This is a genomic window from Bacillus sp. TL12 (genome assembly GCF_022625245.1).
In the GTDB taxonomy this organism is placed as follows: domain Bacteria; phylum Bacillota; class Bacilli; order Bacillales; family Bacillaceae_G; genus Bacillus_A.
Window position 1 is genome coordinate 1 of sequence record NZ_JAJJBY010000014.1, and the last position, 115,343, is coordinate 115,343.

Sequence of the window (115,343 nt, forward strand, 5' to 3'; positions counted from 1 at the left end):
ATCGGTCTTTTTCTTTTTTATTTATAATTAACCATTATTATTGTATTGTGTAACTCAAAATAGAAAGCCTTATAAAGTTAAGAATACCAAAGGGTTCAGCGATTGGATCAGTTACACAAAATATAAGATATGGGTAAGTGAAGCGACGGCATAAAAAAGAAGCGTAGTTCGTCAAATGGACGTACCGCTCCATTACTACCATCAAGTTAAGAAATTTATTGTTTCCGATTAAGGGTATCCGTTTTTATGTAATTATTATAGATTTGGAAAAAATAAAAAATCGCCTTATAAAAGGCGATTCATAGTTTATTCATTTTGCATTCTTTTGATAAATAAGTATCTTTTAAAGTTAAATGCGATGTTCTACATTAACGTCTTTCAGGTTCTTTTTCTTTTCTTCTAAGACCGAATAAACCTACTAGTCCTAATAAACCAAGCCACGCCCAATTATTATTATTATCACGATCATTATTTAAATCATTTGTTGTATTCACATTTCGAGTTCTAGTATCATAATTAACTCTATTCATGTTATTGTCATTAACTCGAGTTGTAATATCATTATTGTTAACTCTATTCATATTATTTCCATCGTATTCAGCATGGACACTTGTACCAAAAAACATAATAGTTAGTAATAGGGCACTTAAAATAGATGACAATTTTTTCTTCATAGTTTTCCCTCCTTTCGTGTTTAGTAATATCTCCAGTTCCTTTAGGTAATATTCGTTTAAGAATATATAAGTCCATTTGAATTGAAATTATGATGATCATCTTTAATTTCTATTATTAAAAGTACTGATAATAATGGATTATGTTAATAAAAATATATGTACTATTTATCAGAATAAATTTTTTGAAACAGTACATTCTATAGGGTGTAATTACTATATTTGGGTAAGGTGTTCCTTATGAGTTATAAGAACTTATTTTCTTTAATCTGGAACATGGTTGGGAAAATTTTTTCTATAGTAAGCATTGTTGTTAAAAGATTAATTTCTTTAAGGAGGAATATTTTAATGGGTGTTTTAAGTGGAAATCCACAAAATGAACCAATGCACTACGGAGAAGTCTTTGGAATTTGGAGTTATCTTTCAGCGGCACAGGGCGCAATTGCTGGATATCAAGTTCTTATTAACCACACAGGAGACGAGGATTTAAAGAAATTTTTAGAAAACCTTGTAGAGAATGATATCCAGTCAGAAGTTGAAGAATTAAAAAACTTATTAAAATTAAATGGAGTTGCATTACCACCAGCACCTCCAGAAAGACCGGTTGCATCTATTGAAACGATTCCTCCAGGTGCTCGTATTAATGATGCGGAAATTGCAACTAAAGTTTCTATGGATCTTGCTGCTGGGTTAGTAGCATGTAGCCAAGCTATGGGACAATCACTCCGAGAAGATGTAGGAATGATGTTTGGTCAATTCCATATGAAAAAAGCACAAGCTGGAGCTATATTACTTCGCTTGAATAAGAAAAAAGGTTGGATTATTCCGCCACCATTACATGTTCAACAATCAGAACAAGCATAATACCTTAATCGAAATCCAATTTATTCTTTATGGTTGTTACAATGAGCTTGTCTAGGGAAATAAGGATTATTGGAAAATTAAAATAAGTGGCAGAGTCGTGACCGCTTTTTGGCAGGAAATGTGCCGGTTGTTTTGGATTCAACGTGATATATTGGTATTGTGAGAGTGGCGGAAAACACGACTCACGCCTACCTTTATAATTGATCGTCATGACAAATAGTAATGGTTGTGGATTGAATGGATTGCCGGGTCATGTTTTCAGCAACAGCAGTTTACATGCCAATGCTTTGGAAATGAAGGAGAGCTTTTGCTCTTCTTTCAGTCGCTAACATCGAGACACAAGTAACAGGGAAAGAAATACATTGTTTAGCGATTGAAAGAGGCGTGAAAACACCTTAACCAAACTAAATGAAATATGCGATACACAAACACGACTTGTCTATTTTAGAAAGCTGTTATTCTAGTGAATAGCAGCTTTTTATTTATTAAAGTTAAAACTTCATTTACCGTATTTATAGCAGGAGCAGCAGAAGTATGGTTGCTCCTTTTTATTATGTAAAAAAGGATGGTTATAAATTTGTTGAATCAAGTTCTTAATATGGATTGTTTAGAAGGAATGAAAATGATCGAGGATAAATCAATCGATATGATATTATGTGATTTACCTTATGGGACTACATCATGTAAATGGGACAGCATCATTCCTTTTGATTTGTTATGGGAACAATATGAGCGAATTATAAAGGACAATGGAGCAATCCTTTTAACGGCAAGTCAGCCATTTACAACGAAATTAATTGCTTCTAACATGAAGTTATTTCGTTATGAGTGGATTTGGAAGAAGGGAAATCATACAACCGGATTCCCAAATGCAAATAGAATGCCATTGAAGAATCATGAAAATGTATTAGTATTTTATAAAAAATTACCGAAATATTATCCTCAAGACTTAATCCTTTTGGATAAACCAATTTATAAAAAGAGTACAGGAAAGAAATTAAAAATCTTTGGCAAAAGAAACAACGAATCGTTAAGTAAGATGCATGTAACCAAGTATACAAATTACCCTAAATCAGTATTAGATTTCCCAAGAGATAGTAAAACATTTCATCCAACGCAAAAGCCAGTTTCTCTTTTTGAATATCTAATTAAGACATATACAAAAGAAGGAGAAACGGTATTAGATAATTGCATGGGGTCATTTACTACTGCTATCGCATGTATCAATACAAACCGTAATTACATTGGATTTGAAATGGATGAAGAGTATTGGAAGTTTGGTAATGAACGAGTAGCAAAACATTTACAAACAATTAAGCATCCTTAATGGGGTGCTTTTGTTTTGTGGAAGGAGTGATTAGATGAGTTGGCTTAGTTACTTTTTTGGATGTGGAACAGGATTGATAGTTGGTTTGCTAATCATGATTCAATACCTCAAAGCAAAGGAAGTAAAAGAACTAGATTATAATATTGATGAGTCAGTGAAAAAAGAAATGGAGCAACTGAAAGCAATGAAAGAAAGTAAAGAGCGTTAAAGTTTAGTTGCTAATTACATAAACAATAAACATCTATAATTAATTTATTGTGTATATAAATATAGGTTGTTATGTAAGAAGATTCTATTCTTCTCTATTTACCTATACTTACATTATTACTAATTTATTATGATATCGATGTTGATTTAAAGTATGTTAGTTAAATTAGTGAATCCGCTGCCTTTTTATTTTATAAAGAAGAAAACTTAATGATAATTCTTTTATGGTAAAATAGAGGAAAAAAGTTGGTGGATGAATGTTATTAGGAGCCGGTTTGATTATATTAGGAGTTTTGATTGCCGGTATTACAACATACTATGAAATAAAGAAAGCTGGAGGTATAAGTTGGTTAGCAGTTCTAGTATTCCCTGTGGGCTTAATTATAGCTATGATATTCAATCACTTTGATTTACCAGAGTTTTTAATATTGTTAGGATTAGTATGTATTGTATTAGGTAGCGTTATGGTAATGGATATCAGTATTATATAGAAAAATCTAAACGCAGAGAGCATCTAAAAAGGATGCTTTTTTATTTTATAAAGTAAAAGGAACCAATACAGGCTCCTTAGTTTGATTCTGAAGTTTTGTAATTTTTCTTGATGATATCCTTTATGTCAATGGTAAAAGATATAAGGAATATCACAACCAGAACAACATTTACCCAGTAATATGTATTTCCTGCTGTGAATTTATTATAAAAGGATTGAACATTATACAATATCAGCATTACTGAAAAGAAAGCGGAGCATGCTAACGTACCAAAACTTTTCATAGTGGTCACCTCAATTCTAAAAATTATGGGTTTTATATAATTATACATTAAAATAAATAGATTTAAAATGAATTAATAGGGGTGAATGAGATGAGATTATTTAAACGTAAGCAATCAAAAATAAATAAAAGAAAGTCATCAAGTATTAGCACTACAAGTAGATATAGCAGAAGTTCTAGTTCAAGTGATGACATGTTACTACATACAGGCACTATTAGTTCAAGCTATGGATCAGATTGTAGTAATTACAGTAGTAATGATTCCTCTTCATGCTCTTCACATTCTTCTTATGATTCAAGTAGTTCTTCTGATTGTTGATAATGTAATTGAATGTATTCTTTGAAAATGTAATAGGAATACATGAAGCTGCTCGTATTCTTGGTATTACATCTGGTCATGTAAAGAACTTATGTGCAGATGGGAAGATAGTAGCAAAGAAGATTGGTAGGACATGGGTCATTGATAGGTCAAGATTAAGAGGAGTGAGATGAATGTGTGACCATAAGTATCAAGTGTTAGATAGTGAGACTACTTCTTTTTATTCTAATGCTAAACATTTTGGTATGGATATATCTGCTACGTTCTATTGCGAGAAGTGTCTTGATATCCAACATCGTGAGAAGAGGATTGATACTGGAGCGATTGAGGTAAAGGTTAGTGAATGAATACAAAACCAAACAACAGAAGCGTAAGTTCTATGACAGTGGAACTTGGAAACAATTACGTGAGCAAGTGAAGAAGCGTGACAATTATGAATGCCAAGAGTGCAAACGTAATGGTCGTGTTCAAACTGATACGAATGAGTACAGTGAGAGTGCCAAGCGTAAGAAGATACAATTAGTTGTCCATCATATCAAAGAGCTTGAGAATCATCCAGAACTTGCATTAGAAATAGATAATCTTGAAACAGTCTGTGTGAATTGTCATAACAAAGAACACGGAAGAATTTTCAAAAGAAAACCAAATAAATGGGAAGCTGATGAAAAGTGGTAAAAATACCCCATTTTAAATACCCCCCTTAAAAAATTTCAACTTTTTTAAGAAATGGGGCACCGAGGAGGGGGATGCGATTTTCCAAATTTATGAGCGATTTCGCGCGTTATATTAAATAGGGAATAAATGTAAATTAGAAAGGGGGGAATACTATGGCTAAGATCAAACGTGAAACGCTAAGGAAACGGATTGAAAAAGATTTAACCCGGCAATTAAAAGAGAAAAAAATTGTGGGCAATCATTATGAAGATTTGATCCAAGATTATTTATCCTTGTGGGATTTAAAGTGTATTCTTGTTGATGATATTGAAGAAATGGGAATAAAAGTATCTGGTATGCATGGCCTGAAATCCAATCCTTCCATTAATGATTTACATAAAACCAATGATCGAATGATAAAGATTTTAGATGCACTTGGATTAGAAGCATCGGCTGAAGAAAAGAAAGCTCCTTCAAAACCTAAGCGCTCTGTGAAAGACCTGACATGATTTATAATCAATATGTCAGTGAGTATATCGAAATGTATCGGACAGGGAAAATTAAGCTAAATAAAGAGCGCATAATGCTAATGGAGTACCTGGAGAAATACATCTTAACACGTGATGACTTATATTTTCACAATGAAATGCATGAGGATTATATAAAATTCACAGAGAAATTTTATTTCAAATTACAACCGTTTCAAAAATTTGTTACCACATTTGTATTTCTATTTTATAAAGAAGATGATTCGATTTTTTATGAACAATTTCTTTATATGATGTCTCGTGGTGGTGGTAAAAACGGGTTAATTTCATCGTTATGCCATTTCTTTATTAGTCCATTACATGGAATAGATCGATACAATGTTTCGATTGTGGCCAACAATGAAAAGCAAGCAAAAGTATCATTTCGTGAAGTATATGATGCTATTGAGAGTAATGAAATATTAGAAGATATGTTTTATCGAACAAAGGTTGAAATAACAGGTAATGATACAAAAAGTATTATGCAATATCACACATCTAACGCAAGTTCTAAAGATGGTCTTCGTGATGGCTGTGTTATTTATGATGAGATACATCAATATGAAAACTTTGATGTTGTTAACGTATTCTCTAGTGGACTTGGAAAAGTACCAAATGCTAGGGAATTTTTTATTGGAACAGACGGCTTTGTTCGTGATGGATTCTTGGACAAGATGAAAGAACGAGCAATGAACATTCTTAAAGGTGAAGAGTTAGATGATCCTTTGTTTCCTTTCATCTGTAAAATTGATGAACCAGAGGAAATTGATAATCCTGAAATGTGGGAAAAAGCAAATCCAATGTTTAGCGAACCAAGAAGCCCTTACGCAAAAGGATTATTTAAAAAGGTATTAACTCAATATAAACAATTAGCAAACAATCCATCAAATCGTGAAGAATTCATGACAAAACGTATGAATTATCCTGAAACGGATTTAACAAAATCTGTTGCTACTTGGGAAGAGATATGGCGAACCGGCTACGAAGAAGATGGAGAAACTTTGAGAGAAATTCCTAATCTGCAACATAAAATAGCTGTGGGTGGACTCGACTTCGCCAGCATCAAAGACTTCGCATCTGTCGGATTGCTCTTTAAACATAGAGAGGATTACATTTGGAAAACTCATTCATTTGTACGAAAAGGATTCATAGATAAAGTGAAATTAAAAGCGCCAATTAAAGAGTGGGCTGAAAAGGGATTGCTAACAATTGTAGATGAACCAGTTATTAATATTTCTCATATTGTTGATTGGTTTGTAAAAATGCGTGAGATATATGGAGTTAATACAATCGTTGCTGATACTTTCCGGCTTGATCTTGTTAAAACAGCACTTGAAGCGGAAGGTTTTATATTGTTATATATTCGTAATCCGAAAGCCATTCATTCTTTATTGGCCCCACGAGTTGAAACTTTATTTGCAAATGGACAAATTATCTTCGGGGATAATCCGTTGATGCGTTGGTACACTAACAACGTCTATGTCCACATCAAAAAAGATGGAAACAAAGAGTATCTGAAAAAAGATGAATTTAAAAGAAAAACGGATGGATTCCAAGCTTTTATTCATGCTCTTTGGCAAGCGGATAACATCCTGGAGGATGAGTTTGAGTTTATGTTAGATGGTATTAGTTTTTAGTAAAGGGGGTGATGGCAATTGGATGGTTAGACGGAATATTTAAGAAAAATAGTGAACTAGGATTCATGTTTGATGTGGAGATGTTTATTGAAAAAGCTAATAGAGTCCATATGAAACGATTAGCAATTGATACATGTGTATCCTTTTTAGGAAGAACAATTAGTCAATCGGAGTTTAGAGTGAAAAATGGGGATTCTTATGAGAAGAATGAGCTTTATTATCGATTGAATGTTAGACCAAGCAAAAACATGACAGCAAGTACCTTTTGGGAAAAGTTAGTTTACAAGCTTATTTATGATAATGAATGTTTAGTAATTCAGGCTGATGATGGGGATTTACTCATTGCGGATGACTTTCAACACAATGAATACGCTGTGTTTGAAGATATTTTTACGAATGTGACAGTAAAAGATTATCAGTTTAAGAGAAGCTTTAAACAAAATGAAGTCATTCATTTAAAATATCGAAATGATAAGTTATCACCACTTATTGACAGACTTTTTGCTGATTATGGTGATTTATTCGGAAGAATATTAAACTCTCAAAAACGTAAAAATCAAATTCGCGGCACAGTTGATATGGATATGCTTGCTGCAAAGAGTAAGGAACATCAAGCGAAGCTTCAAGAATTTATCGATAACATGTATAAAGCTATTGGTGAGAAGGATGTCGCTATCATTCCACAGCAACCAGGATTTAAATATGCTGAAGCATCAGGTGGGGGAAATTCTGGTCAAAGTGTGGATGAAATAAACAAAGTAACAAATGGCTTCTTAAACCAAGTGGCAATGGCTATAGGTATTCCTACCGCTTTGTTATATGGAGATATGGCTGATGTTGAAAAGCAAACAAAAAATTATATGCTATTTACCGTAAATCCTTTACTAAAAAAACTATCAGACGAAGCAAATGTGAAATTCTTTGAAATGAAAGAATATCTTTCAGGACAAAAAATTGAAATTAAAGCTGTTTCTTATCAGAATATATTCGACCTTGCGACGAGTATTGATAAACTCATTTCTTCTAGTGCTTTCACAGGTAATGAGCTTCGATTGGAAGTAGGATATGATATTTCAAATGATCCGAACTTGGACAAACACTTTATCACGAAAAACTATGCTGAAATGAGTACAGGTGAAGGAGGCGAGAAAGAAAATGACGATGAAAATTGATGTTAAAGGACCAATCATTTCTAGTGATGAAGCTTGGATTTATGAATGGTTTGAAATGGATGCAACAAGCCCAGGAATGGTTGCAAAAGAACTGACTAATGCCAATGGTGAGGATTTAATTGTATCGATTAATAGTCCTGGTGGTTATGTACACGAAGGATCAGAGATTTATACAGCATTAAAGAATTATCCTGGTCATGTGGAAGTGCAAATTGTTGGTTTAGCTGCAAGCGCGGCTTCTGTTATTGCAATGGCTGGTGATAAAGTTCGAATTTCTCCAACAGCACAAATCATGATTCACAATGCTTCTATGTGGAATGGCGGAGATCATCGCGATATGGAGAAAGCTGCTGAGATGTTAAAAACGACAGATCGAGCAATTGTAAACGCCTATGTCATTAAAAGTGGTAAATCTGAAGAGGAACTACTTAATATGATGGCTGAAGAAACATGGATGGGTCCACAACAAGCATTAGAAAATAATTTTGTGGATGAAATCATGTTTATGGAGAATCCGGTTAAAATGACAGCTTCCAGTACCGTTTCTGCTATGATTCCACAGAAAGTAATCGATGGTTTTCGAAACGGAACACTCAATAAAGAGAAAGCTGAAGGAATTACTAGAGAAGATTTAAATGCTGCATTATCTGGATTGAAAACCGAAATTCTGAACGATTTAAAAACTAATACTGAAGTACAACCAAAAGAGCCAAATCCGAAACCTGTTAAGAACAGTGGATTGAAAAGGCTCTTTTTAAATTTATAAAAATTGGAGGAAACACATAATGGTGATTAAATTTAATAAATCTGAAGCGTTTAGTAAGGCGAAAGCAAAATTAACAGATACTTTAACAAATGCTGAAAGCACAGAACAAGAACAAACGGCTGCTTTTGAAAATTTCTTTGATGCAATGCAAACGGATGTAATTAATACAGTTCGTAATCAAGTAAATGATGAAATGTTAGATCGTTCTATTCTTCAACAACGTGGTCAAAATGTGCTAACGGCAGCAGAAACAAAATTCTTTAATGCAGTTGTACAAGAAGGTGGATTTAAAGATGGATCTATCCTTCCAGAAACTACACAAGAGCGTGTATTTGAGGATTTAGTGACTGAACATCCTTTACTTGAAGCTCTTGGACTTCAAGATTTAGGTGCGGTAACTAAGTTTATTTACTCTGATGCAACTAAAGCATATGCATGGGGTGAGTTATTCGGTGAAATTCGAGGACAAGTAAATGCCGCGTTCAGAGAAGAAAAAATTGGGCAACTGAAATTGACTGCATTTGCAGCTATTCCAAACGATATGCTAGAACTTGGTCCAGAGTGGGTTGAACGTTATGTTCGAACTTTATTAGTAGAATCTTATTCTGTTGGTTTAGAGTTTGGGTTTGTAAATGGTGGTGGATCAGTAGCACATCAACCTGTAGGTTTAATGAAAAATGTAAATGCATCTACAGGAGCCGTTACAAATAAAACATCATCCGGTACATTAACATTTGCTCCTTCTGAGCATGGTGAAGTGATTGCTGGTGAACTTTATGAAGTAGTGAAAGCTTTATCTGTTGATGATAAAGGGAAATCTCGTAAAGTATTAAATAAAATTGTGATGGTTGTAAATCCTGTGGATGCAATCGGTGTACAAGCTCGTAATACAATTCAAACAGCAACTGGTCAATGGGTAATGGCATTACCTTATAACATTCAAACTGTAGAATCTGAAGAAGTGCCAGTCGGTAAAGCATTGTTCTTTGTAAAAGGTCAATACCTTGCAGCGATTGCTGGTGGATACAAACTCAAAAAGTTCGATCAAACGTTAGCGATTGAAGATGCTACACTTTACACAATTAAACAGTTTGCTAACGGTAAACCAAAAGATAATAAAGCAGCTCTTGTATATGATTTGAAAATTTCCTTCGTTTCTCAAACTCCACCAACGCAAGGGTGATGTGAATGGATACAGTAATTTCAAATGAAATATTACAGCAATTCAAAGAAAGGATGCGCTTGGGTGATGATGAAGACGATAACCTAAGACGTATCCTTTTTGCATCCAATGAAGATTTAAAAAGAATCTGTGGATCTTATGATTTAAATAAAGACGAGGTGTTCAAAGAGCTAGTCTTTGAGCGCTCTCGTTATGTTTATAACGATGCTCTTGAGTATTTTGACAAGAATTTTTTAAGTCAGATTAATAGTTTGAGCATCGATAAAGCTTTAGAAGAAATTAAGTTGGACGGTGATTAATATGCGTCCTTTCCAGTATAAAAAGCCGTTAAATACAGGTGATTTTAGAAATAGAATCATTATTGAACAACCAATAGCAATAGAAGATGAATTAGGTCAAACGAGTGAAGATGAAATAATTTGGAAAGAGTTAAAAAAAGCGTGGGCTATGATAAAAACGCTAAAGGGTTCTGAATATATTGCAGCTTCAGCTTCACAAGCGACAAAGACATATCGTTTTGTTATCCCTTATACTTCTGGAATTACAGAAGAAATGAGGATTAATTTAAAGGGGCGTATTTTTGACATTATCGAACCGCCAATGAATGATGATGAAATGTATCAAACATTAACCATCATTGCAAAGGAGCGTGTTTAGTATGAATGACTTTGCAAGTGAGATTGCTAGAGAATTACAAAGATATGCAAATGTAATTGAAGAAGGTATTGAAGTGGCGAAAGTAGAGGTTTCGGATAATCTTGTAAGTGAATTAAAACAAAAAAGCCCTAAGTTAACAGGAAGCTATCGTAAAGGGTGGCGGTCCACAAAACAAGGAAATAAGATCATTGTTCATAACGCTACAAGATATCAATTAACTCATTTGTTAGAAAAAGGTCATGCGAAAAAAGGCGGTGGTCGCGTTCCAGCTAAAGTTCATATTGCTCCAGCAGAAGAACACGCGATAAATGATTTCTTAGCACGTGTGGAAGGAGCGATAAGACAATGACATTATCTGAATTAAAGCAGATTCTTGACGCTACAGGTTATCCAGTGGCCTATTCACACTTCGCAGCAACACCTAAAAAACCAGTACCTTCTCCACCTTACATTTGTTACCTTGTGGAAGGTTCGTCTAATATGATTGCTGATAATAAAGTTTATCAAAAAATAAATGATGTAAATATTGAGCTTTATACAACTAAAAAAAATTTGGTCGCAGAAGCCAAATTAGAAAAAGCCTTAGATGATCATGGGATACCTTATGAATCATTTGAGGCTTTTATTGAGTCTGAAAAATTATTTCAAAAAATATATGAAGTGAGGTTGATTTAAATGCCAGAAAACAAAGTATCTTTTGGTTTGAAAAATGTTCGTTATGCAACGTATGAAGTAAAAGATGGTGCGGTAACATTCGGAACACCAATCCAAATGCCAGGTGCGGTAGAACTAACAAACGAGCCACGTGGTGATTTAATAGAGTTTTATGTAGATGATATGCTTTATTACTCAGCAGATAATAACCAAGGTTATGAAGGAACTTTAAATATTGCAGTACTTCCAGAGCAATTTGTTGTAGATGCGTTAGGCGAGCAATTAGATGAAACAGACGGAGTACTAAACGAGTTAGCCGATGCAAAAGGAAAGCCCTTCGCACTATTATTTGAATTCGATGGTGATGTAAAAGCGACTCGACATGTTATGTACAATTGCTCAGCAAGTCGTCCTAACATTTCATCTAAATCAAAAACAAATTCTGCTGAACCTAATACAAATGAGCTAAAATTCGTTGCTAGTCCACTTATTTTGACTCCTGGTGGTAGACCAATGGTTAAAACAAAAACAACATCTAAAACAACACCAGCAATTTATGATAACTGGTACAAAAATGTATACGTAAAATCAACAGCACCACAGGGGGCATAATTAGATGGAAAAAACAATTGTAATAGATGGTAAACAGGTCCGATTAAAAAGTACAGCCGCAACTGTTAAACGTTATAAGGCTCAATTTAGACGTGATTTATTTGCGGATATGATGAAGTTAGGGGTAATTGGAAATATTTCATCTCAAGATGGTACACAAAATCCTGTTGATATCTCTAATTTTGATTTTAGTAAAGTAGATTTTGAAGTTATATATGACTTGGTTTGGTTATACGCTAAAACCGCTAATCCAAGTATTCCTGATCCAATCACATGGCTTGATGGTTTCGATGAATTCCCTATTTATGATATCATGCCAGAAATTGACGACATGATTGAAAGTACAATGGGAGCAAAAAAAAAATAACAGAAAATGATGAAGAGCAAGGAGCTATTGGTGATGAAGAATTAACCACCGATACGTTCCTTGCTCTTTGTTATAAAGCAAAGTTAACACATTGGGATTTGGAAGTCATGACCGTTGGCGATTGCTTTGATTATATTGCTGAATTTGCTGAAATTGAAAATCCGAAGAAAGACAAAGTGAGAAAAGCGACTCAAAAAGACTACGATTCTTTCTAAAGAAGAGAGGTGAGACTATGGCAGGAAGTAGAATAAAGGGTATCACGGTTGAAATTGGTGGCGATACAGTCGGCTTGCAAAATGCCTTAAAAGACGTTAATAAACGTAGCAATGACTTAACTAAAGAATTAAAAGATGTTGAGCGTCTGTTGAAATTTAACCCTGGTAATGTGGAAGCTTTGGCTCAAAAAAAACAACTGTTAACGCAACGCATTGAAGCTACTACTGAGAAATTAGATAAATTGAAAGCAGCCGAGCAACAGGTACAAGCGCAATTTGAACGTGGTGATATTGGTGAGGAACAATATCGAGCGTTTAGACGTGAAATTGAGTATACAGAAGGATCTCTTAAAGGTTTAAAAAACAACCTTTCTAATATGAAAGCCGAGCAAGAAAACGTTGCTAATTCAACTCGACAATTAGAAACCCTTTTTCGAGCGACTGGGACAAATGTAGATCAATTTGCAGAAGCATTAGGCGGACATTTAACAAATGCTATCCGGCAAGGAACAGCCACTTCCAAACAGCTTGAAGAAGCTATTGAACGCATTGGGCGTGAAGCATTAGGTGCAGATGCTGATATTGAGAAATTACAACGTGCTCTTCGTTCTGTGGATGATGGAAACTCTATTGAAAATGTACGTAATGAACTACGAGAGTTATCACAAGAAGCTGAAAGGGCTCAAAAAAGTTTTAAAGAATTAGACATTGGTTTAGAAAATGTCCTTGGTGGATTAGTTGCTGGTGGTGGTATAGCAGGGACTATTGAGCAAGCACTTGATATGTCTAAACTAAAAACGAAAATTGATATAACTTTTGAGGTGCCTGAATCATCCAAAAGATCAGTTGAAGAAGCTGTTAGAGGTATCGAAGCTTATGGCGTTGATGGAGAAGTTGCTCTGGAAGGTGTAAGACGACAATGGGCATTAAATAAGAATGTCAGTGATGAAGCAAATGCAGCAGTTGTCAAGGGCGCAGCAGCTATAGCGACTGCTTATACCGGTATAGATTTTAATGAGTTAATTCAAGAAACACATGAAATTGCTAATGAATTAGGAATAACCGATGACGCTGCATTAGGATTAACGAGCACTCTTTTAAAAGTCGGTTTCCCTCCTGAACAGTTGGACGTAATCGCTGAATACGGTGGGCAGCTAACACGGGCTGGATATCAAGCTGAAGAAGTCCAGGCCATTATGGAAGCTGGGGTTGAAACTGGTACTTGGAATATTGATAATCTCTTAGATGGACTAAAGGAGGGGCGCATCAAAGCCGCTGAATTTGGTCAAGGTGTCGATAAAGCTATGACTGAAGTTCTCCAAGGTACTAATATTTCAGCTGAACAGTTACAAAAATGGGGGCAGTCTGTTGCTAAAGGCGGTAAAGAAGGCTCCACTGCTATGACTGAGATTGCAAAAGCATTAGAAAATGTTGAAGACAAAACAAAACGTAATGAATTAGGTGTAAAACTCTTCGGTAGATGATAAATTGTGCCGAAATAAAATCGCGGGATTAACCAAGAAGGGTGCGATTCCTAACTTGAACCGAAGGCTATACAAAGTATAGTCAGGGGCAGAGCATAGAGGGTGAAAAGATATAATCCCTCCACGAGACCGCGACACTTTATAAGTGAAAACGTATGCCGAACTTGCATTAATATGAAGTGCAAGAAGTAGAGGATAAAAAGCCTTTACGATAACACAATGACAATGTGGGAAGACCAAGGAGATAACATAACATACGCATTACTTGGGGCACAGAGTAAAGTAGTTGATTTCAAAAAGAATCAAAATCAATTGAATGATTCTATTAAGAAGATGGATGCAAACCCAGCTGTTAAAATGCAAAAAGCATTGGGAGATTTAAAGATAGCCCTTGAGCCAGTTTTATCCGTTGTAGCTGATCTTGTAGCTAAATTTGCTGAATGGGTTACTAATAATCCGACATTGGCGGCAACACTAGCAGCAATTGCAACAGCAATAGGAATTATCGCTGGTGCAGCTATGGCATTAGCGCCAATTGTGATTACTATAACCAGCATATCAGCCGCAATGTTAGGGTGGATCTTGGTTATCCCAATTATCATTGCGGCAGTTATAGGATTAGGCGTAGCGATTTATCAAAACTGGGCATCTATTAAAACTTGGACAATAGATACCTATAATTTTATTAAAGAATTTTTAATTGGATTGTGGAGTGGGATTGTCGAAACGGCATCTAGTTGGCTATCAATGCTTGTTGAAACAGTAAGCGGTTGGTGGAAATCTCTTGTGGAGACAACAACAAGTTGGTTATCTTCTTTGGTGGAAACGGCATCTTCTTGGTGGTCTTTTCTTGTTGAAACGACAGTTCAATTTTTCGGTCAACTAAAAACAAAGTGGGAAGAAACTTGGAATGCCATCCTTACATTTTTAGGTCCTATTATTTCGTTAATTTCTACTATTCTACAAGCAGGATGGCTACTTATTACAGCTACTACACAAATTGCCTGGGCTGCAATAAGTAAATACATTATTAATCCAATAACAGATGCATATAACTGGGTGAGTGGAAAAATTGGCGAATTAGTTACCTGGTTAAGTGGAAGATATGAGGAAATAAAATCGGCTACATCTGCAGCTTGGTCATTAGTGAAGCAGTACATTATACAACCTATTCAAGATGCGTATAGCTGGTTAAGTGGAAAACTAAGCGATTTAGCAAATTGGATACTTAGAAACTGGGAATCTATAAAATCAACTACACTATCAGCTTGGAATTCTGTGAAACAACATATTATTGATCCAATTACACAGGCCTATAATAATGTGAAAGAAAAAGTTTCAGAAATGTATAATACAGCAAATGAAAAATTTCAGAGTATTAAAAGCGCAGCTAGTGAAAAATTTAATGAAGCAAAAAATGCTATTGTTAATCCAATAAAAGAAGCTGCAGATACAGTGAAGGGTTGGATTGATAAAATCACTGGATTCTTTAGTAATCTTAAATTGAAAATCCCAACACCAGAAATGCCTAAATTACCTCATTTCAGCTTACAAACTAGCACGAAAAATGTTTTAGGAAAAGACATTACTTATCCATCTGGAATTAATGTGGATTGGTATGCAAAAGGTGGTATCTTCACTAAGCCCACAATTTTCGGTATGAATGGCGGACGTTTTCAAGCTGCTGGAGAAGCGGGACGAGAAGCCGTGCTTCCGCTGAATAAAAAGACACTTGGAGATATTGGTGAAGGAATTGCTGCTACTATGCAACTATCACCACCAAATGAACAGCCATTAATAGGCACAATGAATCAATTAATGAGTGATATGAGCCGTATGGTGGCTAGCTCCATGAATCAATTATCAGGATTAAAAACTGTGATGAGTGGCGTATATGACAGCATGGCAAATAGTAGACAATCAATGGTGAGTAATGTTGCAAATCCAATATTTAATTATTCGCCTGGTCAGTCAATGGCTAATGGCACAATTCCGATGCAGGGTGGCGAGTTTGTAATTGAAGTACCTGTCATTTTAGAAGGTAAAGACGTAGCACGTGGAACTTATCGTTATACAACTGAGTACCAAAGAAGAGAAGAAGAAAGAAACTCAGCCTTTAAGGGTTAGGGTTTCTTTTGTTTTATAAAGAAAAGAGGTGTCAAAATGAGTTCTTTTACATTTGACAATCAACGAAAAAATTTCATTCAAATAGAAAAAGGATGGAAAAGACCAACATGGGCGCCATTAAAGAGAAACTTATTACAAGTTTCTAATTATCCAGGAGCGAGATTATTAAGTACAGAAACCGATATTCGTGTACTTCCTATTCCGGTAGGAATTATCGTTCCAGATGGATCTGATTTAGAAAAATTAAAAGAAGAAATTGCTGGTTGGCTTATCACAGAACAGCCAGTTGAGCTGATTTTTGATGCAGAACCGGACAGAATTTATATGGCTGTTGTGGATGAAAGTTTCGATCCAGAAGAATTTGTCACTCTTGGCAAAGGTGTAATCAAGTTCATTTGTCCGATGCCCTATAAATTATCAAAAGATAAAAAGAAATATAGTCTGGAAAGCAAAACTGGTACAGAATTATCACTTAGTGTAGAAGTCGAAAACAAAGGTACAGTGCAAACAAAGCCTGTCTTTAGTGTTACAGCCGAAAGAGAAAGTACATTCTTCGATATAGATACTAACGATGGACAGTTTTTCCGAATCGGTTATCCAGCAACTGTGGAGGAAAGGCCTTTTATTAAAGAAGAACTAATTGCCGATTTACCTATGAGTCCTATAGGTTGGACAACAGCTAATTATGTAGATAACGGAAAAATCGCTGGTTCGTTTGCGAATTTAGGCGAGGGACCACTTCAGACAGCTGATTATGGTACAGGAACTGGATGGCATGGTCCTGCGCTGAAGCGCTCACTTTCAGTACCTATCCAAAATTTCAAAGTGGAAGTTGACTTGAGTTTTCAAATGACGTCATATGATCTCGGCCGCATGGAAGTCTATTTGCTAGATGAAGCTAGTGAAATCATAGGGAAAATGGCAATTTTCCGTAACCAATTAGGAACATCTTTTACATGGGTAGATATTCATGCAGGAAATAAAGATAACATGGTTCAAATCATTGGCTCTCATGGTACTTATGAAAATACATGGGATCTATTCCCTGGTGTATTACGTATTGTTCGTGTAAACCAACGTTGGGAAGCATATGTTGCACGGATAGATAGTGATGGTAATCATGATTCTGCAATGTTCCGTGTGTTTAACGATATAGAAGATCGATTTAATCAAAGTAAACTCGCTCAAATCGTTGTTCACAGTGCTGTATTTGACGATATCGGAACTAAGCGACAAACTTTCAATCAATTACGCGTATGGCGTTATAACAATCCAGCTGATTTTAATGTACCTTACATTATTACAGCTGGTGACAAAATAGAAATAGATTGTGAGACAAGTGATATTCGAGTAAATGGAGAAAGCCAATTGTTTTTAAAAGACTTTAACAGTGATTTTTTACAATTACAAAAAGGGAAAACGAAGATTTCAGCATATCCTCGTGATATTGGAAAAGTCGATGTGGAATTTAGGGAGCGGTATCGATGAAAAATACACTACACATTCTTGATTTTAAAACAGAAGCAACGGTTGGGATTATTGATGGAGAAGATTATCGAGATGACGCTCGAAAATGGGATTTAGAAAATGCTTTAGATACATTCGAATTTGAGGTAAATGAAGATATACGAGATTCATTCACTTTAATGAGTCGTAATATAATTGCGAAACGTGTACGAGAAGGTGGATATGTTACCTACTTCATTACTGAAATCGACCAGGGATCTGATAAACGTTCGAAAAAAATTGTAGCACTTAGCGAACATGTAAAATTGAAAGGTGCTAAAGTTATCCTTCCACAAAAACTAGAACAATACACAGTTGCTCAATTAATCGATTTCTGTGTGAAAGGAACAAAGTGGAAACGAGGAGTTACAGAGTTTGCTAGTTTTCGAACGATAAATATTGATAAACCAACTAATCCATTGGGTTTATTGCAACGTTTAAAATCTGAATTTGGGATGGAATTACGTTTCCGCACAGTTATTAAAGGCAATCAAATTGTTGCTAGATATGTAGATGCTGTAAAAAGGGTTGGAAGCGATAGCGGTAAAGAAATCACACTAGGTAAAGATTTGATTGGCATTCGTCGAATTGAGAACTCACAAAATATTGTTACCGCACTTGTTCCACTATTGGATAAAGGCGAAGATGGAATTTTAACAATTGAAAATGTAAATGACGGGAAAAACTTCATCTATGATTTTGATGCATTTAAACGTTGGAACCAAGATGGACATCATATTTATGACATATATACACCGCAAACAGAAGACCAAGATATGAAGCCGGAACGTTTGAAACAATTAGGGGAAATGGAATTAAAGAAGCGAATTAATGCTTCGGTAATATATGAAGTTGATGCACAGTCATTAGAAAAGATTTTCGGTCTATCTCATGAAGCAATTAGACGTGGAGATACGATTCGAATTAAAGATACAAAGTTTTCTCCACCATTGTATTTAGAAGCAAGAGCGATTGGTGGGGAAGAGTGTGATACAAATCCATCTCAAGATAAATATTACTTTGGTGATTATCGTGAATTAGAAAACGTTCGTAGTCGTTTAGATAAAATGTATGAACGTATTTTGGCTATGTTTGCCGGGAAAGCATCAAAAGCATTGCTAGATGCGTTAGATAAAGCTGTACAAGAAACTAATGAAACAGTAAAAGTTGTAAAAGAAGAAAGTGCATCTGCAAAAGAAATTGCTGAACAGGTACTAGAAAACCAAGATAAATTCCAAACAGCAATCAGAGATGGAGCTATTCCACCTACTTCTGATTTAATACCTGGTAAAACACTTTGGCGTGATATAAGTAAGAAACCATATATGTTATATCTTTGGAATGGAACGGAGTGGGACAAAATTGGTATAAATGCACCAGAGGAAATTGGAGCAGTTACGACAACTGAATTTGAAGAAACCGCAAATTTCATTACACAAAGTGTTCAAACGGTAGAAAGAAAGCAGACAGAGCAAAGTGAAGCTTTAAGCGAAGCGAAAGGTCAATTAGATGTCCTTTCTGAGCAAGTAAAAGCAAAAGTTTCGATTACTGAGGTAAGTGATTATTTAGATAAAATCGGTACAATTAACGATATTCGCAACAGTGAATGGTTAAAAGATGCAAAATACTGGGTTGTAAATGAAGAAGCGTGGTCATTAGATACCAATAAGAAGTTTGAAAATGCTAATACAATGAGATTTTACGCAGTGGGACAACCACGGAAATATTACTCTATTTATAGTGAGTTTGTAACATGTGCCGCTTCAGAGGAATTTGTAGCTTCTATATACTCATTTGCTAATGATATAACAACAATTAATCACAGGGCAGCATGCGAATATGAGTTTTGGGATGATACGTCTCGATTCCAAAAAGAAGCTTTCGAGATGAAACCAGATAAAAATAACGAATGGCAACGATTTTCTGGGAAGGTAACTATACCGGAAAATTGCAAGAAAATTAGACTTCGTATTTTCGTGTCAGAAAATGGTTTGATGTGGGTTGCTAAACCACAACTACAACGTGGATCCGTAGCGTCGATTCATCTTCCAAATCCTAACGACACAATTAACCGGGATGAACTTATTGATAAAATCGCTGAAAAAGTAGCGTTAGAAGACTACAACAAAAAAACCGAAAGTATTGATCGTGAAATTGAGTTAGCTAAAGAAGGTATCTCACTTTCAGCAAAAAAAGACGAGGTTTATACAAAAAAACAAGCGGATGGTGAGTTCGCCAAGGACGCCTATGTAAAAGAGATGGAAGGTCGTATTGATATCACAGAAGAAAACATTCTTAACACTGTCAAAAAAGGCGGCATCATTTCATCTATAAACCAAACAGCAGAACAAATTACTATCGATGTTAAAAAGTTAAATATCAATGCCGATACAATCGTTACATGGTTAACAGCAAAAGGTATTAATGCAGATATTATTAAAATCAGTGGTAATAAAGTAACAATTGATAAAAATGGAATTACGGCAAAAATGGCTGACTTCTTATTCGAAGATTTAAATGGTCAAAAATTCTCTGTTATTCCAAGGAAAAATCTTATCGTTGACCATTGCTTTGCCCATATTACCAAGGGTCCATTACAAAACCAAATGGCACCGATTGTCTATAGTCCGTTTTGGAGAAAATTCGGTAATCCTTACATTGAAAACTATGCATATGATTTCGGTGTGGAAGGTATGGTTAATGCTATGCGTATTAATGTAGCGGATTGGATTCGTTTTAACTTATTTAATGAAGTGAAACGTGGTAAAAAGTACACATATTCTGCCCATTTCAGATGTGCGATTCTGAATGGACAGAAGGTTACTGCAGCACCAAGCTTACGGGTTATTTTCGGTAAATATAATGGCGATACTCCAGTTGAAGGTATACGAGTGCTAAAACAATATCCGGCACCAAGTACAGACGGGAAAATTGTTCGGTATGCTGTTACATTCACTGTTCCTGATGATTATGACGAAAACAACGGATTCTGTTACTTCGATATATTTGGTGGTGGCGAGCTATCAAAGAATCAATCATGTGTTGTTGGTGGAGTGCAACTTGTGGAAGGTGAAACACCGTGTATGTACAACTGGGATATGTCATATGAGCAAATGGTCAATGGAATCGTACCGTTTTCAGGGTTTGCACTAGGAGATGTCAATAACTCGTATATATACGAGAATGGTCGAAATAAAATATTCAATATTACTTCGCAAGGTGAGGGAGAGTCACTACGGGTATTGGGTAATACACATTCATTTATTTCATGGTGGAATGCTAGTGGGCGTTACGCTTGGATGGGATTAGGGCAATCGGGTGCATCGCGTTTCACAATTAACACAGATAGACCTGTTTCATTTTCGAATCAGGTCGAGATAAATGGGATTAACATTGGTGGTGGTGCATATGGTAGTCCCGGTTCTATGAACTATTATAACGGTGCAAAAGGTTGGGGATTTTATGTCCACGATGGTGCTTGGAGATACTTAAATTACTAGAAAAGGAGACTGGAAGAAATGAATGCATTTAGTTATCCATTACAAGCAGGAGAAGGAAGTCCATTTATGGGAAGAGTAGTAACAATCAAACGAGATGAAAATGGGATATCTATACCGATTCCTTCTGATATGTTAAATGATGCAGGAGTAACAGATGCAGCACAGGTAGAGGTATGGTCCATGTTAGATGGTACGGTTTCATTTCGTATTGCTACCCTTTGCGAGCTATGCGGACGAGGAGCGAAACTGTACGAAATTGAAATGGGGCCAATTAAGAAGAAAATTTGTGCAGAAGATTACCGTAAGTTATTCGGAGTTTACCCACAAGAATAAGAAACAACTTAAAAACCAACGACAACAGAGCAGCAATAGCTGGTCTTTTTTATTTTGCTTAAAAAGGGGTGGTCAAAGTGGAAGGGCTACAAGATGTAAGAAATGATGTACAAGAAATGAAGCAAGAAATCAAAGAAATAAGGTTTGATATTAAAAGTTTAGAAATGCGTACAACGGGTAACGAGAAAGACATTGATAATATCAATAAACAACTAGATAAAATCAGTGCCAATACAACATGGATTTTACGTCTTATTGTTGGTGGGATTATTGGCGCAGCTCTCACCTTCTTCTTGAAGGGAGGTGGTATGTAATGATTGAAATAAGCGTAATGATTGCCATTGTAGTTGGTCTTTCACAAATTGCAAAAACAATTGGATTACAAACAAAATACATTCCGTTATTAAATTTAACGCTTGGCATTATGCTAGGCGTTTTATTTTTGCCACAAGATTTGAAAATGAATGTATTTCAAGGAATCATCATTGGACTGTCAGCAAGTGGATTATTTGACCACACAAAAATTTTTAAAAGGGATGCTGATGTAAAATGAAACAAACGTTAAAAGGTTTTTCTTCTGTTTTATTGGCAATTGTATTAGTATTATCGATTGCAACAAGTGCTTTTGCTGACAGAGTTTTAATTATTCAAGATTTACCAAAACAACCATATCGTTATGGCGTGGGTGCTTATGAAGGCGTTGTTGCTCACAGTACAGCGACTCCAGAAGCTCCAGCTATTAATATTCAAAAATATGAAACTCGTACATGGCGAAATGCTTTTGTTCATTATGCAGTTGATTGGGATGAAGCCATTCAAATTGCTGATACAAAGTATATTGCGTATGGTGCGGGACCAGGTGCAAATAAACGTTTTGTACATGTAGAGCTTTGCGAAACACGAGATTACGAGAAATTTAAACGCAGCTATGATAAATACGTGAAGTTACTCGCTAAAATTCTACGTGATTGAGGTATCAGTGTAGAAAAAGGATTGTGGACGCATAGCGATGTAACGCATCATCTTGGTGGTACAGATCATGAAGACCCTCTTGATTATTTACATAGTCATGGTGTATCAGAAGCTCAATTCCGTGCTGATGTGAAGCGTGCATATAGTAATTCTGATGTTGATGTTTCTGTTCCAGAACAACCATCTAAACCTGAAGAAGTACCAACAGCGGTAATAGATGGAGTGGCATACATTAATGGTTACAACGTTAACTTACGTAAAGGGCCAGATACAAGTTATTCTGTAATTCGTCAACTCAACAAACCAGAATCTTATGTTGTGTGGGCTGAAAAGGATGGATGGCTAAATCTTGGTGGGAATCAATGGATTAAATACAATCCTTCTTATATGAAGTTCGATAAGAAAAGCACAGTGGATTCATCTATTGTAGGCAAACGTGTTGTTTCTAAAGTAGACAACCTACGTTTCTATGAGTCTCCATCTTGGCAGGATAAAGATGTTGCTGGTACTTTAGATTCAGGATTAGGATTTGCAATCGACACTAAGGTTGACGTTAACGGCTCACCGCAATATAAAGTACACAATTCGAAAGGGAATACATACTACATTACGGCTAGTAATACGTATGTGAATGTGAAGTAATATGAACAAAAGACCGCCTATTACGGGCGGTCAATTTTTACTAATTATTTTTTAATGCTTGTTTTACCGTTTTAACTGTTTGTTCAAGCCATTCTAATGGTGTTATTTCTAACCCATCAAAATTATGGTAATCCTATTAAACCTGGGGTTATCCCTTCTACCTTTGCCCATTCAAACGAGCACTCAACTAGCATTTGATTCTTACACTTAATTTTTAATAAACCTTCTTCTTCTATCGTATTTATTTCAAAATAATCAATGATATTTTCTGTCCCTAAATCTTTTATTGTTAAATTATGAATAGTAAAGAAAGATATTTCTACATAAATTACATCCCACTTACTCCATCGTTTTGGCTTGTTTTCAACATTTTCTTTTGTCATCAATTGAATAACTAAAGTAGGACCATCTCTTTTAAGACGCACATCTAATAACTCTGATTCTTCAAATTTTGGTATTTTCCCAAAAATACTAATTAACGCTTGTGGATTTAAAAATTTAAATTGATTAATCATTTTTATACTCCCTATTTTCTATTTCTCTTCTCAAAATAATAATGATCCTCCATCCCATCTACCTGTCCTGTTCGTGTATTGTATTCAGGTCTTACATTATGATGGGGTGGCTGATCTCCAATTCCACCTTCTCCAAACTTATGCCCCTCTGAATGATCCTGAATTATAATTTTTTGACCTTTTACTTCATATGTTAATTCTCGAGTCATAATAGGCTGTTTATTATCATTTAATATCCTTTTACCATTACTATCTGTTAATGGTACCATTTTTTGACTAATCGGGTGTTGAGATCTAGGTATATTTAATTGTCTTTTAATTTCTTTTAAACTAGCCCCTCTAGACTCATGAGAATTTTTCCCCTCAATCTTCTTAACTCCAAAGGTTTGATTTGTATTATCATTTAATCCTTTACTTTTTCCTCCACTTGCATATACAAACAACTCTTCAACTTTAGGCAATTCATTTTTGAATGTACCCATACCTGCAAAAGCAAGGCGATCTCCCGTTTGTAAATTGCCTGTAATATCCGAAATACTCTCTGGAATCGTATCTTTTGCTAGTTTAGTTACTTTACCCAATTTACTTGCTTTACTTAATCCTTTATCACCAATAAGCCCTAATCCAATTTGTGTTAAAGCATAACTTCCCCATTTAGCACGACTTTCAGCATCTCCATTTATTACATCATTAATAAACGAATCTGACAATACATTATACATGGTACTAAGGGTATCAATAGGATGCAACGCAGCATTCCCCATGTTTTCCCACGTTTCCCGTTTACCAAGCGCTTTAAATCCTTCTATGGTGTCTCCAAATGCTTCTCCTGCACCTTCTATAGTTCCATCTACAACTTTTCGGAAAGTAGATTTTTTAGGTAACTTACCACACATTGCCCCTTCTTCAATTGAACTACTCTTTAGATGGCTTTCAGCCTGACGTGCCCTTTCTTCTCCAATCGCTTGAATAGAAGTTGTCCACTCCATATTCAATCCTTGCGTACTAAATGTACCACTTGCAGGACTAAAACCTTTTCCACTTTGGACTTCCGCCAAACCCGTCGCAATGCTAGCAGCTAATTGAATTGCTGTATTATAGTTATTACTAGATGTTTGATTAAACTCATACAGGTGATCTAACTTTTCTTGAAGTTTTTTCCTCATAACAGTGAAAAGATTCGCCATAGCGTCCATACCTGGGATTGGCATGGTTTGAGTGATGGCTTCCATACTTGCTTTCATTCGGTCAATTTCTTTAATTTGTTCTAGTAACTCTTGTTCAATGACATCAGTTGAAGCTACCTTGGATTCAAATTGACTTGGAAAGGCATCATTCTGAAGGATTAATTCTTCACATAAGTAAATGATTCCTTGTGCTAAAGGACGAAAGGTTTGTACAAAAAATGATTTTGCACTACTATATGTTTGTCCTTGTAGAACGGTATCAATTGCAAAAGCGTCAATCGACTGAATGGCTTGTTCCATACCTTGAATGGTAGCGGTACATACAGTATTCATGCTTTGAGTCTGGCTTTGTACTTCTCCCAAATACATATTTAAACTCATGCATTGACCTCCCTTGCCAATTGTTGTTGCTGACAGGAGAGGTCATTTTCTAAATCACTCAGGTCTCGTCTTTCTTTAAGCAACGTTTCTTTTTGGTTTTCCAATTCGAATGTAAGTTTTCGCTCAATGTGCCCTGCTTCTTGACGCATATTCATAAAAAAATGAGATAATTCTTTATCCCCATGCCAAGTTTCTAGAATTCGATTAAACAAACGATTGCTTCGACTTTTCCATTCGTGAAAATCTGCTTCCGCTTGTTCCTGAGTTTGAATCGCAGATTGATTCCGATCCTGTTCTTCAAATACACTTCGTAATTTTTGATTTAATTGATTGATTTGTTTTTCAATATCTTGACTCATCTTTTTCCTCCTACTGTTTTACCTTTATGTAGGTTGTCACATTAGCGAAAAGTGTTGTGAAGTTCGTGATCCATTCTCTCAAACTCTTTGGCTACTGAATGAATCTTATCGACCGCTTGTTGAAAGGCGGCACAAAATTGTTTCGTTAAATCTAAAACTTGTTGGTTCGCTTCTTGTGCTTTGGAATTAACAGATAGCGTAGTACGCGTCGCCTTTTTTATAGAACGATTTGTCGCACTTTGGACTGTATCCGAAGCATTTCTCATCTGTGTAGCGATTTGTTGTGCCGTTTGAAAATTACTTTGAAATTGTCCCATTGCATAAACCCTTTCTATATTTCTATGAACGTATTAAGGAAGAGGAGTGCCTAGTATGAATGTCTATCATCCTAATGTTCTTCATAGGAACCCTCTTGGAAAAATATTGCGGATTTAATTATAACAATAACTGGCTATGTTTTCCTTAAAAAATTCCTTTTTATAACATGTGTGTTTTACAGTCTTCAGTCGGTGGGGGAGAGTTCATAATGAAAGAAAGGGCTTTGCCAGGAATGAAATGATAGATAAAGAGATTAGGTATAGCTTGAATAGTAGAGATGAGTATAGTATTTACAATCGATGCAAAAGTAACTGTAAATGGATCATCACAATACAAAGTACACAATATTAAGGGCAAAACATACTATATTACTGCAAGTCCAACTTACGTAAACGTACGCTAACTTAACAAAAAAGAAACCGGCTCTATAATCGGAGTCGGTTTTATATATGCTGTGTTAAATAGGATTAGGCGGAAGGATAGGACCACCAGGTAGAATAGGATCAGCAGGCAATAGCACACCAGTAAACCCACGATTTCTAACTTGAGCTCTTGTTACATGAAAATAATCGCCTACATTTGCCACAATTCGATAACGTACTGGGTCTACTGGTGCTATTGGATCAGTTATCACATTCAATTCCTCCTATTAAAATTTTAATTGCTCTTTTTTTCGATGGATTACGATAGATATACCCCTTTTTCTCTAAAGCTTTTAAATGAAAATGTACAGAAGCTGTGGATGACATATCCATGGCTTCTCCAATTTCACGTACAGTTGGAGGATATCCGTTTTCTACGACTTTTTCTTGGATGAAAGTTAGAATTTGAGCTTGTCTAGGAGTTAATGGTTTCATTGTGTAATACCCTCTCTTTGTATAGGAAATAATTAACTATATAATACTAAATAAATAGAGCGAAATCAAACGTACGTTCTGTTACAGGCAACAAAAAAATGGGTACATAATGGATGGTTCTTTTTGTTTGCGGCAAACTTATCCTTCAAGGATTTGAAGAATTTTTTTAAAGTCGCCTTTTAAATAAAGTCACAGTGCTTATAAAAAAGACGTGATGTTTTGAATAAAGTCTCGACGTTTTTAAAAAAATTGCGATGTTTTGTCCCTTTGGATCTGTTTATCTAAAGGGAGTTTAGTTGAGTGAGAGGAATAGATAAAAAGATGTCGAATTTATATACTTGTTGAAATTGAGGACTTGGAGGATACATTTTGAAAAAATATGAGTTTAAAAATAACATTCCAACATTGGAAGAATACAAATATTTGTGCGAGTCTGTGGGATGGACTAATTATATGAATTTTGAAGTGGTGGAAACATCCCTGAAGAATTCTATTCACTCCATCACAGTCAATGATAATGAACAAATTGTGGGCATGGGGAGAATTGTTGGTGATGGGGCTATCTATTTCTATATTCAAGATATAGTGGTTCATCCAGATTATCAGAAAAATGGTATTGGGAAAGAAATAATGAATATGTTGGTTGAATACTTAAATCGGAATGCCCCTGATAAGGCGTTTGTCGGTTTGTTTGCATCACAAGGTAAAGAATCGTTCTATGAAAAATATGATTTTAAAGATTACTCACCAAACATGACGGGGATGTTTACTGTAATTTCAAAAAAATAAACATAATAGATTTTTAATTGTAGGAGAAGACATCAATCAATATTAAAGAAATTGTTTTCGCAGTAACCTTTTCATTATTAAGCTAAAGGGATGCTTATCTTCAATAAAATCTTCCACAATCGGGCGCTTTAATGAAAGAAGGATCACAGAAATGATCAGACTTTTTTATAAAAGAATGATTCAATTAAATAAGTTAAGAGCGTGTTTTGATCAATCTTTTTTTAAAACACGCTCTTTCTTTTTGCTCGTTTATCAAGGTTATTAGTATCAATTTGACCAAACATTATTCCAAATTTACATTAATAAAACACACGGCAAGCTTATGATTCCAACTGTGGCAAACTTATGGGTAAAGTGACAGGTTAAACCAGTTTAATTTTTCATCATGTTTATATATAATAGAAGAAATTAAAAAATAAATACCTTTGTCGTCATCATGTTGGTGTAAACCTTATGCGGCTAATGGCGACCAAACACATTTATTTTGTGCCATTTGGGCAAGATGCACCGGAGAAAAAACCAAATTCAATGGTAGCTCGTATGGAGTTGCTTGAAGATACGATAATAGAGGCGTTAGAAGGAAAACAATTGCAACCGGTTGTTGTAGAAAAATTCAGATATATGAATTAAAAAACGAAAAAAAACAGACAATTTTTTATGAAACCATCATTCTTATCGCAGAATATGATAAAATTAACGTTATTAAGATTAGAAGGGGTATTTTATACTCCTTCTCATTCTAAGTATAGAAGGATTGGTATCTAGAAAGGGGCATAGTGATGGAAAAGCAAAAAACTTTTCATGTCGCTGTAGTTGGGGCAACCGGCGCAGTTGGTGAACAAATGTTAAATACTTTAGAGAAACGAGAATTTCCAATTGGGAAGTTAACGTTACTTTCATCTAAACGTTCTGCAGGTAAAAAGCTTGTATTTAAAGGAGAAGAATTTACAGTTCAAGAAGCAACTCCTGAAAGTTTTGAAGGAGTTGATATCGCTCTGTTTAGTGCAGGTGGGTCTGTATCGAAACAATTAGCGCCAGAAGCAGCAAAACGTGGTGCAATTGTTGTTGATAATACAAGTGCATTCCGTATGACAGAAAATGTGCCACTTGTTGTACCTGAAGTAAATGAAAATGATTTAAAAGAACATAACGGTATTATCGCAAATCCGAACTGTTCTACAATTCAAATGGTAGTTGCTCTTGAACCGATTCGTCAGCAGTATGGTTTAAAACGAGTAATCGTTTCCACATATCAAGCTGTGTCAGGTGCAGGTGCTGCTGCAATCGAAGAACTTCATGAACAATCACAGGCGATCTTAAATGGTGAAGACGTAAAAGCGAACGTTTTACCTGTATCAGGTGATAAAAAACATTTCCAAATTGCTTTTAATGCAATCCCGCAAATTGATAAGTTTCAAGATAATGGATTTACATTTGAAGAAATGAAAATGATTAATGAAACGAAAAAAATTATGCATATGCCTGAGTTAGAAGTAGCAGCAACATGTGTACGCCTGCCAGTTGTATCAGGGCATTCTGAGTCAGTTTACATTGAAGTGGAAAAAGAAGGTGTAACTGTAGCAGAACTGAAAAACTTGCTTGCGGATGCGGAAGGAATTGTACTGCAAGATGATCCAGCAGAACAATTATATCCAATGCCATCTACTGCAGTAGGCAAAAACGAAGTGTTCGTTGGACGTATTCGTAAAGATTTAAATAATGAAAAAGGATTCCATCTTTGGGTCGTATCTGATAACTTATTAAAAGGTGCTGCATGGAACTCTGTTCAAATTGCAGAACGATTAGTAAAATTACAATTAGTGTAAACGGCTAAGAGAAGGTGCAAAAAAATGAAAATTATTGTTCAAAAATTTGGTGGTACATCTGTACGTGATGAAAATGGGCGTAAGCATGCACTTCACCATATTAAAAAATCATTAGATGCTGGTTATAAAGTAGTTACAGTTGTATCTGCTATGGGGCGTAAAGGTGAACCATATGCAACGGATACATTATTAAGTCTTGTAAATCAAAAGGAATCTAGTATTTCAAAACGTGAGCAAGATTTATTATTATCATGTGGTGAGTTAATCTCAGCAATCGTCTTCTCAAATATGTTAAATGAAAATGGAGTAAAAGCAGCAGCGTTAAACGGTGCACAAGCTGGTTTTGTAACAAATAATGATTTTACGAACGCAAAGATTGTTGAAATGAATTGCGATCGTATACATGAAGAGTTGCAAAATGTAGATGTTGTTGTTGTTACTGGATTCCAAGGTCAAACGAAAGAAGGCGATACAACAACACTTGGGCGCGGAGGTAGTGATACTTCAGCTTCAGCACTAGGCGTTGCGCTTCATGCTGAATATATCGATATTTTTACCGATGTAGAAGGCGTGATGACTGCTGATCCACGTATCGTAAAGGATGCGCGTCACCTTCAAAATGTAACATATAATGAGATCTGTAACATGGCTTATCAAGGTGCGAAGGTTGTCCATCCGCGTGCAGTTGAAATTGCAATGCATGCAAAAGTACCTCTTCGTGTACGTTCTACGTATTCTGATAGCGAAGGTACGCTTATTGCGGCATATGATGGTGCGACAAAAGGCCGTGATGTAGAGGAACGTCCAGTTACAGGTATTGCTCATGTATCGAACGTGACGCAAATTAAAGTGCTTGCGAAAGACGGATCGTATGATTTACAACAATATGTTTTTAAAGAAATGGCAAATGAAGGAATTAGTGTTGACTTAATTAACATTTCGCCTACAGGTGTGGCTTATACAGTAAGCGATAATGTATCCGGTCGTGCTGTTGAAATACTTCATAAGCTTGGATATAATCCAATTGTGACGGAACATTGTGCGAAAGTATCTATCGTTGGAGCTGGAATGGCAGGTATTCCAGGGGTTACTGCGAAAATTGTCACAGCTTTAGCAGAAAAAGGTGTTCAAATTTTACAATCCGCTGATAGCCATACGACAATTTGGGTACTTGTAAAAGAAGTAGATTTAGTGGAAGCTGTTAATGCATTGCATAGTGCATTTGAACTTTCAAAAGAAAAGCAACTGGAACAATAAGGAGTGAGACCATGGTAGATTTTGGGACAATTGCAACAGCGATGGTAACACCGTTTGATAAAAATGGAAACATCGATTTTGCAAAGACAACTAAGTTGGTAAATTATTTAATTGATAACGGTACAACAGCAATTGTGGTAGGAGGAACAACTGGAGAGTCTCCTACATTGTCATCTGAAGAAAAAGTAGCGTTATATCGCCATGTCGTATCTGTTGTCGATAAAAGGGTGCCCGTAATCGCTGGAACAGGTAGCAATAATACACATGCTTCTATCGAGTTAACGAAAAAAGCAACAGAAGTTGGTGTCGATGCAATTATGTTAGTGGCACCGTATTATAATAAACCAAGTCAAGAAGGAATGTATCAGCATTTTAAAACAATTGCTGAAAGTACAGAACTTCCGGTTATGCTATACAATGTTCCAGGGCGATCTATTGTTCAAATCTCCGTTGATACGGTTGTTCGTTTATCAGAAATACCAAACATTGTTGCAATTAAAGATGCTGGCGGCGATGTATTAACAATGACAGAAATTATTGAAAAAACAGCGGACGACTTTGCTGTATACAGCGGTGATGATGGTTTAACGTTACCAGCTATGGCAGTTGGAGCTAAAGGTATCATTTCTGTTGCCTCTCATGTAATTGGAAATGAAATGCAAGAAATGATTGCGGCATTCCAAGCAGGAGATTTCAAAAAAGCACAGAAATTACATCAATTACTTGTTAAAGTAACGAATGCGTTATTTATGGCACCGAGCCCAACACCAGTGAAAACAGCGTTACAAATGGTTGGATTAGACGTAGGATCTGTGCGTTTACCACTTCTTCCGTTAACAGAAGAAGAGAGATTAACATTGCAGGGTGTAATGCAATCAATCCCTCGTTAATAAAAATGACCTAGTGTAAAAACTAGGTCATTTTTATTTTGAAAGAAACCTTTTTATAGGAAATTCCCCTTGAAATTTATATACTTCGCCCTTCTTTCTAACAAATTAACTTGTGTTCTATTTCTTGTATCAGTTATAATATGGCTAAGTAGCTTAGTACGGGTATGCTTAGCAAAATTGGAAAAAATTATGGTTTAACGGAATTATCATATCATATCGCATAAGATATTTGATTTATATAATGAAAGAGAGGTGAAACCTGGTTTAAAAAACGAACGAGAACATGATATCGCATAACGGTAAGGACATTCGTCTTGGACGGTGAATATATGGTGGTTGTAGAGTTTCCCTGGTGTCTCTACGATTTTAGTGAAATCAGTGTTTGTAAGATTTTTAAACCAGGCAACAACATGAAGAGAAAAGAGATTGATTCAGTAAAAGTATTTGCTCTTGGTGGAGTAGGTGAAATCGGGAAAAACATGTATTGTGTGGAAATTGATTCTGAGATTTTTATTGTGGATGCAGGATTGATGTTCCCAGGAGACGAAATGTTTGGGATTGATATCGTTATCCCTGACATTACATATTTAGTAGAAAATCAAGAGCGAGTAAAAGGTTTATTTATTACACATGGTCATGAAGATCACATTGGGGGAATTGTTTATGTGTTGCGTAAACTTTCAATCCCAGTATATGCAACAAAGTTAACAGTAGGTTTAATACAAGAAAAACTTGGTGAAGCAGGAATGCTTGGTCGTGTAGATTTAAAAACAATTGATTCTAATTCAGAAGTGGAATTTAATACGACAACGGTTTCATTCTTTGGCACAACACATAGTATCCCGGATTCTGTTGGTGTATGTTTCCATACATCAAAAGGTGCTATCGTATATACAGGGGATTTTAAATTCGACCAAACACCAATTGGCAACAGCGGAGCAGATCTTGGAAAGATGGCGCAAATTGGAAATGAAGGCGTGCTTTGTTTGTTATCAGATAGTACAAATGCTGAACGTCCTGGTTACACGGGTTCTGAAAAAGAAGTTGGGATAGAAATTTCAAAAGTATTTTATGGTGCAGAAGGACGTATCATTGTTGCTTCTTTCGCATCTAATGTACATCGTATTCAACAAGTATTTGATGCAGCTGCTGAAACAGGACGCAAAGTGGCTGTTGTAGGTCGTAGTATGGTGAAAGTAGTGGATATCGCAAGACGTCTTGGCTATCTAGACGTTCCAGATGGTATGGTTATTTCATTGCAAGAAGTGGATAACTTCCCAGAGAAGAAGGTAGCGATTCTAACAACTGGCAGCCAAGGAGAACCAATGGCAGCTCTTTCAAGAATGGCGAAGCAAGCGCATAAACAAATCTCGATTCGTAAAGGAGATACAGTCATTATTGCAGCATCTCCAATTCCTGGTAATGAAATATCGGTATCGAAAATCATTGATTTGCTATTTAGAGCTGGTGCAGAAGTTGTTTATTATGGAGAAAGAAAAGTTCACGTTTCTGGTCATGGTAGCCAAGAAGAATTGAAATTGATGCTGAACTTAATGAAACCGAAGTATTTTATACCCGTACATGGTGAATTTCGTATGCAAAAGGCACATGCCTATTTGGCGGAAGATGTTGGTGTCTTGAAAGACAATATTTTTATTGTGGAAAAGGGCGATGTAATTACTTTCGAAGGTGAAGAGGCAAAACCGGCTGGTAAAGTACAAGCTGGAAATGTTCTTATTGATGGATTAGGTGTAGGTGATGTCGGAAATATTGTCTTGCGTGATCGTAAGATGTTATCGCAAGACGGAATTTTAGTCGTTGTCGTAACACTTGGGAAAGATGAGAAGAAAATAATTTCTGGGCCAGAAATTATTTCACGTGGTTTTGTGTATGTTCGTGAATCTGAAGCATTAATTGAAAGATCTACAGAGATTGTCTGTACAATTGTAGAACAATCTATTAAAGAATATTCTATTGAATGGTCTATGTTAAAGCAAAATATTCGTGAATTGTTAGGGCAGTTCCTGTATGAGGAAACGAAGAGAAAACCGATGATTTTACCAATTATCATGGAAGTATAAGAAAACCATCTTTACGGTGGTTTTTTTCTTTTTCATCCCTATCGCATGAAATTTACAACTTAAGAAATAATAGTTGTATAAGAGTGAAAGGGGATGCGACATGACAGAACGTGATGGTTTAACAAATGAGGAAAAAGAAGCCGAACCGAAAGAGGATGTAAAAGAGGCATCAGTAATAGAAAAAATTCAGCAACTTGGTCAAACGAATGTTCCGCAAATGAATGAATCGCGTATTCATTGTTTAACAATTGTTGGACAAGTAGAAGGGCATATGCAACTTCCACCACAAAATAAAACGACGAAATACGAGCATGTGATCCCGCAAATTGTGGCAATTGAGCAGAATCCGAAAATTGAGGGATTGCTTTTATTGCTAAATACTGTGGGTGGTGATGTTGAGGCTGGATTGGCAATCTCCGAAATGGTAGCTTCATTATCGAAACCAACTGTATCTTTGGTTTTAGGTGGAGGGCATTCAATCGGTGTGCCGATTGCTGTATCAACAGATTATTCATTTATTGCTGAAACGGCAACGATGACGATTCATCCAGTTCGTCTGACTGGTCTTGTTATTGGTGTACCGCAAACATTTGAGTATTTGGATAAAATGCAAGAACGTGTGATTCGATTTGTAACAAAACACTCAAAAGTGACAGAAGATCGCTTTAAAGAGCTTATGTTTGCTAAGGGGAATTTAACGCGAGATATTGGAACAAATGTAATCGGAATAGATGCAGTTAAATATGGGCTTATCGATGATGTTGGCGGTATTGGGGATGCAATTCGAAAGTTAAATGAATTAATAGATATGAAAGTAGATGGGGATCAAGACGGGAAGTTGCTGCAATGATTTTATATACGATTATGCCAGAGCAACTTGTTTATCAGACCGACTATTCCCAGTACGAACAACAAAAAATAGTGAATGTAAATGGAGTAGAGATGGTAGTATCTGAAGAGAATAGTCAATATTATTCTATTGTGCGTGTGCTAAGTACGAATCCATCCCACTATTTACAGTATGAGCCAGGACAGAAAATAACCTTTTAGCAAAAAGCAGGATTTTGTTTAGAAGCTATGGTATAATATAAAAAACAAGACGGTTGAGCAGCCATGATTAGGCTGCTTTCTTCTGTTTACGTGACATTTTACACATCTTGTAAAATGTCACGTAAACAGATCTAAAAATATGACGAATGGTATGCAAAAAATGCTTTCGATAAATGAAAGTTTCACTTAATTTTTGGACTTGGGGTGAAGAAATGGTAAAACAAAAGCAAAGAGGGACGAAATCAAAAGCAAGGCGTACGATAAAGCCAACTTTGTATTACGAAATCGTCGGGTTGACTCTTTTTGCACTTTCAATCATTACAATCTTACAGCTAGGTATTGTAGGAAAAGCGTTTGTGTTATTTTTTCGCTTTTTCTTTGGCGAATGGTACATAATTGGTGTATTAGGTGTAATAGCTTTATCTATTGCGTTTGTTATAAGACGAGGTTGGCCAAACCTTTTAAATAAACGATTAATTGGTGTCTATTTAATTGTGTTAGCAATATTGATGTTTAGTCATATTACATTATTTAACCTTCTTACAAAGGACGGGGCGGTAGAAAATACATCTGTAATTGTAAGTACAAAAGATATGTTCTTTCTTGAGATGAAGAAAGGTGCAGAGACGGTTCATTTAGGTGGAGGTATGTTTGGAGCACTTATGTTTGCAACATTTTACTTTTTGTTTGATGAAGTAGGTGCTTATATTATTGGGATTATTCTAGTTATTCTTGGCATACTTTGCATTACAAACAAACATATTGGGGAAGTACTAGCCCCGGTTGGACGAATACTTAGAAGTCAATTTCAAGTGATGCAAGGGGATTATAAGGACTGGAGAGCAAAACGAACTGCTGAACAAACAGAAAAGAAAAAAACGACAAGACGCACGCGTAGTGAACGTCATAATGAACAAGAAGAGAGTGTGGAACCAGTAGAAGAAATAGAAATTGGACCACCAATTATTTCAAATTTCACAGAGAATTACCCAGTAAGTGAAGAAAGAGATAAAAATCGTGAAGATGAAGTTAGTGATGATCTAATTGCATCGCCTGTAATGGAAGATGAGTTGCCATCTGCATTGAAAGAGCAGCCACAAAAGAAACGGGGAGAAAAGATAGTTGAATCTTTAGAAGGAGAAATAAAAGCTCCTCCAATGCAATTTTCAAATGTGGAAAATAAAGATTATAAGCTTCCTGCTATCGATATATTGAAGTTCCCAAAAAATAAACAGGTGACAAACGAAAACGAGAAAATTTATGAAAATGCTCGTAAATTGGAGCGGACGTTCCAAAGTTTTGGTGTGAAAGCAAAAGTAACGAAAGTACATAAGGGGCCTGCGGTTACGAAATATGAAGTGTATCCTGATATGGGAGTGAAAGTAAGTAAAATTGTGAGTTTAAGTGATGATTTAGCACTCGCATTAGCTGCGAAAGATATTCGTATTGAAGCCCCTATTCCCGGGAAATCAGCAGTAGGAATTGAAGTTCCAAATTCAGAGGTTTCGATGGTAACGCTTAGAGAAGTACTTGACTCGAAAGCGAACAATCATCCGGAAGAAAAATTATTGATAGGTCTTGGGCGTGATATTACTGGTGAAGCAGTATTAGCACGTTTAAATAAGATGCCCCATCTATTAGTAGCTGGAGCAACTGGTAGCGGGAAAAGTGTATGTATTAACGGTATTATTGTAAGTATTTTAATGCGTGCTAAGCCGCATGAAGTAAAATTAATGATGATTGATCCGAAAATGGTAGAGTTGAATGTATACAACGGTGTTCCGCACTTATTAACACCTGTTGTAACAGATCCGAAAAAAGCATCGCAAGCTTTGAAAAAAGTTGTGAGTGAGATGGAGCGACGTTATGAATTGTTTGCTCATAGTGGAACGCGTAATATTGAAGGGTATAATGAATACATTAGACATCATAATGATCAATCAGAAGCAAAGCAGCCTGAGCTTCCATATATTGTTGTAATTGTGGACGAGTTGGCTGATTTAATGATGGTTGCCTCTTCAGATGTAGAAGATGCAATTATGCGTTTAGCGCAGATGGCACGTGCTGCTGGTATTCATTTAATTATTGCGACGCAACGTCCATCTGTTGATGTTATTACAGGTGTTATTAAAGCGAATATTCCATCTCGTATTGCCTTTGCAGTGTCTTCACAAACTGATTCACGGACAATTCTTGATAGCGGAGGCGCGGAGAAATTATTAGGACGAGGAGATATGCTATTTATACCAATTGGTGCATCAAAACCAGTTCGTGTACAAGGAGCATTTCTATCAGATGATGAAGTGGAAAGAGTTGTAGAATATGTTATTGGACAACAAAAAGCGCAATATCAAGAAGATATGATACCGCAAGATGTACCGGAAACAAAGCAAGAAGTAGAAGATGAATTATATGATGAAGCGGTTCAGCTCGTTGTAGAAATGAAAACAGCTTCGGTTTCTATGTTGCAACGTAGATTCCGAGTAGGATATACACGTGCAGCGCGTCTTATTGATGCCATGGAAATGAATGGTGTGGTTGGACCTTATGAAGGTAGTAAGCCGAGAGAAGTGTTAATTAAAGATATACAAGAAAAAAGTTCTTAATAAAAAGCCTAATTGTTCACAATTAGGCTTTTTTATATGAGAAATTTGTTATATACTATAGTCATCAAAAAAGAAAGGGCTTTCATTTTTGCTGATTCTTTAGAATACGAATGCTTTTAATGTTATTTTTGAAAAATGTTCGATATTATCTGTAAAAAAGTGTTGAATTATGTTGACACGTATGGGAGCAAGTGTTACGATTACTTCGAAAAGAATCACTGCCTCATATAATCTTGGAGATAAGGTCCATAAGTTTCTACCTGGCAACCATAAATTGCTAGACTATGAGGGGAAAAGTGTGTAACAAAGGATGTAAGGAATCTTTGTATCTAACTTTTTCTCTATATGAGAAATGTTGTGGTGCAAAGTTTTTTTTTGGAATAAAGATAGAAAATTTCATTTTGAAAAATTATTAACATTTATTCGACAAATCTTATTTTATTGTAGCGTTACTATGTTATTGGTTGAAAAAAGAGAACAGAAGTCTTACATCAGAGGTCGAATAATTGGAATGCGGGGGAGTCTTATGTCAGTTAAATCCGATAGTCGACACTTATATTTACGAGTGATCGATCACATTAAAGAAAAAATCAAAAGCGGGGCATATAAAGAAAAACAAAAGTTGCCTTCAGAGTTTGATTTAGCGAAAGAACTTGGTGTAAGTAGAGCGACTTTACGGGAAGCATTGCGTATTTTAGAAGAGGAAAATGTCGTGATTCGCAGACATGGCGTTGGTACTTTTGTGAATGCAAAACCGCTGTTTTCTTCTGGAATTGAACAGCTTTCTAGTATTACAGATATGATTTCTAGTGTGGGGAAAACACCAGGAACAATCTTTTTATCATCATCTACTACGAGTCTAACAGAAGAAGAAAAAGAAAAGTTTAATAGTGATGAAGGCTTTGAGGCCGTAATGATTGAGCGTGTTCGTACAGCAGATGGGGAACCTGTTGTCTATTGCATTGACAAGTTAGCGAAAGAAGTATTGCCAGATTTGTCTGATTATAATGAGGAATCATTGCTTACTGTTATTCATAATAACACGCATAAACGTATTACATATGCGGTTGCTCATATTGAACCAATTGGTTATCATCCGAAAATATCACCAATCCTGCAATGTGAGCCAGAGACGGCGCTACTAATTTTAAAGCAAATGCATTATGATCAAAATGATGAGCCAATTTTATATTCTATTAATTATTTTCGAGCAGACAAATTTAGCTTCCATGTATTACGAAAACGCATGTAATTCGTTCCCTTTTTAGGGAGGTGACAGCAAGAAGAAGGGGACACTAGCATATTAATAGATACATATATCATTTAGGAGGGGTTTCTAGTATGAAGAAAAAAGCAGGTATTTTATTATCATTAACATTAGCAGCGAGTACAGTTTTAGGTGCATGTGGTAATTCGGACAAGGCAAGTAGTGACAAAAAAGGTGATAAAGACTTCAAGGTTGGTATGGTTACAGACGTTGGGGGCGTTGACGATAAATCCTTTAACCAATCTGCTTGGGAAGGTTTAACGAAATTCGGTAAAGATAACAACATGAAAAAAAATGAAGGATACCGTTATATTCAATCAAGTAAGGATGCGGATTACATTCCAAACTTAACAAAATTCGCTAAAAGTAATTATGATGTAGCGTTTGGTATTGGATTCTTAATGCAAGATTCAATTGAAAAGGTAGCGGATCAATATCCAAAACAACAATTTGCAATTGTAGATACTGTTGTGAAAAAGCCAAACGTAACAAGCATTACATTTAAAGATCATGAAGGATCTTTCCTTGTTGGAGCTGTTGCGGCGATGACAACGAAATCAAATAAAGTTGGTTTTATTGGTGGAGTGAAAAGCCCATTAATTGAGAAATTTGAATCAGGATTTAAAGCTGGAGCAAAAGCTGTGAATCCAAATATTGAAATTGTAGCACAATATGCGGATGCGTTTGATAAACCGGAAAAAGGATCTGTATTAGCATCAGCAATGTATGGTCAAGGTATTGATGTAATTTATCACGCTTCAGGTGCAACTGGTAACGGTGTATTTACAGAAGCGAAAAACCGCAAGAAAAAAGGTGAAAATGTTTGGGTAATCGGTGTTGACCGTGATCAAAATCAAGAAGGTATGCCTGAAAATGTAACCTTAACTTCTATGGTAAAACGTGTTGATGTTGCAGTTGCAAAAGTAGCACAAGAAGCAAAAGATGGTAAGTTAAAAGGTGGAAAAATAGAAGAGTTTGGTTTAAAAGATGATGGTGTTGGTATTGCAAAAACAACTGATAACGTGAAGAAAGTAAACCCAGAAATTTTAACAAAAGTAGAAGAGTTTGAAAAGAAAATAACTGATGGTGAAATTAAAGTACCAGCTACTCCAGATGAGTACAAAGCATATGAAGCTTCTCTAAAGAAATAATGATAGAGGAATAGCAAAGGTTAGTTCTTAGAACTAACCTTTGTATATATAAATACTGCTTGAAAGATCGACATAAAACCATTCCTTTTAGGTGGTAGAGAGGATCCGCCGGTGGATAGAAGCGGTCAGTTCCTTTTTTTGCCCCGTGCCATGTGAAAACAGAAAGAGAAAATGAGTGGAGGTCTCTTTTTGCTTTTTATAGCCGCAATTTATATGTTGGAAAATCGAATCAGATTTATATATAAAGCTGTTTTTAATAGAGTGTAATAGGGGAATGTTCCCAGTTAAAAGGAGGAACAATATGGAATACGTAATTGAGATGAATAATATTACAAAGGTATTCCCAGGCATTGTAGCAAATGATGATATTACGCTACAAGTAAAACAGGGAGAAATACATGCTTTACTGGGAGAAAATGGTGCAGGAAAATCGACGTTAATGAACGTGTTATTCGGTTTGTATCAGCCAGAGCAGGGAGAAATTAGAATTAAAGGAAATCCTGTGAAAATTACAAATCCGAACATTGCAAATGACTATGGAATTGGTATGGTTCATCAACATTTTATGCTCGTTCATAATTTTACAGTTACAGAGAATATCATTCTTGGAAATGAACCGAAGAAAAAAGGGAAGATTGCTATTGATGACGCTGCAAAAGAGATTAAACAGTTATCTGAACAATACGGTTTAGCAGTAGATCCATATGCGAAGATTGAGGATATTTCGGTCGGTATGCAGCAGCGTGTTGAGATTTTAAAAACGCTCTATCGAGGGGCGGAAATTTTAATATTTGATGAACCGACGGCAGTGTTAACTCCTCAAGAAATTCATGAGCTCATTCAAATTATGAAAAAGCTTGTAAAAGAAGGTAAATCTATTATTCTTATTACACATAAGTTAAAAGAAATTATGGAAGTTTGTGATCGTTGTACAATCATTCGAAAAGGAAAAGGGATTGGAACTGTTGACGTTGCAAATACAAATGAACATAAACTTGCAGAATTAATGGTCGGACGTCAAGTGAATTTTAAAACAGAGAAATTGGACGCAAAACCTAAGGAAGATGTACTTTCCATTGCAAACCTTGTGGTTTATGATGCACGCCAATTGCCTGCTGTAAAAGGCCTTGACTTAACTGTTCGTGCAGGAGAAATTGTCGGTATTGCAGGGATTGATGGGAATGGACAAAGTGAACTTATAGAAGCGATTACTGGTTTACGAAAAGTTGAGTCAGGTTCTATTGCAATTAAAGGGAAAGAAATAACAAATTGGCCAGTTAGACGCGTTACAGAAGAGGGGATTGGTCACATTCCAGAAGACCGTCATAAGCATGGGCTTGTTCTTGATTTTTCTGTTAGAGATAATATGGTATTGCAAACGTATTATAAAAATCAATTTTCGAAAAAAGGGATTTTGAATTTTACTAAAATTACGGAGAAAGCCAAAGCTTTAATCGAACAGTTTGATGTGCGCACACCTAGTGAACAAACGTTAGCACGTGCTCTATCTGGTGGGAATCAACAAAAGGCAATTATCGCACGGGAAGTAGATCGTGACCCGGATTTATTAATTGCAGCGCAGCCGACCCGTGGTTTAGATGTAGGGGCAATTGAATTTATTCATAAAAAATTAATCGAACAGAGAGATAAAGGAAAAGCAGTGCTTCTTCTATCCTTAGAACTCGATGAGATTTTAAATGTGAGTGACCGTGTTGCGGTTATTTATGAAGGGAAAATTGTTGCAATTGTGAATGCAAAAGAAACGAATGAACAGCAACTAGGTCTGTTAATGGCTGGTGGAACAGGGGAAGAGAAGGTGAATACAAATGGCTAAAAAGTTTTTAACGGAGCGAACAATTAATATTTTAGTACCTGTGTTGTCCGTTATTTTTGGTTTGATTGTTGGAGCCATTGTAATGGTAGTTAGTGGATATGATCCAATTGTTGGCTATGTAGCGTTATGGGAAGGGATGGTTGGAAATCCGCAAGCTATAGGTGAAACGCTTCGGACAATGATTCCACTTGTTTTAGCTGGTTTGTCTGTTGCATTCGCATTTCGTACAGGATTATTTAATATCGGAGTGGAAGGGCAACTATTAGTTGGGTGGCTTGCGGCTGTTTGGTTTGGGTATGCGGTGTCTTTACCAGCATTTTTACATATCCCATTATCTATATTAGTTGCAGCTGTAGTTGGTGGATTATGGGGATTTATTCCAGGGTACTTAAAGGGTAAATTTAAAGTAAATGAAGTTATCGTTACAATTATGATGAACTATATCGCTCTTTATGTTACATATGACTTGATTAAGCGATTTTTACATGAAGCGAATGAGAAGTCATATGATATTCAGGCTAGTGCCTCATTATCATCAGAATGGTTATCTTCTATTACAGATGGATCCCGTCTTCATTGGGGGATTATCGTTGCGATTGTGGTTGCTATTTTGATGTGGTTCTTATTAGACCGAACAACTTTAGGATATGAATTGAAATCAGTTGGATTTAACCAACATGCTTCTCAGTATGCGGGTATGAAAGTGTCTCGAAATGTTGTCTTATCCATGACAATTGCAGGTGCATTTGCTGGAATTGGTGGTGCAATGGAAGGGCTTGGGACATTTCAAAATATGACGGCGATGTCTTCATTTACTGGAATTGGATTTGATGGAATTGCAGTAGCACTTCTGGGTGGAAATAATCCATTTGGTATTTTACTTGCAGCTTTATTATTTGGTGGTTTGAAAAGTGCAGCGCCGCAAATGAACTTTGAAGCTGATGTTCCATCAGAGCTAATTAACGTAATTATTGCATGTATTATCTTCTTTGTTGCATGTAGTTATGTTTTAAGATGGGCACTTACTCGCATGAGCAAGGAGGGGAAATAAATGAGCTTCTTAGATATTTTAGCCATTCTTGTGACAGGTACATTATATACGGCAGCACCTCTTATTTTTACAGCACTAGGTGGAGTGTTTAGTGAACGTTCTGGTGTTGTAAATATTGCATTAGAAGGATTAATGTTATTTGGTGCGTTTATTGGTATAGTAACAACGTTGTTAATGGGAGATACATGGGGAACAATGACTCCATGGATTGCGCTTATTTTTGCAGCGATTGGTGGCGGATTATTTGCACTTCTTCATGCAGTTGCATCGATTACGTTCCGTGCGGATCAAGTTGTTAGTGGTGTTGCCATCAACTTTTTGGCCCTTGGTTTAACAGTGTTTGCGATTAAGAAGATATTTGGCAAAGGGCAAACTGATTTTATTCAATATCGTATTGAAAAAATTGATGTTCCAGGTCTTTCGGATATTCCGGTTATCGGAAAAATCCTTTTCTCAAATGTACCGTTAACATCGTATATCGCCATTATTTTAGCATTTGTCGTTTGGTATATTATTTATAAAACGCCGTTTGGCCTTCGCCTTCGTGCGGTTGGTGAGCATCCGATGGCAGCAGATACAATGGGGATTAATGTATATAAAATGCGTTATCTTGCTGTTTGTATTTCAGGAATGTTCGCGGGAGTTGGTGGGGCAGTTTTTGCAATGTCAATCTCGAATAACTTCTCAGGAGCAACAATTACAGGACAAGGTTTCTTGGCATTAGCAGCTATGATCTTTGGTAAATGGAATCCACTCGGAGCGCTTGGAGCAGCTTTATTCTTTGGATTTGCTCAATCTCTTGGAGTAACTGGTGGGACAATTCCTGTATTAAAAGAAATTCCAAGTGTTTTCTTAACAATATTACCATATGTGTTCACGATTCTAGCGCTTGTTGGTTTTGTTGGACGTTCAGAAGCTCCAAAGGCACTTGGGACACCGTATGAAAAAGGGAAAAGATAAGCGTTTTAAAAGTATGTAAAAAAGCTCGCACATTAGTGCGGGCTTTTTTACATAGAATATGCTTAATACAGAAATTTTCTTTCTCTCTTTAATTGGTAAACTGTTTGAGGAAAAAGTAGATAGGGGAGAAAATTTGATTTTTTGTTTCTAAAAACTGTATATTGAAGAGGAATATTCCTATATACGTAAAGGAGGGCTATTAATGAAACTGATGGAACAGCAAATGCATGAATTAGGTGGTTTGCGTGTACATATCATTCCGACAGATAAATATAAAACAAATACATTTGTATTTCGCTTTAAAGCGCCATTGAATGAAGAAACGGTGACAGAGCGTGCTTTATTACCATATGTATTACAAAGTGCAACAGAAAAATTACCATCCGTAATTCGTCTTCGTCAATATTTAGAGGAATTGTACGGTTCTTCCCTAGCGGTAGATGTAAGTAAAAAAGGGGAAGATCATATCGTCTCTATTTATGTGGATATTGCCAATGAAACATATTTACAGGATGCACCGCCACTCTTTGAAAAGGCACTGTCTATGCTGTCTGATATTGTATTACATCCAGCAACCGAAGGAAACGGCTTTTTACAATCAATTGTAGAAAGTGAAAAAAGAGCGCTCGTACAAAGAATTGAGGCTACATATGATGATAAAATGCGCTACGCAAATGAACGATTAATTGAAGAAATGTGTAAAGTAGAAGCATATCGTTTAAGTGCAAATGGTCAAAAAGAGCGTGTTGCCTCCATTACGAATGAAACTTTATATCGCTATTATCAGAAGGTGTTGGCGGAAGATGAAATGGATCTATATATCATAGGTGACATAGCTGAGGATGCGATTGACCTAGTAGGTAAATACTTTGCAATTGCACCTCGTGCAGCAACAGAGAAAAATGTCATCCTTCATAAGCGCAATAATGTGGAACAAGAAATTGTCGAAAAACAAGAGTTAAAGCAAAGTAAATTAAATATTGGATATCGTACATTTATTACGTATCGTGATGAAGATTATTTTGCATTGCAGCTGTTTAACGGGTTATTTGGCGGATTTTCCCACTCAAAATTATTTGTCAATGTGCGCGAAAAAAATAGTTTAGCGTATTATGCAGCATCGCGTTTCGAAAGCCATAAAGGTCTTCTTTTTGTTATGTCAGGAATTGAGGCGAAAAATTATGAAAAAGCGGTCGAGATTATTAAAGAGCAAATGAAAGCGATGCAAAGCGGTGATTTTTCAGAAGAAGAGATTCACCAAACGAAAAGCGTTATTCAAAACCAAATTTTAGAGGCAATTGATACACCGCGTGGTTTCGTAGAAATGCTTTATCATGGCGTCATTGCAGGGCACACGCGTCCGGTAGAAGAATGGTTAAGTGGGATTGAACGTGTTACGAAAGAGGAGATTGTAAAGGTTTCTAATAACATTGAGTTAGATACGATTTACTTTTTACACGGAACGGAGGGAGAATAGGTGGAGAAAATTTCTTATGAACAATTAAAAGAAACGCTGTATTATGAAAAGCTTCCAAATGGATTAGATGTATATATATTGCCAAAGCAAGGATTTAACAAAACTTTTGCGACATTTACAACAAAATATGGCTCCGTTGATAATACGTTTGTTCCACTTGGAAAAGAGGAAATGGTTCGGGTGCCAGATGGAATTGCTCACTTCCTTGAGCATAAATTGTTTGAAAAGGAAGACCATGATGCATTTCAGTTGTTTAGTAAGCAAGGGGCTTCTGCGAATGCTTTTACGTCATTTACGAGAACAGCGTACTTGTTTTCTTGTACATCAAATGTAGAACAAAATTTAAATACATTATTAAATTTCGTTCAAGAGCCGTATTTTTCCGAAAAAACAGTTGAAAAAGAAAAAGGTATTATCGGCCAAGAAATTCAAATGTATCAAGATAACCCAGATTGGCGTTTGTATTTTGGTTTAATCGATAGTTTATTTGTTAAACATCCAATTAAAATTGATATTGCAGGAACGATTGAATCCATTAGTAAAATTACAAAAGACTTATTGTATGAATGTTATGAAACATTCTATCATCCGAGTAACATGTTGTTATTTGTTGTAGGTGCGATTGATCCAGAAAAAACAATGAATTTGGTACGTGAAAACCAGGCGAAAAAAGATTATAAAAATCAACCAGAAATCGTACGTTCATTTGAAGACGAACCAGAAGCAGTAAATGAAAAGAAAAAAATTATTTCTATGCCTGTTCAGACACCGAAATGTTTAATCGGTATTAAAGCGACTGGGCTTAAAGAAAAAGGGCAAGAACTTTTAAAACAAGAGATTGCGCTTACATTACTTTTGGATTATTTATTTGGGAAGGGATCAGCGCATTATGAGTCATTATATAATGAAGGGCTCATTGATGATTCATTCTCTTATGATTATACAGAAGAAAGTAACTTTGGTTTTGCGATGGTTGGTGGCGACACGAAACAGCCGGATGAGCTAGCCGATCGCTTGAAAGGTATTTTATTGCAGACTGATTATAATGAGTTAGATGAGAAGACGCTAGAGCGTGTAAAGAAAAAGAAAATTGGTGGCTTCTTACGCTCGCTTAACTCACCTGAATACATTGCAAATCAATTCACAAGGTATGCGTTTAATGAATCTAGTTTGTTTGATGCTCTTTCCGTTTTAGAGGGCTTAACTGTTCAAGATTTACAAGAAGCAGCAAAAGTATTTTTATCTGAAGAAAGAATGAGTATTTGTCAAGTCTTGCCGAAGAAATAAAATGAAACATGAATAAGTGAGGCTTTTCAGCCTTACGATTTAAAACTTTATGGACAGTGTATCCCCTCATCTAACCTTTTGGCTATTGCTGAATTGTAAGGTGAGGGGTATTATTTGTTTGTGAATACATGACAAGATTAGTGATTTGAAAGAGTTTTTCTGTAGAGGAAAGATAAGAGAGGGTATATATGAAAAAGTTTGCATTAGTGACTGGAGGAAGCGGAGGAATCGGCTCTGCAATTTCAAAACAATTAGTTGAAGATGGTTATACGGTGTATGTTCATTACAACAAGAGTGTAGAAAAAATAAATGGATTAAAGCATGAGCTAGGTGCCATTATTCCAGTTCGAGCTAATTTGGCTACGCCAGATGGTGTGCAAAAGCTCTGGGCACAAATCCATCATTCTCTTGATGTTATTGTGTATGCAGCTGGAAAAAGTATATTTGGTTTAGTGACAGATGTGGCGAATGAGCAATTGAATGAGATGATGGAATTGCAGGTGAAGAGCGTCTATAATCTTTTTTCATTTGCGCTTCCATCGATGATTCGCCTACGAAGAGGAAATATCGTTGTTATTTCCTCTATATGGGGACAAGTAGGAGCTTCTTGTGAGGTGCTATATTCAATGGTAAAAGGTGCACAAAATTCATATGTAAAAGCACTTGCAAAAGAGGTTGCGCTAAGTGGTATACGTGTAAATGCAGTGGCACCAGGAGCAATAGAGACGGAAATGTTAAGTGTGTTTTCAGAAGAGGACAAGCAAGGAATTGCAGAAGAGATTCCAATTGGAAGGATTGGATTTCCAGAAGAAGTGGCAAAAACTGTTTCATTCCTTGTATCACCAGGGTCTTCGTATATAACAGGACAAATTATTGGAGTGAATGGCGGCTGGCATTGTTAAAGTAAAAAATTGTACATAAAAAATGAGGAATTGCACAAATTAAGCATGATTCGATTACTTAATAGTGAGGTGCTTAATCATGTCAGTACTAGATAATTTTGACCAGTGGAAAAGCTTTTTAGGAGAGCGCTTAGAACAGGCACAAGGAAAAGGACTTGATGGTGGTGCAGTTTCAGATATGGCCTTCCGTGTAGGGGATTATTTGGCAAATGAAGTAGAGGCACGAAATGATCAAGAAAAATTATTGGCGGAGCTTTGGAAAGTCGCTGATGAACAAGAACAACATACAATCGCTAATTTAATGGTAAAGTTTGTACAGCATAAGTAAAAAAAGAGAGGAGAAAATCCTCTCTTTTTTTTAGGTATTGAAAATACCATGCTTCAATTATACATTTATCTTCCCTATTAACGTAAAATCATATAATATAGTACGTAGGTGTAAAGTAAGCAAGGGGAGTGACGTCTGATGATTGAATGGTATTTTGAGTATGAAATACATAAAAACCGACCTGGCTTGCTTGGTGACGTTTCTTCGTTAATCGGTATGCTTGGCATTAATATTGTCACAATTAATGGTGTAGATAATGCTCGGCGTGGATTATTGCTTATGTGTGATAATCAAGAGCAAATCTCTAGACTTGAATCAATTTTGAATACGATGGATAATATAACGGTAACGAAATATCGTCCGCCAAAGCTCAGAGATAGGTTGGCAGTTAGGCACGGTAGGTACATACAGCGAGATGCAGATGATAAGAAAACATTTCGTTTTGTACGTGATGAACTCGGGTTACTCGTTGATTTTATGGCAGAACTTATGAAAAAAGAAGGACATAAACTTATCGGGATAAGAGGAATGCCTCGCGTTGGAAAAACAGAATCTATCGTTGCTGCAAGCGTTTGTGCAAATAAGCGTTGGCTTTTTGTTTCGTCTACTCTTATTAAACAAACTGTACGTAGTCAATTAATTGAAGATGAGTATAGTGACGATAATATTTTTATATTAGATGGCATTGTTTCAACAAAGCGTGCGAATGAAAGGCATTGGCAGCTCGTTCGTGAAATTATGAGATTACCCGCAACTAAAGTTGTCGAACATCCAGATGTATTTGTGAGTCAATCAGAATATACACTTGATGATTTTGATTATATTATTGAATTGCGTAACGATTATGATGAAGAAATTCAATATAATTTAGTAGATGAAATTGAGCAAGGAGCGCAAAATAATTTCTCTATGTTTGACTTTTAAAGAAATATTGAGGTGTTAGTAGTGACGGAATTAGGACAAAAGCTGAAGGAAGCAAGAGAAGCGAATGGCTTGTCTATTGATCAGCTACATGAGGTTACGAAAATTCAAAAACGTTATTTAATAACAATTGAAGAGGGCGATTATAGTATATTGCCTGGTGCATTTTATGCACGTGCATTTATTAAACAATATGCGGACGCGGTTGGTTTGAACGGAGAAGAGTTACTTGTAGAGTATCAAAGTGTAATACCACAATCTGAATCTCGTGATGTACCGCAAGTATCAAAAAGTCAAAAGACGCAAGAAACGATGCAAAAAGCAGCATCGCTTCCAATAGCAGATCATATGCCTAAAATATTAATTGCATTATTGGTAATTGCAGTAGGAGTAGTAGTGTGGTTTGTTTTCCAATGGTTAGCGGGAAAAGATGAAGGACAAGTAAAACAAAGTAAAAGCGAACAAATAGAAGTACAGAAGGCGAAAAATTCTCCGCTTGATGAAAAGAAAGAAGAAGTAAAAGCAGAAGAGCCTAAAAAAGAAGAAACTAAAAAAGAAGAGCCAAAGAAAGAAGAACCACCAGCACAACAACCGCCTGCTGGACAAGAAGAAGTGAAGGTTGTTGGAACAAGTGGAAAGGTATCTACTTTGGAAATTCATAATAATAAAGCGCTGGAGTTAGAAATTACAGCGAAGGGTGCAAGTTATGTAGACATTAAAAATGAAGGTGGAAGTGTCGTTTTTAATGGTACACTTCAAGAAGGTCAAACAGAAAAACATGATTTAACAACAGCAAAAGAAGTACTTCTCAACATTGGAAGTGCACCGAATGTTGAAATTAAACTGAATGGCCAAGTTGTTGCTTTCCCATTAGATCCAGAAAAGGAATATCACCAAAGATTAGTGATTAAAAATCTAGGGATAGGGCAACCTGCACAATAACAGTCATCGCTTCGATGACTTTTTTCCAATGAACAAATGTTTTTGACATGATGGAGGAATAGCTGTGAATTTACCAAATAAAATTACAATATCTCGAATCTGCTTAATTCCAATTTTTTTAGTAATTATGTTAGCTCCTTTTAACTGGGGAACATATACAGTTGGAAATGTAGATTTACCAATTCAGCATTTAGTAGGGGCAATCATTTTTATTGTTGCTTCAGCTACAGATTGGATTGATGGACATTATGCAAGAAAGTATAATCTCGTAACGAATCTAGGTAAGTTTCTTGATCCTTTAGCTGATAAGTTACTTGTTTCAGCAGCGCTTATTACATTAGTAGAAATGCAATATGTTCCATCTTGGATTGTTATTGTAATCATTAGCCGTGAGTTTGCTGTAACAGGATTACGTCTTATATTGGCTGGAACTGGTGAGGTTGTTGCAGCCAATATGCTAGGGAAAATTAAAACATGGACACAAATTATTGCGATCTCAGCATATTTATTGCATGATGTGCCGTTAAATTTAATCCATATTCCGGTTGCGGATATTTTCATATGGATTGCACTTATCTTTACAGTTATTTCTGGCTGGGATTATTTCTGGAAAAATAAAGCTGCTTTTGTAAATTCAAAATAACAGCTTACGGGGGAATCGGAATGAATGCCGAAATTATTGCGGTTGGAACAGAATTGTTACTCGGACAAATTACAAATACAAATGCGAAGTTTTTATCTGAAAAGTTAGCTTCCATCGGAATGAATGTGTATTATCATACTGTTGTGGGTGATAATAATCATCGTTTACAAGAAGCGATTCAAATTGCTGAGAAGCGTGCAGATATTCTCATTTTTACTGGTGGATTAGGACCGACAAAAGATGATTTAACGAAAGAAACCATTGCTTCAACCTTACAAGAAGAACTTGTTTATGATGAAGTGGCATTAACGTCAATTGGCGAGTACTTTAAACGCACAGGACGTGAATTCACAGAAAATAATAAGAAACAAGCACTTGTTTTAAAAGGCTCGACTGTATTTGCAAATGATCATGGTATGGCACCAGGGATGGGCTTAGCTAAGAACGAAAAGGTGTATGTTTTATTACCTGGTCCACCAAAAGAAATGAAACCGATGTATACGAGCTATGTAGAGCCGTTTTTACGTACATTTACAACTGAAGAGCAAATATATTCTCGTGTTCTTCGTTTTTTCGGCATTGGAGAATCCCAACTTGAGGTGAAAGTTCAAGATTTAATAGATAATCAAACAAACCCGACGATTGCACCACTTGCTTCGGATGGAGAAGTAACGCTTCGTTTAACTGCTAAACATCAAGATGTAAAGAAAGCAGAAGCGCTTATACAGCAGACGGAGGATTTGATTTTAGAAAGAGTAGGAGAGTTTTTCTACGGATATAATCAAGATTTTCTTCATAATAAAGCGATTGATTTATTAAAGAAAAAAGGTTTGACTTTAGCTTGTGCAGAAAGTTTAACAGGCGGGCTATTCGGAAATCAAGTAACAGAAAATGCGGGTGTTTCCTCTGTATTTAAAGGTGGAGTCATCTGCTATCATAATGATGTGAAGCAACATATGTTGCAAGTGCCTGTAGAAGTACTGCAAACAGTAGGTGCTGTAAGTGAACAATGTGCTCGTTATCTTGCTGAAAATGTAAAGGCACAATTGAAGGCGGATATTGGAATTAGCTTTACTGGAGTGGCGGGACCAGATGCTTCAGAAAATAAAGAACCGGGGACTGTTTTTGTAGGTCTATCAATCAAGGATGAACCTACGCTTGTATATCCTCTCATATTAAGTGGAAGTCGTCAGCAAATCCGAGAACGCTCTGTAAAATATGGATTTTATCATTTGTATAAAAAGCTAGAAGAGCTTTAACCCTCTTCTAGCTTTTTTGTACTGAAAAATCATACATTCTTCTATAGAAAATAAAAAAAATCGAATAAATGTTCGATTTTTGTTGGCAAATTGATATGAAAATAGGTATAATAAGATTAGCAATTCAGTTAAGGAGGAATTTTGAATGAGTGATCGTCAAGCGGCATTAGATATGGCGTTGAAACAAATAGAGAAGCAATTCGGTAAAGGTTCCATTATGAAATTAGGAGAACAGGCAGAACGTAGAGTTTCTACAGTACCAAGTGGTTCGTTAGCACTTGATGTAGCTTTAGGTGTTGGTGGTTATCCGCGAGGCCGTATTATTGAAATCTACGGACCTGAAAGCTCAGGTAAAACAACGGTTTCCTTACATGCGATTGCAGAAGTGCAACGCCAAGGTGGACAAGCAGCATTTATTGATGCAGAACATGCGATGGATCCAGTATATGCACAAAAGTTAGGTGTTAATATTGATGAGTTATTATTATCACAGCCTGATACAGGAGAACAAGGTTTAGAAATCGCAGAAGCATTAGTACGAAGCGGTGCGATCGATATCATCGTAATTGACTCTGTAGCAGCTCTTGTACCAAAAGCAGAAATCGAAGGGGAAATGGGTGACTCTCACGTCGGTTTACAAGCGCGTTTAATGTCACAAGCACTTCGTAAGCTTTCTGGTGCGATTAACAAATCAAAAACAATTGCAATCTTCATTAACCAAATTCGTGAAAAAGTTGGGGTTATGTTTGGAAATCAACTACAAGTTGCTTAATCAGAGTGTTACGTTTTAATCTTTATTGTCTTCTTCATATAAACCTTAATAAGAAAATTTCTTATGAGGAGAGGTTAAAGTGACAGTGACAGTGGGAAACAGAACTTATCGAAATATAGAGCAATGGCAAGTGGATTTTATTGCGCAACATGCCGATAGAAAATTGAAAGACATTGGCAAAGAAATTAACATAGATGAAAGGCGAGTTGGTGAGATTTTAAAATTACTCGGAATTAAAAGAGTTAGACATAAAAAAATCTACCTGCCTCAAACTATGGAAGTTGAGCGAGAGTTAAAAAATCCATATTTAACACATGTTGAAATTGCAGCTAAGTATGGCGTGACAGATACATGTGTGGCCAAAAGAAGAAAAGAGCTAAATGTAAAGGTTAGGAAGAAAAATTACGATACTTTAATTTAACAGCAAGTTGAACAAATGCTGTTAAACCTTGATTTAGCATTTGTTAAACAAAAAAGAATTGATAAGTGGTCTGTTGATTTCTATTTAGGTAGAAAATATTGTCTAGATGTCCATGGGAAATGGTCACATTCACTAAAAAAAGTCAAAGAGCGGGATAAACGAAAAACTTTATTTATGCAGGAAAATTTTTATAAATATCTCGTTGTATATGAAGAAGAATTAGCGAATAAAGAAAAAGTAATACAAAAGATTAAGGAGTTTACTATGGGTTTCCCTTGCTAGTGATAGCATGTTAAAAAACCTTGTGAACCTTATTGCCTAAGGGTGTAGCTATTTAAATAGCTGCTAACGGTGAAGCCCTCCATAATATCAGGGTAATACCGTGCCAAGCTTCATGTTTATATGAGGAAGGTGTAGAGACTACCGAAAAGGACTTTTTAGTTAACTGAGTAGGGTACGGCAGAAGATAGGCTCCTGCTGGAAGTGCAAGGCTCTCTATGAGGAGATGAAGAGATAGTCCATACTATAGAAATGGAAAATCTATAGATTACGCCAGAAACAACTCCAGGTGGTCGTGCGTTGAAATTCTATTCAACAGTTCGTCTCGAAGTGCGTCGTGCTGAGCAATTAAAGCAAGGTAATGACATTGTGGGTAATAAAACAAAAATAAAAGTGGTAAAAAATAAAGTGGCACCGCCTTTCCGTGTGGCTGAAGTTGATATTATGTACGGAGAAGGGATTTCAAGACAGGGTGAAATTTTAGATATGGCTTCTGAACTGGATATTGTCCAAAAAAGTGGTGCTTGGTATTCTTATAATGAAGAGCGCTTGGGACAAGGACGTGAAAACTCAAAGCAATTCTTAAAAGAAAATCCAGAACTTACGGATGAAATTGCATTCTTCATTCGTGAACATCATGGGATTGGTGAAGATGCTGCAACTGAGAGCACAGAAGAAGGAACTCTTCTTGACTAATAAAAGACACGATTTCGTGTCTTTTATTTTTTATCCTGCAATAATATGTAATGAGTTTTTTTGTTAAGGTACTCTCACATATGCAAATTGATTTGGTAAGGGCTGGCATCATTGGTGAATATAAACTTTCTTCGTTAAAAGAAGATTTTCATGACAAAGGTAAAGAAAGTAAAAGTAGACAACGCTTGACAATGAAAAATGCGATAGATACAATGAGAATGTATATTTTTTCTTATATACGATACACTCTTCTCTAGAAGAGAAGTAACATTCGGAGTAGGTTCTATACCTTTTCGAAATAATAATATGACATTTTAATTGTGAAATGAAGAAAGTCCCTTAAAAAAGCGGGGCGACGGTCTTTGCTGTACGTTGCAAATCAATGTACATGCCGACAGTCTTTTTTCATTCATAGCAAGGGGAGGTGAAATCATGAGTAGTACAGTTTGGGTACTCATCTCCATTTTGCTTGCAACAGTCGGTGCAGTTGTTGGCTTTTTTGTTCGAAAGTCTATTGCAGAAGCGAAGATTAATGGTGCAGCAAACGAAGCGAGACGCATTTTAGAAGATGCAAATCGCGAAGCAGAGGCACTTAAGAAAGAAGCGCTTTTAGAAGCAAAGGATGAAATTCATACACTTCGTACAGAAGCTGAATTAGAAATTCGTGACCGTAGAAGCGAATTACAAAAACAAGAAAATCGTTTAATGCAAAAAGAAGAGAACCTTGATCGTAAAGACGAGACGCTCGATAAACGCGAGCAAATGTTAGAAAAGAAAGAGGAATCTCTTGTAGCGAGACAACAACAGATTGAAGAGTTGGAAAGCAAAGTGGGAGAGTTAGTTCAAAAGCAACAAACGGAATTAGAGCGCATTTCCAATCTGACACGCGAACAAGCGAAAGCAATCATTTTAGGAAAAGTGGAAAGTGAAATTTCTCATGAAATTGCCGTTATGGTAAAAGAAAGTGAAGTTCGTGCGAAAGAAGAGGCGGATAAGAAAGCAAAAGAGATTTTATCTCTTGCAATGCAAAGATGTGCAGCTGATCATGTTGCTGAAACAACCGTTTCGGTTGTAAATCTTCCAAATGACGAAATGAAAGGACGTATCATCGGACGAGAAGGACGTAATATTCGTACGTTAGAAACGTTAACGGGTATTGACCTTATTATTGATGATACGCCAGAAGCGGTAATCCTATCAGGATTTGATCCAATTCGTCGTGAAACAGCTCGTATCGCTCTTGATAAGCTCGTTCAGGATGGACGTATTCACCCAGCGCGTATTGAGGAAATGGTTGAGAAATCAAGACGTGAAGTGGATGAGTATATTCGTGAAGTGGGAGAACAAACGACATTTGAAGTGGGTGTACATGGATTACATCCAGATTTAATCAAGATTTTAGGTCGTTTGAAATTCCGTACAAGTTATGGTCAAAATGTGTTAAAACACTCTATGGAAGTAGCGTATTTAGCAGGACTTATGGCAGCGGAGCTTGGCGAGGACGAAAAGCTAGCGAGACGTGCAGGTCTATTGCATGATATCGGAAAAGCAATTGACCATGAAGTAGAAGGCAGTCACGTTGAAATTGGTGTTGAACTCGCAACGAAATATAAAGAGCATCCAGTTGTTATTAACAGTATCGCATCTCACCATGGTGATACAGAGCCAACTTCCATTATTGCAGTTTTAGTTGCAGCAGCGGATGCGCTATCAGCTGCAAGACCAGGAGCTCGTAGTGAGACATTGGAAAACTATATTCGCCGTCTTGAAAAGTTAGAAGAGATTTCAGAATCCTATGAAGGAGTGGAGAAATCCTTTGCAATTCAAGCAGGACGCGAAGTTCGCATCTTGGTAAAACCAGATACAATCGATGATTTAGAAGCTCATCGTTTAGCACGTGATATCCGAAAACGTATTGAAAATGAACTGGATTATCCAGGACATATTAAAGTAACAGTTATTCGTGAAACACGTGCAGTGGAATACGCAAAATAAAGTGGTGAAATACCACTTTATTTTTTTGTGTTGGAATTGGGTAATATAAAATAAAGCGTTTGTAAATCACCTTTATTCGATTTCAATTCTAATTGGCTAGAATAGAAGAAAAGTTTAAATGAGCAGTTTGTTTTTCTTATAAGTAAACAACTTGTAAGGTAGTAATAAAATAAGTATATAAATCCATTTTGATTTTTCGACGTATAAGCCACGGCTAATGGATAACAAAAGGTAATCTGTACTCGTTTTTTCTTTTTGTTTTCACTTGGCATGGGGCAGGAAAAGGATCTGGCCGCTCCTATGCATGGCTGGATGCGCTCTCCCATCTAAAAAGAAGGGTTTTATGTTGTTTTTTAATTTGTATTTATATAGTACATAGGAAGGGTAATGGATATGAGAATATTATTTGTTGGAGATGTAGTAGGATCCCCTGGAAGAGGTATGATTCAACAATACGTACCAGGGTTAAAGAAAAAATATACGCCTACAGTAACAATTATTAATGGAGAAAATGCTGCGGGTGGTCGTGGTATTACAGAGAAAATTTACCGAAACTTTTTAGAGTGTGGTGCACAAGCAGTTACGCTTGGGAATCATGCTTGGGATAATCGTGAGGTATTTGAATTTATAGATGATGCAAAATATCTTGCAAGACCAGCTAATTTCCCAGAGGGGACACCAGGAAAAGGACTTATTTTTGTAAATTGTAACGGTACAGAAGTAGCGGTAATTAACTTACAAGGGCGTACGTTCCTTCCTCCAATTGATTGTCCATTCCGAAAAGTGGATGAATTAATTAATATTGCAAAAAAGCGCACGAATATTATCTTTATTGATTTTCATGCTGAGACAACAAGTGAAAAACAAGCACTTGGTTGGTATGTAGATGGACGTGCTACAGCAGTAGTAGGGACACATACACATGTTCCAACAGCAGATAATCGTATTTTACCAAGCGGAACAGCTTACATTACAGATGTTGGAATGACTGGTCCATATGATGGGATTTTAGGTATGGATCGTGAAGCTGTACTGAAGAAGTTTTTAACGAATTTACCTGTACGTTTTGAAGTAACAAACGGAAGAACACAGTTAAGTGCAGTATTAATTGATGTGGATCCAAATACAGGAAAAGCGAAGAAGATTGAACGTATTTTAATTAATGATGATCAGCCATTTTTCGAATAATATCTTTTAAAAGTTAGAAAAAACATTATATTTTAATTTTTTAGAAAAATTACAGGAATTTAGCAGGAATACATGTCTTTCCTCGTGAATATAAGTTAAAGTGAAATAATCGCTAATACTTTTTAAAGAAACGAGGAGGAAACGAGGAATGGAAATATTAAAAGTTAAAGCAACTTCGGTCCCTAACTCTGTAGCCGGTGCACTTGCTGGGGTTATTCGCGAACGCGGAACAGCAGAAATCCAAGCTATTGGCGCAGGTGCATTAAATCAAGCCGTGAAGGCAGTAGCAATTGCAAGAGGGTTTGTAGCGCCTAGTGGTTTGGATTTGATTTGTATCCCAGCTTTTACAGACATTATGATTGATGGTGAAGAACGTACAGCAATAAAATTAATTGTAGAACCTCGTTAAGTTTGAACAACCTGTTTGCTTCCATGCAAACAGGTTGTTTTTATGGGGAAGGAGGAATAAAAGTGAAAGTGTTTGATGCACACTGTGATGTACTATGGCAATTATGGAATGCAAAAGGAAAGAAGAATTTTCAAAATGATCCGTCTCTACATATTACATTTGAACAATTGGAAAAAAGAAAAGGAAGCATACAATGCTTTGCGATATACGTACCTGAAAGCGTTTCGTATGAGCGACGTTTTGAAGCTGCGTTATCTATGATAGATATATTTTATAACCAGATTTTATCGTTGCCGAGCATGAGATTGATTCAGACAAAAAAAGATATAGAGCAGTTAGGAGCAAACGAAATTGGTGCCATTTTAACATTAGAAGGAGGCGAAGCAATTGGAAAAGAAATGATCAAATTACGCACGCTCTATCGTTTAGGAGTTCGATCTATGGGACTCACGTGGAATCATGCGAATTTATTAGCTGATGGAGCGTTGGAAACAAGAGGAGCAGGACTTACTACATTTGGTAAGAAAGTTGTAGAAGAATTGAATGCGTTTCGTTTATGGACAGATGTGTCTCATTTAAATGAAAAAGGTTTTTGGGATGTGATGGAAATTGCTCAATATCCAATTGCGTCACATTCAAATTGCTATGGGCTTTGTCAACACCCGCGTAATCTGAAAGATGAACAAGTACAAGCACTTATTCAAAAAGATGGTGTAATTGGTGTAACATTTGTTCCAGAGTTTTTAACTAATCATAGGCCTGCTTATATGGATGACATATTACGGCATGTGGAACGCATTTGTTCACTTGGAGGAGAGTGTAATATAGGATTTGGTTCGGATTTTGATGGTATCACAGAAACGGTTGTCGGTGTGGAAGCATATCGGCGTTATGAAAATGTAATCAATGAACTGAGTAAACGATACAGTGAAAGGCATGTTCAAAGCTTTTTATATGATAATTTCATTAATCATATTTCTTTCTAGTTACCTATTTTATAATGTATTTTAATTTGAGGATAAAAATTTAGAAAAATTAAAAAATTCAAATAAAAAATCAAGCCAAATTATTGCATTTTTTTCATTGTAAGGCTAGAATTGTAGACGAATTAAGATTACGCAAAACATTCAGGGAAATCTGAAGAGGTATAATTTGCGTCCATTGTAGTTTCTTTGTATAAAAAGTGCTACACTAATACTGTAAAAAAATACACTACAATGAATGCAGCCAAAAGGGGTGTAGGAGATGATTAGTCAACTTTCATGGAAAGTTGGAGGACAACAAGGTGAAGGAATTGAAAGTACAGGAGAAATTTTCTGTATTGCATTAAACCGCTTAGGGTATTACCTTTACGGTTACCGCCACTTTTCATCACGAATTAAGGGTGGTCATACTAATAATAAAATTCGCGTAAGTACAACTGAAGTGCGCGCGATATCAGATGATTTAGATATTTTAATTGCTTTTGATCAAGAAACAATTGATTTTAACTTCCATGAGCTACGACCAGGTGGAATTGTTGTTGCAGATGCAAAATTTAATCCAACTATACCAGAAAATTCAGATGTAAATCTATACGCAATACCATTTACAGATATTGCTTCTGAGCTAGGTACATCGTTAATGAAAAACATGGTTGCTGTCGGGGCATCTAGTGCAGTATTAGGATTAGATGAAACTGTATATTTAGAAGTTGTTGATGAAATTTTCGGTCGCAAAGGAGAGCAAGTTGTTGCGAAGAATATGGAAGCAATTAAGCAAGGCTCTCAATATATGAAAGAATTACTTGGTGAGAAAGTAAACATGATGCAGCTTGAAAAAGCTGATGGTCAAAAACGTATGTTTATGATCGGTAACGATGCAATTGCATTCGGGGCAGTAGCTGGTGGTGCACGCTTTATGTCAGCATACCCGATTACACCTGCATCCGAAATTATGGAATATTTAATTAAAAAACTTCCTAAGGTAGGCGGAACAGTCATCCAAACAGAGGATGAAATCGCCGCTTGTACAATGGCAATTGGTGCAAACTATGCCGGTGTACGTACGCTAACTGCATCAGCAGGGCCTGGTTTATCTTTAATGATGGAAGCAATTGGTTTAGCTGGTATTACAGAAACACCGCTTGTTATCGTTGATACCCAGCGTGGTGGTCCAAGTACTGGTTTGCCAACAAAACAAGAGCAATCAGATTTAATGGCAATGATTTACGGTACACACGGTGAAATTCCAAAAATCGTAATGGCACCAAGTACTGTTGAAGAAGCATTTTATGACATTGTCGAAGCGTTTAACTTAGCAGAAGAATATCAAGTCCCTGTTATTTTCTTAACAGACTTACAGCTTTCTTTAGGGAAACAAACGGTAGAACCACTGAAGTTAGACCGAGTAGAAATTCGCCGCGGTAAACTTGACTTACAAGCAGAGTTACCAGAGCGTGAAAATAAAGCTTACTTTAAACGTTACGAAGTGACAGAAGATGGTATTTCACCACGCGTTTTACCTGGCATGAAAAATGGTGTTCACCATGTTACAGGCGTAGAACACGATGAAACTGGTAAACCATCTGAATCAGCACTGAATCGTAAAGCACAAATGGACAAACGTTTCCGTAAAATGGAGAATTTAAAATTTAATACCCCTGTATACAAAAATGCCAAGCATGATGACGCTGATGTATTATTAGTAGGTTTTAACTCTACTCGTGGTGCAATTGAAGAAGCGATGGAGCGTTTAGAGCAAGAAGGATTAAAAGTAAATCATGCTCACGTCCGTTTAATTCATCCGTTCCCAACACATGAAATCCTTCCCCTTGTGAAGGGTGCAAAGCGCGTTGTTGTTGTGGAAAATAATGCAACAGGTCAGCTTGCTAACATTATGAAAATGAATCTTGGTAATGGAGAGAAAATTTCTAGTCTGTTAAAATACGACGGAAATCCATTCTTACCAAAAGAAATTTACAACGAATGCAAAAAAGGGGTTGTATTAAATGGCAACATTTAAGGACTTTCGTAACAGCGTAAAACCAAACTGGTGTCCAGGTTGCGGTGACTTCTCAGTGCAAGCGGCAATTCAACGTGCAGCTGCGAACGTTGGTTTAAATCCAGATGAGTTAGCTGTTATTTCAGGTATCGGCTGTTCAGGTCGTATTTCAGGCTATATTAATTCATATGGCGTTCATAGTATTCATGGACGTGCACTTCCAATAGCACAAGGGGTAAAAATGGCAAACCGTGATTTAACAGTTATCGCATCTGGTGGTGATGGAGATGGTTTTGCGATCGGTATGGGACATACCATTCATTCCATTCGTCGTAACATTGACATTACGTACATCGTTATGGATAACCAAATTTACGGTTTAACAAAAGGTCAAACTTCACCACGTAGTGAAGCGGGATTTAAAACGAAAAGTACACCACAAGGTTCAATTGAGCCAGCTTTATCTGTAATGGAAATGGCATTAACAGCTGGTGCGACATTTGTTGCTCAAAGTTTCTCTAGTGATTTAAAAGAATTAACACAGCTGATTGAAGCTGGTATTCAGCATAAAGGGTTCTCATTAATTAACGTATTTAGCCCATGTGTAACTTATAATAAAATAAATACGTATGACTGGTTTAAAGAGAATTTAACAAAACTCAGCACAGTAGAAGGATACGATCCATCTAATCGTATGATTGCTATGCAAACGTTAATGGAAAACAAAGGTTTAGTAACGGGCTTAATTTATCAAAACACAGAGCAGCCTTCTTACCAAGAGCTTGTAAAGGGATATAGCGAAAAGCCTTTAGTGCAAGCAGACTTACAAATGGATCAAAAAATGTTCGATGAACTTGTTGCTGAATTTATGTAATCGTAATAAAAAAGCTGCTTAACGGCAGCTTTTTTTGTTTACCAGAAAAATTCAGAATGTTAAAATAATAAAAGTATCGTCTTGTTAGAAAAGTTGGTTTGTGTGCTGTAGTATGTGGGTATGATACGGTCTCTTTGTTGTTAAATTTGGCTAAACACTTTATACTATGGTAGTGTGTATAGGAATAAAGCAATATGCTTTTTAAAAGGACAAGGTTAAAACAACAAAAAAGGGAATGTCTATTCGTGTCGGGAAGACCCTATTCTTATGGATGGTTAGATCGATTACTTGAATTTCAAGGGGTAAGCTATCTCTCAAACTATTCTAATCTTTAAGATGGGTCTGATTGTCATTAAAATGGACTACAGAGTGTGTATAGTTAAGGTTGAAAGGAGATTACCCATGAACGAGCAACAACGATTAGCAAGTCAACAAGCGAATTCTTCTATGAAAAAAGAAGAAAAAGATTATAGTAAATACTTTGAAAGTGTATATCAGCCACCTTCCTTGAAGGATGCGAAAAAACGCGGGAAAGAAGAAGTGAAAATTGAGCGTGATTTTGGTTTGCCAGAAGAGTTTCGTAACTTTGGTGCTGGAAGAAAGTTTTATATCCGTACTTACGGATGTCAAATGAATGAGCATGATACGGAAGTAATGGCTGGTATTTTTACAGCGCTTGGATATGAACCAACATTTTCGACAGAAGATGCAGACGTGATTCTATTAAATACTTGTGCCATTCGTGAAAATGCTGAGAATAAAGTATTTGGGGAACTTGGTCATTTAAAACCATTAAAACAAAGAAACCCTGATCTTTTAATCGGTGTGTGTGGTTGTATGTCTCAGGAAGAATCTGTTGTAAACAAAATTATGCAAAAAAATCAGCATGTAGATATGGTATTTGGTACACATAATATTCATCGCTTGCCGTACATTTTAAAAGATGCGATGTTCTCAAAAGCGACAGTTGTTGAGGTTTGGTCTAAAGAAGGAGATGTAATTGAAAATCTTCCGAAAGTACGTCGTGGCGATATTAAAGCATGGGTAAATATTATGTATGGATGCGACAAATTTTGTACATATTGCATCGTACCATATACACGCGGTAAAGAACGTAGTCGTCGCCCAGAGGATATTATTAATGAAATTCGTCATTTAGCGGCAAATGGATATAAAGAAATTACGCTGCTTGGTCAAAATGTGAACGCATATGGTAAAGACTTTGAAGATTTAGAATATGGTCTTGGCGATTTAATGGATGAACTTCGTAAGATTGATATAGCACGTGTTCGCTTTACAACAAGTCACCCACGTGATTTCGATGATCACTTAATTGAGGTGCTTGGAAAAGGCGGTAATTTAGTTGAACATATCCACTTACCAGTGCAATCGGGAAGTACAGATATGCTAAAAATTATGGCACGTAAATATTCACGGGAGCATTATTTAGAACTTGTACGTAAAATTAAAGAAACGATTCCGAATGCAGTATTAACAACTGATATTATCGTTGGTTTCCCAAATGAAACAGACGAGCAGTTTGAAGAAACGATGTCGTTATATCGTGAAGTAGGTTTTGATAGTGCATTTACATTTATTTATTCTCCACGTGAAGGTACACCTGCTGCAAAAATGAAGGATAATGTACCGATGGAAGTAAAAAAAGAGCGTTTGCAACGCTTAAATACATTAGTGAATGAATATTCTATGGAAAAGAATAAACGATATGTAGGTCAAATTGTTGAAGTATTAGTTGATGGAGAGAGTAAAAATAATCCTGATGTGCTTGCAGGTTATACACGTACTAATAAGCTTGTAAACTTCGTAGCTCCAAAATCTGCAATCGGTCAGCTTGTAAAAGTAAAAGTAACGGAAGCAAAAACTTGGTCTCTAAACGGGGAATTGGTTGAGGAGCCGATCGAGGTGAAATAATAGATGAAGATTTATACAAAAGATGAAATTGTCGAGCAAGCGAAAGAATTAGCGAAAATGATTTCTGAAACAGAAGAAGTGGATTTCTTTAAACGTGCAGAAGCACAAATTCATAAAAATGAAAATGTGAAACGTGCAATTGATGAAATTAAGGCACTGCAAAAACAAGCTGTAAACTTACAACATTATGGTAAATGGGAAGCGTTGAAAAAAGTAGAAGCGGAAATAGACGCCTTGCAAGATAAACTGGATAGCATTCCGGTTGTACAGGAATTCAAATCTTCACAAACATATGTAAATGATTTACTGCAACTTGTAGCAAGTACCATTTCTAATAACGTAACGGATGAAATTTTAATTTCAACTGGTGGTAATGTGTTAAAAGGTGAAACCGGTGCTGAAATAGAGAGTAAAAAAGGGAATTGTGGTTGTTAGGAGAGATGCCTTATAGGCATCTCTTTTTTATTTTTATTCAACTCTATAGTCTTTTGTCAAAAAAAGAATGACACATTCCGCTATTGTCACGCATATGATTAAGTGAATATTGATTGAGGAGGGTTCCGAATGTCCGAATTTAGAGAGATTATTACAAAGGCAGTAGTGGGCAAAGGACGTAAGTATACAAAATCAACGCATACATGTGAATCAAATCATGAGCCGACAAGTATTCTCGGATGTTGGGTAATTAATCACACATATGAAGCAAGAAAGAATGGGAAGTCTGTAGAAATTGAAGGATACTACGATGTGAATACGTGGTACTCATTTGATGAAAACACAAAAACAGAAGTTGTAACAGAACGTGTTAGTTACACGGATGAAGTGAATGTTGGATATCGTGACAAAAATTTTTCAGGTGAAGATTTAGAAATTATTGCTCGCGTTATTCAACATCCAAATTGTTTAGAAGCGATTGTTTCACCAAATGGTAACAAGATTGTTGTAACTGTAGAGCGTGAATTTGTAACAGAAGTTGTCGGTGAAACAAAAATTTGTGTAAATGTAAATCCAGATGGATGTCCAGAGAATGAGGAAGATTTTGAAGTAGATGATGATGAATTTGAAGAGTTAGATCCAAACTTTATTGTAGAAGCAGAAGAAGAGTAATAGAAAGCTAGGGAGAAATTCTTCCTAGCTTTTTACATAAGGTGAATGAACATGTTTCCTTATAAAAATGTGCTATAATGAAGAGAGAGGCTCCTAAAAGAGGAGATAAGAGTGTCCGTGAAGTGCGGCATTTAAATATATAGCACATTTTTATGAAGTATGGAGGAAACAAATGGCCCAGTATACCCCTATGATACAACAATATTTAAAGGTCAAGGCAGACTATCAAGATGCCTTTTTATTTTTTCGTTTAGGTGATTTTTATGAAATGTTTTTTGAAGATGCAGTTAAGGCAGCTCATGAACTTGAAATTACGCTAACTAGCCGAGATGGGGGAAGCAGTGATCGAATACCGATGTGTGGTGTTCCGTACCATGCAGCGAAAAATTATATTGAACAGCTCGTTGAAAAAGGATATAAAGTTGCAATCTGTGAACAAGTAGAAGATCCGAAAACAGCAAAAGGTGTTGTACGTCGTGAAGTTGTTCAATTAATTACGCCAGGAACCATGATGGAGGGGCGTACGATTGATGAAAAAGAAAATAACTTTTTAGCTGCGTTAACTCATTTTGAAGATGGTTCGTATGCATTAGCTTGTAATGATTTAACAACAGGGCAAAATACAGTAACACTGTTAACAGGTTCTGTAGAAGATGTCTTATTAGAAGTCTACGCAACAGGTTCAAAAGAAATTGTTGTGGATTCTACATTTTCAAAAGATGAGCTAAGTAAGCTGACGGAAACATTAAAGATGACAATCTCTTATGAAGATGAAACGAAAGTACCTGAAGGATTAGAGCATCTTGTGAAAAATGTAACCCAAACGAAATTAGTTACAGCAGTAGGGCGCTTATTAAATTATGTATTAAGAACACAAAAACGTTCATTAGATCACCTGCAGTCGGTAGATATTTATTATACCAATCAATTTATGAAAATTGATGTGCATTCAAAGCGTAATTTAGAGCTAACAGAAACACTTCGAACAAAAGAAAAAACAGGCTCTTTATTATGGCTATTAGACAAAACCAAAACAGCGATGGGCGGCCGTATGCTAAAACAGTGGATGGAACGCCCGCTTATACAAAAAGAAAAAATTGAAGAGCGTCTAGAAATGGTTGAAACATTTGTGAATGACTATTTCTTACGTGAAGATTTAAAAGAAAAACTAAAAGAAGTGTATGACCTAGAGCGTTTAGCGGGAAAAGTCGCATATGGTAGCGTCAATGCTCGCGATTTACTGCAATTAAAACGTTCTCTATTGCAAGTTCCGACCATTTTAGAGGCAGTTAGTCTGTTAGACAATTCTTATGCGACAAGATTAATTCAAGGCGCTGATCCATGTGAAAGTTTAACAGAGTTACTAGATAGAAGTATCCAAGAAAACCCACCGCTTTCTATAAAAGATGGAGATATTATAAAAGATGGTTATAATAACAGGCTAGATGAATATCGTTATGTTAGTAAGAACGGAAAAACATGGATTGCAGAGCTTGAAAAACGCGAACGTGATATTACGGGAATTAAATCGTTAAAGATTGGTTACAATCGTATTTTTGGCTACTATATTGAAGTAACAAAGGCAAACCTTGCTTCGCTTCCAGAAGGGCGTTATGAGCGCAAACAGACGCTTGCAAATGCGGAGCGCTTCATTACAGATGAATTAAAAGAAAAAGAAACATTGATTTTAGAGGCAGAAGAAAAAATTGTACAGTTAGAATATGATTTATTTACTGCACTTCGTGAAGAAGTAAAAGTGTTTATTCCTAAATTACAGCACTTAGCGAAAGTAATTAGTGAATTAGATGTACTGCAAAGTTTTGCTACAGTGAGTGAAGAAGAACAATTTGTAAAACCAGTTTTAACAAATAAACGTGAGATCTTTATAAAAGATGGTCGCCATCCTGTTGTAGAAAAAGTTTTGAACGGAAAGTTGTATGTTCCGAACGATTGTGTGATGCCTGAAAACATGGATGTCTTTTTAATTACAGGTCCAAACATGTCGGGGAAAAGTACGTATATGCGTCAATTAGCACTTGTTACTGTTATGTCGCAAATCGGTTGCTTTGTACCTGCAACAGAAGCTGTATTACCAGTCTTTGATCAAATCTTTACAAGAATTGGTGCAGCAGATGATTTAATTTCAGGTCAAAGTACGTTTATGGTCGAAATGTTAGAAGCGAAAAATGCGATTGCAAATGCATCAGAAAGAAGTTTAATTTTATTTGATGAAATAGGCCGCGGTACATCTACGTATGACGGTATGGCACTCGCACAAGCAATCATTGAGCATATTCATGACCAAATTGGAGCGAAGACATTATTCTCAACGCATTACCACGAATTGACTGTATTAGAAGAAAGCTTAGAACAACTGAAAAACGTACATGTTTCAGCTATTGAAGAAAACGGAAAAGTTGTTTTCTTGCATAAAATTCAAGATGGTGCGGCAGATAAAAGTTATGGTATTCACGTTGCCCAGCTTGCTGAACTTCCAGAGAGTTTAATTGCTCGTGCAAAAGAAGTATTAGCACAGTTAGAAGGGCAAGAGGAGATCATCATTCCGAAACGTGCAGAAGTTAAAGTCCAAGAAGAAATTGTTCAAGAACCAGCTGTAGTAAAAGAAGAGGTAGAAACAATACCAGAGAAGAACGAAGAAGCAGAAGAATCACAGCTATCTTTCTTTGCAGCAGAACAATCTCCTAAAAAACAAGAAAAGCTTGCACTGGATCAAAAAGAAGCAGCGGTCTTAACACAAATTAAAAAAATTGATTTACTTGATATGACGCCTCTCGAAGCATTAAATGAATTGTATCGTTTACAGAAAAAGTTAAAGAAAGGATGAGTAAGTAGATGGGGAAAATTCGCAAACTCGATGACCAACTCTCAAACTTAATTGCAGCTGGAGAAGTAGTCGAACGCCCTGCTTCGGTTGTAAAAGAGCTTGTCGAAAATTCCATCGATGCGAATAGTACATCTATTGAAATCCACTTAGAAGAAGCTGGATTATCGAAGATTCGCATCATCGATAATGGGGATGGCATTGATGAAGAAGATTGTATTGTTGCCTTTGAACGACATGCAACAAGCAAAATTAAGGATGAAAATGATCTGTTTCGAATCCGGACGTTAGGTTTCCGCGGTGAGGCATTGCCAAGTATTGCATCTGTTAGTGAATTAGAGTTAATCACAAGCACAGGAGATGCACCAGGTACACATCTTGTTATTAAAGGTGGAGACATTATAAAGCAGGAAAAAACAGCGAGCCGTAAAGGAACAGATATTACAGTTCAAAACCTGTTTTTTAATACGCCCGCGCGCCTTAAATATATGAAAACAATTCATACAGAGCTTGGTAATATTACAGACATTGTGTATCGCATTGCAATGTCCCATCCAGAGGTATCTTTGAAGCTATTTCATAATGAGAAAAAATTGCTTCATACATCTGGAAATGGTGATGTAAGACAAGTACTTGCAGCTATTTACAGTATTCAAGTTGCAAAAAAATTAATTCCGATTGAAGCAGAATCATTAGATTTTACCATTCGTGGCTATGTCACATTGCCTGAAGTAACGAGAGCGTCTCGTAACTACATGTCAACGATTGTAAATGGCCGCTACGTTCGAAACTATGTACTAATGAAAGCAATCCAGCAAGGGTATCATACATTGCTTCCAGTTGGGCGTTATCCAATCGGTTTCTTATCAATTGAGATGGATCCAATGCTAGTTGACGTTAACGTCCATCCAGCAAAATTAGAAGTGCGTTTTAGTAAAGAGCAGGAACTCCTGCAATTAATTGAAAGCACATTACAAGATGCATTTAAAAAAATACAACTTATTCCAGATGCTGGAGTGACAACGAAGAAAAAAGAAAAAGACCAAAGTGTGCAAGAACAATTCTATTTTGAGCATACAAAGCCCAAAGAGCCACCTATGTCTAATATCGTCTTACCAACTGGGATGGATGAGAAGCAAGAAGAAGTGAGTACAATAAAACAAAAGCCCGCGCCGCAACTTTGGCAACCATCAAAGCAAGAATGGCAGCCTCCTGAGTCTTTAGTAAGAGAAGAAAATAAATGGCAACCGTCTAAGCCAATCATTGAAGAATCAATTCCAGAAGCAAAAGATTGGGGTAGCAGCGATGATGGGTTTGAATTAGAAGAAGAGGAAGAAATCCAAGAAATTGAAATGAACGGAAACGATTTACCACCACTTTATCCAATTGGGCAAATGCATGGAACTTATATTTTCGCTCAAAATGATAAAGGCTTATATATGATTGACCAGCATGCAGCGCAAGAGCGAATTAATTATGAATATTTCCGTGATAAAGTAGGTCAAGTAACACAAGAAGTACAGGAGTTACTTGTACCATATCGTATTGATTTATCGCTTACTGAATTCTTACGTGTCGAAGAAGAATTAGAGGAATTGAAAAAGGTAGGATTGTTCCTAGAACAATTTGGTCATCAATCCTTTATTGTCCGCTCACATCCAACATGGTTCCCAAAAGGGAAAGAAACAGAGATTATTGACGAAATGATGCAGCAAGTGGTTAAACTAAAAAAAGTCGATATTAAAAAGTTACGTGAAGAAGTAGCCATCATGATGAGCTGTAAAGCATCAATTAAAGCGAATCAATATTTAACAAACGATCAAATCTTTGCTTTACTCGAAGAACTGCGTACAACAACAAATCCATACACATGTCCGCATGGTAGACCGATTCTTGTGCATCATTCTACTTATGAACTGGAGAAGATGTTTAAGCGGGTTATGTAGTAGTTGTGTACCGTTTATAAAAAGATATATCCGTTATTCTTAGGAAGTAAAAGATTTCTGAGTTAAAGAGCCCTCCGAAAAGTTGTTTTCGGAGGGCTCTTTGTTTTTATGTTTAAATATATATATTTTTCTTATAGAGTAAATGACACAGTTGTTAACTATCTTGATAGACGTTTTCTCCTTATGTAACAAAAATGTTCATTTTATCTTTTTTAAGGTGGCCTGTTTCTTGGCTTAATATATAAATTGATGAGATGTTTCGTAAGGTTTTTAGTATTGGATTTTTTTGCTTTTAAATTAGCTGAGATATTGTCTTAATGTTTCTAATCCTATTTTCAACTCATCGCATGACGATGAGTTTATTACAGCAAATTATCATAATTGCCATGGTTAATGCTTACAAGATTTTTTCCATCAGGTAAACCTACACCACAGTATATTCAGTATCTCGGCAGGGTACTACCTTCGGCGGTGATAAGTCTTTTAGTCATTTACTGGTTCAAGGATGTGAACTTATTATCCGGTAGTCATGGCGCTTCTGAACTGATTGCGGTTACAGTGGTAATATTGCTTCACTTCTGGAAGAGACAAATGCTTCTCTCCATAGTTGGGGGAACAATCATATATATGGTGTTAGTACAATTGGGTTTTTAATTACTTCCATTTGATATTTTACATGAGCAAAATCTGATAGCAACAATGGAAGCTGTTTCTTATCGTAAAGATCACTATTTTACTAATCTTGATGAAAATATATAAAAAATAAGAACAAATTAAAATGATAAAAAAACACTTTATTTTATTGAATAATTTGAATTTTTGTGTTTTAAAGGATAGGATTATTAATATAGACTATCTTATAAATGATAGTCTATGACTTTTTAATTTTGATTTAGTATTAGTTAATTTAAATGATGTACTACAAGCTGAATACGAAGATAATAGCTTGTTGATATGGAGGGGAATATATTGCCACAAAGTCACTTTGGACGGTCTAATAAACAAATAAGAAAACATGTTGAGATACTTGATGGTACTAGAAGTCCGCATATCTTATTAAAGAATGCGACTTATTTAAATTCATATATGCGTGAATGGGTTATGGCAAATATTTGGATTTTTGATGATCGTATTGTATATGTAGGGGGAAAATTGCCACAACAACTACATGATTGTGAAGTAATTGATTGTCATGGAAAGTATGTAGTACCTGGTTATATCGAACCGCATGCACACCCTTATCAATTATATAATCCTCAGACATTAGCGAATTATGCGATGCAATTAGGTACAACAACGTTAATTAATGATAATTTGACCATTTTCTTTGAGCTACAACGTGAAGTAGCATTTGATTTATTAGATAATTTACAAAATATCCCTGCAAGTATGTACTGGTGGTGCCGTTACGATGGACAAACCGAATTGCAAAATGAAAGCTTGATATTTAACAGTGAAGAAATATCGGCATGGCTTCAGCATGAAGCAGTTCTTCAAGGCGGTGAACTAACAGCATGGCCGAGATTATTAAATGGCGATGATCAGATGCTATCTTGGATACAAGAAACAAAAAAGTTAAAGAAAAAAGTAGAGGGACATTTTCCAGGAGCATCCGAAACAACGTTAGCAAAGCTAATGTTGCTGGGGACTGATTGTGATCATGAAGCAATGACAGGTCAGGAAGCCTTAACACGTCTTATGCATGGTTACACAGTATCTCTTAGAAACTCTTCTATCCGACCGGATTTAGAAATTTTACTAAAAGAATTACTGGAATTAGGTGTTCGTCAATTTGATAGATTCTTCTTTACAACAGACGGTTCGCACCCGTCTTTTTATGAAAATGGTATGAATGATACAATGATTGCAATAGCAATAAAACAAGGAATCCCATTAATAGATGCTTATCATATGGCAAGTTATAATATTGCTCGTTATTATAATATGGAGCATCTACATGGTACGATTGCTACAGCAAGAATTGCTAATATTAATATATTGGAAAGTAAAGAAAATCCTACTCCAATTAGTGTTATTGCAAAAGGACAATGGATTAAACGTGATGGAATAAATAAAAATGAATCATTAAACGTAGAATGGGATAAATTCCAAGTAGTTCCTTTACAATTAGACTGGTGTTTACAGAAAGAAGATATGATTTTTTCTGATGCAAATGGTATAAAGTTATTGAATAATGTTATTACAAAGCCATATGCTAGTGAAATTGATTTAAAATGTGATGAACTTTCTTTTGAACATGATGAATGTTTCCTTATGATGATTGCTCGTGATGGTACTTGGTGAGTTAATACAGTAGTGAAAGGTTTTGCAAATCGATTAGGAGGCTTTGCAAGCTCTTATTCCGGTACGGGTGATATCATTCTTATTGGAAAGAGTAAAGAAGATATGCGAAGTGCTTTTAAAAGAGTGAAAGAAATCGGTGGTGGAATAGTAATAACTGAAAGGAATAAAATTTTACATGAAATTGCTCTACCTTTATTAGGGATCATGTCCGACTTAGAAATGAGTTCCTTAATACACGAAGAGAAAATTATGGTGAAATTACTTCAAGAACGAGGTTATCACTTTAATGACCCGTCCTTTACGTTACTATTCTTCTCTGCAACACACTTACCTTTCATTAGAGTGACGCCAATAGGGTTATACGATGTGAAGAATAGAAAGGTCCTTGTTTCTCCCATAAAACGAAATTTACATATGATAGGTGAAATAAGTAATTAGTCATATTTCATTAGTATTGTGGATTTCGAATAAATAAACCTGTGCTATTAGTAATGGGGGGAAGTCAAGGTGCGCAGTGGATAAATGGTATGATTAGAGATAATTTAAATAAATTATTAGAGAAGTTTAATATTGTGCATATGTGTGGAAAGGGAAAAATGGATCCATCCAGGTAGAAGGCTATAAACAGTTCGAATATGTAGGAGAGGAATTACCGGATATACTTAATCTTGCGAGTGTTGTTGTTTCAAGGGCAGGTTCTACCGCTATTTCTGAACTTATTGGTTTTGAAAAAGCCGATCCTTTTAATCCCGCTCACTAGTGGTTCTAGTAGAGGAGATCAAATTATAAACACGGAATATTTCAGGCATTCATGTTACGCTGAAGTATTACTTCAAGAAGATACAACAGGCTACAAATTTATTAATTCGATAAATCAATTATATAAAGACAGAGAAAGATATATTCAAAATATGAATAATTATAGAAGAAAAGATGATGAGGGAACTACTCAATTAGTTGATTTAATCTGTGAGATGGCTAAGTAATGAGAAGGGTTATATACGTAAGTGTTAATGAATTGCATGACTGAATTAAGCTTTTGTGTTTGGAGAAAAGTTATCTTTATGGAGAAGATAAGCCATTTAATACTGATGATACAAAAGCTGTACAAGCAGAGACTAAATAGGTGAAATTTACTAAAGATATGGGAAATCAGGTGGATTTAATAGATTCACTTTCAATCATAAAGAAATAAAAGGATCATATTTAGTGCAGTAAAAAACACCCAGGATAAACCCTTGAATTTATCCTGGGTGTCTTGTTTTAAAGTGTAATTTTTATCCGCATTAATAGGCAGTAAGACCCCGATTGGTAAAAGATAATCCCAAGTAGGGAATGAAGCCCCCGTATTGATGGGAATTTCACTGTATGTAATGAGTTGTCATTTATCGTAAGTGTAGGGTTAAATAGTGTCTATAATTCAAGCGTTGAATAATGAGATAAGTACTTTCCAACATACAGACCACTTGCTGCTGCTTGAGATAATGAATGAGTAATGCCCGAACAATCTCCAATCAAATACAATCCTTTAATAGTTGTCTCAAATCTTTCGTTGATTTTAATCGTAGGAGCATAAAACTTCCCATCAATCCCATATAGTAGTGTATCCTTGTCAATAGGTTCTTCGATAAATTGTTCTAAACGTAACAAAAAATCTTTGAGGGCTCCAATATATAATGGAGGGATTTCTTTATTAAGATCTCCGTAATCTCCCTGTAGTGTAGGTTGTATACGATTATATTTCATCATTCTTTCTACTGTAGGTTGTTTTTTTAATAAATCCTCTAAGCGCTGCACAACAATTCGATCTCGTCCCTGATTAATTCCTCTAATAATTTTTTTTGCGTATAAATTGGCCTCTTTGAGAGTATGGAAATAGCGTGGAATAAATAAAGTGAAATTTAAATTAGAAGTGTCATTACCTTGCTCTCGAAAGTTTTGACCGTCGGGCATAACTAAACCTTCTTCATACTTACGAATAATACGTCCTTTTGGATTCATACAGTAAGTAGTTGCTGTGAAATTTTTATGTTGATAAGAAAGTTTTGTTTCAAATGTGTCTTTTAATATCGAGCGTAGCTGATATTCTTTCATCTCTACTCGGATACCTAAATCTACACGAGCTTGCTCCTGTACAATTCCAAGAGAAGAGCATTTTTCTTTTAACCAGTCTGCCCCAGAACGCCCAGTTGCAAATACCACCTGTCTAGAGTGAATAACCCCTTGATTTGTAGTTATTTTAAAATGTTGCTCCTGCTTAACGATATATTGTACATCTATGTGAAATTGGATATCTATCTTGTTACGTAAAAATTCATAGAGTTGCTGAAAAATGTTTGTTGAAAGTGTAGTACCTAGATGTCTTACTTGTGTTGATAACATCTGTAAATCGCACGCCTCAGCTTTTTGGGTAAGGCTTTGATTCTCTGTTGAATATTTTGGAGTTATGTCTCCGCCAAAACGACATAGAATCTCGTCTACTTCATCCATTAGTTTTAGAAAAGTTTTTTTACCTACTTTTTTTTCTAGTTCTCCTCCGAACCCATTTGTGTAATTAAATTTCCCTTCAGATTTCCCTAAACCACCGAATCCAAAATATTTATCACATGTATTACAAGTACATGAATTACCCGTATCTAAAGGACAATTTCTATGTTCTAATGGTTTGCCTTTATCAAGAATTAAAATTTTTTGGTTGCTTTTAGCTAGTACATAAGCCATAAAAACAGCACTTACTCCGCCACCAATGATTGTAACATCATACATATTCTTTCACCTGCTATTGAATAGTTTGCTTGCTATCTTTCTAGTGTATAACAAGTTTTCGAAGTTGGGAAATAGCTTATCTTTATTAGAGGGATAAACGATTTTTTCTCATAAGTTATTAAAGAGTGAATGCAATGAATTATTCTTTTGTTGATTTCGACATTATCTACATTTTATCTTTACTTTTCTCTATTGATCTATTTATCTCGCATTAACGGGCAGTAAGCCCCCACCTCAAAATTCAGAGAAAAACGGGGAAGATAGGTGGGGATCAACTGCTCGTAAAAGCCCGATTGATTCAACTGATAATCAGTGGGGAATGAAGAAAAACTCCACTGATTAAAGTTTCACTTTATTATAAGAACTGGTTGTAAATAATGAAGCAGCCAAATCAAGGTTCAGTAATAGTAAAAAAGTGTGCAAGTAAGTAACTGTTTATACACATAAAGAGGATGCCTTATAAAGGCATCCTTTCTTTTACTTAGTAGATAACATTTTATCATTTTGTACCTCTGATTCATTATGGGAAAAATAATCATTTCTTAATATTCTCCATAAATAGCCTACAAAAGCTCCAAATATTGCAGGTAAAATCCAACCCATTCCCACCGTATATAATGGAATAAAATGATAAAGGCTTTCGATAACATGTATTTCAATGTTACTTTGCTTTAAGCCATCAACGATACTAATGAAAGCTGTTCCTGCTAAACTACCTACGTAAACAGATGAGTAACCTTTAAAAGATTTATGAAAAAAAGATAAAATAATTAAAACGATGGTTAAAGGATAAATCATAGTTAATATTGGAACAGAAAATAATATAATTTGAGTTAAACCTAGGTTAGCAAGAGACATACTAATGAAACAAAGAATTCCAATCCATGTTTTATAACTAAAATATGGAATAATTCTAGAAAAATATTGACCACAAGAAGTGATAAGGCCAATGGATGTCGTTAAGCAAGCAAGAGTAAATACTAATCCTAATAGAATACTACCTAAATTCCCAAATAAATGAGTAGTCACAACTGTTAAAATAAGTCCACCATTTTCAGTTGAAAGAATCAAAGACTGGCTAGTAGCTCCTAAATGCCCTAGCATCAGATAAATAATTGCTAAAAAAGCGCCTGCGATTATCCCTGTCTTAATAGTGATATGAGTTATCTTTTTTGAATCATGGATACCTCTTTTTTTAATTGCTGTAATAACAACACTTCCAAAAAGAAGAGCAGATAAAGCGTCCATTGTTAAGTAACCATCTATAACGCCTTTAAATATAGCGGTATGTTCATACTTTTGAGATGGTATTCCATATTCTCCAATTGGATGTAATATACTTTGAATAAATATAATTGCAATAATTCCTAGTATAATGGGAGTTAAAACTTTACCAATTCGATCAAATAATTTAGAAGGATTTAGACATAACCAAAAATTTAAAGAAAAATAAAGAATGGTATAAATAAAAAGTGATAAACCTTGGGTCTTTAACTCATTCGGAAGAAACGGAACAGCCCCCATTTCAAAAGCTACACTTCCTGCACGTGGAATAACTAAAAATGGACCAAGACATAAGTATGTTATGAGTGTGAAGGTTATTGAAAATTTTGGATGTACATGATTGGTTAATGCTTGTAAACTTCCGAACTTAGCGATAGCAGTTACACCTAATATTGGTAGACCAACTGAAGTAATAAGGAAACCCATCATTCCTTCCCAAATATTTGCTCCAGCGGCATGCCCTAAGGAAGGGGGGAAAATCAAGTTGCCTGCTCCAAAAAATAGAGCGAATAACATAAGACCGATATATAAGTTATCTTTAATTGAAAAATTTTTCATTTTTATTCCTCCTGCTTTCATCTTTTTAATTTCTATGACTTTTTTAATGTCTTTTCATTTTTACGTAGAAAATAAAAAAACTCACCTCCACAATCAAATATGCATAATATGCTTGATTGCTGAGGCGAGATTATCGCGGTACCACCCAACTTTTCTATTTCCTCACGGTAAATAGACTTAGTAAGTCAATATGACTTTAGTTCGATAACGAGAACTATATCGTTGCTTTCTACTAGATACAATTTTTCCATCTTTCAAAAGCAAAGCTCCAAGACTACCTTCAAAGAGATCTCATAATCGTTCTTTCAGCCAGTGAAACGACTCTCTGTGTATGAGAATTCTCTTTTACTCCTTCTTTTCAACGCCATTATGTATTCAATTTATATAAAAAGCCCCAACATTTGATCGATTCCTGAAAAATCAATCAAATGTTGGGGCGAGGTTATCACGGTACCACCCAACTTTTCTATTTCCTTACGGTAAATAGACTTAGTAAGTCAATATGACTTTAGTTCGGTAACGAGAACCATATCGTTGCTTTCTACTGGATACAATTTTTCCACCTTTCAAAAGCAAAGCTCCAAGACTACCTTCAAAGGGGTATCATAATCGTTCTCTCAGCCAGTGGAACGACTCTCTGTGTATGAGAATTCTCTTTTACTCCTTCTTTTCAACGCTGTTATGTATTCAATTCATATAAAAAGCCCCAATATTTGATTCTGAAAATCAAATATTGGGGCGAAAGTATCACGGTACCACCCAATTTCCCCTATTTCCCTCACGAAAAACAGGCTTTATAAGTTTAACGAATAAAATTAAACTTAGGTCTGCTAACGGGACCAACCGTTACTTACTAATCTAGACATGAAATAGCTATTTCACAAGTAAAGCTCCAAGGCTACCTTCAATGATTCGATCGTTACCACCCTTTCAGCCTTGGGGCAGCTCTCTGATACGCTCCTAATCATCTACTCTCCTCTTCATCGCAGATAAAATCATGACAAATTACATGTGCTTAAGTTGTTATAACGGATTATAAAAAAATATAAGCTATTCTGTCAATACATTTTTTGATCAACTCATCATTTCGCATTCTTAGGATTTGATTGAAAGGCGAGATTCCTATGTATAAAAATACTAGTATTATTAAATTTGGTAGACTATTCCAATGATTTTTAGAGTTAAGGAAAATTGTTTCATTCGGTATTTCCATATTTTTTTGGAGTACACGATAAGAAAAAAAGAGATTTTTATATTTAGTCTTAGGATCAATGGTGAGTAACTATTCCTAAAAATTTTATATATTCAAAAAATATTTATTGGTAATTTGAATAATGAAAATATCGCTGTTTGTTACTAATATATTTAGTATTCCCTAATCGATTAACCCATATTAATTTCCAAGAAAAGTAATTGTATTTTTCAGACAAATCAATTATTATAAAATAAGTAATTTTATGAAGAAAGGAAGATAGGGGAATTTGTTCTAATTGTTAGGAATGAGTTTAGAGCAGCTTTAAAAGAGAGAAAATGACGCTTGCTTGATCACTTTGTTACCTAATAAAAATTGTAGTATTGTATGTTGCTTATGAATCGTGGATGAGGAGGAAGTAAAGTGGCAAATAAAGAACTAAAAAGGGGATTGGAAGCGCGTCATATTCAAATGATTGCCTTGGGTGGTACAATTGGTGTTGGTTTATTTATGGGATCAGCCAGCACGATTCGGTGGACAGGCCCATCGGTAATGCTAGCTTATGCAATTGCCGGGATTTTTATATTTTTCATTATGCGTGCGATGGGAGAAATGTTGTATGTAGAGCCTGGTACAGGTTCATTTGCGACATTTGGCCATAAGTATATACACCCATTAGCAGGATATATGACAGCATGGAGTAACTGGTTCCAGTGGGTGATTGTTGGGATGTCAGAAATTATAGCAGTTGGGGCATACATGCAGTACTGGTTCCCGGATCTGCCTGCTTGGGTGCCAGGTATCATCACAATGGTGATTCTTGGTGCGGCGAATTTAATTTCTGTTAAATCATTTGGTGAATTTGAATTTTGGTTTGCGATGATTAAAATTGTTACCATTGTGTTGATGATTATTGCAGGATTTGGACTTATCTTCTTTGGACTTGGTAACGGAGGGAATGCGATTGGATTATCGAACCTTTGGGAAAACGGCGGCTTCTTTACGGGTGGCTGGTCAGGGTTCTTCTTTGCGCTATCACTAGTTGTTGGGGCTTACCAAGGCGTTGAATTAATTGGAATTACAGCTGGTGAAGCAAAAGATCCGAAAAAAACGTTAACGAAAGCAATTCAAAGTACAATTTGGCGTATTTTAATTTTCTATATCGGTGCAATTTTTGTTATTGTAACTGTTTATCCTTGGGATCAACTCAACTCAATTGGCAGCCCGTTTGTAGCAACTTTTGCGAAAATTGGGATTACAGCAGCAGCTGGACTGATTAACTTTGTTGTAATCACAGCTGCAATGTCTGGATGTAACAGTGGTATTTACAGTGCAGGTCGCATGCTTTATACATTAGGGGTGAATGGACAAGCACCAAAATACTTCACAAAAATTTCCCGTAATGGTGTGCCTTTATTTGGTACGGTTGGTGTGTTGATTGGTTTAGCAGTTGGTGTTATTTTAAGTTATATTGCACCAAAAAACTTATTCGTGTATGTATACAGCGCAAGTGTACTTCCTGGTATGGTTCCGTGGTTTGTCATTCTGATTAGTCAAATTCGATTCAGAAAAGCAAAAGGAGCTGAAATGGAAAATCATCCGTTCAAAATGCCTTTTGCGCCTGTTACAAATTATGTAACGATTGCCTTTTTAGTTATGGTATTAATCGGTATGTGGTTCAATGAAGATACACGAATTTCACTTATTGTAGGTATTGTTTTCCTAGCGATCGTTGTCATTAGTTTTTATGCTTTTGGAATAGGAAAACGTGTTCCAGTAGATGTTCAAACAGAGAACGAAGTGGTTAACCGTTAATTTGCTTCGTTTGTTTAACATTTCTCTCATTAATAACATTAAAAATTTTTGATGTAGGTATAAAGAAGCTCAAATGAATTGTAGAGCTAATATAAAGCAAACAACCGGTGAGAAAGACTCATTAGGTTGTTTGCTTTTTTGTATTGTTTTTTTATTTTTTAGTGGTAGCAATTACTTAGAAACACTATTTTTCACTTGTAAAGTGGATGAGTAAAAAGTTGTGGAAGTGGATGGTCCTTTTAAAATGAATATCCCTTATTATAAAAGAGAAGGGTAGTATGCTTTAAATATTTTGATTATGTTTTCATCCAGAAAATATAAAGTTTTTTAGGTTGAGCGGTTAGGTTTTCTATTCAAATAGACTGGTTTTAGAAAGGAGAAAGCCAATGAAATTTGCAATTTTATTCGTTATTATTATTGTAATTGCATCACTTTTAGGAACGGTGTTCGTTACAAGAAACGCGGAGGAAAATTACGGTCAGTCTACGAAGCAGAATGTAAAGAATTTGTCTGCTATTTATATCGTTCTTCTTTTAAGTCTGCTTATAGGAGTTACGTGGTATGCGGTTGCTGTCTTGTAGTCTTGCTACTTTTGATAAATAGGTAGCCTAAATGAAATGGAATGTTTATTTTTTAACACTATTCTTTTTATCTTGCATTGACAGGAAGTAAGACTCCTACCTCAAAGTTTAGTAAAAGTAAAGAGGTTAGATGAGAGTCGGGCTGTCCGTAAAAACCCAACTGGTGAGGGCTAATAATCAGTGCGGGATGAAGAAAACCTCCCACTGATTAAAGTTTCACTTTATAAGGATAGAGAGGTAGCACTTTTTAACCTAAAGAAGCTTCATTCCTCAATATGTGAATGTACAATAGGGGTGGAAATTCAATTCGTATATATGTTTAGTTACTACTACTCACATTGTAGAACGAGTGAATATTTTCATAGCTGGGGATGAATGGGGCAAACTATGCTAAATGCAAACAGGAAAATACTTAGTATATAACAAACAAAGGTTAACATATTAATTTTATTTTAATTAATAAAAAGACTGCTGATAAGGGGAGGGAATTAGATGGAATGGAGACCCAATCGTGCAGATAAAACCCCAGTCTATAAACAAATCGCTGACTATATAGAACGTGGAATTTCTTCAGGAGAATTTTCTTCAGATCGTATGTTACCTTCGGAACGTACTTTAGCAAAAGAGTTGCAAGTAAACCGCAGTACGGTAGTCGCAGCATATGAGGAACTGAAATCACTTGGGGTAGTCGAGAGAACAAAAGGAAGCGGGACACGTGTAAACACAGATATATGGGGGGTATCGCGTAAACGTACACCAAACTGGGGAAGATATGTAGAAGATGGTTCGTTTCTCCCGAATTTGCCACTAGTTCAACACATTCGAACAGAAACTCAGAAGGATAATTTGATTAATTTGGCAAGTGGTGAGTTGTCACGAGATTTGTTTCCTGCTGACCAGTTTCGTCGGATTCTCTCAGAACAAATGTTTATGGAGAATTTAGGATATGATCATCCACAAGGAAATGAAAAGTTAAGGGGAACGATCTCTTCACATGTTGATAAATATAAAAACATAGATGTTGATCCAAGCTCTATTTTAATTACATCAGGGGCGCAGCAGGCACTTAATCTTATTGTGCAGTGCTTGCTTAAGCCAGGAGATGCGATTGCCATTGAAGATCCATCGTATTGTTTTTCACTTCCGATGTTTAAATCCGCTGGGTTAAAAATATTCCATTTACCTGTGGATCAACATGGAATGAATCCGGATGATTTGATAGATTTACACAGAAAGCACCGGATTCGAATGGTATTTCTAAATCCGGACTATCAAAATCCAACTGGAACTATTCTCTCATTGTCTCGTCGTAAAAAGATTTTAGAATTGTCATCTGAATTTGGTATACCGATTGTGGAGGATGATCCTTATAGCTTAACGTCCTTTAATGGCAACGTAAATCCAACCTTAAAATCTATGGATACGAATGGAAATGTTCTATATATTAGTTCATTATCGAAAATCGTAGCATCTGGATTACGAATTGGGTGGGTGATTGGCCCACCTCGGGTCATTGAGCGTTTAGCAGATGCAAAGCAGCAAGTAGATTTTGGACATAGTGTCTTTCCTCAATGGATTGCGAATCAATTTTTAGAATCAGAAAATTTTCATACGCATATTTCTTTGCTTCGTAAACAACTAAAACAGAGAAGGGATCAATTAGTCACAAGTCTTGGGGAACTATTAGGGAATCAGGTTACATTTCATATTCCAGAAGGCGGTATCCATTTATGGTGTCAAGTACAGGGCTCAATTGATGAATATCATTTATTAGGAAGAGCCATACAAAATGGTGTAGCTTTTGTTCCAGGGAGTGTATTAGGTTCGAAAAAAGAATATGTACGTTTTACTTTTGGAAGAGCGAACGCAGATCTTATTCATATAGGGATTAAAAGATTTGTAGAGACTCTAAATGGTATCGGGCGATAATAGGAATCATGTAATAATAAGAATTCAGAATGTAGTGGGGATGATAGAATATGACGACTTGGTTTGTAGTTATGTTAGCTCTTTTCGGTGCACTTAAAATATTAATTTCAAGCATTCCAAACTCTGTTGTGGAGTCTTTTGTCAGTAGGTTTGAACTACATCCACAACTTAATGAGGAAGCAGCTACTGTAACTGTTGATGGAAAACGCTTAGATGGGAAAGATGAAATTCAAATAATTAATCAGTTTAACGAAGCGATATTTTTAGAGAAATACTATTTTCCACCACAGCATGATGGGATTCCATTGGTGATTGAGACAAAGAGAGGCAAATCTGATGTTAAGTTCTCGATTTACAGTTTCGATGATCGTGTTGATGTGATTAAACAATATAAGAAGAAAGTGGTTGCGTATAGTTTGCGTTCTAAAACACTTCAAAGCCGTCCTTTGTTAGTAGCGGGAGATGTAGTTTAACGGATTGCTTAAAAACCATTTACAAGGAAAAAATATAAAGAGAAGGAGCAATTGGAATGAGTTGCTCCTTTTTTGAATGCAATAATATGTAGTATAACGATATTATTCGTACCTTAAGCCATTAGAAATACGTTCAATAGATTCCCAATCTTTCACGGTAATTTGTTTGTTTTCTTTGCGAATCACATTCGTTACACTTAATTTTTCAATCACGCGATTTAAATGTCGAGTTGTAGTACCGATAAGTGAAGCGATCTCGTGATGATCTGTTGTACGGATTTCTCTCCCGAATAGTTTAGAGGTATTTCGTATTGTGCATAAGTAACTTGCAAATCGTGTTTCCACTGAAGCTAGCAAATTAATACGTGAGGCAGTCGTACATGTTTGTAGTTTGTAAGTCACATGGCGTAAAAGTTCCTGTGAAAAATTAATGTCATGTAAAAGTACTTTATTAACATAGTGTTTATTGATAAAAATAAAATCGTTTTTTTCTTCAGCATTTACATGAGATTGTATATTTACATTTTGAATGAGTTCAATATCACCCATAATGGAAACGGCAGAACAAAATCGAAGTAATAATGCTTTTCCTGTAATCACGCTCGTCGTGATTTTTGTGCGTCCAGATATTTGAATGTATAGGCCGTCAATAGCTTCTCCTTCGTGTAACACAATCTCTTTTACATCAAATCGTCGAATTTGAAATGGGTGATGAGGATGTGTAAATAGTTTCTGTATATGTTCATTTGCTAAGTAAGTTGATAGCAGCAAGTCGTCTTCAATCTTTTTCATGATTTTTCTCCTTTTTCGGACATCTGTCCTGTTCATTATAAAAGAATTCTTTTACATTAAAAAGAAAGGAGTGATGTATATGAAATTTATTTTTGATATTGATGGTACAATTTGTTTCAAAGGTAGGCCGTTAACCGAAGGAATTATTCAAGCGTTAGATACTTGTCATGCTAGAGGACATGAAATCATATTTGCATCTGCTAGACCAATAAGAGATTTATTACCTGTTATACCAAGGCATATGCATCACTATTCAATGATTGGTGGGAATGGAGCATTTGTTGCAAAAGAAGGAAAAGTCACTCAGGTTACACCATTTGATAAATCAACTGTGAAGTCTATTCGGTCATTAATAGAGGAGCATCACCCTGCTTATTTGATCGATAGTCAATGGGATTATGCTTATACTGGAAGTGAAAATCACCCAATTTATCGCAACATAGATCCCGATAAATTAGCTGCTAATGTATCGATTGATTGCATCGATGAAATGGTGAAAGTTGTGTTGTTCCCTGGTGGGAATGAAGAAAAATTAGTGCAAGTGTTAAATGAACTACCTGTGCAAATGTATGCACATCGTCAAGAGGATATTATTGATATAAGTCCATTAGGGATTGATAAATGGAAAGGATTACAAAAGTTAGGGATAGAAGAAGGATCATTCATCGCTTTCGGTAACGATGCAAATGATGTGCCAATGTTTTTGCATGCAAAAGAAGGAATTTGTATTGGTGAGCATAAAATGTTGCGCTCCGTTGCATCTATGAGCCTACAGAGTAATGAGCAATGTATTATTGAAAAAATTATTAAGTTATCAGACATAGAATCTAGAAATACAAGGGACTTAATAAGAAACCTTTAAAGTAAATTAGAAGTTAGTTTCTAATTTGCTTTTTCTTTATAAAGTAACAATGCTTTTGTTAATCTACAGCCATTACTTAGTATTGTAGCCAACGATAAATCTTCCACATAAAAAGCATGAAAATCATATATCCGAAGAGAGAATAAGAATGATACCAGTTTTCACTATGAGTGAATAATCCTAAGCTTTCAGCAAATTGCTCCGATATACTTGCACAAATGCCAATCAAAATGATAAATAGAATTCTTGAAAATGTAGATAAAGATTTTGCAATATGTAAAAAGAAAGCAGTAAAGGTTGGTAATAGTAGTAATGTAAAGGCAATGTTGATTGTAAAGATATTTGAAAATGGCCTTACTGGAAAAGCATACATTTGTTTACTCACAAATAGGAAGTCTAAATATGTTCCGATGAAACAGGAGAAAATGATGGTGACTATAAACGCTAGGTGATTACTCTTCTGTTTCTTCTTCTCTGAGAAGGATGTTTTTTTTCGTGAGAATTGCAAGTTCAATTTTTTCAAGCGTTTTGCAATAGTCATCCTCAATTTTTCCATTTATATTTTCTCCTTTATCAATGAAATAGTCTACGATACACCAGTCTTCAAACCAGTCCCCTTTTTCTGCCTCTTCATGTTCCAAATCTCTCCATGCGTATATTAATTGAGGGCTGTATAAACGATTTGCATCTTTTCTGAGGTGACATTTTTTTATTCTACGTTTATAAAATTCACGGGAAAATGACTCATTTACATCGGAAAACAAATGAGGCCAATAGTCTTTTCGTGAAGCAGTATGTGAACGATCGTGAGCCCAATTTAATACTTTCGATAACATATGTTCGTTGCGAAACAATAAAGAGTATAATCGTTTACCTAGTAAAATTCGTTCATGTAAGGAGGTAAAGTGTTTCATTGTATCACCAAATAACAATGTTTTTTGTTTGGTCTCATCTTCATAGTATGGAAAAAGGATATGATTAAAGCGTAAGAAGTCAAAGAGTTTAAATCCAATACTATTTAATACGGTCTTTTTAAAATGCTCATTTTGAATGACCCTTTTTTCTAAGTAGTTTTGTTCATTAATAATCGTTGCTACAGCTAATGTATAGTGATTGCCCGTTTTCCAAAAATGGTTCCATATCGTTTCCATAAACGTTGAGACGTTGAGATGGGGTAGGAGGTAGAAGAGAGTTTTGGATCTTTTGAGGCTTTGTTCATATAGTAAAAATTGTGGATACACATCTTGGAAGATTAACCAGTTTCCCCGTTCTAAAAAAGAATAGTAGATAAGTTGATCTTTTTCTGATAACAGTCTTGTATATAAATCTCCTTTTAAATCTGTCATGTTCCAACCACCATTACGTGAGACCAGGTGTCCAAGTAAAGCCCAGTGTATTTCAGGATACTGAAGGTAAAACTGATAATAAGCACGTGTTCTCGTCACGTTATTTTTGTTCAGTTGTTTTGTCCGTTCTTTAATTTCATGGATTAGCATTTTTTCTTCTTTTGTTAATTTACATGTTTTAAGAGGGATTTGTTTGAGCTTACTTTTTTTCTTTAATTCATTTTTTATTTCTAAAAGAAAAAGCGGGATCGCTTTGGAAGACCCGTTCCATTTTCTTTTTCGATTGTTTTCATCCATTTTATTTCCTCCCGTTAACATGAATTTCAATAAATAGTTTAATAGAACGGTTATTATCATTTTATTACACACGTTCTGAATAAATGTGAAGGGTTTTTTTTGATATAAAAATTGTTCCTTCTTATTTCATGTAATATCAACCTTTTGTATTAATTCATCTTCATACGAAAGCGTGATTTCATAAAAATTAAACTCATTTATATTAATAGATAAGAGTGTAATAAAATTTTATAGGGGGATAATTACATGAAAAAATGGATTCGTTTTAGAATTGCACGCCCGACAGATAAATTTGAAGAAGTTATTGCATTTTATGAAGAAGGATTAGGATTAAAACGTATAGGTGAATTTCATAATCATGAAGGGTATGATGGAGTTATGTTTGGATTGCCTGATGTAGAATATCATCTAGAGTTTACAAGGCATACGAATGGTAGTCCATGTCCAGCTCCAACAAAAGATAATTTACTTGTATTTTATATACCGGATAAAAGTGAAATTGAAAAAATAAATAATAGACTACATGCAATGGGTCATCATGAAGTTGAAGCGGAAAATCCATACTGGAAAGAAAAAGGCATTACAATAGAAGATCCTGATGGATGGAGAATTGTACTTATGCATATAGATAAATAAAGGTAGAATAGTTATAAAAAGGGGGGCGTTTGTTCAAGTTTTTACTTGATAATAATCTAAATATTGGAGTCTATTTTGATGATAATGTCTTCAAAATAGACTCCAATATTTTTTGTGAGTGAAGATTTATATGTTCATAAGTTTGCACTAATGTGGTCTGTCTTTTTCCTCACTAAAGCACTTAAAATATTTGAAATTACATGTCTTCTTTTTCAGCTATTATAGTATACTAGAACATTAATTATTGCAATATTTATTAAAGAGTGAATAATAAGAAAATATGATATATTAATGCTATCTAATTATTTTTTAAGGGAGATAGGGGAAGTAATAATGAAAAATCAAAATGAAAATAAAGAACTAACGATTTTTAACCATACAGGGAACACCATTGTGACAGAAGACAGAGAAATACAAATTATCTCAAGAGTAGAAGAGCCTCTTATTGTCGTTTTAGCAAATGTATTAAGTGATGAAGAATGCGAATTGTTAATTGAATTATCAAAAGATTCTATGAAACGTTCGAAAATCGGTGCTTCTCGTGAAGTAAACAATATCCGAACAAGTAGCGGTACATTTTTAGAGGGAAATGAAATCGTTGCCAAAATTGAAAAACGAGTGTCTTCGATTATGAATATTCCTGCCGAACATGGTGAAGGTCTTCATATTTTAAAATACACCCCTGGACAAGAATATAAAGCACACTATGATTACTTTGCAGAACATAGCAGAGCAGCAGAAAACAATCGTATTAGTACGCTTGTGATGTATTTAAACGATGTAGAAGAAGGCGGAGAAACATATTTCCCAAAACTTGATCTTTCTATAGCTCCGAAAAAAGGTTCAGCCGTATACTTTGAATACTTTTATAATGATAAATCATTAAATGAACTGACGCTTCATGGTGGTTCACCTGTTATAAAAGGTGAAAAATGGGTTGCGACGCAATGGATGAGAAGAAGAGCTTTGCTGTAAGGTACCATTCGATTACGAGTTTTTTGATACGTTTTTATCCAACTATTTTCGGACAGTAACACTCCCACCTCAAAATCCAGTGGAAACAAAGAAGTGAGGTGGGAGGGATCAGATTTCATGTACATAAAATATACCTATAGGTTTGTTAATAAGAATTGTTGTAATAAGTAAATTTATCGATTTTCCTTCCAATCTACATTGTAGTTAAAAACTTTAAAAAATTTCGCTATGAGGATTATAATAAAGAGAGATTTATGAAAAAGGAGTGAAATGATTTGAAACAAGAGCTTATAGAAAGATTTACAAGATATGTGAAGATAGATACACAATCGAATGAAGAAAGTCATACAGTACCGTCAACACCGGGGCAAATTGAATTTGGAAAATTACTAGTTGAAGAATTAAAACAAATTGGTTTGACAGAAGTAATGATGGATGAAAATGGGTATGTCATGGCAACACTTCCTGCGAATACGGATAAAAATGTTCCTGTAATTGGTTTTTTAGCCCATTTAGATACAGCAACTGATTTTACAGGGAAGAATGTAAAACCACAAATTCATGAAGATTTTGATGGTAAGGCAATTACCTTGAATAAAGAATTGAATGTCGTTTTAACACCAGAACAATTTCCAGAATTACCATCATATAAAGGTCATACTTTAATCACAACTGATGGAACAACACTTCTTGGGGCAGATGATAAAGCTGGCCTTACAGAAATCATGACTGCTATGAATTATTTATTACATAACCCACAAATTAAACATGGAAAGATAAGAGTAGCATTTACGCCGGATGAAGAAATCGGCCGTGGACCATCTCACTTTGATGTGAAAGCTTTTGGAGCGTCTTTCGCTTATACAATGGACGGAGGCCCACTTGGAGGATTGGAGTATGAGAGCTTCAATGCTGCAAGTGCAAAACTTACTTTTAAAGGAAATAATACGCATCCTGGAACAGCAAAAAATAAAATGCTCAATGCAAGTAAGTTAGGGATGGAGTTTCATGCGCAGTTACCGGTAGAAGAGGCACCAGAATATACAGAGGGATATGAAGGTTTCTACCATCTCATTTCTGTAAATGGTGATGTTGAGCAAAGTAAATCTCATTACATTATTCGAGATTTTGAACGTGATAACTTTGAGGCTCGTAAAGAAAAAGTTACAAATATTACGAAGCAGATGCAAGAAAAATATGGTGAAGAAAATATTGTTCTTGAGATGAATGATCAGTATTACAATATGCTTGAGAAAATTGAACCGGTTAGGGAAATTGTTGATGTTGCGTATGAGGCGATGAAAAATCTAGACATTGAACCAAATATTCAACCGATTCGCGGAGGGACGGATGGGTCTCAATTATCATATATGGGCTTGCCGACGCCAAACATTTTTACTGGTGGGGAAAACTACCACGGTAAATTTGAATACGTTTCTGTAGATAATATGGAGAAGGCTACTCATGTAATAATAGAAATAGCACGATTGTTTGAAGAGCAGGCATAAAGAGGAAATCCGGGGAGTTATTGATTACTACCCGGATTTTAATACAGAACTCTCCATAAATAAAAGGTCGCATAGGATTCCCAATCCTTCCATGCTGAAGCGTACTCTCTTATTTCTTTTTTTGTTGGTTTACTTTCTGATCCTGTTAAACGTTTAATGACATTATGTAGGCCAACATCGTCAATTGGAAAAGCAGAAGGAAATCTTAGACAACGCATTAAAACATAATTTGCTGTCCATGGTCCAATACCGCGTATGTCGGTTAATGTTTTCTCGGCATTTTTTAGGTCGCTGTTTATGAACAAGTCTTTACTTAAGACACCTTGTGTCATGAGTTTTGCGACACCAATAAGATATTCACATTTTCTTATGGTCATTTTTAGTTCTGTTAGATCTTCTACAGATAGGTTGGCGATAACCTCTGGTGTTGGAAATATCCAATATTTTCGTCTATTCCATTCGATATGTTCACCGAAGGATTCAACAAAGCGCCTTTTTAATGTATAGGCAAATGTGAGATTAATTTGTTGACCAAGAATACCCCAGCAAAGTGCCTCAAATAAATCAGGAATTCCCATATTGCGTAGTCCGTAATATTCGTTGATTGGTTTAGACAGAAGTACATCGTTTTTTGCTACATCATAAAATGAGGTTAAATCCGTATCTAAGTCAAACCATTCTCTTACATACCTCGCTACTCTAGCACGAACCCATTTCTCAGGCGGCATTTCATCACCTAAAAAACGAACATGGATATTTCCTTCATTATTTACACTTGTCTCGATTAACGGGTTTTCTCCCTCAATCGGAATGACTCTATAAATTTTGTTGTTTTCAATGTGAAACATACATTCATTTTTGGAACGTGAAAGATAATGTAAGTTTTGTTTAAAGCTAAATTCTTTCGGAACAATTAATGTTATGCTTTCATTTCCATCTTTCCATGCTCTATATGGAAGCTCAGGACAACAATTTCTACAAGGCTGATAACCAGTTTGTTCCGCTTCTTTTCTAGATTTAAATTTCTGATTGTTTTTTTTGGACTGCTTTTGTTCACACCAAGGGAAGCAGTAGTTTTTAACTGTTTTGTTACCTATAAAATAAGGAGCGTCCCATTCAAAAGGAAATGTAGCATTTTTCATTTTCAACCACCTACAGCAATGCTTTTTCTAATGTTAATAACTCTTTTTTCATTTCTAAACCGCCTCGAAATCCAGTTAATTTTCCATTCTTTCCAATTACACGATGACAAGGGATTGTAATTAATAAAGGATTGGTTCCAATTGCAGTACCGACAGCGCGCACTGATTTTGGTTTTTCAATGAGCGCTGCAATATCCGAGTAGGAATAGGTTTTTCCATAAGGAATTTCACGTAATGCATTCCAGACAGCTAACTGGAATGGTGTTCCGTGAACATCAATGGGACATGTAAATACTTCCCGTTGTGTTTTTAGATACTCTTCTAGTTCTTGAACATATGGTTGTAACTTTAAGGGATTCTGAACTAAAGTATGCTTTGGAAACCGTTTTTTCGTCCAAGTTGTTAATTCTTCAAAAGTTTGATTTTGAGATCCTACAAAGCATAATCCTGTTGATGTTGCGGCAATATACATATGCCAGTTTTCGTGAACAAATAGAGTCCAATATATAATTTGATTTGTTTTAGATTCCATTGTACTTTCCCTCGCTTGTGTGCTTCATTTTTCGGTATTCAGTAGGGGTATACCCTGTTTTCTTTTTAAATAATGTTGCAAAATGTGCAGTGTTGGCTATACCCACAGCAAAACCTATCTCTATAATTGTTTGATTTGTATTTGTAAGATACTGCATAGCTTTGGAAATCCTTAATTGTTGTATATACTCTAGCGGAGTGATGCCTTTCATTCGCTTAAAAGTACGCTGTAAATGATAGGGGCTGCCATGACACATATCTGCAAGTATTTCAAGAGTTAATGGTTCGTGATAATTTTTATCAATGTACTCTATAATTTGAGTTATCCAATCTTCATTAGGTAACTTTAATCCATTTGGCTTACAACGTTTGCAAGGACGGAATTTTTCGGATAGTGCATGTTTTGCATTGAGGAAAATTCGTACATTGTCTTTGTTAGGTGTTCTAGATTTACATGATGGACGGCAAAAAATACCTGTTGTCTTTACGGCGTAAAAAAATTTGTCATCATAAGAAGCATCGTTATGTATAATCGCTTGCCAGCGTTCATTCGTCAAATGATTTACACTTGTTTCGAATTGTAATCTCTCATTTTGCATGGAATCACCTCCGAAATTAGTATACCCTGAAACAAGTACGCACGTACGTATTTATGAATGTAAGAGCAAGATTACAAAGGTGAAAATGATAGACGTTATATTTTGTGTTAGCATGTAAGCAGAAAATATAAATGTAGAGCGAGTATGATATCATGCTACAGTAGCATGAGGAGGAACAAAAAGTGAAATTTATTTCGTGGAATGTAAATGGTTTACGAGCAGTAATTGCAAAAGGTGGTTTTATAGAATACTTAGAGGAAGTCGATGCGAAAATCAATAGTGAAGTAATGGGATCAGATCATTGTTCTGTTGAATTGAATCTAGAAATTTAGAAAATATAAAAAAGTAGTATCTATTTTGAATAAAGGATAGATACTACTTTTTATTTGTCTTGTTAAAATTTCTCAAATAATTCTTGAAATAATTTGTATATATCTATATACTTAATAACGATAATCATTATCAATGATAATGATTATCAATGAGTGAGGATAGAAGATAATTTATTATCAGGGGAAGTGAAGTAAATGAGTTTTAATTTTAAATAGATGTATTGTAAGTGGATATATAAACAGAAATAGGATTTCATTAAAATAATATATTTAAAGGTTGTTAATTTAGAGAGGAGCATTTATAAACATGAACAAGAAATTATTTACATTAGGAATGGTTACAGTATTAAGTATTGGACTTGCAGCATGTAATAGTGCGGATAAAACTTCAGGAGAATCAAAACAAGAGTCAAAAGCGACAGAGACGAAAAAAGATGAAAAACAAAAAATTACATATTTAGGTAAAGAATATACAGTACCTGCAAAAGTAACAAAAGTTGCAACAGCTAGCTTAGAATCAATGGAAGATGCAGCTGTACTTGGCATTAAGCCAGTAGGAGCAATAACAGTAGGTGGACAATTACCGAAGTACTTAGCAGAAGATTTAAAAGGGGCAAAATCTATCGGTGAGAAAATGGAACCAAATTTTGAAACATTACTTCAATTAAAACCAGATGTAATTACATCTAGCTCAAAATTCCCACCAGAGGCAGCTGAGAAATTTGCAAAGGTAGCCCCAACATTCCCGGTATCACATATTTCTACGAATTGGGAAGAAAACTTGAAGTTAATGGGAGAGTTATCTGGTAAAAAAGATAAAGCGGAAAAAATTATTAAAGATTATAAAGCTGATGCTGAAAAAGCGAAAGAAAAAATTGGTGATAAATTAAAAGATAAAAAGGTTCTTGTAATAAGATTAAGAGCTAGTAACTTGTATCTTTATCCAGAAGGCGTTTACTTCAACCCAGTTATTTATAAAGATTTAGGATTAACTGTTCCAGAAGAAATTAAAGCTGTAAAAGCACAAGAAGCAATTTCCTTAGAAAAATTAGCTGAGAGTAATCCAGATTATATCTTCTTACAATTTGAAGAGAGCGAGAATAAGGATAAACCACAAATATTAGAAGATTTACAAAGCAATCCAATTTGGCAAAGCATTAATGCTGTAAAAGATAAAAAAGTATTTGTAAACTCTGTTGATCCAATGGCACAAGGTGGTACTGCTTGGAGTAAAACTGCTTTCTTAAAAGAAGCTGTGAAAAATTTATCTAAATAAGTAAGGTGCGTTGAATGATATGCGGAAAATAAATTCAGTACCAATGATAATTTTATGTTTGGCACCCATCGTTATTTTACTTACAATTATGCTTTCAATTTTATATGGGGCGAAAAATATCGATTTTGAAACAACTTGGAATGCATTGTTTCATTTTGATTCAGGAAATGTAAATCATAATATTATTATTACTTCTCGTTTACCAAGGGTAGTTGGGGCTCTTTTAGTAGGAGCATTTCTAGCCATATCAGGAGCACTTATGCAGGGGATGACAAGAAACTATCTTGCATCCCCTTCTATTATGGGTGTGACAGATGGCTCAGCTTTTGTGATTACAATTTGTATGGTATTCCTTCCGGGAATGTCTTCAATTAATATGATTTTATGTTCTATGCTAGGATCAGCATTAGGAGCCGGAATTGTTTTTGGGTTCGGTTCATTGCTTCGAAATGGATTATCACCAGTTCGGTTAGCGATTATTGGAACTGTTATAGGTACATTTTTAAGTAGTGTTTCTGCTGCAATTGCATCCTATTTTCAAGTTTCTCAAAATATTAGTTTTTGGTACAATGCCAAATTACATCAAGTCGATCCAAATGTAATCAAATTAGCAATTCCTTTCGGGGTAGTTGGGATTATTTTGGCACTACTAATATCGAAATCGATTACGATTCTTTCATTAGGAAAAGAGGTTTCTGTCAATTTAGGGCAACGTACAAAACTAGTAAAAGCGACCGCTATTATATCAGTTATATTCTTGACAGGGACGGCGGTTGCGCTAGTCGGAAAAATTGGTTTTGTAGGACTTATTATTCCGCATATTACTCGTTTTTTAATTGGAGTAGATTATAAATGGATTATCCCTTGTGCAGGAGTGATTGGTGGTTTGTTTTTAGCTTTATGCGATATAGTAAGTAGGTTTGTAAATTATCCGTTTGAAACACCAATAGGAGTTGTTACGTCTTTAATTGGAATTCCTTTCTTCCTTTATTTAATACGGACAAGAGGAGGAGAGAAGCATGCTTAAGGGTTCAAATCGGAATTATGTAATGACAATGGGGATCATTATATTTTTAATTTTGATAGCTATATATGTTAGTTTAACAAACGGTACATTTGATATTACAGTTATGGATGTGTGTCGGACAATCTTTCGGGTAAATCCTGTTCCCGAACATGATTTAGTAATATTTGATTTTCGGCTTCCAAGAATTGTGATCGCTGGTTTAGTAGGATTAGGTCTTGGAATTGCTGGAGCAGTTATTCAAGGAATTACAAGAAACGGTTTAGCTGATCCGGGTATTTTAGGTGTGAATGCTGGAGCAGGAACTGCAATTGTTATTTTTATGTTTTTCTTTCAAGGACAGTTGAAAAGTACGGACTGGGTCTCGATTATGATGATGCCAATGTTTGGGTTAGTTGGTGGTTTAGGTGCAGCTATATTAATTTATATGTTTTCTTGGCGAAATGGAAAACTAGATTCCCAACGTCTTTTATTAACAGGAATTGCGATAGGATCAGGATTTGGTGCATTTTCTATGTATTTATCATTGAAAATGAAAGCAACTGACTTTGAAATGGCTGCCGTTTGGGTTTCCGGGAGTATATATAATGCAAATTGGAAATATATTATTGCTATGCTGCCGTGGCTCATTATCCTAATTCCTATAATTAAAAGAAAAGCCTATTTACTTGATTTATTTCAATTGGAGGAAACGAGTATTACGAGTTTAGGAGTTTCGGTTGAGAGAGAAAAATCTATTTTATTATTAAGTAGTATTGGATTAGTAAGTGCCTGTGTTGCTGTCTCGGGCAGTATCGGATTTGTAGGACTGATGGCACCGCATATTGCAAAACGTCTCGTTGGTATTCAGCATATGTATGTGATTCCTGTATGTGGAGCAATCGGTATGCTACTTGTCATTGTTTCAGACTTTATTGCAAAAACAATATTTACACCTGTGGAATTACCAGTTGGAATTGTCATTTCGATTATTGGTGTACCATATTTCCTATATTTGTTATATAAAGCGAAGGCGTAAGAGGAGTGAGAGAAAGTGAATGATCTAAGGGCTGAAAATTTAGAAACAAGTTATGAAAAGTTTACAGTGTTTCGTGATTTGAATGTAGAGATACAAAATGGGAAAGTTACCACAATTATTGGCCCAAATGGATGCGGGAAATCAACACTCTTAAAAACAATGGGACGAATTTTAAAACAAAAAAGCGGAAAAGTGTATTTACAAGGACAAGATTTAAATACAATTCCTACAAAACAAATTGCAAAGCAGCTCGCACTACTTCCGCAAAACCCAATTGCACCAGGCGAACTGAAAGTGGAAGAATTGATTTCTTACGGACGTTACCCACATCGAAATAATGTGAATAAACTATCACCAAAAGATAAAGAAATGATTGATTGGGCATTAGATATTACAAAAACATCCGCTTTTCGTACGCGTCAAATCGGAAACCTATCTGGTGGACAAAGACAAAAAGTATGGCTAGCAATGGCTTTAGCACAAGAAACAGAAGTTTTATTATTAGATGAACCGACTACATACCTTGATATGTCTCATCAATTAGAAGTATTGCAAATTGTTGAACGATTAAACAAAGATCACAAATGTACGGTTGTTATGGTTTTACATGATATTAATCATGCAGCGCGATTTTCAGATGAGATTATTGCGATGAAAGATGGAAAAATTATTACAGCAGGAAGCCCAGTAGAAATCATTACAAATGAAGTATTAAAAAGTGTATTTCATATTGACGCACGGGTCATGATAGATCCTTATAATGGAGCTCCTGTATGTTTCGGTTATGATAGTGTGTTCCAAGAAGAAAAAACTGAAATATATGTAACTAGTTAAAATAATAAGAGGAGGGGAGAGGGACATGAATACAAGTATTGAGAAAAAAGATGTTACCATTTCTGGTGCAGAGCAATGGAAGATGTATTCGAAAATAGGAAACCGTGAATATCAAATTTATATTTCGAAGCCAAAGCAACCTGCTCCAGAACATGGATATCCTGTAATTTATGTATTAGATGGAAACGCATTTTTTCAAACGTTCCAAGAAGCTATTAAGATCCAATCAGTAAGAGCAGAAAAAACAGGAGTTGCACCATCTATAATTGTTGGCGTTGGTTATCCGATAGAAGGTGCTTTTGCAGCTTCTGAAAGATGTTATGATTTTACTCCTTCTGTACCTTCTATGGATGCGCCGCCAAAACCTGATGGGAAACCGTGGCCTGAGTCAGGAGGAGCAAATGAATTTTTAGCATTTCTTCAAGATGAATTGAAGCCACACATCGAAAAGAATTTTAAGATTAATAGAGGAAGACAAACGATATTTGGACATTCACTCGGTGGATTATTCGCTTTACATGTATTATTTACAAATATAAATGCCTTTCAAAATTATTTCATCAGTAGCCCATCTATTTGGTGGAATAATCAGTCTGTTCTTGAAAACGAAATAGAGTTTATAAATGAATTGGACAGAGCGAATTTTGAAGTGGGAGTCTTTCTGACAGTAGGAGCATTAGAAAGAGAGCATATGGTTCGAGATGCGAATGCATTATCAGAGCGTTTACTGAATTTGCAATATAATAAATTTCGATTTGCATTTTATGAAGCTGAGGGAGAGAATCATGCGTCGGTAGTTCCAACCGCGTTAAGTAAGGCACTGAGATTTGTAAGTAATATATCCTAATTTTTGTTTTTGAATGAAACATTAGAAAATGTAGTACAGAAACACGTATGTAATGTCCTTATATCTATATAAAAAAGGTAAGCAGCTGCTTACCTTTTTTATATAGGAAAATATAGAGTATATCTGTATGTATATTTTATGCTATAAATGTTATACTCCGATTAGATGTTATTACATGTAGATTGAAATGGAATAGGGTTGTTAGAGATATCTATTTGTTAATAGGATAGAAACTTTAAGAAGGTGATAAAATGAAGCATAATGAAAATGAAGCAGCTACTACTCATAGGTCGGATAAAGAAAAAGAACAAATTATGAATCGGTTAAAGAGAATTGAAGGGCAAGTACGTGGTATCCAAAATATGATTGAAAATGATCGCTATTGTGTTGATATTTTAGTGCAAATTTCAGCTATTAATGCAGCGATGAAGAAGGTTGGTATGGGAATCCTTAAAAATCATACAGACCATTGTGTTTCTAATGCGATTAAAGATGGGAATGGAGACGAAGCAATCGAAGAGTTAATGACAGTGTTCGAACGATTCTCAAAAGCGTAATAAAACGAGCTAGTATTGAATCTAGCTTGTTTTTTATTTATGTTGATACCTTTATCCCGCATTAATGGGCAGTAAGACCCCCACTGATTAAAGTTTCACTTTATAGACAGTGTTATTTTTAAATCTAATTTTTAGTAAATGTACTTGGAAATGTTATTTATTCGGAGGTTGTTCCAATGTTATTTAGCCCACATGAAAGGATGACGTATTAATTATCCAACTAGGATTATAGGTTTGACGAGCCTTTTTATAATGAGATTAATACAACAATTTAAACATAAAAAAGCCTTCTCATAAGCGAGAAGGCCATTTTTTATTATTTTACTGCTTCTTTTAGTTCTTTACCAGCTTTAAATGCAGGTACTTTTGAAGCTGCGATTTGCATTTCTTCACCTGTTTGTGGGTTACGGCCTGTACGAGCAGCTCTTTCACGAACTTCAAATGTACCGAATCCGATAAGTTGTACTTTTTCACCAGCTGCTAAAGTGTTTGTGATTGATTCTACTACAGATTGCACAACTACAGTAGCTTCTTTTTGAGAAATTTCAGCTGTTTGTGCTACATTTTTAATTAATTCTGTTTTATTCATATCTTCACCTCATATGTAAATAATGCTATTTAAGTTGTTATTATAACGTATAAAAGAGAAGAGAACAAGTGTACTATAGGTTTTATATGAAATTCTTTTTGTTAAGCAGTTGCAGATTTCTTTTTCAATTCCGTTGTTTCACTTTTTGACTGCTCTGGTTTAGTGTAAGCCAAGAAGTAAGGGAGCGCTACGAATAGCATACCACCTACTAAGTTTCCAAAGAAAACAACAATGAAATTCGGTAAGTATTCCATCCAAGTTAGGTGACCTGCAAAAATGGCGGCTGGAATAACGAACATATTGGCAACAACGTGTTGAAAGCCAATTGCAACAAAAGTCATAATGGGGAACCAAATACCAATTACTTTTCCAGCAAACTCTTTGCTACCCAGACTGAGCCAAACTGCTAAGCAAACGAGCCAGTTACAACCAATAGCAGAAATAAATGCTTGCACAGGTGTATCATGTAGTTTTGCCTGAGCAATCGATACCGTTTTTTCCAAAAATTGTCCCTCTGTTAATCCGGCGATGTGGCCAAAAAAATAAGCGACAAATATAGCACCAATAAAATTACTAATTGTAACAATTAGTAAATTTTTTAATACTTTAGAGAAAGAGATTTTTTTTGAAAACCAAGCAATAGATACGGTCATCATATTACCAGTCACTAGTTCACCACCGGCAAGAATAACTAGAATTAGGCCGATAGGGAAAACGGCTGCTCCTAGAAAACTAGTAAAGGATCCCCAAGATTTTGGCATTGTTCCAATGACGTGAATATCAAGTAGATAACCAAGCGCTATGAAAGCGCCGCCAAAAAATCCTAAAATCAACATAGGCAATAGCGGCAAAAGTGCTTTTTTTTGACCGGAACTTGCGGCCAATTCAGTAATTTCTTGTGGTGCATAGGCAGACATAAACAATCCCTCCATATTTTGATACATTACTTCATTTCCACCTCATTGATGGTTAGATTGATAATTTCGGGGAACGAGCATAGTCCCTCGATTAAAAATTTTCTTTTCCCAGAACTTTAAGATGGGATTTTTTAGGAATATAAATAAAAAAGCACCAAAAATGATATTCATCTTTGTAAGCAAAAGTAAGAATTACTTAGAGTTGTTCTGTAGAATTTTTCATCAACAAGGAAAGATGAATAAAAAGTACAAGCATTGCATATCCTGTCGATAAATTTATGTTACATAATTTGAATAATTTTGTCAATTCATGGTAAAAGGTATGTGAATAGAAGTTAGTATGTTCTATAAAAAATGATAGGTATATGATTTTAATGTTTATATGTATATAACTATAAGAAGTCTATTGCTTTTATAAAATAATAAAAATGACTATTATACAAGTCTACACCATTAATAGAAAACGTACATGAGTTATAACATAACGAGTTTTAATACTCTAAAAATGTTATAAAAAGGAGAATGTAAAATATGAGTGAAAAATGTTCAAAACATGTACATTGTTCAGTTAAAGGTCAAACTCAAATTCCACTTAACGATGCAGATGCACCAGCTATCGTTAGACAAAATGCAAGGGTGAAAATCCCAGTTGTTTTGGCAGAAAGAATTGTCCAAATTGTCGTAGAAGCAAATATTGAACTTGAAGATGGAGCAGTAGAAATTAAACGAGTGTTAAAAGATGTATTTTTAACGCAATGTAAACTTGTACCAGTTGCGTTCGAAGATTTTAATGACACAGGATACCGTGAAGTAACGCAAGCAAAATTATTTGTAGAAGGCTATATTCGTAAAAATATCGAATATGCTACTAAGGATTGTCATGGACACGTTCGCTATCGAACTGCAAATGTCCCATTCTACGGTTTTGTAGACTTAACTGAAGATGATTTCCTAACTCCTCCACTTTTTGCTGCTGGCTCAGCAAACAGATCGCAATTCATTAATCCAAAAGACGGTGATTTACCTCGTTTGGACAAGTTTTTCTTTGAAAATACTACTTTTTATAATGAACAACCGTATTGTGAATTAATACGTGCAGACTTTTTCGAATTAGACTTCTCACCATGCCCTAAACATTTAGGTGAGGAATTTAAGGAAATTCGTGAAAAAATAGTATTAGATCTTACTTTGAAAGTTTTACAAGTTCAGCAAGTAAACGTTTAATAAAAAAAGACATCATCTTTCAATATGAAAGATGATGTCTTTTTTATTGTTATAAAACATATATAATGTTGAAACGGTTATGTATATTTTAAAAATACATACACTTTTCAATTCATCAGTTAGGAAGTGATTGGTGATGAGCAATCCGTGGATTAGTATTAAAGTGGCGGATGAACTTTTTTCTAAACATAAAAAAACTTTAAAGAGCAAGAAAAAACATAAATTGATTGAAGAAAATGTGAAAGAGGATCTAACGATAGAAGAGCATAAGAAAGCAGACAAATTGATTGAAGAGGGGATGAAAGAGGAAAAATTATCTGAAGAGCATAAGGAAGTAAATAAATCTCCAAATGAATTAAAAATAGGAAGTGCAGGACGTTCCATAACCGTGAAAAAAACGTTTTCTACTGATGCTGAAGTATCTAATTTTTTAAATCTACCTATTATTACTACCAATCCGTGGATTAGTAATAAAATGGAGGATAAACTTTTTACTAAACACAAAAAAATTCTAAAGAAAAAGGAAGCAGATAAATCGATTGAAGAGAGCATAGAAGGGGAGAAATCAGTGGAAGGGGACAAAGAAGCAGATAAATCGATTGAAGAGAGCGTAGAAGAGGAGAAATCAGCGGAAGGGGGTAAGGGAGCAGATAAACCGATTGAAGAGAGCGTAGAAGAGGATAGCTCAACGTTTGGGAGCCAGGAAGCAGATAAATCGATTGAAGAGAGCGTAGAAGAGGAGAAATCGGCGGAAGAGAAAAAGGAAGCGGATAACTCTGCCTCTGAATTGAAAAGTGGAAGTGCAGCACGTTCTATAATTGTAAAAACCCCATTTTCTACTGTTGCTGAAGTATCTGATTTTTTAAACCTACCTATTTTAAGTAGTAAAGATGAAGAAGTATTTATATTTCAAAATGAAACGGAGAAAATGCTTAATGAATTAGAGGCAAAGATGTTAGCTACAGTACATCATTATCATGAAGAGCCATATTGTTATTTCGTTTCTTCAAAGCTTTTTGAAAATAGGGTACTTTTAGAAGTTATAAATTTGGAAGATATAAGCGATTTTGGGGATAGTTATATAAAACAATCATTTTGGACTCCTATGCACAACATGGTATCAAAAGAGAAAAAAGATAGCCTATCTAATAATTATATAACGACGAGACTGCCGATAGAAATAGGAAAGTATAAAACTGAGATTGGTTTGAAAGAAAAAGTGATATTTCAAGAAAAAGTCACAGGAATTAAAGGGATTTCGCAGGAGGTTATTTTGACGGATAGTAAACTTTTTTCACCAGAAGCTAAAAATGTAAAGCAGAATCCTGTAACAGTTGAAAAAGGCATTTTACTTGTGGATGGTTATATTTTGCAGCGTATTGAGTATATCGTAGCATGCTCAAATGAGAAAAGTATGTCTCAAAAAAAAGTGTATCAGTTAATGCAAAACATGATCTTAGAGTTAGTCGTTCAAATATTACAAGAACAAGAAGTACAAATAGAAATTATATAGTCACTATTGCCATAGTGGATATAAAACATTTTTCTTGACTTTTTATATACAGGCAAGGAAAATGATGAAAAAGGAAGGAGGGGGATAATGGAAGAGTACGTATTGGATCTTTATAATGTATTATATACAACAGGGTGGCAAGATATTGTTTCATTTCTTGGGATTTTATTTTGTTTAAAAATTGTAATTGTATACATGGAAGAGCAAGGTATGTTCTATTCCTTCTCATCTCTGTCCGATTTAGAGCGGGAACCGTTGCTCAGCTATGCCAATATTAAACGGATGGAACTTCCGTTTATTACATTCTTTATGATTCGGTTTATAACAGCAATTGTGAAGAGAAAGGAAGCGGAAGAAGGAGATTGCGATCTGACTTGTAATGCAGCGTATTGTTAATAAGCTAAATACAAGGAGGAGAATAATATGTGGTTTCGATTTCTTATGATCGGTTTCTTTTCACTAACAGCAATCTCATTAATGGGATATCAAGTATCAGAGATTTATCAAGCGTATAGTGACATGTTTTTTAACAAAAATTAAACGAATTGCTATTTAAATAATAAAGCGATAAAATCCTTCTTAAGAAGTACGATTAGAAGGATTTTTTCTTTGTTTAACTTGACGGTGTCAAAGTATTGTCACATTTGCACTGTGAATAATATGTTAAAATAGTGAGGTTAACTATACATATGTAGAAGAGGAAAAGGGAGTGAACAATTTGACGGATCGATTAAATAATCAGAAGAGCTATGCTCCTATTGTGATAACGCTTTCTGTGATCGTCAATGCGATTATTTTATTTTTGTTTTTTGGACCTGTTGGGTACAAGGGAGAAGTACATTTTGATGTAACAATATTACCGATGTTAAATGCAATTTTTAACAGTTTTACATTTGTTTTTTTATTGGCAGCATTATTTTCTATTATTAAAAAGAATGTAAAGATGCACCGAGGTTTTATCCTTGCGGCATTTACAACAACATTGCTATTTTGTGTTTCCTATTTAACGTATCATTACTTGGCACCAGCGACGCATTTCGATGGAGAAGGGGTAATTAAATATGTGTACTTCATTATTTTAATTACGCATATTTTCCTTGCAGCGATTATCGTACCACTTGCATTATTCGCGCTTGTATATGGTTTTACAAATCAATTGACTCGTCACCGTAAGATTGTACGTTGGACGATGCCAATTTGGTTATATGTAAGCCTTTCAGGTGTTATCGTTTATTTAATGATTTCGCCGTATTATCAATAAAATGATCCTAGCCTTTTTGGCTAGGTTTTTTTTGTTAAGGCAAATATTTTTGTGAAAAGAAAAAAATATGTTATACAAAAGTATAGCAACTTTTATAGTGGAAGGATGGATAGGGAATTATGCAAAATTTTGTGTTTCGTAATCCGACAAAGCTTATTTTTGGCCAAGGACAATTAGAGCAATTAAAGACGGAGATCCCCCAGTATGGTAAAAAGGTTCTTCTCGTATATGGTGGGGGGAGTATTAAACGAAATGGTATATATGATAATGTAATCGCTATCTTAAAAGAAATTGATGCAGAAATTTTTGAGTTAACAGGTGTTGAACCAAACCCGCGTTTATCTACTGTAAACAAGGGGATTCAAATCTGCAAAGAAAACGATATTCAATTTATTTTAGCTGTCGGTGGTGGAAGTGTTATCGATTGTACGAAAGCAATTGCTGCCGGTAGTAAATACGATGGTGATGTATGGGATATTGTGACAAAGAAAGCATTTGCAAATGAAGCTTTACCATTTGGTACAGTACTAACTCTTGCAGCAACAGGTTCTGAGATGAATGCAGGTTCTGTTATTACAAATTGGGAAACGAATGAAAAGTATGGATGGGGTAGTCCTGTTACTTTCCCACAGTTTTCTATTTTAGATCCGACTCATACAGCTTCTGTTCCGCGAAACCAAACGATCTACGGTATGGTTGATATTATGTCGCATGTGTTAGAACAATACTTTCATCAAGGTATAAATACAGAACTGCAAGACCGTTACTGTGAATCTATTTTAAAAACGGTAATTGAAACAGCTCCAAAACTTTTAAATGATTTAGAAAGCTATGAGCACCGAGAAACGATTTTATATTGCGGGACAATGGCGCTAAATGGTATTTTAGCAATGGGCGTCCGCGGTGATTGGGCAACGCATAATATTGAGCACGCTGTTTCAGCTGTGTATGATATTCCGCACGGTGGTGGCTTAGCAATTTTATTCCCGAATTGGATGAAGCATGTTTTGGATGAAAATGTGGACCGTTTTAAACAATTTGCGGTGCGTGTATTTCATGTAGAAGCAGATGGAAAAACGGATAAGGAAATTGCCTTAGAAGGTATTGAAGCTTTGAGAGACTTTTGGACATCTATTGAAGCGCCATCCCGTTTAGCTGACTATGAAATTGGAGAAGAGAAAATTGGTGTAATGGCTGAAAAAGCGATGGTATATGGTGAATTCGGTCATTTTAAGAAATTAAATAAAGAAGATGTAATAGCGATTTATAGAGCCTCATTATAAAGAATAAAAGTAATTTAAAAAGCCTTCTTGATATGTATCAAGAAGGTTTTTTGAGCGTTATTGAATGTTTTGTGATTATATTTGAATGATCTTGGATGTTTTTGATTGATTTTTGGATTCAGTTTCATTATACTGTAATCAAAGAAGAGGTGAGTGATATGTTAACTCCTGAACGTCATCAGCTAATTTTACAGCTTGTGAAAGAGAGAAAAGTAGTAAAATTACAACAATTAATGGAAGAAACAGGAAGTTCAGAATCGACGATCCGTCGTGATTTAGCGCAATTAGAAAAAGAGCGTTTATTAAAAAGAGTACATGGCGGTGCTGCTATATTAACTGGAAAAGGTGAAGAGCCTACAATGGTTGAAAAATCAGCCAAAAACATTCAAGTGAAAAAGAAAATCGCTAAACATGCTGCGTCTTTTGTAGAAAAAGGTGATTGCGTTTATTTAGATGCAGGAAGTACAACATTTGAAATGATTCCGTATTTAATAGAGAAAGAAGTTACCGTTGTGACAAATGGGCTTATGCATATTGAAGCGCTAGTTGAAAATAATATTCGTGCTTATTTACTTGGCGGGATGATGAAGAGTCGAACAAAAGCATTAATTGGTGCAATGGCACAAGAAAGCATGCAGCAGTACCGGTTTGATAAGTGTTTCTTAGGGGCGAATGGTGTACATGAACAGCTAGGATATACAACACCTGACCCGGAAGAAGCGTTGCTGAAAAAAATGGCGTTAACACTAGCGAATGAAGGTTATTTTTTAATAGATGAAAGTAAATTTTCTGAAGTTGCATTTGCGAAAGTTGCAAGTATTGAAGAAGCGACAATTATTACAAATACATTAGAAGAAGAGCAAGAAGAATATAAACGAAAAACAAATGTAATTGAGGTTGATAAACGATGATTTATACAGTTACTTTAAATCCATCGATTGATTATGTGGTTCAAGCAGAGAATTTTACGATTGGAACTGTCAATCGAGCGAAAGAAGATATGAAATTTCCAGGTGGGAAAGGGATTAATGTATCCCGTGTGCTTCATCGGCTTGGAAGAGAGAATACAGCACTTGGTTTTATAGGTGGATTTACAGGTGGATTTATTGAAGATATTTTGAAGGGTGAAGGTGTTAAGACCGATTTTGTTCATGTAGATGGAGACTCGCGTATTAACGTAAAAATAAAAGGACATGAAGAAACAGAACTGAACGGGAAAGGACCGGTTATTACAGATGAACAAATGAGGCAGTTGCTGAAAAAAATGGAGAAGATGCAAGCTGGTGATTATCTTGTATTAGCCGGTAGTATTCCTGCATCGATTCCAAAAACATTTTATGAAACAATGGCTAGTTTTGGAGCAGAACGTCATATTCATATCATTGTTGATGCGAGTGGAAGTGCACTTCAGCATGTAATTCAAAATAAACCATTTTTAATAAAACCGAATCATCATGAACTTGGAGAATTATTTGCAGAAAAGCTTTCTACAGTAGAAGAAATTATTCCATATGGCAGAAAGTTAATTGAACAAGGTGTGCAGAATGTAATTGTTTCTATGGCAGGAGATGGAGCTTTGCTATTTACTAATGAAGGAGTATACGAGGCAACTGTGCCAAACGGAACGGTTATCAACTCTGTTGGAGCGGGAGATTCTCTTGTTGCAGGTTTTGTAGGGATATATGAAAAAACAAAAGATGTTGAAGAAGCATTTCGTTATGGGGTAGCAACAGGAAGTGCGACAGCTTTTTCAGCTGATTTATGTACGAAAGATAAAGTAGAGGAATTATTATCGCAAGTAATGATTACAAAGCGGTAGGGGGAACAGAATATGAAAATTACAGAGCTTTTAAAAAGGGATACAGTTATCATGGATTTGACAGCTTCAGCAAAAGAAGCTGTCATCGATGAATTAGTAGAGAAATTAGAAAAGGCAGGAAGGTTAAATAACCAAGCGGAATTTAAAGAGGCTATTTTAAAGCGTGAAATGCAAAGTACAACTGGAATTGGCGAAGGAATTGCTATTCCACATGCAAAAACAAAAGCGGTTAAACAACCAGCTATTTGCTTTGGTCGTAGTGTAAGCGGTGTCAACTATGAATCGCTTGATGGGCAACCAGCTCATTTATTCTTTATGATTGCGGCGAGTGAAGGGGCGAACAATACGCACTTAGAAACGCTATCTCGTTTATCTACATTATTAATGGATGAAGGGTTTCGCAAACAACTATTAGAAGCAAAAAGTGAAGAGGAGCTTCTTCGTTTATTTGATGAAAAAGAAAATGAAAACGAACGAGAAGATGAAAATAGTGAAGTAGTAAAGCCTGAAGGAAATGAGCCATATGTATTAGCGGTAACCGCTTGTCCGACTGGTATCGCTCACACATATATGGCGGCGGATAGTTTGAAGGCTAAAGCCGCAGAGTTAGGAATTACGATTAAGGTGGAAACAAACGGATCTACTGGTGTGAAAAATGGTTTAACGAAAGAAGATATCGAGCGTGCAACAGCTATTATCGTTGCGGCAGATAAGCAAGTAGAAATGAATCGTTTCTCTGGAAAACACGTGATTCAAGTACCTGTTGCAGATGGTATCCGAAAGTCAGAACAACTTATTCAGCGTGCTATAAATCGAGATGCTCCCATTTTTAAAGGTGTAAAAGAAAGTGAAAAAGCAGAGGGAGCAGAGAAAGAAAAAGGATTTGGTATATATAAGCATTTAATGAATGGTGTTAGTAACATGCTACCTTTCGTTGTTGGTGGAGGTATTTTAATTGCACTGGCCTTTTTCTTCGGTGGAATTGATACGAAAGGTCCGATTGCAGAAACGTTAATGTCAATTGGAGGTAAAGGAGCATTTCAATTCCTTGTTCCGATATTAGCTGGATTTATTGCAAGTTCTATTGCGGATCGCCCAGGATTTATGCCTGGTATTGTCGGTGGATTTTTAGCGGCACAAGCAAATGCTGGATTTTTAGGTGGATTAATTGCTGGTTTCTTAGCTGGTTATATTGTACTTGGTTTAAAGAAAGTGTTGGCAGGTTTACCAGCGCAATTAGAAGGGATTAAACCCGTTTTATTATATCCAGTACTAGGTTTGTTACTTACAGGTGTATTAATGTTGAAAGTTGTAAACCCTCCTGTTGTCGCTTTAAATGAGGCGTTAACGAGTTGGTTAAATGGTTTAGGCGGTGCAAATGCTATATTATTAGGACTTATTTTAGGTGGCATGATGGCAGTTGATATGGGTGGTCCTATTAATAAAGCGGCATTTACATTTGGGATTGCTGCAATTGAGGCTGGAAACTTTGGTGTGCATTCAGCTGTTATGGCTGGTGGAATGGTACCACCACTTGCGATTGCTTTTGCAACTACATTTTTTAAATCAAAATTTACAGAAGCAGAGCGTAAATCAGGTATTACAAACTATATTATGGGAGCGTCATTTATTACAGAAGGAGCAATCCCATTTGCAGCAGCTGATCCAATCCGTGTAATTGTAAGTTGTGTTATCGGTTCGAGTCTTGCTGGGGCGTTATCAATGTTGTTTGGAATTACATTGCCAGCCCCGCACGGTGGAATATTTGTTATATTATTAGTGAATAAACCAGTTTTATATATTCTTTCTATATTAATAGGTTCTGTAGTATCAGCTCTTATGTTAGGAATATGGAAAAAGAAAAATTCATAAAAACTAAAAATGACAGCTGCCATACTAGGTAGATGTCATTTTTGGTTTTTAGCATACGTTATGTATGTGGTTTATTACATAAAATGACATAACGTAATGAAGAATTGTAATGTTTTGCTGTTTTTTTGTAACAAGATGGTAATACTGTTACTTTTATTGCAAAAAAACATATGTATTTGAAAGGGGAAAATGATAAAAGCTCTTAAAAATACGTATAGAACACTATTTTCTTTTATTCTACTTTATATTACAAAGCATTAATGGTTGATTACGAATCGTTTGTAATTGTGTGTTTTTCCTAATTCCGAAAAAAACTGTTGCTATAATGAGGACACGAAAACAAAGCGAATGGAGGCTATTCATGAAAAAATTAATTGGTATAGCAGCAGCAGCGGTTTTTGGTCTTGGGATTTTCACTACTTCTGCACAAGCAGAAACTGTTGTAACAACAGAGGTATTAAATGTACGCGAGAACCCAACTACTGAATCAAAAATTGTAGGGAAATTATTAAATGGTCATAAATTAGAGGTTACAAATACAGAAAACGGATGGTCACAAATCAAATTAAATGGTAAAGACGTGTTCGTAAGTGCAGAATTTACAAAAAACATCTATTATGTAACAGCAAACGTATTAAACGTACGTGCTGAAGCGAACACAAACTCAGAAATTCTTGGTACGCTTAAGAAAGACGATATGATTGAAACAACAAGCCAAGTACAAAATGAGTGGTTACAATTCGAATATAACGGGAAAACGGCTTACGTTCATGTTCCTTATTTAACAGGTACAGCACCTATTATTGAAAAACAAGAAACGCCTGCTCCTGCCAAAGCTGAAGCGCCTGCGAAAGCAGAGGCAAAAGCTCCAGCGGCACAAGAAAAACCAGCTGCTAAGCCAGCTACTCAAGTAAAAGCGGCAGAAACAAATGCTCCTTCTGGTGGTCGTGAACTAACAGTTGTAGCGACAGCATATACAGCTCATCCGAGCGAAAATGGTACATATGGCGGTCGTGTATTAACTGCAATGGGTCACGATCTAACAGCGAATCCAAACATGAAGATGATTGCTGTTGACCCGAAAGTGATTCCATTAGGATCAAAAGTATGGGTAGAAGGATATGGAGAAGCAATCGCTGGTGACACTGGCGGTGCAATTAAAGGTAACCGTATCGACGTTCTAGTTGGCTCTGACGCAGTTGCTAACAAATGGGGGCGTAAAACTGTTAAAGTGAAAGTTTTAAAATAATGTTATTGTTGCTAAAAAAATAAATCCAGTTTACAAACGTTGAGCGCTGGTTTTTCAGGCTGTTAGGAATTTCCTAACAGCCGTTTTTGTGATTTTAAAATGGATATACAGTTCGTCCTGTAATAATCTTATAAGCACTACAGAATTGAGTTTGTGCATATTGTTTAGTTGATTCGTCTAAAGTTTGGTAATTTAATAATGTATGAAAGGAACGTAGTAAGCAGTTTAAAGCGAAATATAATTCTTCTTGTGAGCAGTTCTTTTCTTTTACTGCTGTTGCTAAAATGAGTTCTTCTGTTAATGTTGAAAAATTAATAGCAGCTTGTCCGATTTTCATTATATCCTCTCCGATCTTATTTTTTATCATATATATGTCTCGTTGGACAAATTATGTCAATTTTATTTTACTGTTTGTGGGTGGCAAGGAACGCACCTCAAGATTCAGAGAGAGGCGTGAAATATAAAACCCTATAAAATGTTGATTATAGTTAGGAATGATAATCGGTGAGGGAAGGAAGATGTTCCTATTGATTATGGAATTGTCATTTTTATTTTTGAATTTCATTTACCGTATTGAAAGAACTTGCATTATGACTATCAAAATTGGTAAGATTGGATATAATGATCAGATGGATAAGATTACATAAAGAGAGTTGAAGTATATGGGAGAACTGCAACGTGAAAAAATTGCTGTCATCATCGGGCCGACTGCGGTAGGAAAGACGAAATTAAGCATTGATATTGCGAAAGCTTTAAATGGTGAAATCATTAGCGGAGACTCGATGCAAATTTATCGTACGATGGATATCGGGACAGCTAAGGTAACAAAAGAAGAAACGGAAGGGATTCCGCATTACATGATCGATATTAAAAATCCGGAAGATTCATTTTCTGTGGCGGAATTTCAAGAGCTTGTTCGAGGACATATTCGAGAGATTACAGAACGTGGAAAATTACCGATTATTGTTGGGGGTACCGGCCTTTATATACAAGCAGTTTTATATGACTATCAGTTTACAGATGAAGCTGGAGACCCTGTATATCGAGAGAAATTGGAAAAACTAGCGACAGAACATGGTGTAGAATATGTACATAAGAAACTGCAAGAGGTTGATCCAGAAAGTGCGAATCGAATACATGCAAATAATGTAAGACGTGTTATCCGTGCTTTGGAAATTTTTCATACGACAGGTCAGAAAATGAGTGATCAACTTGAAGGACAGGAAAATGAGTTGCTATATGATGTTTCATTAATTGGCTTGACGATGGATCGTGAAATGTTATATGATCGCATCAACTTGCGTGTCGATCTTATGGTCGAACAAGGTTTGTTGCAAGAGGTAAAGGCCTTGTATGAAAGTGGTATTCGGGATTGTCAATCGATCCAAGCAATTGGTTATAAAGAATTATATAGTTATTTTGAAGGTCGTGTTTCGCTGGAAGAAGCGATAGCTCAATTGAAAACAAATTCACGACGCTATGCAAAACGTCAATTAACATGGTTCCGTAATAAAATGGATGTCGCGTGGTTTGATGTGACCGAAGGCGAAAAAACAGCAGAAATTTTGCGGTACATAGAAGGAAAGCTATAATTAAAGTCGAATAATAAGTAAGTAGAGAAAAAGAGGAGGATTCGACATGAAGCAATCAATCAATATTCAAGATCAGTTTTTAAATCAACTCCGTAAAGAAAATACGTTTGTGACGCTGTACTTATTAAATGGTTTCCAGCTTCGTGGATTGATTAAAGGTTTTGATAACTTTACAGTTTTATTGGAAACAGAAGGTAAGCAACAGCTTATTTATAAACATGCTATTTCTACATTTGTTCCACAAAAAAATGTTTCAATTGAACTAGAGTAGCAAGGAAATGTACATAATAAAAAAGAGCGAGGGATTCGCTCTTTTTTTATTTATGTGCTTTTAAACATCCTCTAATGAATACGGAATATAGTGAGTCTAACAGTGGTATCACCTGTAGCGGGAATAGTGATTGTATTAGTAGTAGATTGAATAGCAATTGTAGTTCGTGCTTTTAAAGTTTCGATGCTTGAAAATGTAATTGAGCTCCCAATTGCGTTTGCTGAAAAGTTATCTGAAGGTATATTGCCATTAATGGAAATACCAAAGCCAAAGGGAGCTGATCCTGAAAATATTGTTGAAGCTGAAAAGTCAATGATATAAACACCATCTTCAAGGATTGTGATTGTATCTGTTGCATTGAAATGCATGTTATTTATGCTTGATGTAAGGTTAAACTGTATGTTTTGATTAGGTTCTATAACTTGTGGAAGTGTACTTTTTAGTACAGCTGTAGTTACCGGAAAGCTAAACCCCTGAAGTCCTCGCTCGCCTTGAGGTCCTCGCTCGCCTTGAGGTCCTCGCTCGCCCTGAGGTCCTTGTTCACCTTGAGGTCCTTGTTCGCCTTGAGGTCCTTGCTCGCCTTGAGGTCCTCGCTCGCCCTGAGGTCCTTGTTCGCCTTGAGGTCCTTGTTCGCCTTGAGGTCCTCGCTCGCCTTGAGGTCCTCGCTCGCCCTGAGGTCCTTGTTCACCTTGAGGTCCTTGTTCGCCTTGAGGTCCTTGTTCACCTTGAGGCCCTTGTTCTCCCTGAGGTCCTTGTTCGCCTTGAGGTCCACGTTCACCTTGAAGCCCTTGTTCTCCCTGAGGTCCACGTTCACCTTGAAGTCCTTGTTCGCCTTGAGGTCCTTGTTCACCTTGAAGCCCTTGTTCGCCTTGAAGCCCTTGCTCGCCTCGAGGTCCTTGTTCGCCTTGAGGTCCTTGTTCACCTTGAAGCCCTTGTTCTCCCTGAGGTCCACGTTCACCTTGAAGTCCTTGTTCGCCTTGAGGTCCTTGTTCGCCTTGAGGTCCTTGTTCGCCTTGAGGCCCTTGCTCGCCTCGAGGTCCTTGTTCGCCTTGAGGTCCTTGTTCGCCTTGAGGTCCTTGTTCGCCTTGAGGCCCTTGCTCGCCTCGAGGTCCTTGTTCGCCTTGAGGTCCTTGTTCGCCTTGAGGTCCTTGTTCACCTTGAAGCCCTTGTTCTCCCTGAGGTCCACGTTCACCTTGAAGTCCTTGTTCGCCTTGAGGTCCACGTTCGCCTTGAGGTCCTTGTTCGCCTTGAGGCCCTTGCTCGCCTCGAGGTCCTTGTTCGCCTTGAGGTCCTTGTTCGCCTTGAGGCCCTTGTTCACCTTGAAGCCCTTGTTCTCCCTGAGGTCCACGTTCGCCTTGAAGTCCTTGTTCGCCTTGAGGTCCTTGTTCGCCTTGAAGTCCTTGTTCGCCTTGAGGTCCAGTTTCGCCTTGAGGCCCTTGCCCACCCTGAGGTCCAGTTTCGCCTTGAGGTCCTTGTTCGCCTTGAGGTCCTTGTTCGCCTTGAGGTCCTTGTTCGCCTTGAGGCCCTTGCTCGCCTTGAGGTCCTTGTTCGCCTTGAGGCCCTTGCTCCCCCTGAGGTCCAGTTTCGCCTTGAGGTCCTTGTTCGCCTTGAGGTCCTTGCTCCCCCTGAGGTCCAGTTTCGCCTTGAGGTCCTTGCTCCCCCTGAGATCCACGTTCGCCTTGGAGCCCTTGTTCGCCTTGAAGTCCTTGTTCGCCTTGAGGTCCTTGTTCGCCTTGAAGTCCTTGTTCGCCTTGAAGCCCTTGCTCCCCCTGAGGTCCTTGTTCGCCTTGAGGCCCTTGCTCCCCCTGAGGTCCTTGTTCGCCTTGAGGCCCTTGCTCCCCCTGAGGTCCTTGTTCGCCCTGGGGTCCTTGTTCGCCTTGAGGCCCTTGCTCCCCCTGAGGTCCTTGTTCGCCTTGAGGCCCTTGCTCCCCCTGAGGTCCTTGTTCGCCCTGGGGTCCTTGTTCGCTCTGGGGTCCTTGTTCGCCTTGAGGCCCTTGCTCCCCCTGAGGTCCAGTTTCACCTTGAGGTCCACGCTCTCCCTGAGGCCCAATCATTCCAACTGGTGCAATTTGTAGTAAGGTAATTTGTAATTTCTTTATTTGTTCGATGATTTTTTGGGACACCTGATGATTAAGTCTAAATAACTTAGTGATGTATAGTGAAAAGTTGAGTAAGTTTTGTAATTCAATATAAGTTGCATTTGCTACAAAAGGTTCATTATCTAAAATCGTAATTGAATTTTCGACAATTGCAATGCCAGTTTCTCGTTGTGTAAGTGATAAGTTTAAACGTTCCAGTAATCCTTTTATTATTTCTAATAGGTTAGTGAGTTCTTTTTTATTAGAATGTGTTGGATTAGAAAATACAGTCGGAATAATATCGGTTAGATCGCTTAAGGTATCAGAAAAAAGATTCACGTATAATTCAGGGATAGGAGTATAATGAACAGCTGGAATACGGCGAGGTTGTGTTGGAAAATAAGGTTTTGAATTCTTTTTCGAATTATCGTTAGAGTGAGACATTAAAATGCTCCTTTCTAATGGAGATAGTTAAAAACCTACCATAGTAGATGCAAGTTAAATGTAAAAAGGAATAGGGAAACGGGCTGTTTATATAAAAATAGTAAAAACGCCTATTTAGGAGGCGTTTTCTTTTTGTTTCGCATATTGATAATACCTTTTTAAGGAAATTTTTGATTTAAAACCAACACGTTTTATAATTTCTTGTTCTGGGGTGTGTTGTTCAATTAATCGTAAAATAAAGGTATTTCGAAAATGTTGACTGGAAATTCCTTTGCGTAAATTTGCTCTAGCTACCTCAAGGCGAATCATTTTTTGGACTGCTATTTCTGTTAGTGCTTTTGGAGCATCATTTTCGTACACCCACCGATATGTATTACGATTGAAATCGAATGCTACAAACAATGGGTCATCACTATGGTATTTGGGGCGAACTGGCTCAGGAATTGTTTTATAATAATTATATAGTTGTTTTTTGTCTTCGTCAGTCAATTGAATGGTTCTTTCAACACCTGCTACTGCTGGAATGGAAATTGTATTCGTTTCAAAATGAACGTGATGCATATTTAATGATACAAGTTCTTGTAGGGATAAGCCGTAATCGATGAGTAAATTAACAATAGAGATATTACGATCCATTAGTAATGGACGGACAGGGCGTTGTTTCTCTGATAATCCCTCTAATGAGGTTAGAGTATGTTTTAAGCGTTTTTCATCATCTCTTGAAATGAAGTCCTCATCACGTAACGCACGATTAGGCTGGATGATGAGTTCCATGTCTTTTAATGGGTTTGGGAGATTTAAAAACTGGTATAGTCTGTTTAAGACAATAAATACACGGTGCATTGTTTTTTCAGAGTAATGTCGTTTCTTTTTTAAGTCGGAAAAATAATCTTCGTAGTCTTTTGTACAAAGTGTATCCCATATATTACTAGAGGAAAGTTTTTTGTTTTTTTCTAACCAATGCCCGAAATCTTCAATGTCATAGACATAACGTTTGATTGTTGAAGGTTTTCGGCCTTGATTTAATAAAAAAGAAGAAAAAGCTTGTACTGTATCATGAAGTTCCCGTGTTTCCATATTCCCACCACCCTGTTTTTTCTTATATTATAGCAAATTTTTCTGAAAATAGTTATTTGTAGGGGAAGTGGAAATATTAATGATATTATTTGGTGAGTTGATAAAAAGAGGTGATTGTATGGAACAATCGATGCGAAAGAAAAATAATAATCAAATTAATATCGTGTTAAATCACCGAAAAAAAATTTCAGTACCTGCTTCAGAAAACAAATCCGTAATTTCAAAGGAAACGTCTACGAAGCATGAGATGCTACAGCGAATCGAAGAGGAAATGGGTAAACTTGTTGGAATGGAAGATATAAAAAAAATAATAAAAGAAATTTATGCATGGATTTATGTGAATAAGAAAAGACAAGAAATTGGTTTGAAATCAGAAAAGCAAGTGCTTCATATGTTATTTAAGGGAAATCCGGGAACGGGAAAAACAACTGTTGCAAGAATGATCGGGAAATTATTATTTGAAATGAACATTTTATCAAAAGGGCATTTGGTCGAGGCGGAACGTGCGGATCTCGTGGGAGAATATATTGGGCATACAGCACAAAAAACAAGAGATTTAATAAAAAAAGCTATGGGTGGAATATTGTTTATTGATGAGGCATATTCCCTAGCGCGTGGTGGAGAGAAAGACTTTGGAAAAGAAGCGATTGATACGCTTGTCAAACATATGGAAGATAAGCAACATGGGTTTGTTTTGATTTTAGCTGGATATTCAAGAGAGATGAATCATTTCCTTTCTTTAAATCCAGGTTTACAATCGCGCTTCCCGTTTATTATTGAGTTTGCGGATTATACAGTGAATCAGTTGCTCGAAATTGGAAAGAGAATGTATGACGAGCGAGAATATCAGTTATCAAAAGAGGCGGAGTGGAAATTCCGAGATCATTTACATGCGGTGAAGTATTCGTCACAAATTGCATCGTTTAGTAATGGGCGTTATGTCCGGAATATTGTTGAGAAATCCATTCGAACACAAGCGATGCGCTTATTGCAAGAGGATGCATACGATAAGTATGATTTAATTGGGATATCAAGTGGTGATTTAACGCTAGAAGAAGAGACGCACAGTTCATAAACTGTGCGTTTAATTTGTGTGGAAAATATAATGCATCATGTTTTATTTTGTATTTTTTGTTTTTGCTCGTTGCTCTAATTTGCTTTTTGGGCTTGTATCAGCTACATCTGATGCAAGTCCTTGTGGATTAACGCTACTACTTTGTCCGCGATTGCGGTTATTATTTCCTTTTGCCATTTCTTATCACCTCTATTCTTCTTTAGCTTTTTGTTGATATGCCCTATGATATCGCTCCATCTTTTTACTTTTTTCATGGGCAGATTTTGGATCGAAATGGATTTGATTGACTGAGCTTTTTTGAGCTCCTTTGTTTACGTGGTTGGTCATTATGTTCACCTCTCTTTAAAATTTAGTATGGACACTATGGGCGGAAAAACACGTTAGAAAAGAAAAAACCCTTTACGATCTGTAAAGGGATGAAGTTACTATTTATGAATGGAACGCTCTTTACTATCTAAGCGTCTGTGTGGCAAATGCCATCTGTAATGAATAGAAATCATACGGAAGCAAACAATCAAAATGAATAAAGTATATAAAGCCCAATCGCTAACAACGATTTTGGCACCGATTAAAAATCCTGCTAAAATCGTCCAAAATGCATATACTTCTGCACGAAGGACGAGGGGTTTTCGACGTGCTAATAAATCGCGAATGATACCGCCGCCAATCCCTGTTAAAACGGATGCGACAATTGTAGCGCTAATAGGTAAATTGAGTTTTTGTGCGTAAAGAGCTCCTTGTATCGCGAATGCTGATAAGCCGATAGCATCCGTGATGTTTTCCCACCGTTTCCAATGTGTAATGAGTTTATTTGGAAATAGAAAGATAATCGTCATTGATAAGAGTGCGAT

At 35.9% G+C, this 115,343-nt stretch carries 106 protein-coding genes, 13 pseudogenes, 1 riboswitch and 3 other annotated features (1 of these 123 running past the window's edge); of the genes and pseudogenes, 94 read left to right on the forward strand and 25 right to left on the reverse strand.

Annotated elements, in window-relative coordinates; all coding sequences use genetic code 11:
* Positions 1-368: 368 nt before the first annotated feature.
* A complete protein-coding gene (locus LOK41_RS14725; protein ID WP_241817198.1) occupies positions 369-674 on the reverse strand; it encodes a WGxxGxxG family protein in 306 nt (101 codons plus the stop codon).
* Between the two features lie 345 nt (positions 675-1,019).
* On the opposite strand from LOK41_RS14725, the gene LOK41_RS14730 reads away from it, so the two are divergent.
* From LOK41_RS14730 to LOK41_RS14745, 4 genes are all read left to right on the forward strand, one after another.
* A complete protein-coding gene (locus LOK41_RS14730; protein WP_241817199.1) occupies positions 1,020-1,535 on the forward strand; it encodes a DUF3231 family protein in 516 nt (171 codons plus the stop codon).
* Between the two features lie 577 nt (positions 1,536-2,112).
* Positions 2,113-2,862 (forward strand): DNA-methyltransferase, encoded by a 750-nt coding sequence (locus tag LOK41_RS14735; protein WP_241817200.1) that lies wholly within the window; start codon positions 2,113-2,115, stop codon positions 2,860-2,862.
* A 34-nt stretch (positions 2,863-2,896) separates the two neighbouring features.
* Complete coding sequence (locus tag LOK41_RS14740; protein WP_241817201.1) at positions 2,897-3,070, forward strand: hypothetical protein; 174 nt, start codon at positions 2,897-2,899, stop codon at positions 3,068-3,070.
* A 256-nt stretch (positions 3,071-3,326) separates the two neighbouring features.
* On the forward strand, positions 3,327-3,560 hold the full coding sequence (locus tag LOK41_RS14745; protein WP_241817202.1) for a hypothetical protein: 234 nt from the start codon (positions 3,327-3,329) through the stop codon (positions 3,558-3,560).
* A 76-nt stretch (positions 3,561-3,636) separates the two neighbouring features.
* Here LOK41_RS14745 and LOK41_RS14750 read toward each other — a convergent pair whose 3' ends face one another.
* On the reverse strand, positions 3,637-3,843 hold the full coding sequence (locus LOK41_RS14750) for a hypothetical protein (RefSeq protein WP_241817203.1): 207 nt from the start codon (positions 3,841-3,843) through the stop codon (positions 3,637-3,639).
* A 326-nt stretch (positions 3,844-4,169) separates the two neighbouring features.
* On the opposite strand from LOK41_RS14750, the gene LOK41_RS14755 reads away from it, so the two are divergent.
* From LOK41_RS14755 to LOK41_RS14865, 23 genes and pseudogenes are all read left to right on the forward strand, one after another.
* Entirely contained in the window at positions 4,170-4,334 is a 165-nt protein-coding gene (locus LOK41_RS14755) for a helix-turn-helix domain-containing protein (RefSeq protein ID WP_241817204.1), read from the forward strand.
* Positions 4,335-4,508 carry a hypothetical protein gene (locus LOK41_RS14760; RefSeq protein ID WP_241817205.1) on the forward strand — a complete coding sequence of 58 codons (174 nt, stop codon included), beginning with the start codon at positions 4,335-4,337 and terminating at the stop codon, positions 4,506-4,508.
* Positions 4,501-4,836: an HNH endonuclease gene (locus LOK41_RS14765; RefSeq protein WP_241817206.1), complete on the forward strand. Its 336-nt coding sequence runs from the start codon at positions 4,501-4,503 to the stop codon at positions 4,834-4,836. Before LOK41_RS14760 ends, LOK41_RS14765 begins: the two co-directional genes overlap by 8 nt.
* 152 nt (positions 4,837-4,988) lie before the next feature.
* A complete protein-coding gene (locus LOK41_RS14770; protein ID WP_241817207.1) occupies positions 4,989-5,324 on the forward strand; it encodes a P27 family phage terminase small subunit in 336 nt (111 codons plus the stop codon).
* Positions 5,321-6,979 (forward strand): terminase TerL endonuclease subunit, encoded by a 1,659-nt coding sequence (locus tag LOK41_RS14775; protein WP_241817208.1) that lies wholly within the window; start codon positions 5,321-5,323, stop codon positions 6,977-6,979. The genes LOK41_RS14770 and LOK41_RS14775 overlap by 4 nt, the downstream gene beginning before the upstream one ends.
* An 8-nt stretch (positions 6,980-6,987) precedes the next feature.
* The gene (locus LOK41_RS14780) at positions 6,988-8,151 is read left to right on the forward strand and encodes a phage portal protein (RefSeq protein WP_241817209.1); all 1,164 of its coding nucleotides are present in this window, start codon (positions 6,988-6,990) and stop codon (positions 8,149-8,151) included.
* Positions 8,135-8,917 carry a head maturation protease, ClpP-related gene (locus LOK41_RS14785; RefSeq protein ID WP_241817210.1) on the forward strand — a complete coding sequence of 261 codons (783 nt, stop codon included), beginning with the start codon at positions 8,135-8,137 and terminating at the stop codon, positions 8,915-8,917. Before LOK41_RS14780 ends, LOK41_RS14785 begins: the two co-directional genes overlap by 17 nt.
* A gap of 19 nt (positions 8,918-8,936) precedes the next feature.
* On the forward strand, positions 8,937-10,100 hold the full coding sequence (locus LOK41_RS14790; RefSeq protein WP_241817211.1) for a phage major capsid protein: 1,164 nt from the start codon (positions 8,937-8,939) through the stop codon (positions 10,098-10,100).
* Between the two features lie 5 nt (positions 10,101-10,105).
* Positions 10,106-10,399: a hypothetical protein gene (locus tag LOK41_RS14795; RefSeq protein WP_241817212.1), complete on the forward strand. Its 294-nt coding sequence runs from the start codon at positions 10,106-10,108 to the stop codon at positions 10,397-10,399.
* Position 10,400: 1 nt separating this feature from the next.
* Positions 10,401-10,757: a phage head closure protein gene (locus LOK41_RS14800; protein ID WP_241817294.1), complete on the forward strand. Its 357-nt coding sequence runs from the start codon at positions 10,401-10,403 to the stop codon at positions 10,755-10,757.
* 1 nt (position 10,758) lies between these two features.
* Positions 10,759-11,106: an HK97 gp10 family phage protein gene (locus LOK41_RS14805; RefSeq protein ID WP_277818639.1), complete on the forward strand. Its 348-nt coding sequence runs from the start codon at positions 10,759-10,761 to the stop codon at positions 11,104-11,106.
* Complete coding sequence (locus LOK41_RS14810; RefSeq protein WP_241817214.1) at positions 11,103-11,432, forward strand: hypothetical protein; 330 nt, start codon at positions 11,103-11,105, stop codon at positions 11,430-11,432. The genes LOK41_RS14805 and LOK41_RS14810 overlap by 4 nt, the downstream gene beginning before the upstream one ends.
* Positions 11,433-12,023: a major tail protein gene (locus LOK41_RS14815; RefSeq protein WP_241817215.1), complete on the forward strand. Its 591-nt coding sequence runs from the start codon at positions 11,433-11,435 to the stop codon at positions 12,021-12,023.
* Between the two features lie 4 nt (positions 12,024-12,027).
* Positions 12,028-12,390, forward strand: coding sequence for a hypothetical protein (locus LOK41_RS14820; RefSeq protein WP_241817216.1), 363 nt, complete (start codon positions 12,028-12,030; stop codon positions 12,388-12,390).
* A 26-nt stretch (positions 12,391-12,416) separates the two neighbouring features.
* Positions 12,417-12,605 carry a hypothetical protein gene (locus LOK41_RS29115; protein ID WP_241817295.1) on the forward strand — a complete coding sequence of 63 codons (189 nt, stop codon included), beginning with the start codon at positions 12,417-12,419 and terminating at the stop codon, positions 12,603-12,605.
* Between the two features lie 17 nt (positions 12,606-12,622).
* Positions 12,623-14,083 (forward strand): annotated as a pseudogene (locus LOK41_RS14830) (hypothetical protein); the annotation flags it as partial.
* Positions 14,084-14,311: 228 nt separating this feature from the next.
* Positions 14,312-16,216, forward strand: a pseudogene (locus LOK41_RS14835) (phage tail tape measure protein); the annotation flags it as partial.
* 36 nt (positions 16,217-16,252) lie between these two features.
* Positions 16,253-17,704, forward strand: a complete 1,452-nt coding sequence (locus tag LOK41_RS14840; protein WP_241817217.1) for a distal tail protein Dit — start codon at positions 16,253-16,255, stop codon at positions 17,702-17,704.
* Entirely contained in the window at positions 17,701-21,222 is a 3,522-nt protein-coding gene (locus tag LOK41_RS14845; protein WP_241817218.1) for a phage tail spike protein, read from the forward strand. The genes LOK41_RS14840 and LOK41_RS14845 overlap by 4 nt, the downstream gene beginning before the upstream one ends.
* 18 nt (positions 21,223-21,240) lie before the next feature.
* Positions 21,241-21,555, forward strand: a complete 315-nt coding sequence (locus tag LOK41_RS14850) for a hypothetical protein (protein WP_241817219.1) — start codon at positions 21,241-21,243, stop codon at positions 21,553-21,555.
* Between the two features lie 77 nt (positions 21,556-21,632).
* Complete coding sequence (locus LOK41_RS14855; protein ID WP_000398733.1) at positions 21,633-21,869, forward strand: hemolysin XhlA family protein; 237 nt, start codon at positions 21,633-21,635, stop codon at positions 21,867-21,869.
* A complete protein-coding gene (locus LOK41_RS14860; RefSeq protein ID WP_241817220.1) occupies positions 21,869-22,108 on the forward strand; it encodes a holin in 240 nt (79 codons plus the stop codon). The genes LOK41_RS14855 and LOK41_RS14860 overlap by 1 nt, the downstream gene beginning before the upstream one ends.
* Positions 22,105-23,169, forward strand: a pseudogene (locus LOK41_RS14865) (peptidoglycan recognition protein family protein). Before LOK41_RS14860 ends, LOK41_RS14865 begins: the two are co-directional and overlap by 4 nt.
* A 122-nt stretch (positions 23,170-23,291) precedes the next feature.
* On the opposite strand, the gene LOK41_RS14870 reads toward LOK41_RS14865, so the two are convergent.
* Genes LOK41_RS14870 through LOK41_RS14885 form a run of 4 tightly spaced genes read right to left on the reverse strand, consistent with a single transcriptional unit; the run spans position 23,292 to position 25,928 of the window.
* Positions 23,292-23,684 carry an immunity 50 family protein gene (locus tag LOK41_RS14870; RefSeq protein ID WP_241817221.1) on the reverse strand — a complete coding sequence of 131 codons (393 nt, stop codon included), beginning with the start codon at positions 23,682-23,684 and terminating at the stop codon, positions 23,292-23,294.
* An 11-nt stretch (positions 23,685-23,695) separates the two neighbouring features.
* The gene (locus LOK41_RS14875; protein WP_241817222.1) at positions 23,696-25,252 is read right to left on the reverse strand and encodes an HNH/endonuclease VII fold putative polymorphic toxin; all 1,557 of its coding nucleotides are present in this window, start codon (positions 25,250-25,252) and stop codon (positions 23,696-23,698) included.
* On the reverse strand, positions 25,249-25,611 hold the full coding sequence (locus LOK41_RS14880; protein WP_241817223.1) for a DUF3958 family protein: 363 nt from the start codon (positions 25,609-25,611) through the stop codon (positions 25,249-25,251). The genes LOK41_RS14875 and LOK41_RS14880 overlap by 4 nt, the downstream gene beginning before the upstream one ends.
* 41 nt (positions 25,612-25,652) lie before the next feature.
* Entirely contained in the window at positions 25,653-25,928 is a 276-nt protein-coding gene (locus LOK41_RS14885; protein ID WP_241817224.1) for a TIGR04197 family type VII secretion effector, read from the reverse strand.
* A 287-nt stretch (positions 25,929-26,215) separates the two neighbouring features.
* On the opposite strand from LOK41_RS14885, the pseudogene LOK41_RS14890 reads away from it, so the two are divergent.
* A pseudogene (locus tag LOK41_RS14890) lies at positions 26,216-26,332 on the forward strand (N-acetylmuramoyl-L-alanine amidase); the annotation flags it as partial.
* A gap of 54 nt (positions 26,333-26,386) precedes the next feature.
* Here LOK41_RS14890 and LOK41_RS14895 read toward each other — a convergent pair.
* Positions 26,387-26,563, reverse strand: coding sequence for a hypothetical protein (locus LOK41_RS14895; protein ID WP_241817225.1), 177 nt, complete (start codon positions 26,561-26,563; stop codon positions 26,387-26,389).
* The gene (locus LOK41_RS14900; protein ID WP_241817226.1) at positions 26,553-26,786 is read right to left on the reverse strand and encodes a LexA family protein; all 234 of its coding nucleotides are present in this window, start codon (positions 26,784-26,786) and stop codon (positions 26,553-26,555) included. Before LOK41_RS14900 ends, LOK41_RS14895 begins: the two co-directional genes overlap by 11 nt.
* Positions 26,787-27,155: 369 nt before the next feature.
* On the opposite strand from LOK41_RS14900, the gene LOK41_RS14905 reads away from it, so the two are divergent.
* The 39 genes and pseudogenes from LOK41_RS14905 to LOK41_RS15095 all read left to right on the forward strand — a co-directional run bounded on the left by LOK41_RS14905 (position 27,156) and on the right by LOK41_RS15095 (position 72,040).
* Positions 27,156-27,575 (forward strand): GNAT family N-acetyltransferase, encoded by a 420-nt coding sequence (locus tag LOK41_RS14905; protein ID WP_241817227.1) that lies wholly within the window; start codon positions 27,156-27,158, stop codon positions 27,573-27,575.
* A 441-nt stretch (positions 27,576-28,016) separates the two neighbouring features.
* Positions 28,017-28,205: pseudogene (gene spoVFB, locus LOK41_RS14910) on the forward strand (dipicolinate synthase subunit B); the annotation flags it as partial.
* Between the two features lie 149 nt (positions 28,206-28,354).
* Positions 28,355-29,401 carry an aspartate-semialdehyde dehydrogenase gene (locus tag LOK41_RS14915; protein ID WP_241817228.1) on the forward strand — a complete coding sequence of 349 codons (1,047 nt, stop codon included), beginning with the start codon at positions 28,355-28,357 and terminating at the stop codon, positions 29,399-29,401.
* Between the two features lie 24 nt (positions 29,402-29,425).
* A complete protein-coding gene (dapG, locus tag LOK41_RS14920) occupies positions 29,426-30,658 on the forward strand; it encodes an aspartate kinase (RefSeq protein ID WP_174102217.1) in 1,233 nt (410 codons plus the stop codon).
* Between the two features lie 11 nt (positions 30,659-30,669).
* Entirely contained in the window at positions 30,670-31,548 is an 879-nt protein-coding gene (dapA, locus tag LOK41_RS14925; RefSeq protein ID WP_174102216.1) for a 4-hydroxy-tetrahydrodipicolinate synthase, read from the forward strand.
* A 410-nt stretch (positions 31,549-31,958) separates the two neighbouring features.
* Positions 31,959-33,629 (forward strand): ribonuclease J, encoded by a 1,671-nt coding sequence (locus tag LOK41_RS14930; protein ID WP_241817229.1) that lies wholly within the window; start codon positions 31,959-31,961, stop codon positions 33,627-33,629.
* 100 nt (positions 33,630-33,729) lie between these two features.
* Positions 33,730-34,479 carry a ClpP family protease gene (locus LOK41_RS14935; RefSeq protein WP_241817230.1) on the forward strand — a complete coding sequence of 250 codons (750 nt, stop codon included), beginning with the start codon at positions 33,730-33,732 and terminating at the stop codon, positions 34,477-34,479.
* Positions 34,476-34,679, forward strand: coding sequence for a YlzJ-like family protein (locus tag LOK41_RS14940; protein ID WP_174102213.1), 204 nt, complete (start codon positions 34,476-34,478; stop codon positions 34,677-34,679). The genes LOK41_RS14935 and LOK41_RS14940 overlap by 4 nt, the downstream gene beginning before the upstream one ends.
* A 212-nt stretch (positions 34,680-34,891) precedes the next feature.
* Positions 34,892-37,285 (forward strand): DNA translocase FtsK, encoded by a 2,394-nt coding sequence (locus LOK41_RS14945; protein WP_241817231.1) that lies wholly within the window; start codon positions 34,892-34,894, stop codon positions 37,283-37,285.
* A 203-nt stretch (positions 37,286-37,488) separates the two neighbouring features.
* A riboswitch (purine riboswitch) is annotated at positions 37,489-37,590 on the forward strand.
* 221 nt (positions 37,591-37,811) lie between these two features.
* A complete protein-coding gene (locus tag LOK41_RS14950) occupies positions 37,812-38,537 on the forward strand; it encodes a GntR family transcriptional regulator (RefSeq protein WP_000114183.1) in 726 nt (241 codons plus the stop codon).
* Between the two features lie 89 nt (positions 38,538-38,626).
* Positions 38,627-39,703, forward strand: coding sequence for a BMP family lipoprotein (locus LOK41_RS14955; RefSeq protein ID WP_241817232.1), 1,077 nt, complete (start codon positions 38,627-38,629; stop codon positions 39,701-39,703).
* A gap of 301 nt (positions 39,704-40,004) precedes the next feature.
* Positions 40,005-41,537 carry an ABC transporter ATP-binding protein gene (locus tag LOK41_RS14960; RefSeq protein WP_241817233.1) on the forward strand — a complete coding sequence of 511 codons (1,533 nt, stop codon included), beginning with the start codon at positions 40,005-40,007 and terminating at the stop codon, positions 41,535-41,537.
* Complete coding sequence (locus LOK41_RS14965) at positions 41,530-42,588, forward strand: ABC transporter permease (protein WP_241817234.1); 1,059 nt, start codon at positions 41,530-41,532, stop codon at positions 42,586-42,588. Before LOK41_RS14960 ends, LOK41_RS14965 begins: the two co-directional genes overlap by 8 nt.
* Positions 42,589-43,548, forward strand: coding sequence for an ABC transporter permease (locus LOK41_RS14970; protein WP_174102208.1), 960 nt, complete (start codon positions 42,589-42,591; stop codon positions 43,546-43,548).
* Between the two features lie 202 nt (positions 43,549-43,750).
* A complete protein-coding gene (gene yfmF, locus LOK41_RS14975) occupies positions 43,751-45,025 on the forward strand; it encodes an EF-P 5-aminopentanol modification-associated protein YfmF (protein ID WP_241817235.1) in 1,275 nt (424 codons plus the stop codon).
* Positions 45,026-46,312, forward strand: coding sequence for an EF-P 5-aminopentanol modification-associated protein YfmH (gene yfmH / locus LOK41_RS14980; protein ID WP_241817236.1), 1,287 nt, complete (start codon positions 45,026-45,028; stop codon positions 46,310-46,312). It begins immediately after the preceding gene.
* Positions 46,313-46,500: 188 nt separating this feature from the next.
* A complete protein-coding gene (ymfI, locus tag LOK41_RS14985) occupies positions 46,501-47,214 on the forward strand; it encodes an elongation factor P 5-aminopentanone reductase (RefSeq protein ID WP_241817237.1) in 714 nt (237 codons plus the stop codon).
* A 79-nt stretch (positions 47,215-47,293) separates the two neighbouring features.
* Positions 47,294-47,542, forward strand: a complete 249-nt coding sequence (locus LOK41_RS14990) for a DUF3243 domain-containing protein (RefSeq protein WP_000114454.1) — start codon at positions 47,294-47,296, stop codon at positions 47,540-47,542.
* A gap of 138 nt (positions 47,543-47,680) precedes the next feature.
* Positions 47,681-48,466 (forward strand): DUF3388 domain-containing protein, encoded by a 786-nt coding sequence (locus LOK41_RS14995; protein ID WP_042979321.1) that lies wholly within the window; start codon positions 47,681-47,683, stop codon positions 48,464-48,466.
* A 12-nt stretch (positions 48,467-48,478) separates the two neighbouring features.
* Positions 48,479-49,405, forward strand: a complete 927-nt coding sequence (locus tag LOK41_RS15000; RefSeq protein WP_241817238.1) for a helix-turn-helix domain-containing protein — start codon at positions 48,479-48,481, stop codon at positions 49,403-49,405.
* Between the two features lie 64 nt (positions 49,406-49,469).
* Positions 49,470-50,048, forward strand: a complete 579-nt coding sequence (pgsA, locus tag LOK41_RS15005) for a CDP-diacylglycerol--glycerol-3-phosphate 3-phosphatidyltransferase (protein ID WP_241817239.1) — start codon at positions 49,470-49,472, stop codon at positions 50,046-50,048.
* A gap of 20 nt (positions 50,049-50,068) precedes the next feature.
* Positions 50,069-51,307, forward strand: coding sequence for a competence/damage-inducible protein A (locus tag LOK41_RS15010; RefSeq protein ID WP_241817240.1), 1,239 nt, complete (start codon positions 50,069-50,071; stop codon positions 51,305-51,307).
* A 145-nt stretch (positions 51,308-51,452) separates the two neighbouring features.
* Positions 51,453-52,061: pseudogene (gene recA, locus LOK41_RS15015) on the forward strand (recombinase RecA); the annotation flags it as partial.
* A 97-nt stretch (positions 52,062-52,158) separates the two neighbouring features.
* Positions 52,159-52,782 (forward strand): annotated as a pseudogene (locus LOK41_RS15020) (PDDEXK family nuclease).
* 270 nt (positions 52,783-53,052) lie between these two features.
* A pseudogene (locus LOK41_RS15025) lies at positions 53,053-53,475 on the forward strand (recombinase RecA family protein); the annotation flags it as partial.
* Between the two features lie 432 nt (positions 53,476-53,907).
* On the forward strand, positions 53,908-55,470 hold the full coding sequence (gene rny / locus LOK41_RS15030) for a ribonuclease Y (RefSeq protein ID WP_000099780.1): 1,563 nt from the start codon (positions 53,908-53,910) through the stop codon (positions 55,468-55,470).
* Positions 55,471-55,863: 393 nt separating this feature from the next.
* Positions 55,864-56,658: a TIGR00282 family metallophosphoesterase gene (locus LOK41_RS15035; RefSeq protein ID WP_241817241.1), complete on the forward strand. Its 795-nt coding sequence runs from the start codon at positions 55,864-55,866 to the stop codon at positions 56,656-56,658.
* Positions 56,659-56,806: 148 nt separating this feature from the next.
* A complete protein-coding gene (spoVS, locus tag LOK41_RS15040) occupies positions 56,807-57,067 on the forward strand; it encodes a stage V sporulation protein SpoVS (protein ID WP_000404341.1) in 261 nt (86 codons plus the stop codon).
* A 23-nt stretch (positions 57,068-57,090) separates the two neighbouring features.
* Positions 57,091-58,053: a dipeptidase gene (locus LOK41_RS15045; protein ID WP_241817296.1), complete on the forward strand. Its 963-nt coding sequence runs from the start codon at positions 57,091-57,093 to the stop codon at positions 58,051-58,053.
* Positions 58,054-58,312: 259 nt separating this feature from the next.
* Positions 58,313-60,070, forward strand: a complete 1,758-nt coding sequence (locus LOK41_RS15050) for a 2-oxoacid:acceptor oxidoreductase subunit alpha (protein ID WP_241817242.1) — start codon at positions 58,313-58,315, stop codon at positions 60,068-60,070.
* The gene (locus LOK41_RS15055; RefSeq protein ID WP_174102199.1) at positions 60,057-60,923 is read left to right on the forward strand and encodes a 2-oxoacid:ferredoxin oxidoreductase subunit beta; all 867 of its coding nucleotides are present in this window, start codon (positions 60,057-60,059) and stop codon (positions 60,921-60,923) included. Before LOK41_RS15050 ends, LOK41_RS15055 begins: the two co-directional genes overlap by 14 nt.
* Before the next feature lie 402 nt (positions 60,924-61,325).
* Positions 61,326-62,855: a tRNA (N6-isopentenyl adenosine(37)-C2)-methylthiotransferase MiaB gene (gene miaB / locus LOK41_RS15060; RefSeq protein WP_174102198.1), complete on the forward strand. Its 1,530-nt coding sequence runs from the start codon at positions 61,326-61,328 to the stop codon at positions 62,853-62,855.
* A gap of 3 nt (positions 62,856-62,858) precedes the next feature.
* Positions 62,859-63,290 carry a YlbF/YmcA family competence regulator gene (locus tag LOK41_RS15065; protein ID WP_174102197.1) on the forward strand — a complete coding sequence of 144 codons (432 nt, stop codon included), beginning with the start codon at positions 62,859-62,861 and terminating at the stop codon, positions 63,288-63,290.
* Between the two features lie 129 nt (positions 63,291-63,419).
* The gene (gene cotE, locus LOK41_RS15070; protein WP_174102196.1) at positions 63,420-63,962 is read left to right on the forward strand and encodes an outer spore coat protein CotE; all 543 of its coding nucleotides are present in this window, start codon (positions 63,420-63,422) and stop codon (positions 63,960-63,962) included.
* A 172-nt stretch (positions 63,963-64,134) separates the two neighbouring features.
* Complete coding sequence (gene mutS, locus LOK41_RS15075) at positions 64,135-66,807, forward strand: DNA mismatch repair protein MutS (RefSeq protein ID WP_241817243.1); 2,673 nt, start codon at positions 64,135-64,137, stop codon at positions 66,805-66,807.
* A gap of 8 nt (positions 66,808-66,815) precedes the next feature.
* Positions 66,816-68,750 carry a DNA mismatch repair endonuclease MutL gene (mutL, locus tag LOK41_RS15080; RefSeq protein WP_241817244.1) on the forward strand — a complete coding sequence of 645 codons (1,935 nt, stop codon included), beginning with the start codon at positions 66,816-66,818 and terminating at the stop codon, positions 68,748-68,750.
* Positions 68,751-69,097: 347 nt separating this feature from the next.
* Positions 69,098-69,404: pseudogene (locus LOK41_RS15085) on the forward strand (branched-chain amino acid transporter permease).
* A 300-nt stretch (positions 69,405-69,704) separates the two neighbouring features.
* Positions 69,705-71,492 (forward strand): annotated as a pseudogene (locus tag LOK41_RS15090) (adenine deaminase C-terminal domain-containing protein).
* Positions 71,493-71,545: 53 nt separating this feature from the next.
* Positions 71,546-72,040 (forward strand): annotated as a pseudogene (locus LOK41_RS15095) (glycosyltransferase).
* Positions 72,041-72,467: 427 nt separating this feature from the next.
* On the opposite strand, the gene LOK41_RS15100 reads toward LOK41_RS15095, so the two are convergent.
* Positions 72,468-73,820 (reverse strand): FAD-binding oxidoreductase/lyase, encoded by a 1,353-nt coding sequence (locus tag LOK41_RS15100; protein WP_241817245.1) that lies wholly within the window; start codon positions 73,818-73,820, stop codon positions 72,468-72,470.
* Positions 73,821-74,297: 477 nt separating this feature from the next.
* A complete protein-coding gene (gene brnQ, locus LOK41_RS15105) occupies positions 74,298-75,662 on the reverse strand; it encodes a branched-chain amino acid transport system II carrier protein (RefSeq protein ID WP_241817246.1) in 1,365 nt (454 codons plus the stop codon).
* Positions 75,663-75,779: 117 nt separating this feature from the next.
* Positions 75,780-76,033, reverse strand: a binding site (T-box leader).
* Between the two features lie 58 nt (positions 76,034-76,091).
* Positions 76,092-76,345, reverse strand: a binding site (T-box leader).
* 48 nt (positions 76,346-76,393) lie between these two features.
* Positions 76,394-76,655 (reverse strand) — a binding site (T-box leader).
* Between the two features lie 622 nt (positions 76,656-77,277).
* Between brnQ and LOK41_RS15110 the strand changes: the two genes are divergently transcribed.
* From LOK41_RS15110 to LOK41_RS15125, 4 genes are all read left to right on the forward strand, one after another.
* The gene (locus tag LOK41_RS15110) at positions 77,278-78,669 is read left to right on the forward strand and encodes an amino acid permease (RefSeq protein ID WP_174102190.1); all 1,392 of its coding nucleotides are present in this window, start codon (positions 77,278-77,280) and stop codon (positions 78,667-78,669) included.
* 386 nt (positions 78,670-79,055) lie between these two features.
* Positions 79,056-79,250, forward strand: coding sequence for a cytochrome c biogenesis protein ResB (locus LOK41_RS15115; RefSeq protein ID WP_241817247.1), 195 nt, complete (start codon positions 79,056-79,058; stop codon positions 79,248-79,250).
* Between the two features lie 492 nt (positions 79,251-79,742).
* Positions 79,743-81,179, forward strand: a complete 1,437-nt coding sequence (pdxR, locus tag LOK41_RS15120) for a MocR-like pyridoxine biosynthesis transcription factor PdxR (protein ID WP_241817248.1) — start codon at positions 79,743-79,745, stop codon at positions 81,177-81,179.
* Between the two features lie 50 nt (positions 81,180-81,229).
* Positions 81,230-81,652, forward strand: coding sequence for a YfmQ family protein (locus tag LOK41_RS15125; RefSeq protein WP_241817249.1), 423 nt, complete (start codon positions 81,230-81,232; stop codon positions 81,650-81,652).
* Positions 81,653-81,754: 102 nt separating this feature from the next.
* On the opposite strand, the gene LOK41_RS15130 is transcribed toward LOK41_RS15125, so the two are convergent.
* Positions 81,755-82,444: a Crp/Fnr family transcriptional regulator gene (locus tag LOK41_RS15130; protein WP_241817250.1), complete on the reverse strand. Its 690-nt coding sequence runs from the start codon at positions 82,442-82,444 to the stop codon at positions 81,755-81,757.
* A gap of 73 nt (positions 82,445-82,517) precedes the next feature.
* On the opposite strand from LOK41_RS15130, the gene LOK41_RS15135 reads away from it, so the two are divergent.
* Complete coding sequence (locus tag LOK41_RS15135) at positions 82,518-83,306, forward strand: HAD-IIB family hydrolase (RefSeq protein WP_241817251.1); 789 nt, start codon at positions 82,518-82,520, stop codon at positions 83,304-83,306.
* Positions 83,307-83,382: 76 nt separating this feature from the next.
* On the opposite strand, the gene LOK41_RS15140 is transcribed toward LOK41_RS15135, so the two are convergent.
* Together LOK41_RS15140 and LOK41_RS15145 are read right to left on the reverse strand one after the other, a co-directional pair.
* Positions 83,383-83,862 carry a CBO0543 family protein gene (locus LOK41_RS15140; RefSeq protein WP_481748818.1) on the reverse strand — a complete coding sequence of 160 codons (480 nt, stop codon included), beginning with the start codon at positions 83,860-83,862 and terminating at the stop codon, positions 83,383-83,385.
* Positions 83,759-84,949 (reverse strand): DUF2515 domain-containing protein, encoded by a 1,191-nt coding sequence (locus LOK41_RS15145; protein WP_241817252.1) that lies wholly within the window; start codon positions 84,947-84,949, stop codon positions 83,759-83,761. The genes LOK41_RS15140 and LOK41_RS15145 overlap by 104 nt, the downstream gene beginning before the upstream one ends.
* A gap of 246 nt (positions 84,950-85,195) precedes the next feature.
* On the opposite strand from LOK41_RS15145, the gene LOK41_RS15150 reads away from it, so the two are divergent.
* The 3 genes from LOK41_RS15150 to pepT all read left to right on the forward strand — a co-directional run bounded on the left by LOK41_RS15150 (position 85,196) and on the right by pepT (position 88,068).
* The gene (locus LOK41_RS15150) at positions 85,196-85,585 is read left to right on the forward strand and encodes a VOC family protein (protein ID WP_174102184.1); all 390 of its coding nucleotides are present in this window, start codon (positions 85,196-85,198) and stop codon (positions 85,583-85,585) included.
* A gap of 333 nt (positions 85,586-85,918) precedes the next feature.
* On the forward strand, positions 85,919-86,560 hold the full coding sequence (locus LOK41_RS15155) for a 2OG-Fe(II) oxygenase (RefSeq protein ID WP_241817253.1): 642 nt from the start codon (positions 85,919-85,921) through the stop codon (positions 86,558-86,560).
* Between the two features lie 275 nt (positions 86,561-86,835).
* On the forward strand, positions 86,836-88,068 hold the full coding sequence (pepT, locus tag LOK41_RS15160; RefSeq protein ID WP_241817254.1) for a peptidase T: 1,233 nt from the start codon (positions 86,836-86,838) through the stop codon (positions 88,066-88,068).
* A 38-nt stretch (positions 88,069-88,106) separates the two neighbouring features.
* Here the strand turns inward: pepT and LOK41_RS15165 are convergent, their stop codons facing one another.
* From LOK41_RS15165 to LOK41_RS15175, 3 genes are read right to left on the reverse strand one after another with little or no spacing between them, the layout of a single operon-like run.
* Positions 88,107-89,210, reverse strand: a complete 1,104-nt coding sequence (locus LOK41_RS15165) for a DNA-3-methyladenine glycosylase 2 (RefSeq protein WP_241817255.1) — start codon at positions 89,208-89,210, stop codon at positions 88,107-88,109.
* Positions 89,211-89,220: 10 nt separating this feature from the next.
* Positions 89,221-89,742, reverse strand: a complete 522-nt coding sequence (locus tag LOK41_RS15170; protein ID WP_241817256.1) for a methylated-DNA--[protein]-cysteine S-methyltransferase — start codon at positions 89,740-89,742, stop codon at positions 89,221-89,223.
* Positions 89,732-90,340 carry a bifunctional transcriptional activator/DNA repair enzyme AdaA gene (locus tag LOK41_RS15175; RefSeq protein WP_241817257.1) on the reverse strand — a complete coding sequence of 203 codons (609 nt, stop codon included), beginning with the start codon at positions 90,338-90,340 and terminating at the stop codon, positions 89,732-89,734. The genes LOK41_RS15170 and LOK41_RS15175 overlap by 11 nt, the downstream gene beginning before the upstream one ends.
* A gap of 182 nt (positions 90,341-90,522) precedes the next feature.
* On the opposite strand from LOK41_RS15175, the pseudogene LOK41_RS29300 reads away from it, so the two are divergent.
* The 7 genes and pseudogenes from LOK41_RS29300 to LOK41_RS15210 all read left to right on the forward strand — a co-directional run.
* Positions 90,523-90,615, forward strand: a pseudogene (locus LOK41_RS29300) (exonuclease III); the annotation flags it as partial.
* 364 nt (positions 90,616-90,979) lie between these two features.
* Positions 90,980-91,948, forward strand: a complete 969-nt coding sequence (locus LOK41_RS15185; protein WP_241817258.1) for an iron-hydroxamate ABC transporter substrate-binding protein — start codon at positions 90,980-90,982, stop codon at positions 91,946-91,948.
* A 19-nt stretch (positions 91,949-91,967) separates the two neighbouring features.
* On the forward strand, positions 91,968-92,975 hold the full coding sequence (locus tag LOK41_RS15190) for a FecCD family ABC transporter permease (protein WP_241817259.1): 1,008 nt from the start codon (positions 91,968-91,970) through the stop codon (positions 92,973-92,975).
* Positions 92,976-92,997: 22 nt separating this feature from the next.
* Positions 92,998-93,990, forward strand: a complete 993-nt coding sequence (locus tag LOK41_RS15195; protein WP_481748819.1) for a FecCD family ABC transporter permease — start codon at positions 92,998-93,000, stop codon at positions 93,988-93,990.
* Between the two features lie 15 nt (positions 93,991-94,005).
* Positions 94,006-94,824: an ABC transporter ATP-binding protein gene (locus LOK41_RS15200; RefSeq protein WP_241817261.1), complete on the forward strand. Its 819-nt coding sequence runs from the start codon at positions 94,006-94,008 to the stop codon at positions 94,822-94,824.
* A gap of 25 nt (positions 94,825-94,849) precedes the next feature.
* Positions 94,850-95,671, forward strand: a complete 822-nt coding sequence (locus tag LOK41_RS15205) for an alpha/beta hydrolase (protein ID WP_241817262.1) — start codon at positions 94,850-94,852, stop codon at positions 95,669-95,671.
* A gap of 251 nt (positions 95,672-95,922) precedes the next feature.
* Positions 95,923-96,228 (forward strand): metal-sensing transcriptional repressor, encoded by a 306-nt coding sequence (locus tag LOK41_RS15210; protein WP_241817263.1) that lies wholly within the window; start codon positions 95,923-95,925, stop codon positions 96,226-96,228.
* A 316-nt stretch (positions 96,229-96,544) separates the two neighbouring features.
* Here LOK41_RS15210 and LOK41_RS15215 read toward each other — a convergent pair whose 3' ends face one another.
* Positions 96,545-96,817 carry an HU family DNA-binding protein gene (locus LOK41_RS15215; protein WP_003199316.1) on the reverse strand — a complete coding sequence of 91 codons (273 nt, stop codon included), beginning with the start codon at positions 96,815-96,817 and terminating at the stop codon, positions 96,545-96,547.
* 101 nt (positions 96,818-96,918) lie between these two features.
* The gene (locus LOK41_RS15220; protein ID WP_241817264.1) at positions 96,919-97,734 is read right to left on the reverse strand and encodes a formate/nitrite transporter family protein; all 816 of its coding nucleotides are present in this window, start codon (positions 97,732-97,734) and stop codon (positions 96,919-96,921) included.
* Positions 97,735-98,265: 531 nt separating this feature from the next.
* On the opposite strand from LOK41_RS15220, the gene LOK41_RS15225 reads away from it, so the two are divergent.
* The 9 genes from LOK41_RS15225 to LOK41_RS15265 all read left to right on the forward strand — a co-directional run bounded on the left by LOK41_RS15225 (position 98,266) and on the right by LOK41_RS15265 (position 107,955).
* The gene (locus tag LOK41_RS15225; protein WP_241817265.1) at positions 98,266-98,958 is read left to right on the forward strand and encodes a CsxC family protein; all 693 of its coding nucleotides are present in this window, start codon (positions 98,266-98,268) and stop codon (positions 98,956-98,958) included.
* Positions 98,959-99,094: 136 nt separating this feature from the next.
* Positions 99,095-100,471: a BC_2427 family protein gene (locus LOK41_RS15230; protein WP_241817266.1), complete on the forward strand. Its 1,377-nt coding sequence runs from the start codon at positions 99,095-99,097 to the stop codon at positions 100,469-100,471.
* 87 nt (positions 100,472-100,558) lie between these two features.
* Positions 100,559-100,867 carry a hypothetical protein gene (locus tag LOK41_RS15235; RefSeq protein WP_241817267.1) on the forward strand — a complete coding sequence of 103 codons (309 nt, stop codon included), beginning with the start codon at positions 100,559-100,561 and terminating at the stop codon, positions 100,865-100,867.
* A 322-nt stretch (positions 100,868-101,189) separates the two neighbouring features.
* Positions 101,190-101,732 (forward strand): DUF420 domain-containing protein, encoded by a 543-nt coding sequence (locus LOK41_RS15240; protein WP_241817298.1) that lies wholly within the window; start codon positions 101,190-101,192, stop codon positions 101,730-101,732.
* A 119-nt stretch (positions 101,733-101,851) separates the two neighbouring features.
* Positions 101,852-103,015 carry an iron-containing alcohol dehydrogenase gene (locus LOK41_RS15245; RefSeq protein WP_241817268.1) on the forward strand — a complete coding sequence of 388 codons (1,164 nt, stop codon included), beginning with the start codon at positions 101,852-101,854 and terminating at the stop codon, positions 103,013-103,015.
* Positions 103,016-103,173: 158 nt separating this feature from the next.
* On the forward strand, positions 103,174-103,926 hold the full coding sequence (locus tag LOK41_RS15250) for a DeoR/GlpR family DNA-binding transcription regulator (protein WP_347269311.1): 753 nt from the start codon (positions 103,174-103,176) through the stop codon (positions 103,924-103,926).
* Positions 103,923-104,834 (forward strand): 1-phosphofructokinase, encoded by a 912-nt coding sequence (gene pfkB, locus LOK41_RS15255; RefSeq protein ID WP_241817270.1) that lies wholly within the window; start codon positions 103,923-103,925, stop codon positions 104,832-104,834. The genes LOK41_RS15250 and pfkB overlap by 4 nt, the downstream gene beginning before the upstream one ends.
* A gap of 12 nt (positions 104,835-104,846) precedes the next feature.
* A complete protein-coding gene (locus LOK41_RS15260; protein WP_241817271.1) occupies positions 104,847-106,706 on the forward strand; it encodes a PTS fructose transporter subunit IIABC in 1,860 nt (619 codons plus the stop codon).
* 361 nt (positions 106,707-107,067) lie between these two features.
* Positions 107,068-107,955: a cell wall-binding protein EntA gene (locus tag LOK41_RS15265; RefSeq protein WP_241817272.1), complete on the forward strand. Its 888-nt coding sequence runs from the start codon at positions 107,068-107,070 to the stop codon at positions 107,953-107,955.
* 94 nt (positions 107,956-108,049) lie between these two features.
* Here LOK41_RS15265 and LOK41_RS15270 read toward each other — a convergent pair whose 3' ends face one another.
* Entirely contained in the window at positions 108,050-108,286 is a 237-nt protein-coding gene (locus LOK41_RS15270; protein ID WP_174102683.1) for a hypothetical protein, read from the reverse strand.
* A 331-nt stretch (positions 108,287-108,617) separates the two neighbouring features.
* On the opposite strand from LOK41_RS15270, the gene miaA reads away from it, so the two are divergent.
* On the forward strand, positions 108,618-109,547 hold the full coding sequence (miaA, locus tag LOK41_RS15275) for a tRNA (adenosine(37)-N6)-dimethylallyltransferase MiaA (RefSeq protein ID WP_241817273.1): 930 nt from the start codon (positions 108,618-108,620) through the stop codon (positions 109,545-109,547).
* 46 nt (positions 109,548-109,593) lie between these two features.
* On the forward strand, positions 109,594-109,818 hold the full coding sequence (gene hfq / locus LOK41_RS15280; RefSeq protein ID WP_000813896.1) for an RNA chaperone Hfq: 225 nt from the start codon (positions 109,594-109,596) through the stop codon (positions 109,816-109,818).
* A 71-nt stretch (positions 109,819-109,889) separates the two neighbouring features.
* Here the strand turns inward: hfq and LOK41_RS29305 are convergent, their stop codons facing one another.
* The 4 genes and pseudogenes from LOK41_RS29305 to LOK41_RS15290 all read right to left on the reverse strand — a co-directional run bounded on the left by LOK41_RS29305 (position 109,890) and on the right by LOK41_RS15290 (position 113,417).
* A complete protein-coding gene (locus LOK41_RS29305) occupies positions 109,890-110,237 on the reverse strand; it encodes a Gly-Xaa-Xaa repeat protein (RefSeq protein ID WP_309232272.1) in 348 nt (115 codons plus the stop codon).
* Between the two features lie 35 nt (positions 110,238-110,272).
* Positions 110,273-111,850 carry a hypothetical protein gene (locus LOK41_RS29125; RefSeq protein WP_347269310.1) on the reverse strand — a complete coding sequence of 526 codons (1,578 nt, stop codon included), beginning with the start codon at positions 111,848-111,850 and terminating at the stop codon, positions 110,273-110,275.
* A 49-nt stretch (positions 111,851-111,899) separates the two neighbouring features.
* Positions 111,900-112,340, reverse strand: a pseudogene (locus tag LOK41_RS29130) (collagen-like repeat preface domain-containing protein); the annotation flags it as partial.
* 114 nt (positions 112,341-112,454) lie between these two features.
* Positions 112,455-113,417: a tyrosine-type recombinase/integrase gene (locus tag LOK41_RS15290; protein WP_241817274.1), complete on the reverse strand. Its 963-nt coding sequence runs from the start codon at positions 113,415-113,417 to the stop codon at positions 112,455-112,457.
* A 118-nt stretch (positions 113,418-113,535) separates the two neighbouring features.
* Between LOK41_RS15290 and spoVK the strand changes: the two genes are divergently transcribed.
* Positions 113,536-114,492, forward strand: coding sequence for a stage V sporulation protein K (gene spoVK, locus LOK41_RS15295; protein WP_241817275.1), 957 nt, complete (start codon positions 113,536-113,538; stop codon positions 114,490-114,492).
* A gap of 42 nt (positions 114,493-114,534) precedes the next feature.
* Here spoVK and LOK41_RS28990 read toward each other — a convergent pair whose 3' ends face one another.
* Together LOK41_RS28990 and LOK41_RS15300 are read right to left on the reverse strand one after the other, a co-directional pair.
* Positions 114,535-114,669, reverse strand: coding sequence for a hypothetical protein (locus LOK41_RS28990; protein ID WP_001051869.1), 135 nt, complete (start codon positions 114,667-114,669; stop codon positions 114,535-114,537).
* A 248-nt stretch (positions 114,670-114,917) separates the two neighbouring features.
* On the reverse strand, positions 114,918-115,343 hold the 3' portion of the coding sequence (locus tag LOK41_RS15300) for a trimeric intracellular cation channel family protein (RefSeq protein WP_174102642.1). 198 nt of this gene lie beyond the right edge of the window; 426 of the gene's 624 nt are visible here — the last part of the coding sequence; the start codon falls outside the window, past its right edge; it ends in the stop codon at positions 114,918-114,920.

Bases quoted from the DNA above. Each gene is read 5' to 3' on its own strand.
- LOK41_RS14725 (WP_241817198.1), bottom strand. From the start codon at position 674: ATGAAGAAAAAATTGTCATCTATTTTAAGTGCCCTATTACTAACTATT.
- LOK41_RS14730 (WP_241817199.1), top strand. From the start codon at position 1,020: ATGGGTGTTTTAAGTGGAAATCCACAAAATGAACCAATGCACTACGGA.
- LOK41_RS14740 (WP_241817201.1), top strand. From the start codon at position 2,897: ATGAGTTGGCTTAGTTACTTTTTTGGATGTGGAACAGGATTGATAGTT.
- LOK41_RS14745 (WP_241817202.1), top strand. From the start codon at position 3,327: ATGTTATTAGGAGCCGGTTTGATTATATTAGGAGTTTTGATTGCCGGT.
- LOK41_RS14750 (WP_241817203.1), bottom strand. From the start codon at position 3,843: ATGAAAAGTTTTGGTACGTTAGCATGCTCCGCTTTCTTTTCAGTAATG.
- LOK41_RS14760 (WP_241817205.1), top strand. From the start codon at position 4,335: ATGTGTGACCATAAGTATCAAGTGTTAGATAGTGAGACTACTTCTTTT.
- LOK41_RS14770 (WP_241817207.1), top strand. From the start codon at position 4,989: ATGGCTAAGATCAAACGTGAAACGCTAAGGAAACGGATTGAAAAAGAT.
- LOK41_RS14775 (WP_241817208.1), top strand. From the start codon at position 5,321: ATGATTTATAATCAATATGTCAGTGAGTATATCGAAATGTATCGGACA.
- LOK41_RS14785 (WP_241817210.1), top strand. From the start codon at position 8,135: ATGACGATGAAAATTGATGTTAAAGGACCAATCATTTCTAGTGATGAA.
- LOK41_RS14790 (WP_241817211.1), top strand. From the start codon at position 8,937: ATGGTGATTAAATTTAATAAATCTGAAGCGTTTAGTAAGGCGAAAGCA.
- LOK41_RS14795 (WP_241817212.1), top strand. From the start codon at position 10,106: ATGGATACAGTAATTTCAAATGAAATATTACAGCAATTCAAAGAAAGG.
- LOK41_RS14800 (WP_241817294.1), top strand. From the start codon at position 10,401: ATGCGTCCTTTCCAGTATAAAAAGCCGTTAAATACAGGTGATTTTAGA.
- LOK41_RS14805 (WP_277818639.1), top strand. From the start codon at position 10,759: ATGAATGACTTTGCAAGTGAGATTGCTAGAGAATTACAAAGATATGCA.
- LOK41_RS14810 (WP_241817214.1), top strand. From the start codon at position 11,103: ATGACATTATCTGAATTAAAGCAGATTCTTGACGCTACAGGTTATCCA.
- LOK41_RS14815 (WP_241817215.1), top strand. From the start codon at position 11,433: ATGCCAGAAAACAAAGTATCTTTTGGTTTGAAAAATGTTCGTTATGCA.
- LOK41_RS14820 (WP_241817216.1), top strand. From the start codon at position 12,028: ATGGAAAAAACAATTGTAATAGATGGTAAACAGGTCCGATTAAAAAGT.
- LOK41_RS14840 (WP_241817217.1), top strand. From the start codon at position 16,253: ATGAGTTCTTTTACATTTGACAATCAACGAAAAAATTTCATTCAAATA.
- LOK41_RS14845 (WP_241817218.1), top strand. From the start codon at position 17,701: ATGAAAAATACACTACACATTCTTGATTTTAAAACAGAAGCAACGGTT.
- LOK41_RS14850 (WP_241817219.1), top strand. From the start codon at position 21,241: ATGAATGCATTTAGTTATCCATTACAAGCAGGAGAAGGAAGTCCATTT.
- LOK41_RS14860 (WP_241817220.1), top strand. From the start codon at position 21,869: ATGATTGAAATAAGCGTAATGATTGCCATTGTAGTTGGTCTTTCACAA.
- LOK41_RS14870 (WP_241817221.1), bottom strand. From the start codon at position 23,684: ATGATTAATCAATTTAAATTTTTAAATCCACAAGCGTTAATTAGTATT.
- LOK41_RS14875 (WP_241817222.1), bottom strand. From the start codon at position 25,252: ATGAGTTTAAATATGTATTTGGGAGAAGTACAAAGCCAGACTCAAAGC.
- LOK41_RS14880 (WP_241817223.1), bottom strand. From the start codon at position 25,611: ATGAGTCAAGATATTGAAAAACAAATCAATCAATTAAATCAAAAATTA.
- LOK41_RS14885 (WP_241817224.1), bottom strand. From the start codon at position 25,928: ATGGGACAATTTCAAAGTAATTTTCAAACGGCACAACAAATCGCTACA.
- LOK41_RS14900 (WP_241817226.1), bottom strand. From the start codon at position 26,786: ATGAAACCATTAACTCCTAGACAAGCTCAAATTCTAACTTTCATCCAA.
- LOK41_RS14915 (WP_241817228.1), top strand. From the start codon at position 28,355: ATGGAAAAGCAAAAAACTTTTCATGTCGCTGTAGTTGGGGCAACCGGC.
- dapG (WP_174102217.1), top strand. From the start codon at position 29,426: ATGAAAATTATTGTTCAAAAATTTGGTGGTACATCTGTACGTGATGAA.
- dapA (WP_174102216.1), top strand. From the start codon at position 30,670: ATGGTAGATTTTGGGACAATTGCAACAGCGATGGTAACACCGTTTGAT.
- LOK41_RS14930 (WP_241817229.1), top strand. From the start codon at position 31,959: ATGAAGAGAAAAGAGATTGATTCAGTAAAAGTATTTGCTCTTGGTGGA.
- LOK41_RS14935 (WP_241817230.1), top strand. From the start codon at position 33,730: ATGACAGAACGTGATGGTTTAACAAATGAGGAAAAAGAAGCCGAACCG.
- LOK41_RS14940 (WP_174102213.1), top strand. From the start codon at position 34,476: ATGATTTTATATACGATTATGCCAGAGCAACTTGTTTATCAGACCGAC.
- LOK41_RS14945 (WP_241817231.1), top strand. From the start codon at position 34,892: ATGGTAAAACAAAAGCAAAGAGGGACGAAATCAAAAGCAAGGCGTACG.
- LOK41_RS14950 (WP_000114183.1), top strand. From the start codon at position 37,812: ATGTCAGTTAAATCCGATAGTCGACACTTATATTTACGAGTGATCGAT.
- LOK41_RS14955 (WP_241817232.1), top strand. From the start codon at position 38,627: ATGAAGAAAAAAGCAGGTATTTTATTATCATTAACATTAGCAGCGAGT.
- LOK41_RS14960 (WP_241817233.1), top strand. From the start codon at position 40,005: ATGGAATACGTAATTGAGATGAATAATATTACAAAGGTATTCCCAGGC.
- LOK41_RS14965 (WP_241817234.1), top strand. From the start codon at position 41,530: ATGGCTAAAAAGTTTTTAACGGAGCGAACAATTAATATTTTAGTACCT.
- LOK41_RS14970 (WP_174102208.1), top strand. From the start codon at position 42,589: ATGAGCTTCTTAGATATTTTAGCCATTCTTGTGACAGGTACATTATAT.
- yfmF (WP_241817235.1), top strand. From the start codon at position 43,751: ATGAAACTGATGGAACAGCAAATGCATGAATTAGGTGGTTTGCGTGTA.
- ymfI (WP_241817237.1), top strand. From the start codon at position 46,501: ATGAAAAAGTTTGCATTAGTGACTGGAGGAAGCGGAGGAATCGGCTCT.
- LOK41_RS14990 (WP_000114454.1), top strand. From the start codon at position 47,294: ATGTCAGTACTAGATAATTTTGACCAGTGGAAAAGCTTTTTAGGAGAG.
- LOK41_RS14995 (WP_042979321.1), top strand. From the start codon at position 47,681: ATGATTGAATGGTATTTTGAGTATGAAATACATAAAAACCGACCTGGC.
- LOK41_RS15010 (WP_241817240.1), top strand. From the start codon at position 50,069: ATGAATGCCGAAATTATTGCGGTTGGAACAGAATTGTTACTCGGACAA.
- rny (WP_000099780.1), top strand. From the start codon at position 53,908: ATGAGTAGTACAGTTTGGGTACTCATCTCCATTTTGCTTGCAACAGTC.
- LOK41_RS15035 (WP_241817241.1), top strand. From the start codon at position 55,864: ATGAGAATATTATTTGTTGGAGATGTAGTAGGATCCCCTGGAAGAGGT.
- spoVS (WP_000404341.1), top strand. From the start codon at position 56,807: ATGGAAATATTAAAAGTTAAAGCAACTTCGGTCCCTAACTCTGTAGCC.
- LOK41_RS15045 (WP_241817296.1), top strand. From the start codon at position 57,091: ATGCAAACAGGTTGTTTTTATGGGGAAGGAGGAATAAAAGTGAAAGTG.
- LOK41_RS15050 (WP_241817242.1), top strand. From the start codon at position 58,313: ATGATTAGTCAACTTTCATGGAAAGTTGGAGGACAACAAGGTGAAGGA.
- LOK41_RS15055 (WP_174102199.1), top strand. From the start codon at position 60,057: ATGGCAACATTTAAGGACTTTCGTAACAGCGTAAAACCAAACTGGTGT.
- miaB (WP_174102198.1), top strand. From the start codon at position 61,326: ATGAACGAGCAACAACGATTAGCAAGTCAACAAGCGAATTCTTCTATG.
- LOK41_RS15065 (WP_174102197.1), top strand. From the start codon at position 62,859: ATGAAGATTTATACAAAAGATGAAATTGTCGAGCAAGCGAAAGAATTA.
- cotE (WP_174102196.1), top strand. From the start codon at position 63,420: ATGTCCGAATTTAGAGAGATTATTACAAAGGCAGTAGTGGGCAAAGGA.
- mutS (WP_241817243.1), top strand. From the start codon at position 64,135: ATGGCCCAGTATACCCCTATGATACAACAATATTTAAAGGTCAAGGCA.
- mutL (WP_241817244.1), top strand. From the start codon at position 66,816: ATGGGGAAAATTCGCAAACTCGATGACCAACTCTCAAACTTAATTGCA.
- LOK41_RS15100 (WP_241817245.1), bottom strand. From the start codon at position 73,820: ATGTATGATGTTACAATCATTGGTGGCGGAGTAAGTGCTGTTTTTATG.
- brnQ (WP_241817246.1), bottom strand. From the start codon at position 75,662: ATGAAAAATTTTTCAATTAAAGATAACTTATATATCGGTCTTATGTTA.
- LOK41_RS15115 (WP_241817247.1), top strand. From the start codon at position 79,056: ATGAAATTTGCAATTTTATTCGTTATTATTATTGTAATTGCATCACTT.
- pdxR (WP_241817248.1), top strand. From the start codon at position 79,743: ATGGAATGGAGACCCAATCGTGCAGATAAAACCCCAGTCTATAAACAA.
- LOK41_RS15125 (WP_241817249.1), top strand. From the start codon at position 81,230: ATGACGACTTGGTTTGTAGTTATGTTAGCTCTTTTCGGTGCACTTAAA.
- LOK41_RS15130 (WP_241817250.1), bottom strand. From the start codon at position 82,444: ATGAAAAAGATTGAAGACGACTTGCTGCTATCAACTTACTTAGCAAAT.
- LOK41_RS15135 (WP_241817251.1), top strand. From the start codon at position 82,518: ATGTATATGAAATTTATTTTTGATATTGATGGTACAATTTGTTTCAAA.
- LOK41_RS15140 (WP_481748818.1), bottom strand. From the start codon at position 83,862: ATGGAAAAATTGAGGATGACTATTGCAAAACGCTTGAAAAAATTGAAC.
- LOK41_RS15145 (WP_241817252.1), bottom strand. From the start codon at position 84,949: ATGGATGAAAACAATCGAAAAAGAAAATGGAACGGGTCTTCCAAAGCG.
- LOK41_RS15150 (WP_174102184.1), top strand. From the start codon at position 85,196: ATGAAAAAATGGATTCGTTTTAGAATTGCACGCCCGACAGATAAATTT.
- LOK41_RS15155 (WP_241817253.1), top strand. From the start codon at position 85,919: ATGAAAAATCAAAATGAAAATAAAGAACTAACGATTTTTAACCATACA.
- LOK41_RS15165 (WP_241817255.1), bottom strand. From the start codon at position 89,210: ATGAAAAATGCTACATTTCCTTTTGAATGGGACGCTCCTTATTTTATA.
- LOK41_RS15170 (WP_241817256.1), bottom strand. From the start codon at position 89,742: ATGGAATCTAAAACAAATCAAATTATATATTGGACTCTATTTGTTCAC.
- LOK41_RS15175 (WP_241817257.1), bottom strand. From the start codon at position 90,340: ATGCAAAATGAGAGATTACAATTCGAAACAAGTGTAAATCATTTGACG.
- LOK41_RS15185 (WP_241817258.1), top strand. From the start codon at position 90,980: ATGAACAAGAAATTATTTACATTAGGAATGGTTACAGTATTAAGTATT.
- LOK41_RS15190 (WP_241817259.1), top strand. From the start codon at position 91,968: ATGCGGAAAATAAATTCAGTACCAATGATAATTTTATGTTTGGCACCC.
- LOK41_RS15195 (WP_481748819.1), top strand. From the start codon at position 92,998: ATGACAATGGGGATCATTATATTTTTAATTTTGATAGCTATATATGTT.
- LOK41_RS15205 (WP_241817262.1), top strand. From the start codon at position 94,850: ATGAATACAAGTATTGAGAAAAAAGATGTTACCATTTCTGGTGCAGAG.
- LOK41_RS15210 (WP_241817263.1), top strand. From the start codon at position 95,923: ATGAAGCATAATGAAAATGAAGCAGCTACTACTCATAGGTCGGATAAA.
- LOK41_RS15215 (WP_003199316.1), bottom strand. From the start codon at position 96,817: ATGAATAAAACAGAATTAATTAAAAATGTAGCACAAACAGCTGAAATT.
- LOK41_RS15220 (WP_241817264.1), bottom strand. From the start codon at position 97,734: ATGTCTGCCTATGCACCACAAGAAATTACTGAATTGGCCGCAAGTTCC.
- LOK41_RS15225 (WP_241817265.1), top strand. From the start codon at position 98,266: ATGAGTGAAAAATGTTCAAAACATGTACATTGTTCAGTTAAAGGTCAA.
- LOK41_RS15230 (WP_241817266.1), top strand. From the start codon at position 99,095: ATGAGCAATCCGTGGATTAGTATTAAAGTGGCGGATGAACTTTTTTCT.
- LOK41_RS15235 (WP_241817267.1), top strand. From the start codon at position 100,559: ATGGAAGAGTACGTATTGGATCTTTATAATGTATTATATACAACAGGG.
- LOK41_RS15245 (WP_241817268.1), top strand. From the start codon at position 101,852: ATGCAAAATTTTGTGTTTCGTAATCCGACAAAGCTTATTTTTGGCCAA.
- LOK41_RS15250 (WP_347269311.1), top strand. From the start codon at position 103,174: ATGTTAACTCCTGAACGTCATCAGCTAATTTTACAGCTTGTGAAAGAG.
- pfkB (WP_241817270.1), top strand. From the start codon at position 103,923: ATGATTTATACAGTTACTTTAAATCCATCGATTGATTATGTGGTTCAA.
- LOK41_RS15260 (WP_241817271.1), top strand. From the start codon at position 104,847: ATGAAAATTACAGAGCTTTTAAAAAGGGATACAGTTATCATGGATTTG.
- LOK41_RS15265 (WP_241817272.1), top strand. From the start codon at position 107,068: ATGAAAAAATTAATTGGTATAGCAGCAGCAGCGGTTTTTGGTCTTGGG.
- miaA (WP_241817273.1), top strand. From the start codon at position 108,618: ATGGGAGAACTGCAACGTGAAAAAATTGCTGTCATCATCGGGCCGACT.
- hfq (WP_000813896.1), top strand. From the start codon at position 109,594: ATGAAGCAATCAATCAATATTCAAGATCAGTTTTTAAATCAACTCCGT.
- LOK41_RS15290 (WP_241817274.1), bottom strand. From the start codon at position 113,417: ATGGAAACACGGGAACTTCATGATACAGTACAAGCTTTTTCTTCTTTT.
- spoVK (WP_241817275.1), top strand. From the start codon at position 113,536: ATGGAACAATCGATGCGAAAGAAAAATAATAATCAAATTAATATCGTG.
- LOK41_RS28990 (WP_001051869.1), bottom strand. From the start codon at position 114,669: ATGGCAAAAGGAAATAATAACCGCAATCGCGGACAAAGTAGTAGCGTT.